This is a genomic window from Rhizobium acaciae, from assembly GCF_025941625.1.
Taxonomy (GTDB): Bacteria; Pseudomonadota; Alphaproteobacteria; order Rhizobiales; family Rhizobiaceae; genus Rhizobium; species Rhizobium acaciae.
Genome location: NZ_JAPCZO010000001.1, coordinates 445,676 through 556,563 on the forward strand (window position 1 = coordinate 445,676; position 110,888 = coordinate 556,563).

A 110,888-nucleotide genomic window follows, 5' to 3' on the forward strand; every position below is an offset into this window, starting at 1 on the left:
CGGCGCGCACGCCGGCATCAAGCGGCAGCGGCTGGTCGGCAGCGCGCATGGCATCGCCGCCGAGGATGGACAGCTGGATGTTCTCGGCCTTGGCGTCGCGGGCGATGACGGCGACGTCGTTGCGGTCGCCACCGATGAAGACCCTGGTGGCGCCGGCTCGTTTCAGGCGGCGGACGAGGGCAATCTGCTGTTCCTGTCCCGGTCGGTAGGTGTCGGTAAAGACCGGCTTCAGGCCGTTCTGCTCCAGCGCATTGCGCACCGCTTCCGTCAGTTCGCGGCCGTGGATGGTGCCGTCCTCGATCAGGGCGATCGGATCGGCGGCCCAGTCCTTCAGGATCACCTCGATGACCTTTGCCGCCTCGGCACCGTCGGCGGGCGCCGCCCGGAAAAGCGGCCAGCCATTCTTCAGCGCGTCCTCCATCAGGATGCGGGAGCGCACGGAGACGGTGATCGCCGGTATATTGGCATCCTTCAGCTTCGGCAGCGCGCCTTCCAGCGTCTCGCTGCAGAGAAAGCCGACCGCGACCTGCACCTTGGCATTGACGAGCGCATCGGCGACCGCAGCACCGCTATTGTCCTCGCAGGTCTCGTTGATGGCGACGAGAGTATTTCCGGACTGCTGGATCTCGAAACCGGCGCCGGCGGCAATCTGGGCGCCGAGGAGGACGAGCGGGCCGTTCTGAGGGGCGACGACGCCGATCGTCACGCCGGCCGCATGGCTTTCAGCCGCCGCTCCCAGCAGCGCCAGAAAAGCTGCTATGCCACGCAGGTTGATCATGAAAGGCGGAGATCCCTAGCCATCGTCCATGCCCTTTTATCCGCAAGGCCGCGATCGTCAAAGAAAAACAAGCGCAACACAGCGCTTTTCACCGGTACTATTGTAGAAAAGGTAACCGATGCTCGCCATATTGGCGCGATAGCAAGTCGATCAGAGCAAGTCGATCAAGGCAGAATAAGCGCGTACGGGAGAAGCAGGTGTTGAACAGGCAGCATATCGACCCCGGCCTTTATCGCGATGCCATGAGCCGTTATGCCGGCCATGTGCAGCTCGTGACGACGGCGATGGGCGAACTGCGCCGCGGTGTCACCATCACCGCCGCCTGCTCGGTCTCGGACAATCCAGCCTTGGTGCTGATCTGCCTCAACAACACCAATCCGAAGAACGAGATCTTCTTCCGCAGCGGCATCTTCGCGCTGAACACGCTCGGCGCCCACCACCAGGGCGTTGCCGATGCCTTTTCCGGGCGCACGTCGCTGGCCAATGACGACCGTTTCGCCAGCGCCCGTTTCGAGATGCTTACCACCGGCGCGCCCGTGCTGGCCGATGCGCTCGCCGCCTTCGATTGCCGGGTGATCGACATCAAGGAAATGCCGACGCACAATGTCATCTTCGGCGAGGTCGCGGCTGTCCGCTTCAGCGAAAAACACCCGGCGCTCATCTATATGAACCGGGATTATCACGCGCTGTGATTGGAGCGCCGTGCGTCCTTTCGGAAGCATCTCGAGGGAATAGAGAATGGACAACGCCGGGATCGAGGAAATGTTTCAGGGGCTTGGCCCCGTCACGGTCAAACGCATGTTCGGCGGAAAAGGCATCTATCATCTCGGGCGCATCATCGCGCTCGAAGTGCGCGACGAGATGCTGCTGAAGGCCGACGAGACGAGCGCCCCGGAATTTGCCGCTGCCGGCGCCACGCAATGGACCTATGAGGGCAAGAAGGGCAAGCCGGTAAAAATGCCCTATTGGTCGATCCCCGACGAGGCCTACGATGATCCCGATCTGATGGCGAAATGGGTGAGGCTTGCCTATGAGGCTTCGCTTCGCGCCGAATAGTTAACCGCGTTCAGCGGGCGACAAGGCTGCTATCGCCGCTTTGGTGAAGGCCGACAGTGGCTCGGGCAGACCCGTCAGGGGAAACCAGCCGAAATCCGAGAGTTTGTCCGGTTCGGTCAATTGAGGCTCGCCCTCTACGTCGCGAGCGAGATAGAGAATCGAGATCCAGTGCTGGCGATCGGCATCGATGATCTGCTCGGTCATGCCGATTCGTTCGATGTGGCCGATCGTCAGGCCGGTTTCCTCTTCGGCCTCACGGCGCGCGGCAGTCTCTGCCGGTTCCATGTGATCGACCTTGCCGCCGACTATATTCCAATAGCCGGCTTCAGGTGATCGCATTCGTTTGTAAAGAAGGATCCTGGCGTCGCGCAGAATCACCAGGCCGACGCCGAGACCCGGAAAATCAATGCCGGGCCTGCCCATGGTAATGCTTAGACCTTGGCGCTGCCGGCGATCAGCATGAAGGCGGGGATATCGTCGCCGAATCCAATAGGAGTCGGGCCGTCGTCATGGTCGCGGTGGCGGCGGCGGTCGCGGCTGTCGTCGTTTGCCGGGTAAGGCCGACTATTGCGCGCATTGTTCTGCGGCTTCTGCTCTGCTTTGCGCTCGTTCTTCACGATGTCGGCCTTTACTGGTGCTGCTTCAATCACGTCGACGCCATTATCCTGTATGTCGTTATCAGATTTATGACTCGCGGCGGCGCGGTTGCCGCGTCCGCGTCCACGATCCTTGTCGCCATTCTCTCTCGGCGCACGATCTCGGCCTGCACCATCTCTGGCGCCACGCTCGCGGCTGTTGCGGCGCGGGCGTTCGCTGTCCCGGCTGTCTTCTGCCGGCGGCGGCAGCGACGTCAGGTCACCACTCAGCCATTCGACCGTTTGGCCGATCAGCTTCTCGATGGCATCGACGAATTTGGTGTCGCGCTTGGTAACGAGCGTGAAGGCGGCACCCGAGCGGCCGGCACGGCCGGTGCGGCCGATGCGGTGGACGTAATCCTCGGAATGGATCGGCACGTCGAAATTGAAGACGTGGCTGACATCGGGGATATCGAGGCCGCGGGCGGCGACGTCGGAAGCGACCAGAAGCTGGAGATTGCCGTCACGGAAGCTCTGCAGCGTCATCGTGCGGGAACGCTGGTCCATGTCGCCATGCAGGGCGCCGACCGAGAAGCCGTGACGTTCGAGCGACCGGAAGAGATCGGCGACATCCTTCTTGCGGTTGCAGAAGATGATGGCATTCTTGAGTTCGGTCTGGGCGCGGACGAGTTCGCGCAGGACGGCGCGCTTTTCGTAATCCTTGCCGTGCGAAGCGACGAAACGCTGCGTCACGGTCGCGGCGGCGGAAGCCGGCTTTGCAACCTCGATACGCTCGGGATTCTGCAGGAAGCGGTCGGCGAGCTTCTGGATCTCCGACGGCATGGTTGCCGAGAAGAACAGAGTCTGGCGGGTGAAAGGGATCATCTTGGCGATGCGTTCGATATCGGGGATGAAACCCATGTCGAGCATACGGTCGGCCTCGTCGATGACGAGGATCTCGACGCCGCTCATCAGGAGCTTGCCTCGCTCGAAATGGTCGAGAAGGCGCCCGGGGGTGCAGATCAGCACATCCGCGCCGCGTTCGAGCTTGCGGTCCTGGTCCTCGAAGGAAACGCCGCCGATCAGAAGGGCGACGTTAAGGCGGTGGTTCTTGCCGTATTTCTCGAAATTCTCGGCGACCTGGGCGGCGAGTTCGCGCGTCGGTTCGAGAATCAGCGTGCGGGGCATGCGCGCACGCGCACGGCCCTTTTCGAGAAGCGACAGCATCGGCAGCACGAAGGATGCCGTCTTGCCAGTGCCGGTCTGCGCGATACCGCAAATATCGCGGCGCTCGAGCGCAAACGGGATGGCTCCCGCCTGAATAGGCGTGGGGATCGTGTAGCCCGCATCCGTAACAGCGGATAGCACTTTTTGGCTCAAGCCAAGGTCAGCAAATGTCGTCAAAGGGAAAACTGTTTCCATTCCGTTCGGCCGAGCTCTGAACGAGTCGGCGGGATTGCATGCCGCAATGCAGCGCGACATAGCCCCGAATGGCCGGCAAGTCAAGAAATAGAGACGCCGCACCCATTGCAGAGTGAAGCGTTGGTTACCGGGCAGGAGTTACTTGATATAGGTGGCGAGTTTAAGGCCGGCATTCATGAAATATACTGGATCGACGGCATGACCGTCCTGGCGCACTTCATAATGCAGGTGCGTGCCCGTCGAGCGGCCGGTGCTGCCGGCAAGGCCGATGACGTCGTTGCGGTCGACCGTGTCGCCGACCTTGACCAGAACTTCCGACATATGCCCGTAGCGCGTCGAGATGCCGTTGCCGTGATCGACCTCGACCATGTTGCCGTAGCCGCCGGTCCATCCGGCCGAAATCACCTTGCCGGGCGCCGTCGGGCGGATCCTTTCGCCCGGCGAAAAGCGGAAGTCGATGCCGGAATGGAGCGCGAGGCGGCCGAGGAAGGGATCACGGCGATTGCCGAAGGGGCTGGTCACGTCCTTGCCGATAGCGGGATTGCGGAAGGGCAGGGATTCCGCGGTACTGCGCACGGCTTCGAGCCGGGTCAGCGCGCCGTCGAGCGCTGCCAGCGAATTGTTGAAGCCGTCGTTGCCTTCAGGCTCGACATAGGGACCGCCCACGGCATCGTCGTCGTCTTTCCTGGCAGCGGTCTCGGGCATCGGAATCTTGAAGCGGGTCAGCACGGTCTCGATGGCATTGGCGGCATTGCCGGCATCGCTCGTCAACTGTTCGACACGGCTGCGCTGGTCCTGTTCGACATCTTTGAGCGACAGCGTCACCTTGGAGAAGATGCGGTCGGCACGGTCGCCGACCGTGTCGGTGGCCGGCACATAGGCAAGCGTCGAATTGTCGGGCGTCGCATCGGCGGGCACGCCGCGCGCCAGCTGTTTCTCGATCGCCTCGATGCCGCTCCCGGTCAGTGAAGCGCGCTTGTCCTTGACATCGGGTGCATAGGACTGAACGGGCGAAGACGGTGCAGGCGGGGCGCCGTCCTTTTCCGTCAGGCCGGAGCTTTCGGCCCGGTCGAGCAGAGTGTCGAGCTTGCCATGGCGCGAGGTCAGCGCCATCTGCTGCTCCATCAGCTTGTCGACCTTGTCTTCCACCACCTGCTGGTCGAGAAGCTGGCGGGAGGTGATGCGATCGACCTGCGCGCGGAGGGCAGCGATGCGGTCTTCATAGTCGTGCTGCATGCGGGCCTGGCGGGCCATGGTGGCGCCGATCAGATCGTCGCGCAGCACGAGATAGGACGTGGCCAGGAGGTAGCCGATCGAGAAAACGCCGACGAAGCAGAAGGCCAGTGCTGCCATCCAGGGCCGGACCGTCATATGGCGGACCTTGTCGCCGCTTGCGAGGATGAGGATGTGTTCCTGTGCCCGCCTGCCGAATACCCGGTGCTGATGTCCGCTGTTCACGCAGGCTCTCCCGATTGATGCTCTACGCCTCTTTCGGAAATTAGACACCGTTATGGTTAATGAATGCTTTCATTGTCGCCGTCGCGTCATAAATTTCAGTGACTTCAAGCGTGGCTGATCGATGCGAGCGATCGGTAGAAGGATGGTGTCAGCCCCGCCTCGGCGCGAGCAAGTTCGTTGAAGGGCGGCTTCAGCGGTCCACGGAAATTGGCGCGCACCAGTTCCTGGAAGGCTTTTGCCGGATCGCGCTTCTCGCGGGCGCAGAGAAAGCGGAACCATTTGGCGCCGACGGCGACATGGCCTTTCTCGTCATTGTAGATGACGTCGAGCACCGCTGCACTTTCGAGATCGCCGGTCTGGCGCATCTTCGCCTGCAGCGACGGGGTGACGTCGAGGCCGCGGGCTTCCAGAATCAGCGGTACGACGGCGAGCCTTGCCGTCAGGTCGTTGCGCGTCGAATGGGCGGCCTGCCAGAGCCCGTCATGGGCGGGCAGATCGCCGTAATCGGCGCCGAGATCGTTGAGCCTGGCGCGCACCATGCGGAAATGCTTCGCCTCCTCGAAGGCGACCAGCATCCAGCCGTCGAAAAAGGAATTCGGCACCTGCTCGGTCGCGAATCGCGCGACGATATCGAGCGCCAGATCGACGGCGTTGAGCTCGATATGGGCGATGGCGTGCAGCAGGGCGATCCGCCCTTTGAGCGTATGCAGCGAGCGCTTCTCCACCTGGGTCGGCGGCGTCAGCACCGGTTTCTCAGGACGGCCGGGCCTGTCGGGCAGGGCGGCATCGAGCGGCGAGCGCAGCGACACCCGGCGGGCGAACCAGCGGGTGGCGCTTTCCTGCGCAAGTGCCGTCTTGCGGTCAAGATCGGCGGAAGAGATCGCATCGATGGCGCCGCCGCGCAGCGAGGTTATCGTGAGATCCCCGGTCACGCCGCCAGGTTCCTCACGGCCTCGAGCACGGTTTCGGCATGGCCCTGCACCTTCACCTTCTGCCAGATAGTGGCGATCGTGCCGTCCTGGCGGATCAGGAAAGTGGTACGCTCGACGCCCATGAAGTTGCGGCCGTACATGCTCTTTTCCTTCCAGACGCCATAGGCCTGCAGCGTCGTCTTTTCCTCGTCCGAGGCGAGCGCCACCGTAAGACGGTGCTTCTTGATGAACCTGTCATGGCAGGCGGCCGAATCGGGCGACATGCCGATGACGGCGGCCCCCGCCGCTTCGAACTCGGCTGCTAACGCGGTGAAAGCCAGTGATTCGGCGGTGCAGCCCGTCGTGTCGTCCTTGGGATAAAAGAACAGCACCAGCGGCTTGCCGTGGAATTCGGCCAGCGAAACGCGGCCGCCGCCGTCGCGGGGAAGGTTGAAATCAGGGGCCGAGACGCCGATGCCGGGAACCGCCATTAGGAAAACCTTTCTTTTGCCGGGTTTGTGGATGACACTTTCTCTCCCCGAATTATATAGTGGACGGATACCCGTCCAGCATGGCCGGGTTCAATTCTTCGCTTAAAGGGAGAGCCCGAGGGCGCATGTCAGCCATCCGCGGCGAAAAGGTCACGTTTCGCAAGAAGGATATCGTTGCGCTGGACCGCTTGCCGTCCGCCCAGGCCGAGGATCCGATCATCGTTCATTGCCCGCCGCCGCGTTCGCCGATGCGCCGCACGGCGAAGCTGACCTCAGGATTTCTGGGGCTGATTCTCGTTATTCTCGCTGGCATCGTTTTCACCGTCGAGAGCGGCATGTTCGACAAGCCGCTGTCGCAGCAGGCTCAGGCGGCGCTGAATGGCGTGGCCGGACCGCGCTACCGCGCCGAGGTCGGCTCCACCGTCATCCGCTTCACCTCGGATTTCCGGCTGGCGCTGGAAGCGCGCAACGTCAACATGATCGACCAGGAGAGCGGCGAGCACCTGTCGACGACGGGTTCGGTGCGCCTGGGGCTCGATCCGCTGCAGCTTTTCCGCGGCCGCATCGCCGTTGCGGACATCGAAGCGGAGGATATCGCGCTCGATACCGCGCTTCTGCCCTCCGGCAATCCCGTCAAGCTCGACGATCTGCGCATCGACGCCATGCCGGCGGCGATGGAGAAGCTCTTCTCGCAGTTCGACATGTTCGACAGCATCGTAACGCGCGGCTCGACCAAATCGGTGCGCATCTCCGGCATCGACATCAAGCTTGCCGATACCGCCAACGGTCCGCTGTCGCTCGTCATCGACAATCTCGTCTTTGCCCATGCCGGCCCGTCCTCGCTGCAATTGACCGGCGAAGTCGCGCTCAACGGCGAAGTGGCGGAGCTCGACGTGCTGGCCGACAAGGAAGACGGCCACGTGTCCAAGGTCGTGGCGACGCTCAAGCATGCCGACCTCACGCCCTTCGCGCTGAAACGCAACGATCAAGGCATGATCAGGCAAGGACTGAGCGCCTTTGCCGATCTGACGGTGTCGGCCAGCCGAGCGCGCGATGGCGTGCAGCCGGCGCTGGCGGCGACGGTCGACATCAATCCCGGCCTGATCTATGCGGACGGCGATCCGCAGGAGCTGTCGGGCGGGCAAATCAATCTCGTCTATGATTTCGCCAAGCAGACGATCGAGATCGCCCGATCGAACGCCCGGTTCGGCGCGACCACGCTTCCCCTCAATGGCGCGCTGATCGATCTCGACAAGCTCGACCCGCAGGCCGGCAAAGGCTTCGGCATCGACCTGCTCGTCAGCGGCGGCACGGCAGCCCCCGGCGGCTCCGGCGAGCAGCCGCTCTCCTTCGACATCCAGGCGACCGGGCGCTACATGGTCGCCGGCCGAGAATTCCAATTTCCCAACATAACCGCTTCCAGCCCGCTGGGCGCGCTCTACGGATCACTTGATGTCAAGCTCGGCGACAAATCGCCGGAGATCAGCTTTGCCGGCCAGTCGGCGCAGCTGCAGACGATAGCGATCAAGCAGCTCTGGCCGTTCTGGATGGCGCCCAAGGTGCGCACCTGGGTGCACGGCAATCTCTTCGGCGGCACAGTCACCGACGCCGCTATTTCCGTCTTCATTCCCTTCGGCAGGCTGGACGAGGCAGCCGGCGGCAAGGGCCTGAAGCTCGACGCCAACCAGATCCGCATCGGCTTCGACATTGCGGGGGCGCGGATGAACGTCGCCGGCGACATTCCGCCGATTCGCGACACGTCGGCACATTTCGACCTGACCGGCCCGGTTGCGACGATCGCGATCAAGAACGGCACGTCCTATTTCCCCTCCGGCCGGTCCGTTGGCCTCGGGCAGGGCACGTTCATCCTGCCCGCCACCTACGATAAACCGCTGATGGCCGATATCGATCTCGCGGTCTCCGGGGCCGCGGACGCCGTCGGCGAACTTCTGACCTACAGGCCGATCCGGGTGCTGCAGCGCGCCGGCTTTACGCCCGACGATCTCAAGGGCCGGATCGAGGCGAATGTGAAGGCCCATTTCGGCCTGCTCTCCTCGCAAAACCCGCCGCCGGCCGAATGGACGGCGGTAATGAAGCTCACCGATATCGATCTTGCCAAGCCGTTTTCCGGCAGGATGATCAGCAATCTCGACGGCACGCTGAACGGCAATCCGAAGAGAATCACGCTTGACGCCAAGGCCCAGATCGACGGCGTCCCGGCCGATATCGATCTTACCGAACCGGTCGAGGCATCCGACACAGCGGTCAAACAACGGGTGATCACCGCGACCCTTTCCGAGGACCAGCGCAACAAGCTGATACCCGGCCTTTCCGGCATCGTCGGCGGCAGCGTGAAGATGGTGCTGACGCGGATCGACGACGACCGGCAGGACGTCCAGCTCGACCTCACCAAGTCGCTGCTCGAGCTGCCCTGGATCGGTTGGGCGAAGGGCAGCGGCATTGCCGCCACGGCCGAATTCGAAACATCCGGGCCGGCCGACAATACCCAGATCAAGAACTTCCGGCTGAAGGGCGACGGTTTCGGCGCCAACGGATCGTTGAACATCGGCAAGGGCGGGCTGATCTCGGCCGATTTCGACAGCGTCAAGCTCTCCTCGCTCGACGATTTCGCCCTGTCGGTGAAGCGCAGCAAAGGCAATTTCGACGTTTCGGTCTCCGGCGACAGCGCCGATGCGCGGCCGGTCATCCAGCGGTTGAAATCGGGCTCGGACGGCGATGGTGATGGGGATGCCGGCGACACCGGCGTATCGGTGCGCGCCAGGCTGAAAAACGTCATTGGCTTCAACGACGAGAAGATCGGCAGTTTCCAGGCGCAAATATCACTGCGCGGCGATAAGCTGCAGGCGCTCAATTTTTCCGCCGTTACCGACAGCGGCGAGGCCGTGGTCAGCCAGATGAAGGACGGCGGCGTCATCAACATCACCAGCGGCGATGCCGGCGCGGTATCGCGTTTCGCCGATCTCTACCAGCACATGCAGGGCGGCCTGCTCAATCTGGCGATCCGGCTGGGGGCGGAGGGCGGCTGGGACGGCTCGCTCGACGTGCGCCGCTTCGCGATCGTCAACGAACAGCGCCTGCGGTCGATCGTTTCGACGCCGGTCGGAAGTGAGCAGCGCAGCCTCAACGAAGCAGTCAAGCGCGACATCGATACCTCGTCGCAGCGCTTCCAGCGCGGCTTTGCCCGTGTCGTCTCGCGCAATGGCATGGTCGGCATCGAGAACGGCGTGCTGCGCGGCGACCAGATCGGCGCAACCTTCCAAGGCATCGTGCGCGACCGCAAGGGCAACATGGACATGACCGGCACCTTCATGCCGGCCTATGGCCTCAACCGCCTTTTTGCCGAACTGCCGCTGATCGGCGTCATCCTCGGCAATGGCAGCGACCGCGGTCTGATTGGCATCACCTTCAAGCTGACAGGCAAGTTCGACCAACCGAACCTGCAGATCAACCCGCTGTCGATCATCGCGCCGGGCGTCTTCCGGCAGATCTTCGAATTCCAGTGAGGGGAAGCGGTCACGGCAGAGATCGTGGCGAGAGGTAGCTAAATCTCTCTCCGCCTGAAGAGATAGTCGAGGCCGCCGACACGATACCAGCGATAGCCGTATGTATCGAGCATGACGGGGTGGCGTTTGTCTTCATCTGCCGAGCGCGATTGACAAGTCCGTCATCGACGCCCAACTTGATTTAGAGAAATCTGATATAAGATACGGTCCCGGCCTGGAACATGGGCCGGCGCAATGTCGGAGGATGCCATGCCGTGCGCCCGGACAGTTTCTTTCGCATCGGCCGCCATGATGGCCATCACGATTGCCGACGCCTCGCTTTCCGCGGAAAAGAGCGTGCGGCTGAACTCGCAAAAGGCGGTCATCCGTTCCGACCACGTCCTGATGGTTCCTCTGGACGCGGAAATGACGCCGCCGATCTTCTCGATCAGCTGGTGGTCGCGGGTGAAGCCCGCTTCAAGCGTCGATCCGCCGGGTTACCTTCTTAAGAGACCAGACGAGATGACGAAGAATACCGGTGGGGAGCTGAATGATCTTGCTCGCCGACCCGAATAGTGAGGCAAAGAAAAGCCGGCACCGGCTTCGATATCGGTTCGGAACTGAAGTCCTTACGCCGCGCGGCGGATCAGGATGTGCTTCTTCTTACCGAGCGAGAGCTTGATGACGCCGTCGGCGGTAATTTCGCCGCTGCCGATCATCTTGCGTTCGTCGCTGACCGCCTCGTCGTTGATGCGGACCGCGCCACCCTGGACGTGACGGCGGGCTTCGCCGTTCGACGAGGCAAGGCCGGCACGAACGATCAGCGACAGCAAGCCGATGCCGCCGTCGAGTTCGGTGGCAGGGATATCGACCGAGGGCAGGTTCTCCGAGAGGCTGCCTTCCTCGAAGGTTTTGCGCGCGGTTTCAGCGGCCTGCTCGGCGGCCGGGCGACCGTGCAGGATCGCGGTAACCTCAGTTGCCAAGATCTTCTTGACCTCGTTCAGCTCCGAACCACCGATCGCCGACAGCCTTGTAATTTCATCCATGGGCAACGTGGTGAAGAGCTTGAGGAAGCGCGGCACATCAGCGTCCTCGGTGTTGCGCCAATATTGCCAGAAGTCGTAGACAGGCAGCAGATCGGCATTCAGCCAGACCGCACCGGAAGCCGATTTGCCCATCTTGGCACCGGACGACGTCGTCAGCAGCGGCGAGGTAAGGGCATAAAGCTGCTGGGTCCCCATGCGGTGACCAAGGTCGATACCGTTGACGATATTACCCCACTGGTCCGAACCGCCCATCTGCAGGCGGCAATCGTAGCGCTTGGCAAGCTCGACGAAATCGTAGGCCTGGAGGATCATGTAGTTGAATTCCAGGAAGGACAACGACTGTTCGCGGTCAAGGCGCGTCTTCACACTGTCAAAGGACAGCATGCGGTTGACCGAGAAATGGCGGCCGACATCGCGCAGGAACTCCAGATAATTCAATGAGCGCAGCCACTCGGCGTTGTTGATCATCAGCGCGGCGGTGGCGGGCCTGTCATAATCGAGGTAGTTCGAGAAGCAGGTTTTGATCGAGGCGATATTCTGCTCGATCGTCTCGATCGTCATCAGCTTACGCGCCTCCTCCTTGAAAGAGGGATCGCCGACCATACCGGTGCCGCCGCCCATCAGCGAAATCGGGCGGTGGCCCGTCGCCTGCAGCCAATGCAGCATCATGATCTGTGTCAGGTGGCCGACGTGAAGACTGGATGCGGTCGGGTCGTAGCCGATATAGGCCGTCACGGTTTCCTTGGCGAACAGGTCGTCGAGGCCGCTTTCATCGGAGATCTGATGAATGAAGCCGCGCTCTTTCAGCGTGCGGAGGAAATCGGACTTGAACTCGGACATAGGTTTCGTCTCTTGGTGTCTGCTCCGCACCGCTTGGGGGCTTGGCGCAAGTTCGTTGTTGTTGATCTGTCGCGGCGCGTTTAGCACTGTTTTTATAAAAGTGCATCCGGGAATCGCATGGGAGGCAAGCCTCATGGATGTCATCAGGACCGCGATCGGGCTGATGAGCGGCACGTCGATGGACGGAATCGACGTCGCGTTGATCAGGACCGACGGCCGCGGCTTCATCGAGCGCGGGCCGTTCATGGGCGTGCCCTATGACGCGGATTTTCGCCGGCAGCTCAAACGGGCGCTGGAACTGTCGCGTCCACTCAGTGAGAGAAGCCAGCGACCGGCTGAGCTTCGCGATATCGAGCTTGGACTGACGTTGCGGCATGCAATTGCCGTTACGGCATTCATGGAGCGTTTCGGGCTAGCGGCCGATGCTGTCGATGTTCTCGGCTTCCATGGTCAGACAGTGCTTCATCGTCCTGATGACGGATTGACGATCCAGATCGGCGACGGCGAGGAACTGGCGCGCCGGACCGGCATATCTGTGGTCTACGACATGCGCGCCAACGACATGGTTCATGGCGGGCAGGGCGCGCCACTGGTGCCGGCCTATCACGCAGCACTTGCGGGAAAATTCCAGCAGGCGGGACAGGCGGTGTGCTTCGTCAATATCGGCGGCATCTCCAATCTCACCTTTATCGGCACCGACGGCCGGATATCGGCGTTCGACAGCGGTCCGGGCAATACGCTGATCGACCAGTGGGTGGAGATGCAGACCGGCAAAACTTATGACCCTGGTGGTGAGATCGGCGGGCGCGGCAAGGTCGTGGCCAGCCTGGCGGAACGCTATCTGCAAAGTCCGTTCTTCCGCGGCAATGTTCGCCGTTCGCTGGACCGCGGCGATTTTGCGCCGCTTCAGTCCGAGGAAGCGAGCCTTGAAGACGGCGCCCGGACGCTGGCGCATGTCGCCGCCGCCTCGATCATCAAATCCACCAGCTTCCTGCCGGAGACCCCAGCGCTCTATATCGTCTGCGGCGGCGGGCGGCTGAACGCCACTCTCATGGCGGAGTTCTCAGTCATGGCCGAAAGGCTGGGCTCGAGGGTGTTGACGGCCGACGAGGCGGGCTTCGACGGCGATGCGATGGAAGCCGAGGCCTGGGCCTATCTCGCCGTCCGATCGCTGGACGGGCTGCCGCTGACATTCCCCGGCACGACAGGGGTCGCGGCTCCCGTCAGCGGTGGGGTGCTGGCAACGCCATGACAGAGCAAAGGGTCATACTGAAGACGCCACGGCTTACCTTCGTCATGTGGGACGAAGGCGATGCGATCCTGGTGCAACAGCTGCATTCGACGATGGCGACGACCCGATACCTGTCCGGCAACGTGCCGTGGAGCCTCCAAAAGGCTGAGGAACGGCTACGCGGCTGGCTCGAGGAACAGGCGCGCGACGGCACGACCAAATACAAGCTCCTCGCCGAGGACGGCAGCTTCGTCGGCCGCGCGGGGATTTCGAAGTTCAGGAACGAGCAATTCGAACTCGGTTATTCCCTGCGCAAGGAGGCTTGGGGCAAGGGCCTGGCGACCGAAGCGGCGAGCGCGTTGGCCGACTGGTTCCTCGAACGGCAGTTTGCATCCGGCTTCATCGCCTTCACGCATCCCGACAACATCGCTTCGCAGCGTGTGCTCAGAAAGATCGGCATGCGGGAACGCGCGCCGATCCTGATCGATGGAGTGCTGGACGCGGCTTTCGAGTTCACCGCCGATATGCGGCCGGCAAAGCCTTGGAGCCTTTCCTGACCCGGAAAAGCTCTAACTTTTTACGGCGACCGGCCGGACGTTGGATTCGCGTCCAGCCTGGTGGCCATCCTCGACGCCCCTGACCTGGGCGATAAACGAGAATTTCTTGCGAAGGCCGAGGATCGGCTTCTCGATGAAATGCCAGGACAGCACCGCAACGGCGAGAGCCGATGGCAGGCCGACGAGATAGAGCGCCAGCGCACCATATTTCGGATAGAGGAAAACCGACGGGAACGAGCTGATCCAGATCTGTAAAAACGGGTCGTGATAAAGATAGACGCCGTAGGAATAGTCGCCTTTCCTGAAAAAGGCCGGGATGGGCACCTCGGACAGGCCGACGAAGACGGTGATGTAAACAAGAGAGGTGATGACCAGGGGCCGGTTGAGCACCGACTCCGTCGCCCGGCTGTCGAGGGTGAGGATGGCGACGATGCAGACCAGGCAGGCAGCGCCGAATATCCAGCGGGAATGCGGAATGACTGCCCTGAACTGAAAGGCGACGATGCCCATCATGAAAGCCGTTATCAGCTGGGAGCCTCGGCTCATGAACAGGAAGCGAGCGATCGGCTTGATCGAGCCTGGCAGCAGGTAGGGCATCTTCTGCACGATAAGGCCGACGACGATGTAGGCGATCGTCACCGCCAGCAGCTTGTAGCGCGTCTTCACAATGGCGGTGATCATCAGGAACGACATGATGATGTAGCAGAAGATTTCCCAGGGAACCGTCCACAGAGCGCCGTTGACGCGCTGGCTCGGATTATCCTGGAAGACGCCCGGAAGCTCGTAATGGATCCAGCCGACGATATTCAGGAAGTATTTGAAAAACCGCTGATCGGCAAAATATTCTGAATGATAAACGGCCGTAATGATCGGCCCGATGATCAACGAACAAACGACGATATCGACGGCAAGGGCCGGGACGATGCGCAAGCCTCGGTTGATCAGAAAATTCCGGAGGCTTAGACGCTGGGCGCTGCCGGCGATCAGAAATCCGCTCAACGCGAAGAACATCGGAACAAGAGCGTATTCAGTGAACCAGAATACTGACCCCCTGATGAAGTCATTGTTGTCGGTTAACAAAAAGGAATGGGTCAATACGATGGAAAAGGCGAGCCCTATTCGAAGGAAATCGAACCCCGGACCAATTCCCCTATACTTATCCAGGACTTCCCCGAACGACTTGGTCATTGCGGACCTCGCTTTTGTTAGGATCGCGAGGACCCTACCGCACTGCAACATGGATTGCAACACGATAGGTGATCTGTTCCGGCACAGCCGGCCCGGTTGTGTTCCGGACCGTCATGGCATTGATGAGGCTGAGATTTGTGGTGTCAGCGAATCCGCTTGGCGGCCGGTTCCGGCACCAGTTCGCCGTTGAGGCGGCGGTCGAGATAATCCTCGCATTCGCCCATCAGCGTTTCCACCTGACCATTGAAGAAGTGGTTGGCATTGGCAACGGTGCGGTGGGTGATGAGGATGCCCTTCTGGGTCTTCAGCTTCTCCACAAGGCCGTTGACATCCTTCTCAGGCGCTACCTTGTCGGCCTCGCCGTTGATGATCAGGCCGGAGGAGGGGCAGGGCGCCAGGAAGGAAAAGTCGTAGGTGTTCGGCTGCGGCGAGATCGACATGAAGCCTTCGATTTCCGGCCGGCGCATCAGGAGCTGCATGCCGATCCAGGAGCCGAAGGAATAACCGGCGACCCAACAGGTCTTGGAATCAGGATGCAGGCTCTGCACCCAGTCGAGCGCCGAGGCGGCATCCGAGAGCTCGCCGGCGCCGTGGTCGAATTCGCCCTGGCTGCGGCCGATTCCCCGGAAATTGAAGCGCAGCGTCGTGAACCCGCGCTTCTGGAACATGTAGAAGAGCTGATAGACGATCTGATTGTTCATCGTGCCGCCGAACTGCGGATGCGGATGCAGAATCAGGGCGATGGGCGCGCTTTTTTCCTTGGAGGGCTGGTAGCGGCCTTCAAGACGGCCGGCTGGGCCGTTGAAAATAACTTCGGGCATTGGTACTCCGGGTTTTATTTCGCGTTCGCGCTGCGTTGGATGACAACATGACTTGACTAGTGTTGTCAGCTTTTCTAAAACGCAGTTTAGAACAATTCGAAACTTGCATGGCGATCCACGCATCGTGGAACGTGTCATAAGGCAAGCCCGGCGGAAATTTCAAGAAAAATGAACCGCGGCCGCTGAAGCAAGCTCGTCAAGCGCAGGACTGAAGATCATGGCGCCGCCACGCCTTTATCTCGACTGGAATGCCACAGCGCCGCTGCACCCCGCAGCACGCGCGGCGATCATGCGCGCCATCGACGTATTTGGCAATCCGAACAGCGTGCATGGCGAGGGCCGCGCCGCGCGCGCCGCCATCGAAGGCGCACGACGCAAGGTGGCAGCACTTGCCGGCACCGATGCCGGCAATGTGGTCTTTACCAGCGGTGCGACCGAAGCCGCCAATCTGGTGCTGACGTCGGATTTCCGCATGGGCCGCACGCCGCTTCGCCTTGGTCATCTCTATTTTTCGGCGATCGAGCATCCGGCTGTGCGCGAAGGCGGCCGCTTCGCCAGAGAGAAGATGACGGAGATCCCGGTGACGGAAGCCGGCATCGTCGATCTCGATGCACTCGGCCTCCTGCTCGATGCGCATGACAAGGCCGCTGGCCTGCCGATGGTCGCTATCATGCTTGTCAACAACGAGACGGGCATCGTCCAGCCGGTCGAGGCGGCCGCAAAGATCGTCCACGCCCATGGCGGCCTCTTCGTTGTCGACGCCGTGCAGGCGGCCGGCCGCATCGCGCTCGATATCGGCAAGATCGGCGCCGACTTCATGATCGTTTCCTCGCATAAGATCGGCGGGCCGAAGGGCGCCGGCGCGCTCATTGCGCAGGGCGAGGCGCTGATGCCCAGGCCGCTGATCCAGGGCGGCGGGCAGGAGCGGGGTCACCGCTCAGGGACACAGAATTCGCTGGCGCTGATCGGCTTCGGCGCGGCAGCAGAAGCGGCGGTCGACGAACTCGCGGCGCGCAATGCGGCAATCGGTGCGTTGCGCGAGCGGCTCGAAGCCGGCATGCGTCAGGCGGCAGCCGATGTGATGATCCACGGCGAGGGTGGCGAGCGTGTCACCAATACGATCTTCTTCACCCTGCCGGGGCTGAAGGCCGAGACCGGACAGATCGCCTTCGATCTCGAAGGCGTTGCACTTTCCGCAGGCTCGGCCTGCTCATCGGGTCGGCTTGGCGAAAGCCATGTGCTGACAGCGATGGGCCGTGACGCCAAGCTTGGAGCGCTGCGCATCTCGCTCGGCTTTTCGACGACGGAAGAGGATATCGACAGGGCGATTGCGGCTTTCGCCAAGATCGCCTGCCGGCGAAGATCGGCTGGCGAGGCGGCTTGAGCCGCGTCAAAACTTGCGGAAATGCAAATTTCCGCTTGCCAATCGGGCTGAAAAGTCCCTTTTGGCCTCTTACATAAAGGGCAAGACAATTGCCCAAACGCTACAAGCTGCCGGACCTTGTATCCGGCGAGATTGGAGAATGAGATGGCTGCGGTGCAGGAAACAATCGACCAGGTGCGCCTGATCGATGTGGACCAGTATAAATACGGTTTCGAGACCGTCATCGAGATGGACAAGGCGCCGAAAGGCCTGTCCGAAGATATCATCCGCTTCATTTCGGCGAAGAAGCAGGAGCCGGAGTGGATGCTGGAATGGCGTCTCGAGGCCTATCGTCGCTGGCTGACGCTGGAAGAGCCGACCTGGGCGCGCGTCGACTATCCGAAGATCGATTTCAACGACATCTATTATTACGCCGCGCCGAAGAGCACGCCGGGTCCAAAATCGCTCGACGAGGTCGATCCGGAGCTGTTGAAGGTCTATGAGAAGCTCGGCATCCCGCTGCGTGAGCAGGAGATTCTTGCCGGCGTCGAGAAGCCGAAGATCGCCGTCGATGCCGTTTTCGACAGCGTCTCGGTCGTTACCACGTTCAAGGCAGAGCTGAAGAAGGCCGGCGTGATCTTCATGTCGATCTCGGAAGCCATCCGCGAGTATCCGGAACTGGTGCAGAAGTACCTCGGCTCCGTCGTTCCGACGAGCGACAACTACTATGCAACGCTCAATTCGGCGGTCTTTACCGACGGTTCCTTCGTCTTCGTGCCGAAGGGCGTTCGCTGCCCGATGGAGCTTTCCACCTATTTCCGCATCAACGAGAAGGGCACGGGCCAGTTCGAGCGCACGCTGATCATTGCGGAAGAGGGTGCCTACGTCTCCTATCTCGAAGGCTGCACGGCGCCGCAGCGCGATGAAAACCAGTTGCATGCCGCCGTGGTCGAGTTGGTTGCGCTCGACGATGCCGAGATCAAATATTCGACGGTGCAGAACTGGTATCCGGGCGACAAGAACGGCAAGGGCGGCATCTACAACTTCGTGACCAAGCGTGGCGATTGCCGCGGCGACCGTTCGAAGATTTCCTGGACGCAGGTCGAAACCGGCTCGGCGATCACCTGGAAGTATCCGTCCTGCATCCTGCGTGGCGACGACAGCCGCGGCGAGTTCTATTCGATCGCCGTGTCGAACGGCCATCAGCAGATCGACAGCGGCACCAAGATGATCCATCTCGGCAAGAACACGTCGAGCCGTATCGTCTCCAAGGGCATCGCCGCCGGTGTTTCCAACAACACCTATCGCGGCCAGGTTTCGGCTCACCGCAAGGCGTCGAACGCGCGCAACTTCACCCAGTGCGATTCGCTGTTGATCGGCGACAAGTGCGGCGCCCATACCGTGCCTTACATCGAGGCCAAGAATTCGACGGCGCAGTTCGAGCATGAGGCGACAACCTCGAAGATCTCCGAGGACCAGCTGTTCTACTGCCTGCAGCGCGGCATCCCGACCGAAGCGGCGATCGCGCTGATCGTCAACGGCTTCGTCAAGGAAGTCCTGCAGGAACTGCCGATGGAATTCGCCGTCGAGGCGCAGAAGCTGATCAGCATCTCGCTGGAAGGCTCTGTGGGCTGACATGGAAACTGCGCAGTTTATTGATCAGGTGGCCACACCGATTGGCGTGGCGACTGCCAGTCTTTTCGTTTTTCGCCGCAAACGGCCGAACGCGGAGAGAATGAGCTGGATAATGAGCATTGCGGGAGCCGCCATGGTGCTTGTTGCCTTTGTGGCACTTAAGCGCTTCTTATAAACTGATCCCCACATCTGCTTTTGTACAGACGCTGGGTCGCTAGTGCCCGAGTACACAGGAAAAACGAAATGCTTGAAATCAAGAACCTCCATGCCCGTATCGCCGAAGACGGCACCGAGATCATCCGTGGCCTGAACCTGACCGTGAAGGCCGGCGAAGTTGCCGCGATCATGGGGCCGAACGGCTCCGGCAAGTCGACGCTCTCCTATGTGCTGTCCGGCCGCAGCGACTACGAAGTCACCGAGGGTGACATTCTCTACAATGGCGAGAGCATTCTCGAGCTCGATCCGGCCGAACGCGCCGCCAAGGGCATCTTCCTTGCCTTCCAGTACCCGGTCGAAATTCCGGGCGTTGCCACCATGCAGTTCCTGAAGGTGGCGATGAACGAGCAGCGCAAAGCGCGTGGCGAGGACGAGCTGACGACGCCGGACTTCATGCGCCGCGTCAAGGATGCCGCCGGCAAGCTGCAGATCAATACCGAAATGCTGAAGCGGCCGCTGAATGTCGGCTTCTCCGGCGGCGAGAAGAAGCGGGCCGAGATCCTGCAGATGGCGCTGCTCGAACCGAAGCTCTGCGTGCTTGACGAAACCGATTCCGGCCTCGACATCGATGCGCTGAAGATCGTCGCCGACGGCGTCAACGCGTTGCGTTCGCCGGACCGCGCGGTCGTGGTCATCACCCACTACCAGCGCCTGCTCGACTATATCGTGCCGGATACCGTCCACGTGCTCTACAAGGGCCAGGTGATCAAGTCGGGCGACAAGACGCTGGCGCATGAGCTGGAAGCCAACGGCTATGCCGACATCATCGGCACGGCGGCCTGAGTTTCGGGTGGAAAGGACGACGTCCATGAACATGCAGACGACGAGCCGCCTGACTGCGGCCGAGACGGCGCTGATCGAGGCTTTCAACCAGCAGATCGGCGAGCTTCCGGGCAATGGCGCGGTGACGGCACTGCGCGACCGGCTTCTCGACGACCTGAAGAAAGCCGGCCTGCCGACGCGCCGCATCGAGGCCTGGCACTATACCGACCTCAAGAACCTGCTGCGCACGGTCCCGCAGCAGGCGGGCGATGCCGGCTCGCAGTCTTTGGAGCCGCTCGTTGATGACGCCACGGTGCTGGCGGTGATCCAAGGCCATTCCAACCAGAAGGCTACGGTCGACGGTCTTGGCGTTTCGGCCTATTCCGAACGTCTGCTTGACGGCTCTGCCGCAGGCGGGCTCGATGCGCTCGGCAGCGACGACGCGGTCGGCCGCATCAATGGCAGCTTCGTGCGCGACGGCTATGTCCTCGACGTGCCTGCCGATACCGAGCTTGAAAACCCGCTCGAAATTCAGTTCATCCACGCGGGCGGACAGATCCATACGCGCTTGCCTGTGTCCTTCGGCGCCGGCGTCAAGGCGACGGTCATCGAGTGTCACCTCACGGTGACCGGCGATGCGGCCCTCGTGTCCCATGTCAGCGACATCACGGTGGGCGAAGGCACGGAACTGACCTGGATCATCCTGCAGCAGCAAGGGGCCGACGATACGCATCTCGGCCAGATCCGCATCGATCTCGGCGCTGACGCCAAGCTCCGGCTTTTCGTCATCAATGCCGGCGGCAAGCTGGTGCGCCAGGAACTGCATATCAAGGTGACGGGCGAGGGCGCCGATCTGACCCTGCGCGGCATCAACCTGCTCGGAGCCGAAAGCCATACCGACGTGACGATGGTGCTCGGCCACGATGTACCGAATACCGGCTCGACCGAAGTCATCCGCAACGTCGTCTTCGACCGTGCCAAGGGCGTCTTCCAGGGCATGATCCGAGTGGCGCCCGATGCGCAGAAGACCGATGCGAAGATGGCCTGCAACACACTGTTGATGTCCGACGATGCCGAATTCTCGGTCAAGCCCGAGCTCGAAATCTTCGCTGACGACGTGCAGTGCGGCCACGGCGCCACGGTGACCGATATCGACGCCAACCATCTCTATTACATGATGGCGCGCGGGATTCCGGAGAACAAGGCGCGTGCGATGCTCGTCAACGCCTTCGTCGCCGAGATCGTCGAGGAACTTGATGATGAAGCCCTGGTCGAGGCGCTGGAAGGCGTGATTTCGGCCTGGCTCGAAAAGCACGCCTGATCGGATATATCAATGGACAAGATAGTGCCGGCCACGCAATACGACGTCGAAGCCATCCGCCGGGATTTCCCGATCCTGGCGGAGAAGGTGCATGGCAAGCCGCTGGTCTATCTCGACAACGGCGCATCGGCGCAGAAGCCGCAGGTGGTGATCGACGCCATCTCGCATGCCTATAGCCATGAATATGCCAATGTGCATCGCGGCCTGCACTATCTCTCGAATGTGGCCACGGACGCCTATGAGGCAGCGCGCGAGAAGGTGCGCCGTTTCCTCAATGCGCCCTCGGTCAACGACATCATCTTCACGAAGAATTCGACGGAAGCGATCAACACCGTCGCCTATGGCTGGGGCATGCCTAAGATTGGCGAAGGCGACGAGATCGTGCTGACGATCATGGAGCACCATTCCAATATCGTGCCCTGGCACTTCATCCGCGAGCGGCAGGGCGCCAAACTGGTCTGGGTGCCTGTTGACGACGAGGGCGCCTTCCATATCGAGGATTTCGAAAAGAGCCTGACGGAGCGCACCAAGCTCGTCGCCATCACCCATATGTCGAATGCGCTCGGCACGATCGTTCCCGTCAAGGAAGTCTGCCGGATCGCCCATGAGCGCGGCATTCCGGTGCTGATCGATGGCAGCCAGGGCGCCGTGCATCTGCCGGTCGATGTGCAGGATATCGATTGCGACTGGTACGTCATGACCGGCCACAAGCTCTACGGCCCATCGGGCATTGGCGTGCTCTATGGCAAGAAGGAGCGGCTTTTTGAGATGCGCCCCTTCCAGGGCGGTGGCGAGATGATCTTCGAAGTCGCCGAGGACGTGGTTACCTATAACGACCCGCCGCATCGCTTCGAGGCCGGCACACCGCCGATCGTGCAGGCGATCGGGCTCGGTTATGCGCTCGATTATATGGAGAAGATCGGCCGCGAGGCGATCGCCCGGCATGAGGCCGATCTTGCCGCCTATGCGGTCGAGCGGCTGAAATCCGTCAACTCGCTGCGCGTCTTCGGGACGGCGCCCGACAAGGGCAGCATCTTTTCCTTCGAGCTTGCCGGCATTCATGCCCATGACGTCTCGATGGTGATCGACCGGCAGGGTGTTGCGGTCAGGGCCGGCACGCATTGCGCCATGCCGCTCTTGAAACGCTTCGGCGTCACCTCCACATGCCGTGCATCCTTCGGCATGTACAATACCCGCGCCGAGGTCGATGCCCTGGCCGATGCGCTTGAATATGCGCGCAAGTTCTTTGCTTGAGGAGTGTCCGTGATGAGCCTGGACGAAAGCGAACAGAAGACCGACGTGCGCGAAGGCATCGTGCATTCCAGCATTCCGGCCGATGAGCTGGCGCGGCTCAGCGACGACGTCATCAGCGCGCTGAAGACGGTCTACGATCCGGAAATTCCCGCCGACATCTTCGAACTTGGTCTGATCTACAAGATCGACATCGAAGACGACCGGATGGTGAAAATCATGATGACGCTGACCGCTCCCGGCTGCCCGGTGGCCGGCGAGATGCCCGGCTGGGTCGAAAATGCCGTCGGTGCCGTCGAAGGCGTGTCGGGCGTCGAGGTTGCCATGACCTTCGATCCGCCATGGACGCCGGATCGCATGTCGGAAGAGGCGCAGGTCGCTGTCGGCTGGTACTGACATCCCGCGGTATTGATCCGTTTACTTCAGGGTACTACATTTGAGTCACGATGCACCGGATCTTGACCCCGGTTGCGGAAGGAGAATGAGCCGATGGGCTTTGCAATAATGAGCATGACGGACGGTGCTGCGGCCCGCGTCAAGGCGATCGTCGAGAACTCGGGACCGGATGCCAAGGGCGTGCGCGTCGGCATCAAGAAGGGCGGCTGCGCCGGGATGGAATATACCATCGACCTGGTGACCGAGCCCAACGCCAAGGACGACCTGATCGAGCGCGACGGTGCCAAAGTCTGGGTCGAGCCGTCGGCAGCTCTCTATCTGCTCGGCACCGAGATGGGCTTCGAGACGACGACGCTCCGCTCCGGCTTTACCTTCACCAATCCGAACCAGACATCGGCCTGCGGCTGCGGCGAATCCGTCGAGCTGAAGCCTGCCGATCTCGCGGCCCTTGCCGCACAGCGCCAGGGCGAGCCGGCGCATTCCTGATAAGATCTGGTTACCCTCTTCGGGGCCGTGTCGGTGTCTTTTATGGGTGAGCAAAGCGAGGCGCCGCACCGCATGCTCCGTCCTGTTCAGCAGAACCTGTCACAAGAAACGGTGGTGCGCGTTGCGTCTCGATCCCTAGGTACGAGACAACACGGCAGCCGTGAGGGTTGTTGCCGGCCAGCCGAACACCGAGGTTCGTGGAAAATATAGCATCCGGATTCCACCGCTCGTAGCGTCCGGTGCTGAGGAGTTCATCTCGTTCGGCGAAAAATGTTGCCCTCAGGTGCTTTTCCTCGGCTGTCGAGATCGGCTTTGCTCCCTGAACGATTTCGAGGTTGCACGAACGTCTTGATTTACCATCCTGGGGTGGATACTCGGCATCCACGACCACGAAACGAGATTCAGGAACCTCCCAGCGCTGTTCTGTCACCTGGTATCCAAGTAAAAGTGGAAAGGGCACCCTGGGATCCGTCACCGGGGCTACCGTCTTAACGTCGCGCCCAAGGTCGCGTAGTCCTGTTGCATCAAAGTCTTTGCCCGTCTCTACGGCAATTCGACACCGTGTGAACAGATTACGCCAAACGCTGGAAAGGTCCTCGCTAGCGCCGGCACTGGTTATCAGAGCTAAATTCAAAAGAACTGACAAGGTAATGCGGCGCAAGCGGAATTCCCTCCCTGAGGGATATGAGCCCCTGATCGGAGCAATTATTCTAGGCTGCTGATTTCGTAACGGCCAATGCCAGTGCGTAGATCGGCACAAGAGTGATGTAAAACAGTATTATAACAGCGCCACGACTTTGAGGATCGTGCTCAGTCGCGCTTGATGCTCATCAGCATTTCCCACATGTCGGCGCCAGTCTCGAAGACCACGGCGTTTGCCTTATAGCTCTGTTCGGCTTCGATCAGGTCGGTCAGTTCGGCAGCCGGATCGACATCTGACGCCGTCGGGCTGACGACGGCCTGGACGCCGCCTGGTTCAACGGAGGTGAGGCTGGTGTTCAGCCTGGCATAGCCCGGCGTGCTGCTGTTTGCGATGTTGTTGGCGATCCCGCTAATCCGCGTCGTCTGCGCTCGCATTCCCGAAAGAGCAGTGCTCGTAATGCCCGATATGCTCATCGGCCGTTTCCCCAGAACTGGATGAAATTCTTGTACATGCAAGGGCTTAGGGAATGCTGAAGGCGTTGCGTTAGCAAAGACCTATAGGTTCGCGCATCTTCGCATCCATCTGTTCCGGATTGGCACGGAACGGGGGCGGGGGGCGGAGCCATAGCCAGCTTCGCTATCGCGACGCCACCCAGTCGTGCCAATCGCTCTCGTTGCCGTTGAAGACGTTGAGGTCGATCTTGCCGTCGACGCCTTCGGAAAGGCCGGAGCCGGAATACTGCCAGAAGACCCACTTGCGGCCGGGATAGACCTTGGAGGGATGAGCGGCCACCGAGCGCAGCCAGAAGGGATAGTTGAGCAGCTGACCCTTCAAATTGTCGCGGTAGAAATCCGGCGCGGTATAGATGATCGGGCGCTGGCCGTAATGGCGCTCCAGCTTGTCCATGAAAACCTGCATCTTTTCCCGGACGCGTGCGGGAGAGATGCGCCTCTTGCAGCTCGATTCGCCGTTCCATTCGACGTCGATGACGGGCGGAAGAGCGTTGGCTTCCCTCGGCACGTTGCGGATGAACCAGTCGGCCTGCTCACCGGCTGTCCGGCACCAGTAGAAGAAGTGGTAGGCGCCGTGTTTCAGGCCTGCTTCCTTGGCCCGGCGCCAGTTCTTCTTGAACATCGGATCAAGGTGATCGCCGCCGTCGGTCGCCTTGATGTAGACGAAGTTCGCGCCTTGCCGCCGCAACGTCTCCCAGTCGATCTCGCCCTGCCAGCGCGACACGTCGACGCCGTGCACGGCAAGCTTTCTCGGCGAAGTGGAGCCGAAGTTGATCGGCTTGGCATCGCGGAACCGGTGGCCGTAAATTTGTCCGCGTGTCGGCGATCTCGTGCTGACATCGGGCATTGCATTGCCCGCGGGATTGGCCGGCATCAGCAGCGCGACCGGCTTATCTGTCGGCAGCGGCATGCCGACCGGCCTGTCGGCGGGCACGAGCGCCCGCGGTTCTGGAACCTCTCCCGCCCACCTCAACGCCTGCTGCTGCGGGCTTGCCTGCGGCGCAGGATCGCCAACAGCGGCGGCAGGAATCGGGCCGCTCGGCTGCGCGATGGCATTGGTCGTTTCCGGTGACGGCACGTTGCCCAGCACATCTTCGGCGCCAGAACTGGCAGCGCATCCCGAGAGGATCAGGGCGGCGAGGAGGATTGCTGGCACTGCCGATGGACGCATAAGAACCTGCACGCAAAACAAGGGATCGACGGTGATCCATGTTGATGGAAGCCGCCTTTCTGAATTGCTGACAGAAACTTGCTAAGAAAGGTTAAATTTGATCCTTGCGCGTCAAAAGCGGGCAGTCCCCCCCAACCTGTGGAAGGAGGTTTGCCTAACGCTGCTACTCAGCCGCCTCGGCGCGGCTATAGGGACGATCCCAATCTCCGACGAGGTTCTTCCATCTTGTGTGCGGAAATCCTCCATGTCGATATCGCTATTCTCGCACAGCTCCATCTGAGACAGCCGTGCCGAAATGGTGCGACAGCGTCAGCGACTGGCTCTCATACCCGCAATCAGAATATCGATGAGTTGCCTTGCCGCATCCCGCCAGGCGGGGCCACTGCTGATGCTCGCGCCGCCCGCCAGGGCGCGCAGGATATTGAGCGGGTCCATCGCCAGACGGATTTCACCGGTGGCGACTGCGCGATCCACCAGCAGATTGACGGCGCCTATGATCAAATCGGCAGAATCGGCATAGAGCTCGGAGGTGCCGCCGACCAAAGAATCCAGCACCTCCGACATGCCGTGTTTGGTCACGACATAATCGACGAACTGCACCAGCCACCGGCGAAGCGCTTCGACAGGCGGATGTGTCTCAGCAAGGCTTTTGGCGGCAGCGGCAAGCTGCGTCGTCTCGTTGCGGTAGATGGCGGAAACCAGTGCATCGCGCGTCGGAAAATGGCGATAGAGTGTGCCGATACCGACGCCAGCGATGCGGGCGATTTCCTCGAGGCTGGCGCTGGAACCCTTGTCGGCAAAGACGGTCTTTGCCGTTTTCATCAACAGAAGACGATTGCGTTCGGCATCCGCGCGCGGCTTTCGGATGGTGGGCTGGTCGCTTTTTTCGGCCATTTCCGAGAAGTCCCCTTGATAAGCGGAGGTGCCCTCCATATTTATCTGGAGGCATCCTCCTTTTATTTCATTTGAGGCCGGCGGGCAATGGTCCACCAGCCTGGAGTGGTGCGTCCATGATCAAGGAGATAATCATGAGTGGACTTTTTGGCGCAACATCAACCACCGATGAGGTGCTCGCAGGCGTCGATCTCAAGGGCAAGCGTGTTCTGGTGACGGGTGTTTCGGCCGGCCTCGGCGTGGAAACCGCGCGCGTGCTGGCAGCCCATGGTGCGCAGGTGACGGGTACGGCACGCGACCTTGCAAAGGCGAGGGCGGCAACGGAAGTTGTGCGCGCCCGTGCGGCCGATGGCGGCAGCCTCGATATCGTCGAGCTTGATCTTGCCTCTCTGGCAAGCGTGCGCGCCTGCGCCGATGCGCTCATTTCGGATGGCCGCCCCTTCGATGTCGTCATTGCCAATGCCGGCGTGATGGCCGCTCCCTTCGGCCGCACCGCCGATGGCTTCGAAACGCAGTTCGGCACCAACCATCTCGGTCATTTCGTGCTGGTCAACCGCATCGCACCGCTCGTCAAATCGGGCGGCCGAGTGGTGATCGTCGCATCCTCGGGCCATCGAATGGCACCTTTCAGCCTCGATGACCTCAATTTCGAGAGCAAGACCTATGAGCCCTGGGCGGCCTATGCCCAGTCGAAAACCGCAAATATCCTGTTCGCGGTGGAACTCGACCGGCGCCTCAAGGAGCGCGGCATCCGCGCAACGGCACTGCATCCCGGCGGCATCCAGACCGAGCTCGATCGTCATCTCGACCCTGACATGATTGGAGGCATGATAGCGCAGATCAACGCAGCTCTCGCCGCCGAGGGCAAGCCGCCCTTCCAGTGGAAGACGATTCCTCAGGGTGCGGCTACCTCCGTCTGGGCAGGTTTCGTCGCGCCGGCTGACGCGGTCGGCGGCAGATATTGCGAGAATTGCCACGTCTCCGGAGTGACGGATGCGGAGATCAGCCCGATTTCCGAAGGCGTGCGCACCTACGCGCTCGATCCCGAGACGGCCAGGGCATTGTGGGCCAAAAGCGAGGATATGGTCGGCGAGCGCTTCTAGAGCATGATGCCGAAAAGTGTAAGCGGTTTTCGGACGACATCATGCTCTAACTATATAATGTAGAACAGGATTCAGATTTTAGGCCGACCGGGCCTAAAATCATCCTGTTCTAGGCCGCAAACCGGCACGCTTCGACGCTGATAGAGAGCAGGGGAACTGGGAAACTGGTGCCCCTGCCGAGGATTGAACCTGGATCGGCTGCTAACCAGACAGGTTAGCTGCACATTTCTATCAGAATTAGGAAAGCCCCTCCCATGATGGAAGGGGCTTTGGATTACTCGGCCTTTCGCTGCATCAGGCTTGACCGCTACTCAGCCGCCTCCGCATAGCTTTCCACCGGCGGGCAGGTGCAGATCAGGTTGCGGTCGCCATAGACATTGTCGACGCGGTTGACCGGGGACCAGTATTTGTCGACGCGGAACGCGCCGGGCGGGAAGCAGGCTTGTTCGCGTGAGTAGGGGCGATCCCACTCGCCGACGAGGTCTTCCACCGTGTGCGGGGCGTTCTTCAGCGGGTTGTTCACCTTGTCCATGCGGCCATCCTCGATGGCGCGGGCTTCCTCGCGGATCGCCAGCATCGCCTCACAGAAACGGTCGAGTTCGGCCTTGGTCTCGCTTTCCGTCGGCTCGATCATCAGCGTGCCGGCGACCGGCCAGCTCATAGTCGGCGCATGGAAGCCGCAGTCGATCAGGCGCTTGGCGACGTCGTCGACGGTGACGCCTGCGCTGTCGACCAGCGGACGGGTGTCGATGATGCATTCATGCGCCACACGGCCGGCCTCCGACTTGTAGAGCACGTCGTAGGCGCCCTTCAGCCGGGCGGCGATATAGTTGGCGTTGAGGATCGCCACCTTGGTCGCCTGCGTCAGGCCTTCGCCGCCCATCATCAGGCAATAGCTCCAGGAGATCGGCAGGATCGAGGCCGAGCCGAAGGCGGCGGCCGAGACCGCACCCGAACGGCCGTCGGTTTCGGGATGGCCGGGCAGATAGGGAGCCAGATGCGCCTTGACGCCGATCGGGCCCATGCCGGGTCCGCCGCCGCCATGCGGAATGCAGAAGGTCTTGTGCAGGTTGAGATGCGAAACGTCGGAGCCGATGTCACCGGGGCGGGACAGGCCGACCATGGCATTCATGTTGGCGCCGTCGAGATAGACCTGGCCGCCATGCTCGTGCACCAGATCGCAGATTTCCTTGACCGTCTCCTCGAAGACGCCGTGCGTCGAAGGGTAGGTGATCATGCAGCAGGAGAGGTTCTCGGCATACTGCTCCGCCTTGGCGCGGAAATCGTCGAGATCGATATCGCCGTTTTCGCGCACCTTGACGACGACGACCTTCATGCCGACCATCTGAGCCGAGGCCGGGTTGGTGCCGTGCGCCGAGGTCGGGATCAGGCAGACGTCGCGATGGCCGTCGCCATTGGCGATATGATAGTTGCGGATCGTCAGCAGGCCGGCATATTCGCCCTGAGCACCGGAATTCGGCTGCATGGAGAAGGCGTCGTAGCCGGTGACGGCGCAGAGCTTTTCGATCAGGTCGTCGATCATCTCGCGGTAGCCGAGCGCCTGGTCGGCCGGCACGAAGGGATGGATGTCGGAAAATTCCGGCCAGGTGATCGGCAGCATTTCCGCCGTCGCGTTGAGTTTCATCGTGCAGGAGCCGAGCGGGATCATCGAGCGGTCGAGCGCCAAGTCGCGATCGGAAAGCCGGCGGATGTAACGCGTCATCTCGCTTTCGGCGCGGTTCATGTGGAAAATCGGATGGGTGAGGTAATCGCTGGTGCGGAGCAGGCCTTTCGGCAGGCGGTAGGAAGGTTCGAAATCGGCAATGGTGAAATTGCCGCCGAAGGCGCGCCAGACGGCTTCGAGCGTCGCCGGCCGGGTGCGTTCGTCGAGGCTCATGCCGATTTTGGTTTCGCCGACCTTGCGCAGATTGACGCCTTCAGCGACGGCGGCACGCAGGATGAGACCCTGCATATGGCCGACATCGACGGTGATCGTGTCGAAGAAGGTCTCGGGTTCGACCTTATAGCCGAGCTTTTCCAGGCCCTTGGCCATCAATACGGCCTTCTGATGCACCTGCTGGGCGATCGCCTTGATGCCCTTCGGGCCGTGGAAGACGGCATACATGGAGGCCATGACGGCCAGCAGCACCTGGGCGGTGCAGATGTTCGACGTCGCCTTTTCGCGGCGGATATGCTGTTCGCGGGTCTGCAGCGACAGGCGATAGGCGCGGTTGCCGCGGGCATCGACGGAAACGCCGACGAGGCGGCCGGGCATGGAGCGCTTGATGGCATCCTTGACCGACATATAGGCCGCATGCGGGCCGCCGTAGCCGACCGGGACGCCGAAGCGCTGCGAGGAGCCGACGGCGATGTCGGCGCCCATTTCACCCGGCGATTTCAGCAGCGTCAGCGCCAGGATATCGGCGGCGACGATCGCTATGGCGCCGGTCTGATGCAGGCGCGAGATCAGGCCGGTAAAATCATGCACATGACCGTGCGTGCCGGGATACTGGAAGATCGCGCCAAAGACGTCGACAGGATCGAGATCGGTGAAGGGATTGCCGACGATGACGCTCCAGCCGAGCGGCTCGGCGCGGGTGCGGATCAGGGCGATGGTCTGCGGATGGCAGTCGGCATCGACGAAGAAGGCCTTCGCCTTCGACTTGGCGACGCGCTCGGCGATCGCCATGCCTTCGGCGGCGGCGGTCGCCTCGTCGAGCAGCGAGGCGTTGGCGACGTCGAGGCCGGTGAGGTCGCAGATCATCGTCTGGTAGTTCAGGAGCGCTTCCAGGCGACCTTGGCTGATCTCCGGCTGGTAGGGCGTATAGGCGGTGTACCAGGCCGGGTTTTCCAGGATGTTGCGCTGGATGACCGGGGGCGTGATCGTGCCGTAGTAACCCTGGCCGATCAGCGAGACCAGCACCTTGTTCTTGTTGGCGGTCTCGCGCAGCTTGTCGAGCGCCTCGCGCTCGGTCATCGGCGCGCCCCAGACGAGCGGCGCCTTCTGGCGGATCGAGGGCGGCAGCGTCGCGTCGATCAGGCCGTCGAGGCTGTTATAACCGATCACCTTCAGCATATCGGTCATCTCGGCCGGCGAGGGGCCGATATGGCGGCGATTGGCGAAATCGTAGGGCTGATAGTCGGTGAACTGGAATTCTGTCGGCGTCGTCATTACGCAGTGAGCTCCTTGTAGGCCGCCTCGTCGAGCAGGCCATCGGCGTCCGCAGCATTTGCCAGCTTCAGCTTGAAGAACCAGCCGGCGCCCTGAGGATCGGAATTGACCAGCGACGGATCTGCAACGATGGCCGGATTGACCTCGGTGATCTCGCCATCGAGCGGACAATAGACATCGGAAGCAGCCTTGACGGATTCAACGGTCGCGGCATTGCCGTTTTTGGAGAAGGTCGCGCCGACTTCCGGCAATTCGACGAAAACCAGGTCGCCGAGCTGCTCGACGGCATAGGTGGTGATGCCGACCGTTGCAACGCCGCCTTCGATCTTCAGCCATTCGTGTTCTTCGGTAAATTTCAGCATTGTTCGTCCTCTCTGGAAAAGGTTTAGCGTTTGTAGGTCGGTGTGACGAAGGGCAGGGCGCTGACGGTGATCGGCAGATATTTGCCGCGCACATCCGCATAGACCAGCGTGCCTGCCGCAGCATGGGAGAGCGGCACGTAACCCATGGCGACCGGGCTTTCGACGCTGGGGCCGAAGCCGCCTGAGGTGACTTCGCCGATTTCGACCTTGCCCTCAGCATCGGCATAAAGCTTGGCATGGCCGCGCACCGGCGCCTTGCCTTCCGGCTTCAGGCCGACGCGCCGGCGCGCGGCGCCGTTTTCGAGTTCGGACAGGATGCGGCCGGAGCCCGGGAATCCGCCGGCGCGCGCACCGTTGCCGCGCCTTGCCTTCTGCATGGCCCATTCCAGCGCCGCCTCGACCGGCGAGGTGGTCGTGTCGATATCGTTGCCATAGAGGCAGAGACCGGCTTCGAGGCGCAGCGAATCGCGGGCGCCGAGGCCAATCGCCTGGACGTCGGGATGTTCGAGCAACCGCATGGTGACATCCACGGCCTTGTCTGATGGAATCGAGATCTCGAAGCCGTCCTCGCCGCTATAGCCGGAGCGCGAGACCAGACAGGAAACATCGTGCAGGCGGCAGTGGCGCACGTCCATGAATTTCATTGCCGCGACATCGGCCCAGAGTTCGGCAAGAACCTCGACCGCACGCGGTCCCTGAAGCGCGATCAAGGCTCGGTCGAGGACGGTGATATCGCACTGATCGCCGATATGGGCCTTGAGATGGGCGATATCGGCTTCCTTGCAGGCGGCATTGACGACGACGAAAAGGTGGTCGTCGAGATGGGTGATCATCAGGTCGTCGAGAATGCAGCCGGTATCGTCAGTGAAGAAGCCGTAGCGCTGCCGGCCTTCGGCAAGGCCTAGGATATCGACGGGCACCAGACTTTCGAGCGCGAGAGCGGCATCCTCATAGCTGCCCGACTTCGCCTTCACGATGACCTGACCCATGTGGGAGACATCGAAGAGGCCGGCCTCAGTGCGGGTATGAAGATGCTCCTTCATGACGCCTGCGGGATATTGCACCGGCATGTCGTAACCGGCGAACGGCACCATGCGGGCGCCGAGCGAAAGATGCAGGGCATGCAGCGGGGTTTTCTTCAGGGCAGCAGTATCGTCCAAAAGACGCCTCCGGGGTTTGCGCCTTCTCGCGAAGGCGCGGGCTCAAATCTGAAGGCGCGGTTGCGCACTTCTCTCCTGAGCCCCCTCTGTCCCTTTGCCTGAGATTGTTATCCCTTCGGCGAGCGTTTCAAGAACGCTTCTCTCCAGAGTTCCGTCTGCCCCTTGCTGGTCCTTTTGCCTGAGAGTTTCCGGGGCGGTTGCTCCTTCGGCACCGGCAAAAAACGCACCGGCTTCTCCCAACAAGGTTGGCGCAATTATCCGGCGGGTGCAGCACTTGGCAAGACCAAATGTCGTGACCGGGCAAATTTTTGTCGTCTTATTCCCAGCAAGCGTTGATCTCAGGCAAATCTGCTTTTGCATTCCGTGCTAAAACCGGCTATCGCGGCCTTCTGTTGAAGGGGATCTCATGCGGCAGACCGGACTGAAAGCGACGCTCTTCCTGCGCATGCTTTGCGCATTGAGCCTGCTTTTGCTCGGCCTTGCACATCAGGCGCCGCAGGCTGTCGCCGCCGAAGGCTACGATGCCGCGGCCTATGTGCTGCCCGACGGCACCTTCGCCTCGCTCTGCGTCACCGTGAAGGACGCCGACGGCAAGACCGTCGCCTTCAAACCGAATTGCGAAGCCTGCCGGCTGTCGGCCTCCGTCATCCTGCCGATGCCGGATGGGGACTCCTGGCTTGAGCGCGAACTCGCTTCGCTGATCAATTCGCCGATCGAAACATCAGCCGTTTCAGGCGCAAGCGCCGTCTGGCGGCCGAATTCGCGCGCGCCTCCCATCCTCGTCTGATCTTCCTCCACCGCCTATCATTCAGCATGCCGGTCCGCCCGAGAATATACCGCGGCCGGCGAGGAGATATCCGATGAAGACTATCAAGACTTTTGGCAAGGCATTCGGCAAAACGCTAGGACTTGCAGCCGTTCTTTCCGTGACCGCCTTTGCCGGCGCCGAGGCGCATGTGACCTTCCTCGACAGAGAGGCGACGCAGGAAAGCACCATTCTCGCTACGCTGCAGGTGCCACACGGCTGCGACGGCAAGGCGACAACGGAAGTGCGGGTCAAGCTGCCGGAAGGCTTCGTCTTCGCCAAACCGCAACCGAAGGCCGGCTGGGAACTCGAGGTAATCAAGGGCGACTATCAGAAGACCTACGACAATCACGGCGACAAGGTGAACAAGGGCGCGATCGAAGTGCGCTGGAAGAACGGCAATCTCTCCGACGATTTCTACGACACCTTCGTCATCCAGGGTAAAGTATCAGGCGTCGAGGCCGGCACATCGCTCGCTTTTCCGGTGACGCAGATGTGCGGCGATGCGGTCGCGGCCTGGGATCAGGTGGCCAAGCAAGGCGGCGACACGCATGGTCTGAAAAGCCCGGCGCCGCTGTTGAAGGTCGTTGCCGGCGAAGATCATGGTCACGATCATGACGATATGGCCGGCATGGACATGTCTGGCATGGCAGGCATGGGTGGGGCCGCGCCGGCCGGCGAAACGGTCAAGGCCGGCGAAATCGAAATCTCCGGCGGCTTCGCCAAGGCAATGCTGCCCGGCCAGCCGGTCGGCGGCGGCTTTTTCACGGTGAAGAATAACGGCCAGACGGACGATCGCCTGTTGTCCGTCAGTTCACCCGCAGCTGGCGAGGTTCAGATCCACGAGATGGTGACGAAGGATAACGTCATGCGGATGCGCCAGCTGAAGGACGGTATCGCCATCGGTGCCGGCGAGATGGTCAAGCTCGAGCCCGGCAACCTGCACCTGATGTTCCAGAAGGTGAAGACGCCGTTCAAGCAGGGCGATACGGTGCCGGTGACGCTGACCTTCGAAAGAGCCGGCAAGGTCGATCTGGTCCTGCAGGTGCTCTCCGCCCAGGGCAAGTGAGAGCAGAAGACAAAAGCCCACGACAAGATTCGTCGCGGACTCTGACTGGCCAACTCCTCTTTCGTCATGTTTGGGCTTGTCTCACTGCTGTCCGGTTGGCGCCAATGGCTGCCCCTCACCCTAACCCTCTCCCCGTAAAGGACGGGGAGAGGGGACGTGCCTGCGAGAGGTTGGTGGGGAACGGAGACGTTGCGGCATATCCCCTTCGCCCCGTTTACGGGGAGAAGGTGGCGGCAGCCGGATGAGGGGCTGATTTCGGCGATCTCCCTGGCCGGGGGGTGTCTCAAGCGCCGAAGAACGGCGCAGAATCAATGCCATCAACAAACTAAGTTTGCGATGTTAATCGCGCGCCTTTTCTTCAAGAGGCGATGGCCTCAGAAGTCTTCGTAGGATCGCAGCGCCTGTTTCAGGCCGGCCTGCGGCTGGCGATTGCCTTTGGCCATCAGGTCGAGGGCCACTTCGGTCGACTGGATGATGCTGGAGGGCTCGTCTATTTCATCAGTGCCTTCGGCCTTCAACTGCCGGTCGGCAACGCGGCGCGCATCGCGGGCGGCGGTGCTCGTTGCGACACGCTGCGGAATTCGGAGCGAGTCGAAGGCAATGGCGGCGGTGCTTGCCGATATGGACAGGAGCTGGGTCATGCCGTCACGGTATCGATACGATCTTGGCGCCCTCATAAGAAAATAACGAGCATTTTACCGAATGGTAAGAATTCATTCCTTCTCGATTGGCCTTCTCGATTGGAATCGCTGCGGAGTTGCGATAAATCCGGCTGATGATCCAGGCTCTTCTCGTCGCCGTCGGCGGCGCTATCGGTTCTCTTCTCAGATATTATGTCGGCCAATGGGCGCTGAGACTCATGGGTCCGGCATTTCCCTGGGGCACGCTCGCCGTCAATGTCGTCGGCTGCTTCGTCATCGGCGTCTTCGCCGAGTTGATCGCACGGAAGTTCAACGCCTCGGTGGAACTGCGCCTCCTGCTAATCACCGGCTTCCTCGGCGGCTTCACAACCTTCTCGGCCTTCTCGCTGGATGCGATCTCGCTGTTCGAGCGCGGCGAGGCCGTCGCCGGCGGTATTTACATCGCTTCGAGCGTCGGGCTTTCGATGGCGGCCGTCATCGCCGGGCTCGCTGTCATGCGCGCTTTGGCCTGATTTCTTTTCCGGTTTCCGTTTTGCTTGAAAATGCTCTAAAGGCTGCGGCAAGAACGCCGGCTCGGCCTGCGCTGCAATTTCCGAAAGATTTTTTATGGCTGGCATAGAACATATTAAGGTTGAACCCGACGAAGCCGGCATGCGGCTCGATCGCTGGTTCAAGGTGCACTTTCCCGGGCTCGGCTTCGGTCCGCTGCAGAAGCTCTTGCGCTCCGGCCAGGTGCGTGTCGACGGTGGACGTGTCAAATCCGATGCTCGTGTGCAGCCCGGCCAGACGGTGCGTGTGCCCCCGATGGATGTCGATGCGAAGCTGAAATCCGGACCGATCGCCGGCAAGGATCTCAAACATTCGACGGATTTCGAACTCTTGTCGCGCATGGTGCTGCACGAAGACGAAAAGGTGATCGTGCTCAACAAGCCCCCTGGTCTTGCGGTACAGGGCGGCTCGGGAGTGGCCAGGCATATCGACCAGATGCTCGAAGCCTGGACCAGCCCGAAGGGCGAGAAGCCGCGGCTCGTCCATCGCCTCGACCGCGACACCTCGGGTGTTCTCGTCATCGCCCGCACCCGCGGCGCGGCGCAGAAGCTGACGGCGGCCTTCCGCGAGCGCGACACCAAGAAGACCTACTGGGCGCTGGTCAAGGGCGTGCCGCGCAAGCACGAGGACAAGATCTCGACCTGGCTGGTGAAGGAGCCGACCGCCGACGGCGACCGCATGCGCATCGCCAAGCACGGTGAGGACGGCGCCGACCATGCGATTTCCTTCTACCGCGTGCTGGAGACGGCGGCACAGAACCTCGCATGGCTGGAGATGGAGCCCTATACCGGCCGTACCCATCAGTTGCGCGTCCATGCCCTGCATATCGGCCATCCGATCATCGGCGATCCGAAATATTTCGACGACGATCCGAATTGGGATTTTCCGGGCGGCGTCCAGAAGAAGCTGCATCTGCACGCACGTCGCATCGACATCCCGCACCCCTCCGGCGGGCGCCTGCGCGTCACCGCGCCGCTGCCGTCGCATATGGTGCAGACGTGGAATCTTCTCGGCCTCGATCTCGCCGGTGCCGAAAGGGACGCCGAATGAAACTGGCGCTCTTCGATTGCGATGGCACGCTGGTCGACAGTGCTGCGCTGATCCACGAAACCATGCGCCGGACCTTCGATAAGTTCGGCAAGCCGGAACCGCGATTTGAAGACACCAAGGCTATTATCGGCCTGTCTCTCGATATTGCGATTGCCCGCATGCAGGGCAGGCAGCATGTGGAGCAGGAAGACGTCGACATGACGGCGCATTACAAATCGCTGTTCTCGATCGTGCGTCAGGATCTCGATTACAAGGAGCCGCTGTTTCCCGGCATCCGCGAAATGATCGATGCACTGACTGGGCGAGAAGGCCCGCTGATCGGCGCGGTGACGGGGAAATCCAGGCGCGGGCTCAAGTTGGTGATGGAGACGCATGGCTTCGACAAGCATTTCATCGTCGCACGCACCGCCGACGATTGCCCCTCCAAACCGCATCCGGCCATGGTGACGGAATGCTGCGATGAAACCGGCATGAATGCTGCCGACACCATTGTCATCGGCGATGCGGTTTACGATATGCAGATGGCAAAAGCTGCCGGGGCCAAGGCGATCGGCGTTGCCTGGGGCTATGCCAGCGTGGATGAGCTGATCGCCAACGGCGCTGATGCGATCGCCTACCATCCGAACGAGATATTGCGTCATTTTTCCTGAGGTGAGCCCATGCGCGATCTGCTGAACGACCTTTCCGAGGGCCTGAGCCATCCCGATCCCATCCGCCGCGCGCAGATCCAGATGCAGAAGCCGCTGCCGAAGCGCTTCTATACCGAAGTCTCCGTTGCCGAGCACGAGGGTGGTTTTGCGATCAGCCTCGACGGCAAGATGGTGCGCACGCCGGCACGGCAGGTTCTCGCCGTACCGACCGAGGCGCTCGCGCGGCTTGTCGCTGCCGAGTGGCAGGCGCAGGGCGAGGAGATCAATCCCATGAGCATGCCGGTGACACGGCTCGTCAACACCGCACTCGACGGCGTTACCGCCAACGCGCAGGCGATCTTCGAAGATATCCTGCGCTTTTCCTCCAGCGATCTCATCTGCTACCGCGCCGAGGAGCCGGAACGGCTGGTCGAGCGCCAGGCCGAGCGCTGGGATCCTGTGATCGACTGGGCGGCGAATGATCTCGGCGCCCGCTTCATCCTCGTCGAAGGCGTCATGCACCATGAGCAGCCGCGCGAGGCGATTGCCGCCTTTGCCGTTACGCTCGCGAGACATGATAGCCCGATTGCGCTTGCCACCCTCCACACAGTCACCACGCTGACCGGCTCGGCAATCCTGGCGCTCGCCTTCGCCGAGGGCCGGGTGACGGTGGAGGAGGCTTGGTCGCTTGCCCATCTCGACGAGGACTGGACGATCGAGCGTTGGGGCCGAGACGAGGAAGCCGAGGAGCGGCGGGCCAAGCGCTTTGCCGAGTTCAAAGCCGCAGCGGATGTTTTTTTCGCCCTAAGCGCCTGAAACATATTGCCTTCCAATGCATTATGACGAAGTCTGCGACTCCAACGGGGTGGTGCGGGATTTTGCAATGAATTGGCTGAGGTCGTGTTTTTGCCGGGCGACACTCGTCTGTGTCGCGCTCACGGCTTGCGGCAGCCTCTCGGCCACCAAGCCGGCGGCGCCGGTTTATGATGTGCGCAGCGCCGTTGTTCTCTCCGGTCCGAACATGCCGGCCGAGCTGCTTTCCGGTATCAACGACCGCGTCAACGCGGCGATCAACGCCACCGTGCGCGACACCGTGCTGCCGCGGGTGGTGCTGACGATCCGCGTGGTTTCCGTCCAGAAGGGCCTCGGCTTCCAGAAAGACCGCAACGTCGCCAAGATCAGCATCGACGCGGCCTCGGTCGAGGACGGCTCGGTCATCGCCGTCAGCGCCTTCGACGTCACCAGTATCGCTGCCGATCCCAAGCTTGCCGACGAGATCCTGGCCGAAGACGCCGCCGCAAGGATACGCTCGGTTTTCTCACTCAGCGGGCGCGGCGCCAAATAATTGGAGCATGATGTTGTCCGAAAACCGCTCACACTTTTCGGCAACATGCTCTAGCGCATAATCTAACCGCCGGATTGCCGCCCACAGCGGCGAGGGAGATCGCATGAAGGAAATTCTCGAAGAACTGGAACGGCGCCGCGGCGTCGCCCGCCTCGGCGGCGGCGAGGCGCGCATCGCCGCCCAGCACAAGCGCGGCAAGCTGACGGCGCGCGAGCGCATCGATCTCTTCCTCGACGAAGGCTCGTTCGAGGAATTCGACATGTTCGTCGAACATCGCTCCACCGATTTCGGTATGGACAAGAGCCGTATTGCCGGCGACGGCGTCGTCACCGGTTGGGGCACGGTCAACGGCCGCACCGTGTTCGTCTTCGCCAAGGACTTCACCGTCTTCGGCGGCTCGCTATCGGAAGCGCATGCCGAGAAGATCATGAAGGTGCAGGATATGGCGCTGAAGAACCGCGCGCCGATCGTCGGCATCTATGATGCGGGCGGTGCTCGTATCCAGGAGGGCGTGGCGGCTCTCGGCGGTTATGCCGAGGTATTCCAGCGCAATGTGCTCGCCTCCGGCGTCATTCCGCAGATCTCGGTGATCATGGGTCCCTGCGCCGGCGGGGACGTCTATTCGCCTGCGATGACCGATTTCATCTTCATGGTGCGTGACACCTCCTACATGTTCGTCACCGGTCCCGACGTGGTGAAAACCGTCACCAACGAGACGGTGACGGCAGAAGAACTCGGCGGCGCCGTGGTGCATACGGTGCGCTCGTCGATTGCCGACGGCGCCTATGAGAATGATGTCGAAACGCTGCTGCAGGTGCGCCGGCTGATCGATTTCCTGCCGCTTTCGAACACGGCGCCGCTGCCGGAGATCGAATGTTACCAGTCGGTGACAGATGTCGATGCCTCGCTCGATACGCTGGTGCCGGCGAGTTCCAACAAACCTTACGACATCAAGGAACTGATCCGGAAAGTGGCGGACGAGGGGGATTTCTTCGAGATCCAGGCGAGCTTTGCCAAAAACATCGTCTGCGGCTTCGGCCGCGTCGAAGGCTCCACCGTCGGTTTCGTCGCCAACCAGCCGATGGTGCTGGCCGGCGTGCTCGACAGCGACGCCTCGCGCAAGGCGGCCCGCTTCGTCCGCTTCTGCGACTGCTTCAATATTCCGATCGTCACCTTCGTCGACGTGCCGGGTTTCCTGCCGGGTACGGCGCAGGAATATGGCGGCCTCATCAAGCACGGCGCCAAGCTGCTCTTCGCCTATGCCGAGGCGACGGTGCCGAAGCTCACCGTCATCACCCGCAAGGCCTTCGGCGGTGCCTATGACGTGATGGCGTCGAAACATCTACGCGGCGACCTCAACTATGCCTGGCCAACGGCGCAGATCGCCGTGATGGGCGCCAAGGGCGCTGTCGAGATCATCTTCCGCAAGGATATTGCCGATCCGGAGAAGATCGCCGCGCACACGAAAATGTACGAGGACCGGTTCCTCTCGCCCTTCGTCGCCGCCGAGCGCGGTTATGTCGACGAGGTGATCATGCCGCACTCGACCCGGCGGCGGCTGGCGCGCGGTTTGAAGATGCTGCGCAACAAGGATCTCGCCAATCCGTGGAAGAAACACGACAACATCCCGCTCTGACCATGGCGCGGGCGAATAAGATCGTCCATTCAGGCGTTTACCTGCTGTCGAAAAAGTGAACGGATGTCAGCAATCCGTGTGTTCAATCCTCGGCGAGGACAGGCTAACGCTCGGCTGTGTCTTTTAAAGAGGGGTTTTAATGTCAACTTTCGACCGTCTTTCCGCCTATCAGCCCTATGGGCTGGCTGCGCTCAGGATCATCACCGCATTGCTGTTCATCGAGCACGGCACGATGAAGCTTTTCGGCTTCCCTGCTTCGCAGATGTCGGGCTCGCTGCCGCCGCTGATGCTGTTCGCCGCCCTGCTTGAGCTTGTCGGCGGCATCCTCATTCTCGTCGGCCTGCTGACGCGTCCGGTCGCCTTCCTGCTGGCCGGAGAAATGGCGGTCGCCTATTTCATGGCGCATGCCCCGAGCAGCTTCTTCCCGGCCGTCAACCAGGGCGACGCCGCGATCCTGTTCTGCTTCGTTTTCCTCTACCTGGTCTTCTCCGGTCCCGGCGCTTTTGCCGTCGATAACCGCAAGACAGCCTGAACGATACGCTGAGGGGCGTCGGTGACGCCCCTCAGCTTCATGTCAGGCAGTAAGCTTGAGGCCGGCGATGCCGGCGACGATCAGCGTGATGCAGGCAAGGCGGGAGACACTTGCCTCATCGCCAAGCAGCCAGATTCCGAGGAATACGGTGCCGACCGTACCGATGCCGGTCCAGACCGCGTAGGCGGTGCCGATCGGCAGATGCTTCACCGCCAGGCCGAGCAGCACGATGCTGATCACCATCGATATGACGGTCAGCGCCGTCGGCATCGGCCGTGTGAAGCCTTCGGTATACTTAAGGCCGATCGCCCAGCCACATTCGAAAAGACCGGCGAGAAAAAGCAGAAACCAGGCCATGCGACTCTCCTTGTTCAAGAGCGAGGCCGTCCCCGCGACAGTTGCATCCCAGAGGATGCCGCAGTCGTCTGCGATAGTGCCTATATGCGTGAGGAAACGGCCGACTTCAAGTTAGGAATCGGCATGGCTGCCATGCCACCCGTTTCTTCCGAGCCTGTGCGAGCCACATCACGGCTGCCCGCCAGCCTCCGCGGCAAGGCTTTTGGCGCGGCGGCAGAGGCGATCGAAGGTTTCGAGGAAGCGTGAGCGGTCCTTCGGGCTGAAGGCGGCGTTGTAGCCCTTGCTCTCGCCGGTTTCGCGCAAGTGCGCGCCGAGATCGCGCATGGCGCTCGCCATGCCAATATTGGTCTCGTCGAAGACGCGCCCTGTGGGGCCGCTGACGAAGGCGCCGGTCGCGACACAGCGCACGGCAAGCGGCACATCGGCGGTGACGACGACATCGCCCGCGCCGGCACGTTCGGCGATCCAGTTGTCGGCGGCGTCGAAGGCGTTGGAGACGATGACGTTGTGGATCATCGGATCGCGCGAGGGGCGCAGGCCGGAATTGGCAACGAAGGTGACCTCGAGGCCGTGACGTTCCGCGACCTTCAGGACTTCCGGCTTCACCGGGCAGGCATCGGCGTCGACATAGATCATGGTAATATCCTCATGCCGGTTGCGTGGCCTGCTGGCGGACCATATCGATGTGGGGAATGCCGTCTTCCAGATATTCCTGTGACACCGCTGTGAAACCGAAAGATTCGTAGAACCGCCGCAAATGGGCCTGTGCCGACAAGGCAATAGGATTTTCCGGATAAAGCCGCTCGCAAGCGGCAATCGCTTCGCTCATCAGTACATCGCCCAGCCGCTTGCCGCGATGGTCAGGCCAGACGACAACGCGGCCGATCTTCGACGGATCCTGTGGCTCATACGGTTTCAGGATTCGCGCCGCGCCGAGGAGTTCGGCACCGTCCAGCAGCCGCAGATGCAAGGCATCGATATCCTTGCCGTCAAGTTCCGGGTAGGGGCAGTTCTGCTCGACGACGAAGACATCGACGCGCATTCTCAAGAGGTCGTAGAGTTCCCGCGCGGGAAGTTCATCGAGACTCCTGAGGTCTACCCTATAGGTGGCAGCAGCCCCCGTCGCCTTGACCTCCACCACCAGCACTTCGCCGGCCGCCGGCCCCTCCAGCTGCACGGTCGTCACTTCCAGCGGTTTTGCTGCCTGAGCGGTAACGGCGGCGCGAACGTCCATTTGATATCTCCCTGCTGATTTTGTCGGTAACCAGCTGCCTGTCAGGCTGAGCTTGGCATGGTCGGCAAGCCGGGCCGATGTGAAGCCGGCCGCCTGGCTTGTCTCTCAGGCGAATTCCATGATCACGGCATCGACGGCCAGGCTTTCGCCGGCCGCGGCATTGATCTTCGAGACGACGAGATCGCGGTCGGCGCGCAGCACGTTTTCCATCTTCATCGCTTCGACGATCGCAAGCGTCTCACCGGCCTTGACCTCCTGGCCCTCGGCAACCGCGATGGCGACGACGAGGCCGGGCATCGGGCAGAGCAGGAGCTTGGAAGTATCGGGCGGCAGTTTCACCGGCATTAGTCTGTCGAGTTCGGCATGACGCGGCGAGAAGACCTTGGTATTCACCGAAAGCCCCTGCCAGTCGATACGCAAGCCGTTCAGAACGGGGCGAATCTGCGCGGTGATGTCGCGACCGCCGACCTTGCCCCTCCAGACAGGATCACCCGGTCTCCAATCGGTGACAACGCTCTTGCTCTCGCCCTCTATCGCCCCCTCGATCGCGATATCCATATCGAACGGGATGGTGACGAGGCCGTCGAGCAATCTTGCAGCGACGTGGTTGTCGCCGATCTTGACCACCCAATCCTCGCGCAGCGCGCCCGCTGCGGCGCGCAGGCGATCGGCGAAACGTTCGCGGCGGTTGGTCTCGATCAGGCAGGCGGAGAGCGCGATGCCGGCAAGCACGGCTTCTTCCGCCTGGTCCGGTTTCATCGGCGCAAAGCCATCGGGATATTCCTCGGCGATGAAGCCTGTGGAAAGCCGGCCCTCGCGCCAGCGCGGATGTTTCATCAGCGCCGACAGAAAAGGAACATTGTGCTCGATACCATCGACGACGAAGCCGTCGAGCGCTTGTCCCATGGCCTCGATCGCTTCCAGCCGCGTCGGCGCCCACGTGCAGAGCTTGGCGATCATCGGGTCGTAATACATCGAGATCTCCGCACCTTCGAAGACGCCGGTATCGTTGCGGACGACGACATTGCCGGTCCGTCCTTCCGCCGGCGGCCGGTAGCGCGTCAGGCGGCCGATCGAGGGCAGGAAGTTGCGATAGGGATCCTCGGCATAGAGCCGGCTCTCGACCGCCCAGCCGTCAAGCCTCACATCCTCCTGGGCAAAGGGAAGGGGCTCTCCTGCTGCGACACGGATCATCTGCTCGACGAGGTCGATGCCGGTGACGAGTTCGGTCACGGGATGCTCGACCTGCAGGCGGGTGTTCATTTCGAGGAAATAGAATTTGCGGTCCCGGTCGACGATGAATTCGACGGTGCCGGCGCTCTGGTAATCGACGGCTCTCGCCAGCGCCACCGATTGTTCGCCCATCGCCTTGCGGGTCGCTTCATCGAGGAAGGGCGAGGGCGCCTCTTCCGCAACCTTCTGGTTCCGCCGCTGGATCGAGCATTCGCGCTCGCCGAGATAGACGACGTTGCCATGCGCATCGGCCAGGACCTGGATCTCGATATGACGCGGCTCGACGACGAACTTTTCGATGAAGACGCGGTCGTCACCAAAAGAGCTTTTCGCCTCCGAGCGGGCGCGCTCGAAGCCGTCGCGCACTTCCGCCTGGTTCCAGGCAATGCGCATGCCCTTGCCGCCGCCGCCGGCCGAGGCCTTGATCATGACGGGATAACCGATCCCGCCTGATATTACTTCCGCATGGGCGGCATCCTCGATGATGCCGAGGTGGCCGGGCACGGTGGATACACCGGCGGCATTGGCGAATTTCTTCGATTCGATCTTGTCGCCCATCGCCATGATGGCTTTCGGCTTCGGGCCGATGAAGATGATTCCCTGCTTTTCCAGTTCAGCGCAGAAGGAGGCGCGTTCGGACAGGAAGCCGTAGCCGGGATGCACCGCCTCGGCGCCGGTTGCCTTGCAGGCGGCAATGATCTTTTCGGCAACCAGATAGCTCTCCGACGCCGCGGCCGGGCCGATATGAACGGCCTCGTCGGCCATCTCGACATGCAGCGCGTCCCGATCCGCATCCGAATAGACCGCGACGGTCAAAATACCCATGCGGCGCGCAGTCTTGATCACGCGGCAGGCGATTTCGCCGCGATTCGCGATCAGGATTTTCTTGAACATCGAGACTCCACCCAGAAATGCATCCCGGAGTTTTACGCACAAAACACCGGAACGCACAATCAGGCTTGCGGAGCGTCAGGCGACGGCAGCTTCTGCGACGGGTTCCTCGTCGACGATACGCAGCCAGCGGCTGCGACGCGGCTCGGCATAGTCGCGCAACTCGACGGCAGCCATGATCCCCGCCCAGTGCGGATGATTGGCGCCGCGCAGCGTTGCCTGCTCGATCTGCTGGAGAACGCCGTACTCGACCGACGAGACCGGGATGACGCCGCCTTCGGCCACGCTTCTGAAGATGCGCATCGCATAGTCGATGTCCTGGCGGGTGATGCCCCGGCGATCGATGGCGCGCGACAGCTTGTAGCCACCGATATTGTCGGTGATCGCCAGGCGGAGCTGATCGAGGGCGAGCGCTCTCAACTCGACTGGGACATCGGCCGAAATCTCCATGACATGGAGAATGAGTTCGAGCTCGAGCGCCGAGTTGACGACACCATCGGTCGTGAACATGCGCATGATCCAGGCGACGTTGATTTCATCCAGCGAACCCTGCGGATAGGTGTAATGGACAATGAAACCGGCGAGCTGTTCCACGAAGAAAGCGTTCCAGTCGGCACATTTTTCAGGGCAGGAATTGTTGAGCGCCAACATCGCCACGACATCGTCGGATGTCCGGATACCCTCCGGAAAACTATGTTTGCGCAGCAGTACTATATCTTCGGCCGTCAGCCGATGCTTGCCGGCCACGACACAGGCCGGAAAAGCGAGACGAAATTCGCTCATGTTTTAACTCCAGGCTTCATCATGAAACCGGAGACAGTTTTACCGTCTGCGAATTGACGATCCCTCAAGAAGAGGAGTTAACCCGATATTCCCCGGGTCCGGAAGATTTTAACGATTGCGCCTGCAGCCGCTCACGCCAGATGATGAAGAGGCCTGACGCAACGATGATGAAGATGCCGATCCATTTGGAAAAGCTCGGGAAATCGTTGAAAAACGCATAGCCGAGAACGGTCGCCGAGATGATCTCGAAGTACTGGAACGGCGCAAGCAGCGACAGCGGCGCGAGGCGGAAGGCCCGGACGATGAGCATATGCGCATATCCCGAGATCGAGCCGAGGGCGAGAAGCAGAACAAGGCCGAGGCTGGAGGAGGGCAGGGAGACGGTAAAATCGGCACTGCCGGAGTTGTTGCCGAGGAAAAGGGCGACCGCCATGAACACCGTTCCGCCGATGCCGGCCATCGTCTGCATGGTCAGTGGCGAATCGGCCTCGCCGATGGCGCGGTTGAGGAAGAGATAGAGCGAGAACAAAGAGGCGCAGGCAACCGGCAGCAGCGCCTTCAGGCCGAAGATTTCGTAGCTCGGCTGAATGACGATCATCGCGCCGCCGAACCCGACGACGATCGCCGTCCAGCGCCGCCAGCCGACCTTCTCTCCGAGAAACAGCGCCGACAGGGCGGCCAGCATGAAGGGCTCGACGAAATAGATGGCGAAGACATCGGCGAGCGGCATGTATTTGACGGCGACGAAGAACAGCAGGCTCGCACCACCATGCAGCACACCGCGCAGCAGGTTCATCCACGGCCGTTGGGCCGACAGCGCCTTCAGCCCGAAAAGGGCGAAAAGAATCGGCAGGGTGCAGGCGATCTGGATGAAGAATCGATAGAAGGTCACCTGACCCGGCGACATCGCCTCGAAGGTCGCCATGTATTTGGCGATGGCATCCATGATCGGCAGGATGAGCATGGCGCCGGACATGATGGCCATGCCCTGCAGGGAATTTTGGTGGGGCTCTGACATGGCTGCTGATTCTTGCGAGGATGACGCCATCAACCATGAGAAGGCAGGGCAATCAAGCCGAGCTATCGCAAATGGCTTCGAGGTGAAAACGAATTCGTCGCTTAGAGAGCGTTTCCCTGAAGGGAAATGGTGCGGTCGAGAAGACTCGAACTTCCACGGGTTGCCCCACAGCGACCTCAACGCTGCGCGTCTACCAATTCCGCCACGACCGCATCGTGGTAGGTGCCGATTTGCGTCGGCGGGGCAGCATGTAGCAAAAGCATCTGGGGTGCACAAGGGCGATATGACAGTTTTTTTGAAAACCGCTCACAGCATTTGAATTGGCCCCGAAACGGGTCCATATAGCTGTGCTGCCGCCCCTATTTTACAGGCATTTCGGGGAGAGCGGCAAGGAATGGCCATGCTTCGCACCGATCTCGAATTCTCCATGCTTCCCCGACTCGGTACCCGACCGGTCCGCTGGCGCTTTGCGGACGGCCTCGTTCCCTATGAGGAGGCGGTGGAGACGATGGAGCGCGAGGTGGCGTTAATCGCCGATGGCGGTGATGAACTCGTTTGGCTCGTCGAACATCCGCCGCTCTATACTGCCGGCACCAGCGCCAATGCGAGGGACCTCGTCCAGCCGAACCGGTTTCCGGTCTTTGCGACCGGGCGTGGCGGTGAATACACCTATCATGGACCCGGCCAGCGCGTTGCCTATGTCATGCTCGATCTGAAAAGGCGGCGTCAGGACGTGCGCGCCTTCGTCGCCGCCCTCGAAGATGTCGTCATCCGCACGCTGGACATGATGAATGTGCGCGGCGAGCGACGTGAAGATCGCGTCGGCGTCTGGGTGCGCCGGCCGGAAAAGCCGTTGCTGGCCGATGGGACGATGGCCGAGGACAAGATCGCCGCCCTCGGCATAAGGCTGCGGAAATGGGTGACCTTCCACGGACTATCGCTCAACGTCGACCCCGATCTCGATCATTTCGACGGCATCGTGCCCTGCGGGATCTCGGCCTATGGCGTGACCAGCCTCGTCGATCTTGGCTTGCCTGTGATGATGGCTGATGTCGATATCCGGCTGCGCACCGCCTTCGAGGCGGTTTTTGGGGAAACGACGCGCGAAATGGATTGAATAGAGAGAAGGGCCGTTTCCGGCCCTTTCTTTTGTCGGATCCCAGCCTTTATCGGATCAATGCGTCGCGCGGCATGCTTCGGTGCGGGAGGCGCCACTGTCTGCACCCTTGGTGTGGGAGCCCTTCGGGCCAATCATGCTGTGGCATGGGGGCAGGGAGTTGATGCTGGCCGTTGCGGTCTTGTCGACCACCGGAGCCGCCATGGCGCTCGGGGCGAAGCCGTCGCTGTCGTTGGTGTAGTCGCTGGAATAGGCCGGAGCCTTGCGGCTGCTATAGTGGACCGGAGCCGGCTTCGACATCGGGCTCGGGGCGAAGCCGTCGCTGTCGTTGGTGTAATCGCTGGAATAGGTCGGCTGGGCGAAGGCGGCGCCTGCGAGGCTGACGGCGAACAGGGACGCGGCAAGGGCAAATTTGATGCGCATGGGTCTATCTCCTCAATCTGCTGTTGAATTCCACAACATAAACTAACCCTCGGCACATACGACTTCGCGCCTCAATTCAGGCAATTTTGTGATAATATGACGGCGCGGCCGCGACCATTTGTCCTAATAAAATCACAGTGTTGTCAACGGAATTGACGTTCTCGTGACAGAAGCCGCCTAACAGAAATTGGCAATTGGTCTCGTGAATGAGACAGTTGTTGCTACAATCGTAAATTGTTAATTTTTGGTAATGTTGAGAACGATCATCAACGGAAGGCGGCAGCCCTCCCGTTGATAATCTGCGCTGTGCGTAATGCGTTAATCCTCGTTCGGGATATGCGCGTCGACACCGGTCAGCTGCAACTTGTTGCGGACATGATGGACGCCGTCGACCGAAAGCGCGCCGAGTTCGACCTTACGGGCGATGCCGATCGTCTCCACCGATCCTTCCAGGGTAACGACGTGACCGTCCGCATGAACCTCGACGCTGTCGATATCGACCTCGGGAATGTTTTCGAGATTATCGTTCACCCGCGCTTCGAGATCGTCGCTTTCATCGCGGTCGATCGTATCGGCGCGCAGCGAATCTTTCAGGCGGTTCTCGTTGCCGTCTTCATCCGTGCCATCTATCCGGAAGCCCTTGTTGGGATCGCTGTCGAAATTGGCCGCGGTCTCGCCGTAAGGACGATTATCCGGGCCGCCGGTGCCGGCGCCGCTGCCATCGGCATAGGGCCAGCCTTCGTCGAGATTGCGCTCTTCGAGGTCGCGATAATCTTCCTCCCGGGAAAGCTCAGGCTTCTCCCGGGAAAACTGGGTCTTGTCACCGATCCTTGCCATTGCATTCGCTCCTTGCTTCTTTGCTGGAAACGCCGGCAACGGCGAATGGTTCGGCGTGGACGGCGATTTGTCAGCCGTGATTGTCAGCCCTGCATCTTCTCCCATTTCTTCACGAGACGGTCGCGCTTCAGCCGTGAGAGGCGCTGCAGCCAGAAAATGCCGTCGAGCTGGTCGACTTCGTGCTGGATGCAGATGGCGAGGAAATCTTCGGCACCGTCCTCGTGCACGGCGCCCTCGGCATCCTGATAGCGGAAGCGGATCGCCCGCGGGCGGGTGACCTCGTCTGTCGCGCCGGGCATCGAGACGCTGCCTTCGGTATGGTCCATCGTCTCCGTCGAAAACCAGGTGATATGAGGATTGACGTAAAGGCGCACGCCGTCGGCCTTGTCGAGTTCCAGCAGCGTGACACGGCTGAAGACGCCGATATGGGCGGCGGTGATGCCAACGCCGGGGGCTGCGCGCATCGTCGCCAGCAGGTCCTCGGCAAGCGCTGTGAGCGAGGAATCGAAGACCGTCACCGGCGCGCAGACAGTCTTCAGGCCCGGATGCGGATAACGCAGAATCGGACGGATGGGCATGGGGCGGGCTTCCTCTGCTTGGACGGGTGAGGAAACTATCGCCGGCCGCGTGCATTGTCATCACGAAGGACGGTTTGCCGCTTTACGACACGGATGCTTTGGGCTAGCAGGGGCCAAGAATTCCGGTTGCGGGAGCCTCGCGCGGGATTTGCTTATCCGCTTGTTGACAATGTGTTTTCGGCCGACATTTGCGAATGCGGCGCGGCAGTCGTTGAAATTCGAACCAGATGCGAGGGCGGCAGATGACGACGACCGACGGGGAAGACCGCATTCGCAGGCGTCCCGATGACGAGGAAGCCGATATCTACGACGAGGACGGCAATGTCCGCGGCGATTTCCTGGCGCTTGTCGGCGCCGCAATCGCCGACCGCGACACGCTGTTCCTGCGCCAGAACGTTGCCCGCCTGCATGAATCCGAAATAGGCGACCTGCTGGAGGCGATCCAGCCGGATCAGCGCCTGGCGCTGGTGCGCCTGCTAGGCGACGATTTCGACATGACGGCGCTGACCGAGGTCGACGAGGCGATCCGCCGCGAAATCGTCGACCAGATGCCGAACGCGCAGATCGCCGCTGCGATCGGCGAGCTCGATTCGGACGATGCCGTCTACATTCTCGAAGACCTCGACAAGGAGGACCGGGAAGAGATCCTCGCCCAGCTGCCGTTCACCGAGCGGGTGCGGCTGCGCCGAGCGCTCGACTATCCCGAAAGCTCGGCCGGGCGCCGCATGCAGACGGAATTCGTCGCCGTGCCGCCGTTCTGGACGGTCGGCCAGACAATCGACTACATGCGCGACGAAGAGGATCTGCCCTATTCCTTCTCGCAGATCTTCGTCATCGATCCGACCTTCAAGCTGCTCGGCGCCGTCGATCTGGACCAGATTCTGCGCACCAAGCGGCAGACGAAGATCGAGCAGATCATGCGTGAGACCAACCATCCGGTTCCGGCCGAGATGGACCAGGAGGAGGCGGCCCAGCTCTTCGAGCAGTACGACCTTCTCTCGGCCGCCGTCGTCGACGAAAACGGCCGGCTGGTCGGCGTGCTGACCATCGACGACGTCGTCGACGTCATCCACGAGGAGGCGGACGAGGACATCAAGCGCCTCGGCGGCGTCGGCGACGAAGAGCTGTCCGACAATGTGCTTTCGACGGTGCGTTCGCGCTTCCTGTGGCTTTTGATCAATCTCGGCACGGCGATGCTGTCGGCAAGCGTCATCGGCCTTTTCGACGCCTCGATCGAGAAGATGATCGCGCTTGCGGTGCTGATGCCGATCGTCGCCTCGATGGGCGGCAATGCCGGTACACAGACGATGACGGTGACGGTGCGCGCGCTCGCCACCCGCGATCTCGATATTTACAATGCCGGTCGCATCATCCGTAGGGAGGCGGGAGTCGGCGTCCTCAACGGCATCGTCTTCGCCTCGATCATGGGCATGATCGCCGGCACGTGGTTTCACGACTACCAGCTGGGCGGGGTGATTGCGGCGGCGATGGTCATCAATCTGATGGCGGCAGCCCTTGCCGGCATCCTGCTGCCGCTGCTGCTCGACAAGATGGGGGCCGACCCGGCAATCGCCTCTTCCGTCTTCGTCACGACGGTGACGGACTGTACCGGCTTCTTCGCCTTTCTTGGTATCGCCACATGGTGGTTCGGCATCTGAACCGCCCAAAAAATTGACTATTACGTAAAAGTCAATATTATCGTCTGTCCGACGACGGGGAACACATGCCGGTGAACAAATATTATAGCATAACGGAACTGACGCGCGAATTCGGGGTCTCGACGCGCACGCTCCGCTTCTACGAGGACGAGGGACTGATCCATCCGGAGCGGCGCGGGCGCACCCGTCTGTTCCGGCAAGCCGACCGGCGGCTCATCGGGGAAATCCTGCGCGGGCGGCGCATCGGCTTCACCATCGCGGAGATCCGCGAGATCATCCAGGTCTACAAGGAGCCGCCGGGCGAACTCGGCCAGTTGAAACTCCTGATGAAGCGTGTCGACGAGAAGCGCGACGACCTGCGCCAGAAGCGCAAGGATATCGACGATACGCTGGCAGAACTCGACGCCATCGAAGAGACCTGCCTCGGCCGCCTCGCCGAAATCGGCGTCACCACCTGAAAAGCGGCTAATGGTTGCCGGCTTTTATTGCGCCTCGGCGCTGCATTCGGCAGCGATCGTTTGAACCCGCTCGTCGTTCTGTATGTCGATCGCGCCCTCCTGCAGCGGCGTGAACAGGGCTTGCGCCTGCAATTTCCCCAGCGTGCACTGGCAGAAGCTGTGGCAGAGCGCTTCGCCTTGCTGCATGACGCAAGAGGCGTTGCATTGCCTTAGGTAAGTTGCGACCGGATCCGGCGCCTGCGGCGGGACGACGAGAGAAATCCCATAGGCGATGGCGATCAACACCGGCTGGTGGATGAGATAGAAGGCAAGGCTGTGGCGGCCGAGCCTTGCCGGCCACCAGGAGCCGGTGCCGACGGCGGCAAGCCGGTGCAGCAGCCTGGTTCTGATAGCGATCGAGGCGATACTCAATCCAGCGAAGAACGGCGTTGCCCAGGGAAACAGCGGCACATAGTCGTTGGACCGTTCCGGCGCCACGGCAAGGCCGATCCAGGCGAGATATCGCGGATCGAAGAAGGATGAACGAAGCAGGCCGGGCGGCCCGAAATAATCGGTGATCCAGGCGGCAAGGAGCGCGAGCGTGGCGATGAGCGTGAAGGCGAGCGGCAGTCTCAAGAAAACGACGCCGATGAGCGTGAGCACCGCAATACAATGCAGGATACCGAAATAGATCCACTCGTTCGGCATCGCGATGCGCGTGGCGATCGAGATCACCGCGGCTGCCGCAGCGATCATGCCGAAGCGCTTCCAGAAGGAGGGCCAGCGAATCTCAGGCCTGCTCGACAGCACCAGGCTGATGCCGACGATGAAGAGAAAGGTCGTGGCGATCGCCCGGGCATAGATCTTCAGCCAACCGGTCTCGGCCGTGCCTGGCGCGAGATAGCCCATGAACTCCATGTCCCAGCTGAAATGGTAGCTCGCCATGGCGATCAGCGCGACGCCGCGCGCCGTATCCAATAGACCGATGCGCGGCGGTTTTGCCGCCGCATCGGCTTCCCTTGCCGGCAATGTCATCAAAGTCCCTCGGACAAATCATTTCCGTCGCTCGACGGCCTATCGCGGCGAATAGCAGAAAGGTGGAGATTTGATGGCGGGCCGGTATCCATGATCGCCAGTCGCGCTTGCGAGAAAAATTGGCGGCGTGTCAGCACGAAGATGACGATCGCCGTCGTCAGCATGAAGACATAAGGGTTGATGAACCAGCCGAGATAGCCGATCGACAGGAAGATCGCCCTGAGGCCCTCGTTGAAATTGCTGCCGGCAATGACGTTCATGCGGATGACGCGTTCGGCGGCCCGCTCGGCGGCGATGATGTCGCGCTCGGTGTCGCGCATCATCGGGATCGAGCCGAAGAGGATGGTGCAGTAGTTGAACAGCCGATAGGACCAGCCGAATTTGAAGAAGGCGTAGCCGAAAAGCGCTGCCAGCCCGCCGACCTTCATCTCGAAGACGGCATGGCCGCCATGGAAGACGAAGGGCAGGTCGGCGAAGACGGCGTCGACCTTCTCCGTCGCGCCGAGCAAAGCAAAGCAGCTGCCGATCGCGAAGATCGAAGTCGAAGCGAAGAAGGCGGTGCCGTTCTGCAGGCCGGCCATGATCTGCGTGTCGATCATCTTCAGGTCGCGGCGCAGCGAATTGTAAATCCACTCCCGGCGCCGTTCGGTCATCGCATGGGTCAGGCTGGTGCGCCCGAAGAAGGTACGGCCATGCAGCAGCCAGGAATAGCCCATCCAGACAAAGGCAAAGAAAGCCAGAGCGATATAATCCGCCGTCGTCATCAGTGATTCAGTCTCCGCATGAACGCGACCACTATGCCGCAAGTCGGATTATGCCGCATGGCCGAGTTCGGCGGCTTTACGCGGGCTTTCGGCCATGCGGCAGTTCGGCATAATCGAGCCGTCGGGAAACGACAAGGCTTGGTGGATAGCCGACCGGCATCTTCTGGGACTAACGACAGCAATGCGGTCATCCGTCAGCTTGCGTATTCGGGGCGGCAATCCAAAGAAGAAGAAAAAAGACGGCGCTACCCCTCCAGCGCCTCAATCATCCCCACCCGCGTCGCATGCCGGCCGCCCTCGAAACGAGCTGTCAGGAACGCATCCACGACATCGAGCGCCAGCCCTTCGCCGACCACGCGCACGCCAATCGAAAGCATGTTGGCATCGTTGTGCTGGCGGATCATCCGGGCCGAGAATGGGTCTGCGCACACGCCACAACGGATGCCCTTTACCTTGTTCGCCGCCATCATGATGCCCTGGCCGGTGCCGCATAGAATGATGCCAAACCGGCAATCGCCGGAGGCAACGAGACGGGCCGCCGCTTCGCCGTGCTGAGGATAGTGTGTGCTCTCCGGCGTTGTCGGTCCGATATCGACCGCTATCCAGCCTTGCGCCGCGATATGACCGGCAATGGCCTGCCGGAGCTGAATGGCGGCGTGGTCGCTGGAGAGGGCGATGCGGTTGGTGGCTGGCATGGAGAAGTGGTCCCGTTTTCCAAAGCAATTTTTCGTTCTGACGATGCACGCTGGCGCGAGGCCAGTCTAGAGGCGCACCAGCAGGGCGCCGCGTTAACCGCTTTTAAAGTCGTGATGGCCAATTCTTCAGGACTGAACCTGAACTCCGAATTCAAAAGTGACCCATGAGTCGGCCGGATTACATCCCGAGTCTTGATGGCCTGCGCGGTGTCGCTGCGCTTCTGGTCGTTGGAGCCCATGTTGGCCTTATTTTTCCGATCACAGCTCCGCATCTCGTGACGATGGGCGACGAAGCTGTCGGTTTGTTTTTTGCTCTCAGCGGCTTCCTGATGGCGCATCTCTACGGCTCACGGCCGGTCACGAGAGAAAATGTGCTGGATTTTCTTGTGAGCCGCTTTGCCCGCATCTATCCGGTTTACCTGACGGCCGTCGTTCTCGTAGCGATGCTGTCGAGTATGCAAAATCTGGATTTTGTTCAGCCGATCGCTGGCGGCACGGATTTTGTGCGCCATGTCTTTCTGCTCGGCTCGAGTGGTGTTTTCTGGTCGATACCACCCGAGATCCAGTTCTATCTGCTCTTTCCCGTCCTGTGGCTTTGCTTGGCCCAGCCACACCGCTATAGCGGCATGATTGTGGGCCTCACCGTGGCCGTCGTCGTCGATGGCCTGGTTGAATTGCCAGGCCCGGGAATAGTGCTCGTCTCCAAGCTTCCCTACTTTCTTTTCGGCGCAGTGGCCGGAATCATGCATTCCCACTGGAATAGCTGGGTTCCATCTGTCCTCACAGGTATTTCAACGCTTTTCCTTCTGGCGGTGTTTTTCACTTACCGGCATATCTTACCCGGCTTTTCCCCTGAATTCTGGAGCCTGCAAAGTGCGGTGGCCGCAGCCGTTATTGTCGGGCTCGTCGCTCGACAGCCTCCCATCGCAGCCCGTGTCCTGGCAGCTGCACCAGTACGGTTTTTCGGAAAGATCAGTTTTTCACTTTACCTTTTCCATGTCCCCATCATGTTCCTGGCGCGTCTGACCTTTGATGCCTTGATGCCGGAACCGGCGCTCATCGCGGTGACGCTTTGCGTTGCGGTCATCGGGGCATGGTTCACCCACGAGACAATAGAGGTTCCAGGCCGGCGGCTGCTGGTCCTGATATGGCAGGATAATCGCTGGCGTCTGGTTTCGCGCGAAACTCCGGCCAACCAAATGGACCGCGCAATTCTCGATCTGCAGGAGATCGAAAAGCGGATGCTGAGCGACGTAACGTCAGCCACGGCCGATCAACGGCAAATCTCTGCGACGGCCGAGCCCAGGGATGGAGCAGACGGCACGGTCATTCAAGATGATCGCGACGAGAAGCTTCGCGCATAGCTCAGCTAAGTTCTTGGGCGAGTCCGATGAGAAGCCCTCCAGGCCCGCGGATGTAGCAGAGCCGATAGGTGTCTTGATAGTCCACGACTTCGCCGACGAGCAGCGCGCCGCGCTTGCGGAGCCTCTCAACCGTCTCGTCGATGTCATCAAGGGCGAACATGACGCGGAGGTAGCCTAGGGCGTTCACCGGGGCATTGCGGTGATCCGCGACAGCAGGCGGCGTGAGGAAGCGGGAGAGCTCAAGCCGGCTATGGCCATCAGGCGTGCGCATCATGGCAATCTCGACATGCTGATTGCCCAGTCCAGTGACACGTCCGGCCCATTCTCCTTCGATCGTGGCCCGCCCTTCGAGCTCGAGGCCGAGGTCACGAAAGAAATCAATCGTCTCTTCGAGGTCATCGACGACGATTCCCACGTTGTCCATCCGTTTGAGCGCCATGTGTCCAATCTCCCAATCTACAAGGTGTCGTCTAGCATCGACGTCAGCAGGACATTGGGAGTTGGTGCAGACTGTCAAGATAAGGCTACCAGTTCTTCCTCCGCATAGGCTTCATTGAATGCAGCAATGATTGGCAAGGCGGGCTGCTTGGTTTAGCGCATGACCGCGAAAATCGGATTCGATTTTCGGGAAGGATTATGCGCACACTCAAAGTGCCTGCGCGTCCTATTGGACACGCGGCGCTCCAGTGTGCAGCCGGAATGTCGCACCGGCTCCATGCGATGTCGGTGTGCTGCACGGATTCGAAACCGACCTCGCTTAAGCTTGCATCCTCGTATTCAGAAGGCGCACCCATGTTTCTCTCGGTATTCGATGTCTTCAAGATCGGTGTCGGGCCGTCGAGCTCACATACGATGGGTCCGATGTCGGCGGCCAACCGGTTTCTCGAGCTGATCCTCTCGAACGAATGGCCGCGTCCGTCATCGGGCGCTCAGGTCACAGCCATCAAGGTCAGCCTGCACGGCTCGCTCGCCCATACCGGGATCGGCCACGGCACTGGCAGGGCTGTCATTCTCGGGCTGATGGGCGAAGCGCCCGACAGCGTCGATCCCGACAGAATGGACAGCATCGTCGACGCCGTGGAGCGCACCGGCCGCATCACGCCGGCGGGCCATCCCGGCTATCAGTTCCAGCCGAAAACCGACCTGATCTTCGACAAAAAACAGCCGCTGCCCGGCCATGCCAACGGCATGGTCTTTTCTGCCTATGACAGGGACGGCCGGCTTCTCGTCAAGCGCATCTATTATTCGGTCGGCGGCGGCTTCGTCGTCACCGACACCGAGCTGGAGCAGATGCGGGCGAAGAAGAACGCGCCCGGCGGCACGCGTGTGCCCTATCCCTTCTCCACCGCCAAGCAGATGCTCGATATGGCGGAGCGCTCAGGGTTGTCGATCGCCCAGATGAAGCGGGCGAACGAGGAGAGCCAGCGCAGCCAAGAGGAGCTCGACCAGGGGCTTGACCGTATCTGGGAGGCAATGCGCTCCTGCATCGAGCGCGGCCTCAAGGTCGAGGGCATCATGCCGGGCGGCCTCAACGTCAAGCGTCGCGCCCGCAGGATTCACGACAAGCTGGAGGAGGAGTGGCGCAGCAACCGCATCAACCCGCTGCTCGCCAATGACTGGCTGAGCGTCTATGCGATGGCCGTCAACGAGGAGAATGCAGCCGGCGGGCGCGTCGTCACGGCGCCGACCAACGGGGCAGCCGGCGTCATTCCGGCGACGATCCGCTACTACGAGCATTTCCACGAGGACTGGGACCAGAACGGCATCCGCGACTATCTGCTGACGGCCGCTGCCATCGGCGGCATCATCAAGCACAATGCCTCGATCTCGGGCGCCGAGGTCGGCTGTCAGGGCGAAGTCGGCTCGGCGGCGGCGATGGCTGCAGCGGGGCTTGCGGCCGTCATGGGCGGCACGCCGGCGCAGATCGAAAACGCCGCTGAGATCGCGCTCGAACATCATCTCGGCATGACCTGCGATCCGATCGCCGGCCTCGTGCAGGTTCCCTGCATCGAGCGCAACGCACTCGGCGCGGTCAAGGCCGTCACGGCGGCCTCGCTTGCCATCAAGGGCGACGGCCAGCATTTCGTGCCGCTCGATGCCTGTATCGAGACGATGCGCCAGACCGGCCACGACATGAGCGAGAAATACAAGGAAACCTCGACCGGGGGACTCGCCGTCAACGTCGTCGAATGCTGAGTTTGTGGATGCCGGATGCTTGGTGCTTGACGCTCGCTGCCAAAAGGATTTCAACGGCAGCATGGCATTGCATCTCATCAAACTCTGTGTCGGCGCCGACTCGATAGACGATCTGCGCGAATGGGTGGCGGAACGCTCGCTGCGCGCCATAGCCGCCGGGCTCGAGCCGCATTCGGTGCATACGACGCGCATGGCGCCGAAGCGTATGGAGGAGTTGCTAGACGGCGGCTCGCTCTACTGGGTGATCAAGGGGCAGGTGCAGGCGAGGCAGAAGCTGCTCGACATCGAGACCTTCACCGACGGCGAGGGGATTTCACGCTGCCGCCTGATGCTCGGCCCGGAGGTCATCGAGACGGCTGTGCAGCCGAAGCGTCCCTTCCAGGGCTGGCGTTATTACACTGAGGATGACGTGCCGCGCGACCTGACAAGCCTTGGCGCCGGCATTGCCGAAATGCCCGCGGATCTGCGCCGCGAGCTTACGGACCTTGGTCTGCTCTAATCCCCGAAAATCGGAGCCTACTTCCGGAAAGTTTCATGCGTGGATTGAATGTCTCCGCGCGCCTGAAATGACGCGCGGTACCTTGCAGTTCACCGCAGGCGCAGTTGCACCGGCGCGCTGCCGTCCGGCGAGGTCACATGCAGATGGATGCGGGCTTCAGGCTGGGAATAGCGCCAGGCGCGTGCACCATGGCACAGCAGCAGATTGATGAGATCCCGGGTCTTCGGAGACTTCGCCTTCGGCCGCTGCAGGCCGATCTCGGCGAGGCGCAAAGCAGCCTCATGCAGCGGATGGAGGGATGAGCGCCCTTTAGCCGCCATGCGGCGGTCGGCTGGCACTCCTGGAAAATTCTCATTGATCGCCATTGTTTTCCCCGTACGCAATACTGATCGAGTTCAAGAACGGTGGCCGGAAACGCAAACACCGATTCCGGCCGTCACCAATGCCGCCGGCCATCTTGCAGGCAGCATCGAATAGCTCATTGGGCCGCTGCCCAGCACTTGATGCCGGCCTTCTTCAAGGCCTTGCAGGCGTTGACGGCATCGCGCTGATCGTCGAAGCCGCCAAAGCGGGCGCGGTAAAGCTGGTCACCACCAGCGGCATAGGCGACCGCGAAGGGCTTTGCCGAGGCCAGCGCCTTGCCGCCCTTGCTCCTGGCGCTTTCCAGAAGGTCCATGGCCATTTGCCGGCTCGGCGAGACGCCGACCTGCACGACCCAGCCGGTCGGTCCATTGCTGGTTGAAGCAGCACGAGTCGGGGAGAGAGTGGTCGAGGCGGTGGTGACCTCATCGACCGACGTATCGCCCTGTTCCGGCGGCATGTAGGCGGGTGCCGGCGTCGGCACGGCGACCGATGCCTGCTGCTTGAAGGCCATGGTCTTGACTTTGGTCGGCGCGGGCATCGGCTGCGCCACCAGCGGATTGTCGGATTTAGACTGAGCGGTCTCGGCATAGGCGACTTCGGTCTCGGCGACCTGGTAGCGCGCATCCGGCAGCGGGCCTTTGTGCGGCAGGCTGAGATCGGCAGCGGCGGCCGAAACGGGCGGCTGCGCTGCGGTGATGGTCTTCGCCATTTGCTGAGCCTTCTTGGGCTGGACCGGAGCCGGCGTCACGATCATCGCCGGGGCAGGGGCTGCCTGGGCGATCAGCGCCGACGATCCGCCACGGCTCGATGCCTTCGGCAGGTAGCTGGCGATCAGATTGCGCATCTGGGCATCGCGGGCAGGTGTCGAGGCGCCGCCCATCACGACGCCGACGATTGATTTGCCATCGACCTGCACCGAGCTTACCAGATTGAAACCCGCAGCCCGCGTGTAACCGGTCTTGATGCCGTCGACGCCGCGCACCGAACCGACCAGGCGGTTGTGGCTGCGGATCGTGCGGCTGCCGAACTTGAAGGCGCGGGTGGAGAAATAGCCGTAATATTGCGGAAAGTGCTGGCGAAGGGCGATGCCGAGGCGGGCCTGATCGCGCGCCGTCGTCATCTGCGCCGTATTCGGCAGACCGTTGGCATTGCGATAAGTGGTGCGCGTCATGCCGAGCGCATGCGCCTTGGCGGTCATCAACTGGGCGAAGCGATCCTCGCTGCCGCCGAGCATTTCGCCGAGTGCGGTTGCGGCATCATTGGCCGACAGGGTGACGAGACCGAGAATGCCTTGTTCGACGGTGATCGTACCGCCGGCGCGCACGCCGAGCTTGGTCGGCGCCTGGGCTGACGCATGGGCGGAGAAGGGAACCGGCGTATCGAGGCGGATGCGACCCTGCTCCAATGCCTCGAAGGTCATGTAGAGGGTCATCATCTTGGTCAGGGAGGCGGGGTATTGCAGCCGGTCGGCGTTCTCACTGTAGAGAACGTTGCCGGTCTTGGCGTCGACGACGATGCCTGCATATTTCGGATTTGCCGCTTCCGCGTCGGCATTCACCGAATCGACCATGACGATCGTGACGGCCACCGAAAGGATCGCCAGCAGCCTTGCGAAAAAACTGCCGGATCGGGACGATGATACGGAGGAGACTGACCTTGACACTATTCCACTCTTCGCTTGCATTTCAGATATTTGGCACTTCAGATTTTGGCAGGAACCGCACACCTCCCGCCGCACAGATCGTCTTCTAAAATTACCGGTTGGGCGTTACCAATCCGTTTATGATGAATCGTTTATTTCGCTGTCCGGAGAGCATTTTAGGGACTTGTCGCAGAACGGTTCACAAGACGCGCGTCTACAAAGGTGCGGATAGCGGCATCAATATGTTCCCAGTCGTCGAGATGGCTGCTTGAGAAGCGGTAGAGAACGCTGAGATCCCGACCGACTTTGATATCGCGCTGACAATCTCCGCCCGCGGCCTTATCCGGGGCTGACGGCAAGATGCAGCGCACGACGTAATCCGGCCCGCCCTTGACGGGCGCCGTCAGTAGCACCTCGTCGCCGTAACCCGCATCGGCGCGAAGACGATGCAGCGTCAGCCCGTCGCGGAAGGGCTCCGCAGGTCCTTCGAGCAGATGCGAATAGATCGGTTCCAGCCGCCCGGACATGTCGCGCGACATGGTGCTCTGGGTGATCTGCAGGAAGATCAGCCCGGAGGATTGAGCAATATCGTCGAATCGAAGGTGATTTTCCTTGCCGTAACCCTGCATCTCAGGCCAGGCGAGGTAGAGATCGACGCGCTCGGCGGCGCCTTCATGCCTTTGGCTCGGGAAACGGATGGCATTCTCGGGGAATTTTACGGTGTCGCGGCCGATGGCGAGCTGGATTTCAGCCGTGCTGTCGGTGTTGCCGGCAAGCGAGATATGCCGGCCGAACCAACGGCCGCCGATGCTGATGGCAACGGTCAGCACCGCCAGGACTGAGATCACCGCCATCGTGCGCAGGAGAAACCCCATGGAAAGAAGCGGCTGCTCGTCGGGTGCACTGTGCGCGGCATGGCTCATGGCGGTTCTTCGGGTTTCGGTCCGCCGCAGGAAGAACATGAGCCGCCGGTGCCGATGATGAATCTCATCACCATGATCGGACCGACAGGGTTAATAATTCGCTAATGCGCTGGTGGGGAAGCCTTTAAAAGGGGCGAGCCGTTCCCGGGACAGCGGGAACGGCTCTTGGGCACCGGTCGGGGACGGGATGCGGGGACTGACCGGGCCGCAGGCAGCAACCGGCAACGGCCGGCAGGCTGTTCTTACTTGACGCTACCGACCGCGACAGCGCGGCCGTCCTGAAGCTTCGACCAGCGGGCCGGATCGTCGGCGGACTGGCGCTTCAGATAGGTGTATTCGGTGTCCGACCACAGCAGCACCTTGTTGCGCATGTTGTCGAGGATGAAGTCGCCATGATCGGTACGAACAGTCAGCACGGCATGGCCTTCGCCATTCGGCTGCAGCACGACGGTGATCAGCGTGTCGGACGGCGAGAAACCGTCGTCGATCAGCATCTTGCGCTTCAGCAGGGCGTAATCCTCGCAGTCGCCGACGGTGCGCGGATAGGCCCAGCGCTCCTCGACCCCGTAGATCTGCTCATCCGTCATCGGCTGGATCGTCGAATTGACAGTGTAATTGACCTTGAGAATTTCCTTCCAGCGATCCTCAGTGAGAATGGCCGGTCCGGCATCGCCGCCGACTTCGACACATTCCGTCGGATTCGCCTTGCAGAATTCGTAGTGTCCGATCGGCGGGCTGGCATTGCCTGCCAGGGCCATGCTGGCGGGCATCGCCTGTCCCGAACCCGCCATTGCCATCAGGATGGCACCGGCCAGAAGGCCGCCTTTCAGGATATTTGCAGTTGTCATTGCCGTCTCCCCGTAAGTTGAGGTGACAATGGCACAGACGTTTTTATCTCACGCAAAATTACGCAATATAATTAAAGGCTTAGTTGATTCAAATGCCGATAAAACTTGGCTAAAAACAGATTCGAATGCGCATAAAATTCGATGCGGATTTGTCTCGAATTCGATTAAAATCTTAATTCACACAACAAGGCTTTCGCCCGCGAAAAGGTTGCGTTGCCGTCCTGATGTTAAGGATTTTCGTTGAGCCGGATAAATTCCGCCGGCCGAAAAGCGATTCTGGCGACGTGCGCGCGGCCATCGATGCCGCCGGAATTGGCCGATTCGGCCGGTTCGAAAGCAGAATATCGCTCAGATCGGCGATGTGGGCGGGAAAATTATTTTTGAGGAAAATCGCGAAATCGATCGGTGGCGGCGACGATCGCCGCGCTCATATCCGGATTTGCGGTGGAATGGGCAGCATGCGGAAGGATGCTGAGCTCGCTTTGCGGCCAGGCGCGGGCGAGTTCCCAAGCCGTGACGAGCGGCGCCTCGATGTCGAACCTTCCCTGCAGCAGGATACCGGGGATGCCGGTGAGCCGCGCGGCATTCTTCAAAAGCTGGCCGTCCTCCAGCCAGGCGCCATTGCTGAAGTAATGGGTGATGATGCGGGCGCGCGTCAGCATATAGGCCGGATCGGCCCAGCGGCGCGGCCGGCCTTGGGGATCGGCGAGCAGGATCGAGGCCGCCTCCCAATCATGCCAGTCGCGCGCCGCCTTGAGGCGCGTTTCCGGGTCCGGATCGTTGAGGAGACGATGATAGGCGGCAACCATGTCCTCGTCTCGTCCCTGGCTGCCTGGAGGAGCCGCCTGGCGGAAACGGTGCCATTCTTCCGGAAAGAGCGGTGCCATGCCGCGATAGAGCCAGTCGATTTCCGACCGCCGGGTGGTGGTCACGCCTGACAGGACGATCGCCGCGACGCGCTCCGGATGGGTTTCGGCATAGGCCAGCGCCAGCGTCGAACCCCAGGAATTGCCGAAAAGGAGCCAACTGTCGATGCCGAGATAGGCCCGCAGCCGCTCGATATCGGCAACGAGATGCCAAGTGGTATTGAGGGAGAGATCGATTTCAGGATCGGCTGCATTCGGCAGGCTGCGGCCGCAATTGCGCTGGTCGAACAAAATGATTCGATAGGCGTCGGGATCGAAATAGCGCCGCGCCGCAGTCGAACAGCCGGAACCAGGGCCGCCATGCAGCACCAGCGCCGGCCGCCCCGCCGGATTGCCGCAGGCTTCCCAATAGATCAGATTGCCGTCGCCCATATCGAGCTGACCATGATCATAGGGTTCGATTTCGGGATAAAGAGCTGACATGGACGCACCTGAGATCGAGGCGGGCCTTATCCATCATATCCGTGACAAAGGGAAGACGGGCGAGGGCAGGGCATTCCCGAACGCAAATCACTGCACAATTTTGCGCAACCTTATTGCGTGCCGATCAGTGTCGCAGCTTGTTCCACTCATAAATTATCTACCGCCTGGGTGGAACGACTTGCGACAGGATTTCGTGCTTACTTTCCAAAGCCAGGTTCGTTGCCGCTTGCAAAGCTCCTGCTGTGAAGTGCAGGCTTTTCAACACGACCTGACCGGGCGCGCACCGGACCTGGCAATCGCATTCGATGGAAGTCCGTCGAGAATTGCACCCCGCCACGGAATCCCCGGCAAGGCAGTGCCATTTTCCGCAGCTGTTAAAGGAATTCGCGCAACGTCTCGCGGGACTGGATCGACAGGAATTCGATCGCCACACCTTCGACGAAGTGGCGCACGACGCGACCGCGCATATTGCCGAGTCGCACGGCCGTTCCGATCGAGGGGCGCATCTCGACGTCGACGGCAGCGCCCGACAGCGAAAGGTCCATGATGCGGCAGGAATAACGCGTGCCGTCCTCAAGCGTCAGATCGGTCTTCGTGTCGCGTGGCGTCAGACGGTCGTGGCGGCGATCCTCGGGCAGGCCGAGTTCGTGCTTGTTGGCAAGCCAGGTGAGCTGGGCTGCGAGTTTCTCGCGCTTCCGGTCGGTGGCATTGATCGACATGGTGAAACCGCGGCCATCGATCGTCTGGACATAGCCTTCGACGCGGCCGAGATGGTCGATATAGGCGACGACGCGTTCGTTGGCGCGCGGCCGGCCGAGGCAGGTGACGTACATATCGCCAGGCGACATGTCGATCACCATGCATTCGAATTCCTCGTAGTTCGCAAGCATCAACCGGCCCTGCATGTTGATGGGCACGCGCTGAAAAACGCCCTGTTCAGGGCGCGGCGCAGGTCGTTGCGTCTGAGCTGGCTGGAACGAGTGCATCAAAGGGCTTCTTCATGAAAATCGCAGAGACCGATCTTTACCCACAATCCATTAACAGAAGGTTGTTTTGCCCGATCCCCATATAGCGGAAAACGAGTATGCCGGATGTGCCGAAATGGGATCGTCAGCGGGCCTCCGCGCTCAGCAGCTGTGACACCATGCGGCGCATGACTTGGCCGAAATGGATGCTTTTGCCAGCGACGATCCTATTGATGGGGCGCGGTTCGGTCGGTGCTGCCTTGTCGAATTTTTCGGGCAGCAGGCGGCTGCGGTCGAGCGCCAGGAATTCTAGCGGCACGATCTCCAGCCAGCTCGCGGCCGCTGCCGGCGCGATCGCGCCGAGCAGCCGGTCGCAGGCGCCGTCCGGCGAACGCAGCGGCATCATGATAATCTCGAAGGAGGCCTGATGACCGACGGTGCTGTAGCCGGTGGCGTTGAACAGGGCTGGCATCGCATGGTCCATGACGCCCATCGCCGTGCGTTCGATGTCCGCGAGCTGACCATTTGCCCAGAGAGATGAAAAACGTTCGCCGCGCAGGTCACGCCCGAAGAGATCACAGATGCGGGTGCCGGCGAGCCGGAAACCGATGTCTCCGCCCTCGCGCCTCTCAAGAATGAACAGACTCTGGAGCAGGTGGGGGACGGCGGAGGGTTCGACCTGTGATTTCAGCGGCGCATCGGCAGCGCCGCGGATACGGTTCCAGTAGTCAAAAATCTCGATGGTCGTTTGCACACGCATTTCACACCAACCTGTCCCATTCCGGAGCATTTTCGGGCAGTCATTGCCCTTACAGGCTCTACCTTGCGGATTTCATGCCAGATCGCGGCGGTTAAGGTTAAGAGATGGTTTCGGTTGAGATGCGATGCCCGTCGTGACACTGTCCTGCCATCGCTTCGACTTTCGAAGTTCAGCACAACCTGCCCGGGCCGAGGTCTTTTCCTGGAGCTCCCGGTACGCCGTCCGACCCTTCGGACGGCTTTTTTTTTGACAGTCGCTCCTGTATGGCTGTGGCCTCAACGAGGCAAAACACAGATGAATGAGCATACGGCCGAGCCGCATAAGGCGCCCGAACCTCCCGAGGTCCAGCCGCCGGCACGGCCACCGCGCGAACCGGTCTTCAACCTTCCGCCGGCACTGTTCTTCAGTCTTTGCCTGCTTGGTGTCATCTATGCGGTGCAGGAACTCCTGCTGTCCGACGATGCGATGAACTGGCTGTTCTTCACCTTCGGCTTCGTTCCCGCCCGCTATGTGATTCCGCTGTCGCAGCAGGGGCCGGAGCTGTTCTGGACGCCCGTCACCTATTCGCTGCTGCACGGCAGCGTCCAGCATATCCTCTTTAACGCCTTCTGGCTGATGGCCTTCGGCGCGCCGGTCGTGCGCCGCATCGGGACGCTGCGTTTCGTGTTCTTCTGGGTTTTTTCCGCCGTCGCGTCGGCCGCCCTGCACGCGGTGCTGAACTGGGGGGACGTGTCACTGTTGATCGGCGCGTCGGGCGTCATCTCCGGGCTGATGGGCGCCGCCTGCCGATTCGCCTTTCCGGCCGAACGGCGGCCGATGCTGCCTGCGCATCTCAATCCCCGGCTTTCCATCGTCGAGGCGCTGAAGAGCCGTACCGTCATCATCTTCATGCTGCTCTGGCTGGTCGGCAACGCGTTGATCGCCGTCGGCATCCCGCTCGTCGGCGACAGCGACCAGGCGATTGCCTGGGACGCGCATATCGGCGGCTTCGTCTTCGGTTTCCTGTTGTTTTCGCTGTTCGACCGGACGCCGCGCCCGCCGGTGATGGAACCTGCCGGATCCGAGAAGGATATGTTGCAATCTTGAGCCGGGCAGTGCACGATCGACCTATATCCGTGCCGGGGGGAGAAACCGCCGCGGATGCCTGTGACAAGTGTTTCACGGACATAGGAGGTTCGAATGACCAGTTCAGTCAAAGCAATCCTCGACCTGAAGGGCAGGGACGTCATCACTGCCGCGCCGAGCACCACCGTCGCCGAGGCGGCCGCCATCCTCAGCAAGAAGAAGATCGGCGCCATCGTCGTCGTCGGCATGGAGAACCGGATTTCGGGCATGTTCACCGAACGCGATCTCGTGCATGCGATCGCCAAACACGGCAAGGAAGGCCTCGACCAGCCGCTGGCCCAGGTCATGACCGCGAAGGTCTACCGCTGCCATGAGGAGACGACCGTCAACGAGCTGATGGAGCTGATGACCAGCCGACGTTTCCGTCACGTGCCGGTGGAAAGCAACGGCAAGCTTGCCGGCATCATCTCGATCGGCGACGTGGTGAAATCGCGCATCGCCGAAGTCGAGCGTGAGGCTGAAGAGATCAAGGCCTACATCGCCGGGTGAGGTTTTCGCCAGTCTCGCTAGACTAGTCGTCCCAAACCGCCACGCGCTTTTGGGCAACATGCATCAGGGGTTGCTTGCGTAGACTTCCTGCATGCGCTTGATCTCGGGGAGCCGGGCTCTGGCTTCCTCGTAGCCGCGTTCGATCGCCTCGCCAGCCCGGTGGAATTCGGAAAGGCCGATATAGCTGAGACGCGGCTGCAGCGAAATATCAGGCGGGTCGCCGGCAAGGCGGGCGCGGGCGATCCTATCCTGGATGATGTTGAAGGCCTGCACCATGACGCCGGTCATGCCGAGGCGCGCATAGGGCGCCTCTTCCTGCTTGTGCACCTCCTGCGGAGAGAGGCTGGCATTGTGCCGGACGACGGCCGAGCGGCCGTAGAGATCGTAATTGAGATTGACGGCGACGACGAGCGGCTGCTCGTAGGCGCGGCAGACGGAGACGGGGACCGGATTGACCAGCGCCCCGTCGACCAGCGTGCGGTGATTGCTGCGCACCGGCTCGAAGATGCCGGGCAGGGCATAGGAGGCGCGCAACGCCGTGATCAGCGAACCATTTGCGATCCAGACCTCATGGCCGGTATTGACCTCGGCCGCAACCGCGACGAACGGCCGGTCGAGATCCTCGACGTTCAGGCCTTCGAGATGTTCCTGCATGCGCTTGGTCAGCCGCATGCCGCCGAACAGGCCGCTGCCGCCGATGGTGAGATCGAGGAGACTTGCGATGCGGCGCATCGTCAATGAGCGCGCGAAGCTTTCGAGTTCATCGAGTTTGCCGGCAAGATAGCAGCCGCCGACCAGCGCGCCGATAGAGGTGCCGGCAATCATGCCGATCTCGACCTTTGCCTCATCGAGGGCGCGCAGCACGCCGATATGGGCCCAGCCGCGGGCAGCGCCGCCGCCGAGCGCCAGAGCGATCTTGATTTTCTTGACGGGCGGGGGAGGCGGGATCGTCTCCAGCGTAGTCGACATGCCGGAACCGGCACCTTCGCCTTCAGAGCTTTGACGATGCAAACTCCAGCTCAGCATGGCGTTCTCCCCTCCCAACACTTGGTTCCCGATAGTCTGCCCGATCAGTTTCCAAATGGTATATAGAGACGGTTTTTGGCGCAATAAGGGGCAAATGCCCGGGAGTGGGGCCTATTTTCCGTAAACGTCCGCGGGGTCGAATTGGCGCTCGTCATCGATGATATCAAGCATCGGCTTCCCGTCGCGAAGGGTGATCGTCCGGTAGAAGCAGGAGCGGCGGCCGGTGTGACAGGTGGCGTCGTGGCCGGCGACCTCGACCTTCAGCCAGATGGCGTCCTGGTCGCAATCGGTGCGGATTTCCTTCACCGTCTGGAGGTTGCCCGAGGTCTCGCCCTTCTTCCAGAGCTTGCCGCGCGAACGGCTGAAATAGTGTGCCGTGCCGGTCTGGATGGTCAGCGCCAGCGCCTGAGCATTCATATGCGCTACCATCAGCAACTCGCCGTCACCGGCATCGGTGACGATCGCGGTGATCAGGCCGCGGTCGTCAAAGCGCGGCGTGAAATCGCCGGCGTCTTCCAACGCCGACTTGTCCTCGGATGGTTGATTGAAGATCAGTTGACTCATCGCGGCCCTCCTGAGGGAGCCGGTATCAGCGGCTCCGCACCATGGTCATGAAACGGGCCTGATCGGCCGGCTCAGTCTTGAACGTTCCCGTAAACGTCGTCGTCAACGTGGTCGAGCCCTGCTTCTGAACGCCGCGCATCGCCATGCACATATGTTCGGCCTCGATCAACACGGCGACACCGCGCGGATTCAGCGTATCGTCGATGGCCCGGGCGATCTGCGCGGTCATCGTTTCCTGCGTCTGCAGGCGGCGGCCATAGATCTCGACGACACGGGCAAGCTTCGACAGGCCGAGCACACGTCCGTCCGGCATGTAGGCTATGTGGGCCTTGCCGATGATCGGCACCATGTGGTGTTCGCAATGCGAGTAGAACGGAATGTCCTTGACGAGGACCATGTCGTCGTAACCGGCGACCTCTTCGAAGGTGCGGCCGAGCACGTCTTCCGCCGCCATGTCGTAACCGGAAAAAAGCTCGCGGTACGATTTGACGACGCGGGCCGGCGTTTCCAGCAGTCCTTCGCGCGTCGGGTCGTCACCGGCCCAGCGCAACAGAACGCGAACGGCTTCCTCCGCCTCTTGCTGGGAAGGGCGATCCGAGTCGCGGTTCGACTGCGGAAAATTCTTTACGATGGCGTCCATGAACAATGGTCTCCTGGTCCGCACCGCGGACCCATCTGTCGGAATCGCCACTGGTCAATCCCATGCGGGAATTCATGCACCTTTGGCAGGCTCCGGGGCTTTCAGGGCAGCTTCAACGCCCGTCCGGCACGGTTTCCCAATCAAACTTACACCAGGCCATTGCATTTTCATGGCCTTCGAACGACATACATATAGGAAGACGGCCATCGTATGTAAGTATCCTCACACGACACGGTGTGTTTTTTGTTTTGACGACAATAGCGCCCCCACAGAGGCCGATCCGCAGCGATTTTGGAGCGGAAATCCAGCATGGACGATATCTACAACAGCAAAATCCTCGAATTCGCCGGCAATATTCCGCTGACCGGCACGCTTGATGATGCCGATGCGAGCGCCCAGGCCCATTCGAAGCTCTGCGGCTCGAAGGTGCGGATCTGGCTGAAGATGGATGGTGACACCGTGACCGGTTTTGCTCATGACGTGAAGGCCTGCGCACTCGGCCAAGCCTCGTCCTCGATCATGGCCCGCCATGTCGTCGGCGCCACATCGGACGAATTGCGGCGGGCCCGCCAGGACATGCTCGCCATGTTGAAGGCGGACGGGGCGGGGCCTCATGGACGATTCGAAGACATGCGCTATCTGCTGCCGGTGCGGGACTACAAGGCCCGCCATGCGTCGACTATGCTGACCTTCGATGCCGTCGTCGATGCGATCGGGCAGATCGAGGCGAAACGGGCGGAAGTTGTCGAGGCGTAACTGACATGTGCGAGTTCTGCGTTCGGCAGGCCGATGATGAGGACGACGGCGGTGCCGCCGGATCAGCAAAGCCGCGCGAAAAGGCCGCACGCACCTCCCGCAATTATACCGGTCCGTTCAGCAAGACTCCCGACCGTCTGCTCGGCATGGGGCTGATCCGCCTCTACCAGCTGACGCTTTCCGGCTTTGTCGGCAATTCCTGCCGCCATATCCCGACCTGCTCCGAATATGGCTACGAGTCGATCGCCCGGCACGGGCTTTGGGCCGGCGGCTGGATGACATTGTTTCGCGTCGGCCGCTGCGGCCCGGGCGGCACCAGCGGCCTCGACCAGGTGCCGGAGATGCTCGGCGACGGCTTCCGCTGGTGGACCCCGTGGCGCTATTTCGCCCTCGGGCGGAAGAAAGGGTGAGCGCCATGAGCACCTTCATCGCCCTGCTGCACAGCATTGTCCTGACGCCCGACCGCCGCGTCATCATGCAGGATTTGCGCGCACTTGCCGAAGAACTCGGTTATCGCGAGCCGCGCACGCTGGTTTCCACCGGCAATCTTGTCTTCGAGGCCGACGAGATGCGGCCGCACGAACTCGAGACCCAGCTGGAAGAGGCCTTTGAAGAAAAATTCGGCAGACATGTCGATATTATCGTGCGCAGCGACTGCACCTGGATGGCGCTTTGCAGCACCAATCCGTTCAAGGACGGTAACGGCGACCAGGTCATCGTCCGGGTGATGCGTCTGCCGGTCGATCCCAAGAAGGTAGAGGCGCTGAAACCGCTGATGACGGAGGGACAGCGCATCGCCGTCGTCGGCGGCGATCTCTGGATCGATTTCGCCGGCAAGCCGAGCCAATCCAAGCTGCTTTCGGCGCTGACGACCAAGCGGCTCGGTGTCGGTACGATGCGCAACTGGAACACCGTGCGCGGGCTGACTGAAATGATTATGTAACCCCCGCTTTTTCTTTACTCAGACAGGAAATCTGGCTATCAGGCGGCTGCGCATTCAGCTCCGCGGAGGCGCGTTCGTGGTCAACCACCCGCATTCGTTGGCGGGACTGGACAAGGAGAATTTCGATGTCCCAAGCTATTTCCCTGACATTTCCCGATGGTTCCGTGCGCGGCTATGATGCCGGCGCAACCGGCCGGGATGTCGCCGAATCCATTTCCAAGTCGCTCGCCAAGAAGGCGGTCGCCGTTGCGATCGACGGCACCGTGCGCGACCTTTCCGATCCCGTGACGACCGGCAGGATCGAGATCATCACCCGCAATGACGACCGCGCGCTGGAACTCATCCGCCATGACGCGGCGCATGTCATGGCCGAAGCGGTGCAGGAGCTCTGGCCCGGCACCCAGGTGACGATCGGCCCGGTCATCGAAAACGGCTTCTATTACGACTTCGCCAAGAACGAGCCCTTCACACTCGACGATCTGCCGAAGATCGAAAAGAAGATGAAGGAGATCATCGCCCGCAACGCCGCCTTCAGCAAGCAGGTCTGGTCGCGCGAGAAGGCGAAACAGGTCTTCGCCGACAAGGGCGAGCAGTACAAGGTCGAACTCGTCGATGCGATCCCGGAAGGGCAGGATCTCAAGATCTATTACCAGGGCGACTGGTTCGACCTCTGCCGCGGTCCGCACATGGCTTCGACCGGCCAGATCGGCAGCGCCTTCAAACTCTTGAAGGTGGCCGGCGCCTATTGGCGCGGCGACAGCAACAATCCGATGCTGAGCCGCATCTACGGCACGGCCTTCGCCGAGCAGTCGGAACTCGACAACTACCTGCATATGCTTGCCGAAGCCGAAAAGCGCGATCATCGCCGCCTCGGTCGCGAGATGGATCTCTTCCATTTCCAGGAAGAGGGCCCCGGCGTCGTCTTCTGGCACGGCAAGGGCTGGCGCGTATTCCAGACGCTGGTCGCCTATATGCGCCGCCGGCTTGCCGGCGACTATCAGGAAGTCAACGCGCCGCAGGTGCTCGACAAGTCGCTGTGGGAAACCTCCGGTCACTGGGGCTGGTACCGCGATAACATGTTCAAGGTGACGGTTGCCGGCGACGACACGGACGACGACCGCGTCTTCGCGCTGAAGCCGATGAACTGCCCCGGCCATATCCAGATCTTCAAGCACGGGCTGAAATCCTACCGCGAGTTGCCGATCCGGCTTGCCGAATTCGGCAATGTCCACCGCTACGAGCCTTCGGGCGCGCTGCACGGGCTGATGCGTGTGCGTGGCTTCACGCAGGACGATGCGCACATCTTCTGCACCGACGAGCAGATGGCCGCCGAATGCCTGAAGATCAACGACCTGATCCTTTCGGTCTATAAGGACTTCGGCTTCGACGAGGTCACCATCAAGCTCTCGACCCGGCCGGACAAGCGCGTCGGCTCGGACGATCTGTGGGACCGCGCCGAAAGCGTGATGATGGGCGTGCTGGAGACGATCCAGCAGCAGTCGAACGACATCAAGACCGGCATCCTGCCGGGCGAGGGCGCTTTCTACGGGCCGAAGTTCGAATATACGCTGAAGGATGCGATCGGCCGCGAATGGCAATGCGGCACGACGCAGGTCGACTTCAACCTGCCGGAACGCTTCGGTGCCTTCTACATCGACAGCAACTCGGAAAAGACGCAGCCGGTGATGATCCATCGCGCCATCTGCGGCTCGATGGAGCGTTTCCTCGGCATCCTGATCGAGAACTTCGCCGGCCACATGCCGCTTTGGGTATCGCCGCTGCAGGTGGTGGTCGCAACGATCACCTCGGAAGCCGACGCCTACGGGCTTGAGGTGGCCGAGGCGCTGCGCGAGGTCGGCCTCAACGTCGAGACCGACTTCCGCAACGAGAAGATCAACTACAAGGTCCGCGAGCATTCGGTCACCAAGGTTCCTGTCATCATCGTCTGCGGCAGGAAGGAGGCCGAGGAGCGCTCGGTCAACATCCGCCGCCTCGGCAGCCAGGACCAGGTTTCGATGGGGCTCGACGCCGCCGTCGAGAGCCTTGCTCTCGAAGCGACACCGCCTGACATCCGTCGCAAGGCCGAAGCAAAAAAGGCCAAGGCGGCCTGAACAAATGGTCGGTATCCGACAGTGCCGTACGCGGTGCTGTCGGAAGTCTGATCTAGAGCCGCAATGTTGCCGCCATGATCAGAGAACGGATCACCCCGAGCTGCAATGCTTCAGACAATTGCCGATGCCAGTGATGGAACGCGCGTCTGAAGGGTTCTCGATCTGCGCGTCTTCTCCAAACATCTCGGCCAAGCCGAAGCCGCTTGCGGTAAAATCAATCGAGGCTGGTATCGTCGCCGTCCTGCGGCACGAGCTGTTCGTAGGACGGCAGCGGCGCCACCGGGGCCGGCTGGACACCCGGCGGTGTCGGTGTGCCCACCGGCACCTGCTGTACCGTTCGGGCCGCGTCGCTGACCGGCGGCTGCGGCTGCTGGTCCTTCATCAGAACCTCGACATCGGTGTTCCTGCCGGCGACGACGGTGAAATCGCGCTGGTAGATCTTGTCCTTGTTGCGGGCGACGGCAGAATATCCGCCTTCGGCGAGAACCATGGTCGGGAAGGCGCTGACGCTTTCGCCGACACTGTCGCCGGCTGCCGTCAGGATCGACCATGCCGTATCGGCGATCGCCTCGCCGCCGGCATCGGAGACCAGTTTGAACGTGATCTGCGCGGCACGATGCTGGATCGTCGCCTCGGTCAGCTTGCCGGCCTCGACCTGGATGTCGGCGCGGATCACGGCATTGACGCTGCCATATTCGGAAACGATGTGATAGGTGCCGGCATTGAGGCGGACGACGGTATTCGGCGAGACATCGGCCACGACGAGGCCGCGCTCGCCATCGTCGCGCACTTCCGAGGAATAGATCGAGAAGCTCAACTGGTCGGGGCGAATGCGGGCGTCGGCGCCGGAGACGGCATTGAGCAGCAGGCCGCCGGCATCGAGTACCATCACCTGCTTGTCGACCTCGCCTTCAGCGGGCACGGTCAGTTTCTTGGTGACCCCGGCGCGGCCGAAGGAGACGTTGACGAAATAATCGCCGGGGGCGAGCTGGAAGGCGGCAGGCCCGCCCTTGGCGCTGGCGATCAGCGGCAGCTTGCCATCGGTTCCGGCGATCGGGCTGAAGACGTACCAGGAAAGGCCCTCCTCAACCGGCGTGCCGTCGGCCGTCAGCTTGGCTTCCATCGAGACGTCGCGCAGCTTGACCCCTTCGGGCACCGTGCCGGGCGCGATGAAGGCATCGAGCTTCGGCATCTTCGGCGTCGATTCAAGCTGTTTGAATTCCTTGAAGGCATCCTGAGCGCCGGCGCCGAGGGGCATCAATACCATCAGGGCAATGGCAAGGCCGATGCGTGCAAAAGGCAAAATGCCAAACATCTGTTTCGTGAACCGATTGACTTCTGAAATCGCAAAGGTCACTTCAAGACCAACGCGATGGCAAATTCAAGACCCACCCTTTGCAGCAGCATAAAAATGAGAGCTTCTCCCGTATGAAATCCGATATCAAGCTGATCGACTACCTCGCCGTGCGCCGCTCCATCCCCGCTTTCCAGATGTGTGAACCAGGCCCCGAGAAGGCCGAGATCGAGGAGATCCTGCGTCTTGCCTCGCGTGTTCCCGATCACGGCAAGATTGCGCCCTGGCGCTTCATCGTCTATCGCGGAGAGCAGCGCGTGCGTCTCGGCGAGGAGCTTCTGGCGCTGGCGCTTCAGACAAAGCCCGATCTTTCCGAAGAGATGATCCAGGTCGAGCGTAGTCGTTTTACCCGCGCGCCCGTGGTCGTCGCCGTCGTCAGCAAGGCGGGGCCGCATATCAAGATCCCGGAATGGGAGCAGTTGATGTCGGCGGGCGCGCTTTGCTTCAACGTCATCCTCGCCGCCAACGCCAACGGTTATGTCGCCAACTGGCTGACGGAATGGTTCGCCTATGACGAGCGCGCCCATCCGCTGCTCGGTGTCGGGCCTGATGAAAAAGTGGCGGGCTTCATCCATATCGGCTCGACGACATTTCCGGCGGTCGAGCGGCCGCGGCCGGAGCTTGCCGATACCGTGACCTGGGTCGGCGGAGACGACTGATGTTCTACACCACCGACAGCAACCGGCACGGGCTCGCGCATGATCCGTTCAAGGCGATCGTGTCGCCCCGCCCGATCGGCTGGATCGGCAGCAAGGGCAGGGATGGCTCGATCAATCTGGCGCCCTATTCCTTCTTCAATGCCGTTGCCGACCGGCCGAAGCTGGTGATGTTTTCTTCGGCCGGGCGCAAGCACAGCCAGCGCAACGCGGCCGAGACCGGCGTCTTCACCTGCAATTTCGTCAGCCGCGATCTCGCCGAGAAGATGAACCTCTCCTCGGCGGCGCTGCCTTATGGCGACAGCGAATTCGACTTCGCCGGCCTGACGGCGAAGCCGGCCGAACTGATCGACGCGCCCTATGTCGGCGAGGCTTTCGCGGTGCTCGAATGCAGGGTGACCGAGATCATCGAGCCGAAGACGCTGTCGGGCGAACCGTCCGAAAACGTCCTCGTCCTCGGCGAAGTGGTCGGCATCCGTATCGATGAAGCGATCGTCAGGGACGGCCGTCTCGACATGTCGATCGCTCGACCTTTGGCCCGCATGGGCTACATGGATTACAGCGAAGGCAGCGATGTTTTCGAGATGGTCCGGCCGCAACTGCCACCAATTGAAGGCTAACTGCAAGGCGTCCAAAGGCTTAAGAAACATGGTGAACCAATCTTAAACCTTTTGCCACTACGGTCGCAGCATTGAATGGAGCGCGAGGGAATCGCGTTCAAGTGCTGGGGCGTCGCGTGATCGTAGAAGCTTTCCTTCGTTGGATCGAAACGGCCAAGACCGGTGACCGGGCCCGGGCTGCAAACGCCCTCGGGCGCGCCTATCTGCAGTCCGAAATGTCCGCGGATGAGCGGGCGGCTGCCGAAATGGCGATGACTTTTCTTCTCGACGATCCGTCGCCGCGCGTGCGGCTTGCGCTTGCCGAGGCGATCGCCTGGTCGCCCGATGCGCCGCGCAACCTTATCCTTTCGCTTGCCGAAGACCAGCCCGAGGTCGCCTGCCACGCGGTGACCTGCTCGCCGCTTTTGAGCGACGCCGATCTCGTCGACCTTGCCGCGCGCGGCAACGGCGCCACCCGCATGCTGATCGCCGCCAGAGCGTACGTGACGCGCCCGGTCTCCGCCGCTCTTGCGGAGGTCGGCGACGAGGAAGAACTGCTCTGCCTGCTGGAGAATGACGGGGCGGTGATCTCCAGCCTATCTTTGAAACGCATCGCCGAACGGCTCGGCGACTGCTGCGATATTCGCAACCTGCTTCTCGACCGCAGCGATCTTCCCGCCGATGCCCGCCAATTGCTGACCCAGCATGTCAGCAATGCGCTGGTCGGCCTGCCGCTGGCGCAGGCGGCGATCGGCCTGCAGCGGCTTCAGCGCATCAGCCGCGAAGCGACCGAGGCGGCCATCGTTTCGATCGCCGGCGATATCGCCCCGCGCGAAATACCCGATCTCGTCCAGCATCTGCGCGTCAACGGCCGGCTGACGCCGTCCTTCCTGATGCATGCGCTCTGTGCCGGTAAGGTGGATTTCTTCGCCGGTGCGATCGTCGATCTGACCGCGTGCAGCGAGCGCCGCGTGCGTTCGATCCTGGCAACCGGGCGCATGCATGCCGTGCGCGCGCTCTATGAGTCCGCCGGCCTGCCGAGGGATATCAGCGTGATCTTCGTCGAGGCGACGATGCTGTGGCGCGACGCCGCCAGAAAAGCGCCGGGCATCGTGCTCGGCAATGTCTGCGGCCGTCTTCTCGAAAAATTCCGCCATCAAGACGCGCATGGCGCGATCGGCGAGTTGCTCGACATGGTGGAAAAGCTGCACGTTAACGAGCAGCGACAATCGGCCCGCGTCTACGCGGCGCTTGCGGCCGCTTAGCGCGATATTTGTTGTCGACCGATTCGTGAATCTCATCCCGCAGATCGGTGCCGAGAGCTTACGCGTGTTGTAGCCGATCACGCTGGAAGTCGTCATTCAATTGCATTACATTGCATCTTGTTCAAGGAGGCCGACATGGCATCAAACGCACTCGTTCAAACTCGCATAGATGCTGCGGTCAAGGATCGCGCCACGGCTGTTCTGGAAAACATGGGCCTGACCGTCTCGGATGTCGTCCGTATTCTGTTGACCCGCACAGCGAATGAGGGAGCTCTTCCGCTGGAGCTTATCAGCAACAGTGACGCTTACGATGCGTGGTTTCGCGGGAAAGTCCTGGAAGCTCTCCATGACACGCGACCGGATGTTGACGATACCGAGGTCGAGACCGGTTTTGAGAAGAGGCGCGAGGCGGCACTTCGGAAGAGCCAGGTCGATCGATCGTGAGGCTTGTCTGGGCGAGGTACGCGTTGTCCGACCGAGAGAATATTTTCACATATATTGAGATTGAGAATCCAAGGGCGGCAGTTCATGTTGACCAGAAAATCGTTCTTGCTGTTCGCCGCCTCGTCGAATTCCCGGAAAGCGGAAGGCCGGGAAGAATCGCGGGCACACGGGAGCTGGTAATCCCAAGCACGCCTTACATCGCCGCGTATGTGGTGCATGAAGACCGAATCCGTATTCTTCGCGTCCTCCACGGCGCCCAGATTTGGCCTGACGCCATATCAACCGACTGATTTTTCATCACATTAAAACAAGCAGGGCGCTCTGTATGCGTCGGATGCGCGGCCGCCTAATCAGCCAGCCGCGTCACCACCCAGGAATAGCTGGCGGAGACGAAGTGCACGGGTTTGGTCAGTGTGTCCTTGACGCTTCTGCCCGAGGGCAGGTGGGCGCGGACCTGCCCAGCGATGCCTTCAGCAAAACCGGCAATCCTTCCTGCGGGTTGGGGCGCGGCCACGGCAACCTCGGGCGCGGCGGCAGGCACGGGCGCCGGTTTCGGCGGCTCGGCGGCGGCGACGGCTTTCGGCGCCTCGCACACCGCGATCACCGAGGGATAATTGACATTCACATAGGTCTTCAGGCGTCGTTCGGCTTCGGCATCGCAGGCGGCAACGGTTTCCCAGCGTTTATCGACCGTCGCGACATAATTGCATTGGCTGATGGAATCGTCGCAGCCGAGAATGGTCATCGCGATCAGCACCGCTTGCATATTCTGCTTCCTTGATTATTGAGCACCTCATCGTCTTAGAGGGCGCAATTCCAACCGAATGAAGGCAAGGACATTAACTCTTCGTCATATCGGGGAAAATTTTGTCCCGCGCCGGCAGAGGGAGCCAGCATGTCCGTCACCATCGCTCTTGAACCGCCACGCCAAGAGGGCGTCATCCGGCTTCTCGATCTCTCCGATGCCTATGCGCAATCGCTCTATCCGGCTGAAAGCAACCATCTGGTCGACCTTTCGGTGCTGGAAAAGCCTTCGGTGAGCTTCCTGGTCGCGCGCAATGGCGATGCGATCGTCGGCTGCTGCGCGCTGGTCGAGGCCGGCGACGGCACGGCGGAGATCAAGCGCATGTTCGTCGATCCCGAGGCGAGGGGGCTGAGGATCGCCAGCGGCCTGATGAATGCGCTCGAAGCAATCGCAGGGGAAAAGGGGCTGACGGCGATCCGGCTCGAAACCGGCATCTACCAGCCTGAGGCGATCGCTCTCTACCGCAAATACGGATATCGGGAAATCGAGCCTTTCGGCAGTTATCTGCCGGACCCGCTCAGCCTGTTCATGGAAAAGCGGCTGGGGTAGCCGGTCTGCGAAGCCATGTTCAGCCTTCGGCGACCCTCGGCATGGTTTTCGGCGAACCGGGGACCGGCGGCGGGGCCTGTTCGTCGATGATTATCTGCGGACCGGTTTCGCTCTTGTCGGCGTTGCGGGCTTCGTGGATCCATTCGCGCCAGATGGCGACGATCAGCGCCATCAGCACCGGGCCGATGAAGAGGCCGAGGAAACCCATCGTCTTGACGCCGCCGACGAGGCCGAAGAAGGTCGGCAGGAAGGGTAGCTTGATCGGCCCGCCGACGAGCTTCGGCCGCAGCGTCTTGTCGACGATGAAGAGCTCGACCGTCCCCCAGACGAAGAGACTGATGCCGGCGACATGTGAGCCGCTCGCCAGCAGATAGATGGAGACCAGCGTGAAGGAGAGGGGCGCACCGCCCGGTATCAGCGCCATCACGCCCGTCAGCACGCCGAGCGTCACCGGCGAGGGCACGCCGGCAATCCAGTAGGCAAGACCGAGTACGATGCCTTCGCCGATGGCGATCAGCGTCATGCCCATGACGGTGGAGCTGATCGTCGCCGGCACGACGCGGGAAATGCGCTCCCAGCGGTTGGGCAGGATGCGCTCGCCCAGCATGTCGATCTGCTTGGAGAAGGAGAAGCCGTCGCGATAGACGAAGAACAGCGCGATCAGCATGAAGAGCAGCGTCAGCAGCAGGTGGAAAGCGCCGCCGCCGGCCGCCAGCACGGCACGGTATATGTTACCGATATTGGCGCCGCTGACCGCCTGGATGACCTCGCCGAGCGCGCCGGGACTGCCGATATATTTTGTCCAGACTTCATCGAGATAGGCGCCGGCCCACGGCAATGCGACGATCCAGTCGGGTGTCGGCGCGCCGGCGCGGTTGGCGTGGATGGCCCAGGCGACCCAGGTGCGCACTTCGCCCGTCGTATAGGTCACCGCAAGCCCGATCGGGATGACCAGGAAGGTGATGATCAGGATGATGGCGATGGTCGCGGCGATCGTCGTATTGCCGCCGACGCGGGCAAGAAGCTTGCGGTAGAGCGGCCAGCTGGCAAAGCCGATGACGAGGGCTGCGAGCACCGGCACGAGGAAGCCGTAGAAGAAATAAACGCCGGCAGCGACGACCAGGACCAGCAGCCAGCGCGCCGCCGAAATGGAGGGAATCAGCGGCGTGCGCGTCTGCGCCGACGATCCGAGCCATCGCGGTTCATGATTGCTTTTCTGACGGTCGAACACACCCACGCGCGCCTCTTCTTTTTCTTGTACTCTGGTTATGGGCCATCACCCCGGCGGTTTCAAGGTCCGCACCATGAAAGCGTATACAAAGCGTCGCTAGTCGACCTTCAGACCCGGGCGTCTTACTGCTGCGGACGGCTGAGAACCTTGAAGGCATAGAATTGCGTCTTCTGGCTGGTCGAGAAATTATTGTCCGAGCCGAGAATGAGAACATCGGTGCCGTCCTTGGCCTTGCCGAGAGACATCGCCTCGATATTGTCTGGAACGAGGCCGATCGCCCTCAAATCGAGGACCTGGCTCTTGCGGACGGGGACGACGCGCTGGTCGTTTTTGGCGAGCGAAACGATAGCGGATACATCGGTGGCATCAGTCAGATCCATCATCATGATCTTGATGTTGTTGCCGAAGCCCTGGGCATAGCTGCGTTCGACGGCGAGCAGGCGGTGATCGTCGAGGGCAAGAATCTCGGACATGCCGTTGTCATTGCCGCCGTCGGCCTTGGTGGCTGCCTGCGGGATCGGTGAGACGGGGTAGACGTACTCAGCCTTGGGCTCGCCGGTGGCGCCGTCGTAGCGGACGATGCGCGACAGGCTGCCTGACGTCAGCGAGGATTTCGGGCCATCCTGGTAAAGGGCGGCTTCGACACCGACGAAAACATCGCCGGAAGGCGCGATGGCAAGGTCCTCGAAGGCGAGATTGTCGCGGATGCCGGTCGACTTGTCCGCGGTCGGCGCAAAGCCCTCCGGCAGCTTGAATTCGCGGAAGAAGGAACCGTCCGGCGACGCGACGCGGACGAAGGGTGCCAGCAGCGCCTTGCCGTCGCCTTCGCTGCCCCAATAGATGCCGTCCTTGCCGAGGCGGATCGATTCCGGATCGACGGTCCGGGCAGCGAAGGGCTCGCCGTTCTTGTCCTTCAGGGTGACCTGCTTGACGACCGAAACGCCCTTGATGCCCGACGCGTCGAGATCGACGTCGAGTTCATAGAAACGGGCAGAGCCTCTTTCCGAGCGGTCGTCGCTGACGGCGATATAGTGGCCGGTGGCGGCATCGAAATCGAGGCCGGAAATACCGCCGAATTCGACGCCGTTTTCCATATGGCCGGTCGGGATGACGAATTCACCGAGATAGGAGAGCGAGATGCCGGCGGCGCAATCGCCGAAGGGGCAGGCGGTCTCAAAAGTGGTGCCGATATCGGTGGCGCTGACGGTGCTGGACAGGAGAACGAAAGCGGCAGTCGCGAGAAAACGCTTGGTCATGACAAATATCCGGCAAGGGTTGAAAACGGTTCGACCGGCGCAAATGCTCCCCCGGGGAAGGCGCGCCGACCGCTTCATGCGCCGGTTGTTTGACGGAGTTGTTACGGTTCTTCGTCAGTTCCGTGAAATCGTCGATGCTAAAATGCGGCGCGTCGAACCCGTCTCTATCCGACCGTCTGGCGCGCTCGATGGCATACCCTAGTGAGAAACCTATCGAGGTACTGGCCATCTTGCCTGTAACATATTGATATCAAGCGTCGTAGATTGGAAAACACACTGAGACTTGGCCAACCAAGCAGCCAGAAATGGCCAACGAAAACGGCCCACAGAAAAGCCGGGTGCGCGACGATAGAAGGGTATTTCTCCAGCTGTAAACGCTGGCGGCACACTAGCGTCGTCAAGCCTCTTCTTCATCGTCCATAGACGAACTCGATGCATTCCGGCGAGCCGATCCGACGAACAGTATTCATGCATGAATGTTTCGACGACCTCCAGCTTGATTGCCCATTGAGGGAGCTGAACCGCACCGGTTTTGCCGGAGGCTCCAACTTCTGAGAGAGTGGAGCCGATATGAGCAAGACTACGAACAAGTTTTCATATGAGGTCAGTGAGCGAGCCATCCGCATGGTGCTGAATCACGAAAGTCGAGTACCACCTTGCCGAACAGCCCACCGGTCTCCATCCTTCGCTGTGCCTCCGCCGCCTGCGCTAGGGGGTAGGTAGCGGCAACGATTGGGACGATCTCGCCGCCGAGCCGCGGCAGGACATGTTGTCTGAAACGATCGACCATCGCCCGTTTTACGTCCCGAGACCGTGACTTCATGACCGTCCCCATGATCTGCAGATGTTTGTGCAGCACGATATCGAGCGGGATTATCGCGTCGCCGTCGCCGCCGAGCAGGCCAACCTGTACAAGCCGTCCGCCGGGTGCGAGGCTGCGGATGTTTCGAGCAAGATATGCGCCGCCGACGAAGTCGATCACGAGATCTACGCCGCGCGAAGCAGTGAAGTTGATCACCTCGGCTTCGAAATCGCTTCGGCGGTAATCGAAGACTGCCGCCGCGCCGAGTGACAGGACCCTTTCGACGTTTTCGTCAGACGCGGTCGCCAGCACACTAGCGCCAGCGGATCTTGCGAGTTGAACGGTAGCCGAACCAATGCCGCCCGCCGCCGCGTGGACGAGAACCGTCTCTGCCTTGGCGACCTGCCCGAGATGGGCGAGAGCCTCCCAGCCCGTCACGAAGCTTTCCATGATGGTGGCCGCCTCGATGAACGAAAGACTTTCGGGGATCCGCGCTGCCATGCCGCTGTCGAGACGAGCGTATTGAGCATATGCACCACCCCCCACGATTCCCATGACGCGATATCCAACTCCGTAGTCGCGGACGCTCTCACCAACAGCCACAACTTCTCCGGCGACTTCCAAACCTAGAATGGAGCTGTCTCCATAGGTTTGGCTGCCGTAGACACCCTCGCGCTGGAGGATGTCGGCTCGATTGACTCCTGCAGCCCTCACCTTGACCAGGAGATCGTCTGGCCGGATGTCGGGCAGGGGAGCTTCGGCCAGTCTGAGAACCGCTGGACCGCCGAAGTCATCGAAAACGATCGCCTTCATCGCACGACCTCACTTGGCCAGTGCGCGGCGGGCAATGCTCGCGGCGAACAGCGGGGTCTCGCGTCTGTTGTGGTCGCCGCCAGCGGCCTGACGGGCAGCTGCCGCATCCTTGTATTCGACGCCATGTTCCGCGAGGAAGTCCATGAAGGCCTCAGTCGGATGAGCGGTGACGCGGTTGGTGTAGCGGGTGCGGCTGTCGTCGACCTTCTCGGCGATCAGCTCCCAAACTACGTTGACCTGGGTGCGGCCGTTTGCGGTGAACACGTCAGAGATGGAGTTCATGCGGCAGTAAGCGGGCTCAGCCACTTCGGCTACATAGTGCTGGACCACCAGGCCTGCCCCGATCTGTTCGACGTTGATCGACATCCTGCGACCATCGTCCGTCCAGGCTACTCCTGCTGCGATGTGATCGGGCGGGCAGCAGCGCAGATACTCGGCTTCAGGCAGATTGAAGAGCCAGTCCGCGATGTTGACCTTTTCGAGAGGCACCTCGATTTCGGCGGAGTATGCCGACTGCGAAAGAATGTCTTCTAGGACCTTGACCATTGTGTTGTTCCTTCTGTTGATTGGGGGTGTTGCCCGTTGACGAGAAGGAATGTGCGCTTAGTGCCTGCAGATGATAACGAACTGAATGCTCGAAACGGTTTTGCGTCGTAGGCAAAGATGAAGGATCCCAGGTTCGCCGAGCATCTTGCTGTCTATGTCGATGTCGTCAGGACAGGCAGCTTCTCCGCCGCGTCGCGACGCCGAGCAGTGACACCCTCAGCCATCGTCCGCCAGATTGACGCTTTGGAGCAGGACCTTGGCGTCAGTCTCCTGGTTCGATCGACGCGTGCATTGGCACTGACTGATGCCGGGAGCCACCTGTTCGACAGGGCGCAGCTTCTCGATGACCTCGCCGATACCCATGCCGAGGTCGCGGCGTTCGATGACGCAGTCACGGGCACGCTGCGGATCGCCTGCTTTCCAACCTTTGGGAAACGGTACGTGATCCCGGTTCTCGCAGCGCTTGCCCAACAGCATCCGGATCTTCACGTAGAACTCGATTTGACCGAGCGGCTTGCCGATCCTGTCGCCGAGAGGCTCGATCTCGTCGTCCGTATGGGCGAACTGCAGGACAGTTCACTGATCGCGACAAAGCTGGCGCCATTGAACAGGATCCTGGTTGCGAGCGAGGGATATCTCGCTGTTCATGAGACACCGAGGGTCATAGGGGACCTCCGAAAACAGCGCCTGCTGGACAAGCTCCACGGAAACGATCTTTTGGGATGGTCGGACTTGTTCGGCACGTCCGCCGGACACGCCAGTAACAAAGTCGCTTTTCGATCCGATGAATTCGAGGCGCTAAACGGAGCGGCTCTTTCCGGTATGGGCATTGCATTCCTTCCCAGCTGGGTGGCGGGACCCAGCGTGAAGACAGGCGGGCTTGTTCGACTGCTTCTTGAAGATGAGCGGTGGAACGAGCGCCCTTCAGGGATCTACCTCCTGCGGGCGCTTCAGATGCCATCAGCAAAAATCAGAGCCTTCTCCGAGGCGCTCAAGGCACATATTGGCACGCCTGCCCACTGGGACTAGGGAAAGACGCCGCAGTGCGGGGGCTTCGACCGATCCCGCGCGCGGCGTAGCCGGACTTGGCGTGGCCAGATTCACCTATATCTGGCCACTTTTAGCTTGGATTGTCACCTAGATATCGAGGTTTTCGGCGAAAGCCGCGCGGTCCTGGATGAAGCGGAAGCGGGCTTCCGGTTTGGTGCCCATCAGATCGTCGACGGCGCTGCGGGTGCCTTCGAAATCCACCTCGTCGATCAGCACCTTGAGCAGGGTGCGTTTGGACGGATCCATGGTGGTTTCCTTAAGCTGGGCGGGCATCATTTCGCCGAGGCCTTTGAAGCGGCTGATCTCGACCTTTGCCTTGCCCTTGAACTCCGTCTGCATCAGCTCGGCGCGATGATTGTCATCGCGGGCATAGGCGGATTTCGAGCCTTGAGTGATCTTGTAAAGCGGCGGCACCGCGAGGAAGAGATGGCCGCCACGCACCAGCTCCGGCATCTCCTGATAGAAGAAGGTGATGAGCAGCGAGGCGATATGGGCGCCGTCGACGTCGGCATCGGTCATGACGATGATGCGCTCGTAACGCAGGTCCTCGTCGCGGTATTTCGAGCGCGTGCCGCAGCCGAGCGCCTGGATGAGATCGGCGAGCTGCTGGTTGGCGCCGAGTTTTTCGCGGCCGGCGCTGGCAACGTTAAGGATCTTGCCGCGCAGCGGCAGAATGGCCTGATTGGCGCGGTTGCGCGCCTGCTTGGCCGAACCGCCTGCCGAATCGCCCTCGACGATGAAGAGTTCAGCGCCTTCGGCGGTGTTCTGCGAGCAGTCGGCGAGCTTGCCGGGCAGGCGCAATTTGCGCACCGCGCTCTTGCGGTTGACTTCCTTTTCCTTGCGGCGGCGCAGGCGCTCCTCGGCGCGTTCGATCACCCAGTCGAGCAGCTTGGCCGACTCGTTCGGATTGTCGGCAAGGTAATGGTCGAAGGGGTCGCGCAGCGCGTTCTCGACGATGCGTTGGGCCTCGACTGTCGCAAGCTTGTCCTTGGTCTGGCCGACGAATTCCGGCTCGCGAATAAAGACCGACAGCATGCCGACGGCCGAGATCATCACGTCGTCAGTGGTGATCTGCGCGGCGCGCTTGTTCTGCGTCAGCTCGGCATAGGCCTTCAGGCCCTTGGTCAATGCGATGCGAAGGCCGGCCTCATGCGTGCCGCCTTCGGGCGTCGGGATGGTGTTGCAATAGGAATGCACCTGCGGATCGCCGCCATACCAGGTGATCGCCCATTCCATCGAGCCGTGGCCGCTGGTCTTCTCGGTCTTGCCGGCAAAGATCTCGCGGGTGACGGTGAACTCCTTGCCCATCGTCGCCTGGAGATAGTCCTTCAGGCCGCCGGGGAAGTGGAACACGGCCTTGTCAGGGACCTCGGAACCTTCGGGCAGCACGCCCGCCTCGCAGCTCCAGCGGATCTCGACGCCGCCGAACAGATAGGCCTTGGAGCGCGCCATACGGAAGACGCGGGCGGCGTCGAACTTCATGTGATCCCCAAAGATCTGGGGGTCGGGATGGAAGCGCACGCGGGTGCCGCGGCGATTGTGGACGTCGCCCAACTCTTCGAGGCCGCCCTGCGGCAGGCCGCGGGAGAAACGCTGGCGGTAGAGCTTGCGGTTTCGCGCCACCTCGACCTCGAGGTCGTCGGAGAGCGCGTTGACGACCGAAACGCCGACGCCGTGCAGGCCGCCCGAGGTCTCATAGGCCTTGCCGTCGAATTTGCCGCCGGCATGCAGCTTGGTCATGATGACTTCGAGCGTTGACTTGCCCGGCACCTGCGGATGGTTCTCGACCGGGATGCCGCGGCCGTTGTCGGAGACGGTGAGATATCCCTCGAGGTCGAGATAGACCTCGATGAAATTGGCGTGCCCGGCGACCGCCTCGTCCATCGCATTGTCGATGACTTCGGCAAAGAGGTGGTGCAGCGCCTTTTCATCGGTGCCGCCGATATACATGCCCGGGCGCATGCGCACCGGCTCAAGGCCTTCGAGGACGCGGATCGACGAGGCGCCGTAATCGTCCGAGTTCGAGGCGGCGGGCGCCGGGCGTGCGGAGGCTCCGGCAGCAGAGGGTGCTGCCGCTGCGGCGAGCGCAGCCGTCACCGGCGGCCGTTCGGCGGGCGCCGCAGGCTTCTGCGCCTCCTCGCGTTTTTCAGAGAGGGGCATTCCGGAAAAGAGGTCGTTGCTATCGTCCATGGAGCCGTTCAGATCTTCATCCTGTCTTAGGTCTGGCTTGGGCGGGCATCCGCCGCCGACCCAAAATCACCGCATTTCATGCCACGTTTGCGAATCAGGCAGATTTTGCCAGAAAGCACCTCTATACGCGACACCGCCTGTTTTGGCGGGCTTTTCCCAAATGATTTGCGTTGCCGGGCGCGGAATGGCAAGCGGCGGCAGGCTTCAGGAACCATCCGAATGCGAATGTCCACAAGTCATTGCACCATCATCACCGTAATTGCGGCGTTTTTCTTGTCCGCGGCCGTCCTGTCCGCTGTTGGTCCGGCAGAGGCAGCCGACGCTTTGCCGCCTTTCAAGGACGATCTGTTTTCCAAGCAGTCCGTGTTGGAGACAGGCGACGGCGGCGCCTTCGAGGTCATCGACTATGACGAGATGCGCGATATCAACGGCCGCGACCAGATCCCGCAAAAGCGGGTGCAGCAGAAATATGTGGCGCTCGGCATCCGCAAGGCGCAAGCGGACGAGACGCTGTCTCTCGACGGCATCAAGCTCGATGTCACCAGGGTGGGACCGGCCGGAAATGCCGCCTTCACGGTGATTTTCATCCATGGGCGCGATGGCGACCGGCGGCTCGGGGCCAACGACTTCAGCTTCGGCGGCAATTTCAACCGCCTCAAGAACCTCGTCGCCGGCAATGGCGGCGTTTATTATTCGCCGACGGTCAGGAACTTCGACAGCAGCGGCGTTGCGGCGATCAGCGGCCTCATCCGCTATGCCAGCGCGCAATCGCCCGGCCGGCCGGTCATCCTTTCCTGCGCCTCGATGGGCAGCCAGGTTTGCTGGGGCGTTGCGCGCGAAAGCGACAGCGTCAAGCGGCTGAAGGGCATGCTTGTTATGAGCGGGGTCACCGATCCCGATTTCACCAGAAGCGCCTTCTACAAGGCGAAGCTGCCGCTCTGGTTCGCCCATGGCAGCCGCGATCCGGTCTATGCCGCCGCTAACCAGCAGGCCCTGTTCGAAAGCCTGCACAAGGCAAAGTATCCGGCGCGTTTCACGCTGTTTCAGACCGGCAATCACGGGACGCCGATCCGGATGATCGACTGGCGCAGGGTGCTGAACTGGATACTGGCCGGCTAGAGTGCATCGAGCCGATGCGTGGATTCAAAATGCTACCTTGGCGTGTCTGAAAAGACACGCGGCGCTGTAGCGGACGATTTTCGGCAGAAATATGCGCGGGATCGCAGAGATTCCCCTTACGTCAAGGGCATGATGCTTTTCTTTGCTGCAAGCTTTTGATATTGCCCAAGGCATAAGCAGATTGTGGAAGGCCAGCATGACACCTGATGTGCGCCCGCTTGTGGCGGGAAACTGGAAAATGAATGGCATGCGTGCCTCCCTGGATCAGATCAAGACGATCGCCGAGGGTGTGCGCCCGCCGTTGGCCGACAAGGTCGAAGCGCTGATCTGCCCGCCGGCGACGCTGCTCTATGTAGCAACGGCGCTGTGCACCGACAGCCCGCTGGCGATCGGCGCTCAGGACTGCCATCAGAACCCATCAGGTGCGCATACCGGCGACATCTCGGCCGAGATGATTGCCGATTGTTTCGGCACCTATGTCATCGTCGGCCATTCCGAGCGGCGGACCGACCATGCCGAAACGGATCATCTGGTACGCGCCAAGGCGGAGGCCGCCTTCGCCGCAGGGCTGACGGCGATCATCTGCATCGGCGAGACCGCGGATGAGCGCCGGACAGGCCAGGCGCTCGACGTCATCAAGCGCCAGCTTTCCGCCTCGGTTCCGGACGGCGCCACCGCTGAGAGCACGGTCATCGCCTACGAGCCGATCTGGGCGATCGGCACCGGCGTGACGCCGACATCAGGTGATGTCGAAAAGGCGCATGCCTTCATGCGGGCAGAGCTTGTGGCTCGCTTCGGCGACCAAGGCCGCAAGATGCGTCTTCTCTATGGTGGCTCGGTCAAGCCGGCCAATGCCCATGAGCTGATGGGCATTGCCAATGTCGACGGCGCGCTGATCGGCGGAGCGAGCTTGAAAGCGGCCGACTTCCTCGCCATCTACCGGGCCTATGAGGCGCTGCTCGCCTGAGGCATTTTTTATTCCTGGGTTTATTCACGGGTTTATTCCTGGCCGAAGGGCTTGGAATAGATGAAAGCCTCATGTAAAGAGCCGCCAGAATTCTTAACTTTGTCCGTTTCCAGGCGGGCAGGACTGGACCCATGCAGACCGTATTGATTGTCATCCATCTCATGATCGTGCTCGCCCTTGTCGGCGTCGTGCTCATCCAGCGCTCGGAAGGCGGCGGCCTCGGCATCGGCGGCGGTTCCGGCTTCATGTCGGCCCGCGGCACGGCCAATGCGCTGACGCGCACGACCGCGATCCTTGCGACCCTGTTCTTCCTGACTTCGCTCGGCCTCGGCATCCTGACGCGTTACGAGGGCCGTCCGAGCGACATTCTCGACCGCATTCCGGCAACAGGCGGCCAGGGCAACGGCATTCTCGATTCGCTCGGCGGAGCCCAGGCTCCGGCAACCCCGCCGGCCGGCAACGGCGTTCCGAGCAGCGGCGCGGCAGCACCAGCACCGCAGGCTCCCGCCGCTCAAGCTCCGGCAACTGGCACTCAGGCCCCGGCGGCCACAGCGCCTTCAACGACTGCACCGGCAACGCCCGCAGCTCCGGCTACGCCCTCCGGCGTCCCGACGGGACAGTAAACCGGTCTTCGACATAAACCGCCGGCAGGCCCTCGGGTCTGCCGGTTTTCTTTTGTTCAGATTTCTGCGCCACGCATCGAAAGTTCTGGAAAAGAATTTTTGGGCTGGTGGAATCGTTTTTGAAAAGGTATCCGGTGAATCCCATGGCGCGATACGTATTCATCACTGGCGGCGTGGTTTCCTCTCTCGGAAAAGGAATTGCGGCCGCGGCTCTCGGAGCGTTGCTGCAGGCCCGTGGATATCGGGTTCGGCTTCGCAAGCTCGACCCCTATCTGAACGTGGATCCGGGCACGATGAGCCCAACCCAGCACGGCGAGGTCTTCGTCACCGACGACGGCGCGGAAACCGATCTCGATCTCGGTCACTACGAACGCTTCACGGGGCGTTCGGCGACCAAGACCGACAACATCACCACCGGCCGCATCTACAAGAACATCATCGACAAGGAACGGCGCGGCGACTATCTCGGCGCGACGGTGCAGGTCATTCCGCACGTCACCAATGAGATCAAGGATTTCGTCATCGAGGGCAATGACGACTACGACTTCGTCATCTGCGAGATCGGCGGCACGGTCGGCGACATCGAAGCGATGCCGTTCATGGAGGCGATTCGCCAGCTCGGAAACGACCTGCCGCGCGGCACTGCCGTCTACGTTCACCTGACGCTGATGCCCTATATTCCTGCGGCCGGCGAGCTCAAGACCAAGCCGACGCAGCATTCGGTGAAGGAACTGCAGGCGCTCGGCATTCATCCCGATATCCTGCTGGTGCGGGCCGACCGCGAAATTCCGGAAGCCGAACGCCGCAAGCTCTCGTTGTTCTGCAACGTTCGCCCGTCCGCCGTCATCCAGGCGCTCGACGTCGCCAATATCTACGATGTACCGATTGCCTACCACAAGGAAGGTCTCGACGACGAAGTGCTCGCGGCCTTCGGTATCGAGCCTGCGCCGAAACCGCGGCTCGACCCGTGGGAAGAGGTCTGCAACCGCATCCGCACGCCGGAGGGCGAGGTGACGATCGCGATCGTCGGCAAATATACCGGCCTCAAGGATGCCTATAAGTCGCTGATCGAGGCGCTGCATCACGGCGGCATCGCCAATCGCGTCAAGGTCAATCTCGAATGGATCGAGTCCGAGGTCTTCGAAAAGGAAGATCCGGCACCCTATCTCGAAAAGGTGCACGGCATCCTCGTGCCAGGCGGTTTCGGTGAACGCGGTTCGGAAGGCAAGATCCATGCTGCCCGCTTTGCCCGCGAGCGCAAGGTGCCGTATTTCGGCATCTGCTTCGGCATGCAGATGGCGGTCATCGAGGCGGCGCGCAATCTCGCCGACGTGTCCGGTGCCTCCTCGACCGAATTCGGTCCGACGAAAGAGCCGGTGGTCGGCCTGATGACCGAATGGGTCAAGGGCAACGAGTTGCAGAAGCGTACGGCAGCCGGGGATCTCGGCGGCACGATGCGCCTCGGCGCCTATAAGGCGGCGCTGAAGAAGGGCACGAAGATCTCGGATATCTACGGTTCCACCGATATTTCCGAGCGTCACCGCCATCGCTACGAGGTCAATGTCGACTACAAGGATCGGCTCGAAAACTGCGGCCTCGTCTTCTCCGGCATGTCGCCGGATGGCGTGCTGCCGGAAACGATCGAATATCCCGATCATCCCTGGTTCATCGGCGTACAGTACCACCCGGAACTGAAGAGCCGGCCGCTCGACCCGCATCCGCTGTTTGCCAGCTTCATAGAAGCGGCGACGGAACAGAGCCGCCTCGTCTGACGACTGACAGCACCAGATCGCGTTGTTTCAGACGCGATCTGGATAACATCCAAGCCTGCGCTAACTTGCCGGCATGACCCCTTCACGCAGCACGACCGTCTCACGCTTCATCGCAGCGCCGCGCGAGCGCATCTACCGCGCCTTCCTCGATGCAGATGCGGTCGCCACCTGGCTTCCGCCTGATACCATGAAGGGCATCGTCCATGCCTTCGAGGGCAGGGAAGGCGGCACCTTCAGCATGTCGCTCGTCTATTCCGACGACGAGACATCGCAACCGGGCAAGACCTCCGACAAGATAGACAGGTTCGAAGGTCGCTTTGCCAAGCTCGTGCCGGATGAACGGATCGTCTGGGCAACGGTCTTCGATTCCGAGGACGAGGGCTTTTCCGGCGAGATGACCGTCAGCACGATGTTGTCGCCTGTGGATGGAGGTACCAATGTGACGATGGTCTGTGACAATATTCCGTCCGGGATCCGCCTCGAAGACAATGAGGAAGGGTGCCGCTCGACGCTCGGCAATCTGGCCGCTTTCGTCGGCGGTTAGGGATCGGCGGCAGGACATGCTGCCGCCGAATTCAATCTTCACGCAGCCGCCGGTAGCGGCCCGATATAGACCGAGCGCGGCCGGATCAATCGGCCGTCGAGCGCCTGTTCGCGGGCATGGGCCAGCCATCCGACGGTGCGGCCGATCGCGAAGACGCCGGTGAAGGCCTCGCGGGGAAAGCCGAGCGCTTCGAGCAGCAGCGCGGTATAAAACTCGACATTGACGTCGAGCGGCCGGTTCGGCTTGCGTGCCTTCAGGATCGCCAATGCAGCGACCTCCACGGCTTCCGCCAGAGCGCCGCGGGCGCTGTTTACCTGTCCGGTTGATATCAGCGGCTTCAGCGCACCCTTCAGCGCATCGGCGCGCGGATCGCGGACGCGATAGATGCGGTGGCCGAAGCCCATCAGCCTTTCGCCGCGGTCGAGCGCTTCGCCGAGCCACGGGTAAGCATTCTCCGCCGTTCCGATCGCATCCAGCATGTCGAGCACCGGACCGGGCGCGCCGCCATGCAGCGGCCCTTTCAGCGCGCTCACCGCCGCGAGTACGGAAGAGGTGAGGCCGGCCTGCGTCGAGGCAATGACGCGCGATGCGAAGGTCGAGGCATTGAGGCCATGGTCCGATATCGTCACGAGATAGGTGGCGAGTGCCGCTGTCTGCTCCCCGGTCGGCAATTTTCCGGTCAGCATGCGCAGGATATCGGCCGCCTGCGACAGCGAGGCGTCGGGCGCGATCGGTCTTTTGCCGCGTTGCAGCCGCAGGATCGCCGGCAGGAAAACTGCGGGCGCAGCCAGAAGGCTGAGAGCGGTATCGAAATCCTCGCCGTCGGGCAGGCGAGCGATCAACGCCCGCATCGCATCAACAGGAGGCAAAGCGAGCAGAGCGGCATCGGCGGCCTTGATATGGCCGAAAATCCTCGTTCGCGCCTGCGCCAACCAGTCGCGCAATTCCGCTTCGTCGAAGCTTTTTTCCATCAGCCCATCGAGCAATAGGGCGGCGACGCCTTCATAGGTGCCGTCTGCAACCAGGTGATCCAGCGATACGCCGCGGATGATCAGTCGTCCCGCTTCGCCATCGACATCCGAAAGCTGCGTTTCGGCAGCAATGACATCTTCCAAGCCGTTTTTCATGTTGTTTCTCCTTTACGGTCCGGATGATCCGACCTAGTTTCATTGACGTCAATCTTGACGCAATTGATCAATGTGAGGCTCCGATGTCGTGGCTGACCGCCGAGGAGGCGCTACAGGCGCTGAAGACCAAGCCGCAGACGCTCTATGCCAATGTCAGCCGCGGACGCATCCGCGCCAAGGCGGATCCCGCCGACCCGCGCCGAAGCCTCTACCAGGCTGCCGACGTACAGCGGCTTGCCGAACGCCATGCCGGCCGCCGCAAGACCGAAACGGTCGCCGCCGAGGCGATCCGCTGGGGCGATCCAGTTCTCTCCTCGGCAATCTCGACCATCATCGGCGGACGGCTTTTCTATCGCGGAAAGGATGCGGCCGGTTTCGCTGAAGTTGTGACACTTGAGCAGACGGCGGCACTGCTCTGGAACGGCGCGGAGCCACCCTTCTCCAGCCGCGGGACCGGACATGCCTCTCCGTCGCTTCAGGCGGCGTTCCTGGCGCTGGCAGGGCGGGTGACATCGGATCTGCCGTCGCTCGGCCGCTCGCAGGCAGCACTTCGGCGTGAAGCAAGCGGGGTTCTCTACACAGTCGCCGATGCGCTGGCGCCTGGGCCTTCCGACCGGCCGCTGCATCTCAGGCTTGCGGCAAGCTGGCAGCGGCCGCATGCTGCCGATTGCCTGCGCCGCGCGCTGGTACTGCTTGCCGATCACGAACTCAACGCCTCGGCCTTTGCGGCGCGGGTCACGGCGTCGGCAGGTGCAGCCCTTTCGGCCACCGTGCTGTCCGGTCTGGCGACGCTGACAGGGCCGCTGCACGGCGCCGCCTGGCAGGGCGTCGGCGCCTTGATCGAGACCGCGTCCACCCTTGGGGCGGAGCAGGCGATCCGCCGCACGCTTGCCCAGGGCAATCGCCTTTCGGCCTTCGGCCATCCGCTCTATCCCAATGGCGATGTCAGGGCCTTGGCGCTGCTGTCGCACTTCCCCCTGCCGCCGCAATTTGCCGAGGTCCGGGAAGTGGGCGAGGAGATGGTCGGCGAGGAGGTCAACGTCGATTTCGCACTTGCCGCGATGGCCGCCGCCTTCGATCTCCCGAGGGAGGCGCCGATCATCATTTTCTCGCTTGCCCGTTCAGTCGGTTGGCTTGCCCATGCAATGGAACAGATCGACAGCGGCGAATTGATCCGGCCGCGGGCGCGTTATACCGGACCGGCGGCTGAAACGGATAGTAGAGCGTAAGAATTCCGCCGGCGATTGCGCCTATTTGCTTTTTTGGTCTAGGGAAATATTTGAATTCGGCTATCATGCCTTAGATTGAAGAAGACAGTTGGGAAGAAGACGGTTGGCGGGCGCTTTCGAAAAGAGCTGTTCCGCACGGTCAAGGGGACTTTCCATGAATACGACGTTTAGCAGCCTGATTGCCGCCGCACTCGCTGCCGGCCTCATTCCGCATGGGGCGGCCTTTGCGCAGTCTGCCGGCTGCACGGTATCGCGTGATGCCGGGGCGCGACAGGTGCTCAGTTGTCCGGGCGGCGTGACGATGACGGCAGAGGCCGGCGCGGCCTACAGCCTCGTCGACCGCAACCGCGACGGCAGCCCCGATTCGGCATCGCTGCGCCGCAAGGCCATTCTCGTCGATGTCGATAACACCCAGCACGCCGGTGGTTTCCAGGTCGTGACGCCGCAGGCGATCGCGGCTGTGCGCGGCACCCAATGGGCTGTCGATGTCGCAGGCGGCCAGACCTCGGTGCTGGTCGTCAGAGGCAGCGTCGCAGTTCGAAGGCCGGCCGGCGAGCCGGTGGTGCTGTCGCCGGGCGAGGGCGTCGACGTTACCGCCGGAACCGAACCCCTCGTCGTACGTCGCTGGCCGGCGCCGCGCGCCGCTGCCCTTCTTGCCCGTCTCGGCCAATAAGTCCCATGAACCATCGCCTGCTGACAGTGATCGCGCTGCTGCTCGCCGGTCTTTGGGGAGCTGCGCTCGGTTATGTCAATCTCAATGCCGGAAGCGGCCTTCTCGACCGGATGGAGGCCTCGCTTGCCGATATCCGCAGCGCCATCGTCGGGGCGAAGACACCGCCTCCCGTCGTCTCGATCGTCGCGATCGACGACCGTACCGCTAGGGCACACGGCTATCCGCTCGATCGGGCGACACTTGCGCGCCTCGCCAACGCGATCACCGCGTTGAAGCCGAAGGCTCTGGCGATCGACATTCTGCTGGTCGATCCGGGGCCGGAGGCGGGTGATGCGGCGCTGACATCAGCCCTTCGCCAGGGGCCAAGCGTGATTGCGGCCGCGGCCACTTTTGCGCAAAGCCGCCAGCGGGTCACCGATGCGGCCGGGGATCCGCTTGCCGCCATCCCGGAGGCAAACCAGCTGCTGTTGCCGCTTCCCCGCTTTGCCGAGGCCGCCGCGGTCGGCATCGTCAATGTCGCCACCGACCAGACCGGCACACCGCGCTTCATCCCGCTGATCTCGCGTGCCGCAGACCGGCTGGATCCGGCTTTTCCGCTGCGTGCTGCGTCGGTGGCGCTCGGCGTCGATCCCACCATCGAACGCGACGCCATCATGCTCGGAAAGCTGCGTATTCCCACAGATATCGGCCAGCGTCTGCCGGTGACCTTCTATGGCGGTCGCGGCAGCATCGCCACCTTCAGCGCCGCCGATGCGCTTGATGGCAAGCTTTCGGCGGATGCGGTGGCAGGCCGCATCGTCGTCATCGGTTCGACCGTCACCGGCGGCGGCGATGTCTTCCCGACACCGTTCGATCCCGTGATGCCCGGCGTCGAGGTGATGTCGACGGCGATCACCCATCTTGTTACCGGCGACGGCATGGTGCGCGATCGCAGGATGCGGCTGATCGATGCCGCCACCGCCATCGGACTGCCGATCGTGCTCGTGTCGCTGGTCGCCTGGCGGCGGAGTGCGGCAGGCTATGTCATCATCGTGCTGACGCTGATCGTCTGGGCGATGCTCAACCTGTCGGCCTTTGCACATGGCTACTGGCTGAGTGCGGCGCTGCCGATCGCCGCGGCGCTGCCGCCGGCGTTGGCTTATGGCGCGGCCGAACTCTGGCTCGACCGCGGCCGCGCCCGTCATTTCGCCGAGCAGAGCGCGCTCCTGCAGCGCATTGAGGCACCTGGGCTCGGCGAGTGGCTGGCGCGCGATCCGAATTTCCTCGCCGCGCCGGTGCGCCAGAACGCCGCCGTCATCTTCATCGATCTCTCGGGCTTCACCGGCCTCAGCGAAAATGTCGGGCCGGTGGCGGTGAGCGAGATGTTGAGCGGCTTCTTCGAACTGGTCGACGAGGAAGCGCGCGCCCATGGCGGCGCCATCACCAGCTTCATGGGCGACGGGGCGATGATCCTGTTCGGTCTGCCGGAGCCTGGCGATGACGACGCCGCCCGCGCCGCCGCTTGCGCAGTCAGCCTGTGCGAGCGCACAAGGGCCTGGCTTCAAGCGCATGCGGGCTTTGCCCAGAAGAAGATCGGCTTCAAGGTCGGCGCCCATTGCGGCCCGATCGTCGCCTCGCGATTGGGCACCGGCGACCGGCAGCAGATCACGGCGGCAGGCGATACCATCAATGTCGGCAGCCGTCTGATGGAGGTCGCCGCCCGCCATGGCGTCGAACTGGCGCTGAGCGCCGAAATCGTCCGCGCCGCTGGTCCCGATAGCGTGCTTACGCAGTCCGGCCGAATGGAGGGGCCGTTGGAAACGGCGCTGCGTGGCCGGGCAAGCCGCATCGACGCCTGGCTGTGGCGTAGCCGCACGCTTTGACAATCGCCGCGGGAGCGGCTAGGAACGGCGCAAATACCCCGCCGGCTGGCTCCGGCCATGGTGCAGCAACGCGCCTGACAGCTCCGAAAGATCGAACTCATGACAGAATTTAACGGCGTCGTTCCGGCGATCGCCAAGGCGTTGCAGAAGCGCGGTTACGCCGAACTCACCCCGGTGCAGAAGGCGATGCTCGATCCGGCGCTCGCCGCTTCCGACGCGCTAGTCTCGGCCCAGACCGGCTCCGGCAAGACCGTCGCCTTCGGCCTGGCGCTGGCGCCGACGCTGCTCGAGGGCAGGGAGCGCTTCGGCAATGCCGGTGCGCCGCTCGCCCTCGTCATCGCCCCGACGCGCGAGCTTGCCCTGCAGGTGAAGCGCGAGCTCGACTGGCTCTTTGAGATGACCGGCGCGGTGATCGTCAGCTGCGTCGGCGGCATGGACATCCGCAGCGAGCGCCGCTCGCTCGAACGCGGCGCCCATATCGTCGTCGGCACCCCCGGCCGGCTTTGCGACCATATCCGCCGCAGGGCGCTCGACATGTCGGAACTGAAGGCTGCCGTGCTCGACGAGGCCGACGAGATGCTTGATCTCGGTTTCCGCGAAGACCTGGAATTCATTCTCGATGCGGCGCCGGACGAGCGCCGGACGCTGATGTTTTCGGCAACAGTGCCGGCGGCGATTGCCAAGCTTGCCAAGAGCTACCAGCGCGATGCCGTGCGCATCAGCACCGCGGCCGAGGAAAAGCAGCATATCGACATCGAATATCGCGCGCTGATGGTTGCCCCGAGCGACCGCGAGAATGCGATCATCAACGTGCTGCGCTATTACGAGGCGACCAATGCCATCGTCTTCTGCTCGACGCGCGCCGCCGTCAATCATCTGACGGCGCGGTTCAACAACCGCAATTTCGCCGTGGTGGCGCTGTCCGGCGAGCTGACACAGAACGAACGCAGCCATGCGCTGCAGGCGATGCGCGATGGGCGCGCCCGGGTCTGCATCGCGACCGACGTCGCCGCCCGCGGCATCGACCTGCCGGGCCTCGATCTCGTCATCCATGCCGACCTGCCGACCAATCCGGAAACGCTTCTGCACCGCAGCGGCCGCACCGGCCGGGCAGGACGCAAGGGCATCAGCGCCATGATCGTGCCGCTGAATGCACGGCGCAAGGCGGAACGCCTGCTCGAGAATGCCGGTATTTCGGCTGCCTGGGCGCGGCCGCCCTCGGCCGAGGAGGTGAGCGAGCGCGACGACGAGCGGCTGCTCGCCGACCCGATCTTCAACGAAACGCCGCAGGAAGAAGAGCAGGGGCTGGTACAGCAGCTTCTCGCCAGCCACGGCGCCGAAAAGCTTGCCGCCGCTTTCTTGCGTCTTTACCGCACCAATCATTCGGCGCCGGAAGATCTCATCGAGGTTACCGTGCAGGACGAGCGCAACCGCAAGCGCCGCGACAATGCCGAGCCCTACGAGCCGGCGCAGAAGGGATCGCGCGAGGATTTCGGCGCCAGTGTCTGGTTCTCCGTCTCGGTCGGGCGCAAGCAGAATGCCGAGCCGCGCTGGCTGATCCCGATGCTTTGCCGCAACGGCAATGTGACGAAGCGCGAAATCGGCGCGATCAAGATGCAGCCCGAGGAAACCTATGTGGAGATTGCTGCGGCGAGCGCCGAAAGCTTCCTGGCGGCGATCGGTCCGAACAAGGCGCTCGAACGCGGCATCCGCGTGACCAGGCTTTCGGGCACACCGGATTTCAGCCGGGCGCCGTCGCCGAAGCCTTATGCCGGCAAGCCATCCCGCGACGAGCGGCCGGATGATTCGTTCCGCGGCGAGCGGCCGAAGAACAAGTTCGGCAAGGGTCCGGGCGGCGGATATGCCGCGGCCGATAGTAGCGGCGGGGACAAACGGGATAGCAAGCCCTGGAGCAAGAAGCCGGGCAAGCCCGCCTTCGATGGCCCGAAGTCAGACAAGCCGAAATTCGACAAACCGAAATTCGACGGCCCCAGATCCGAAGGCTCCAAATATGAGGGCAAGGGCGCCGCCGCACCGAAGAATAAGTTTTCAAAGAAGAAGCCTGGCTGATTTTGCCGGCAGCCCTTCGCCGGTCCGGCGGAGGGCTTTGGGCCGTATCCGTGAGGGAGGCAAGGATGGTGATGGAAACGGCGATCCTGAGCGTCCCGGTTTTCAGTACGCTCTGCAATGAGGCCTTCCGGCTGCGGCGCGCTATTTTCGTGCATGAGCAGAAGGTTCCCGAAGCCGAGGAATTCGATGTCGACGATCTCAGCGCCCATCATCTCGTCGCCGTCACGGCAGGCGAGGTCTCCGGCACCCTGCGGGTGATTTATGCCGAGGAACATGTGAAGATCGGCCGGGTTGCGGTTGCCGGCCAATGGCGCGGCCAAGGCATTGCAGCCGCAATGATCGGGCGAGCGATAGACCTGCATCGCGCTGCCCGCGACAACCACTTCTATCTCACCGCACAGGCGGACAAGCTGCCGCTTTACGAGCGTTTCGGCTTCGTTGCCTATGGCGCGGAATTTCTTGACGGTGGCATGCCGCATCTTGCCATGAAGAATTACTGAGCATCAGCAAAGCGTCGTTTCAGGCTTGGGCTTTGACGTCAAAGGCAAGCGAACTTGAAAGGTCCCGGTAGGCATCGATCTGTTGCTGCAATAGCGCGATTTTCTGTTCCACCATGCCAACAGCATCAGCTCCGGCGATGAACCGGCGGGGTAGCTCCGGTTGGTTGACCAGGGTGATCAGCGCTTGGGCGAGTTTTGCGGGATCGCCGCTCTGCTGGCCGTTGGCGGACTTCCAGAATGCCAGGTGTTGGGCGCGCCTTTCGTCGTAGTCGCTAACAGATGACGGAGCATATTGAGTTGATTCGTCAGTCAGCAATTCCGTGCGGAAGAAGCCCGGATTGACGATCATCGTTTCGATACCAAACGGCGCCACTTCGGGCTGCAGCGATTCCATCCAACCATCGAGGGCAAACTTCGCGGCAGAGTAAGCGCTGCAAAACTCAAAGCCCAGCAGGCTGGCCGTCGATGAGATCGAGATGATCTTGCCGGACCCCTGCCGGCGCATCACCGGCAGGACGGCGCGGGTGACACTCATGGGGCCGAGGAGAGTACTAGCCAGTTGCAGATCGATCTGAGGCGGCGTCAGTTCCTCAAAATAGCCTGAGTAGAAGTTTGCGGCATTGTTGACCAGTATGTCGATGCGACCAAAGCGTTCGAGTGCTGCCGTGACGGCAGAGTCCGCGTCGGTCGGCTTGGTTACATCCAGCGTGACGACGAGCAGATTTTCCGATTGGCCGATCGCCTTGGCAATGCGCTCCGGGTTGCGGCCGGTTGCAACGAGTTTGTCGCCAACAGCCAGAACCGCCTTTGCGAAATCCAGGCCCATGCCGCGCCCGGCTCCTGTGATCAACCAAACCTTACTCATCGAATTTTCCTTCATGCGAGATTGTGTGCCGATGCTCTATGCGGTGGCCTTCTGCCGCTGCTCTTCGTGATCATCGTTGATGTTGAACCAGCCGGTGGCCGCCTCGATGACGCCCCAGAGTTTGGCCGGAAGGGCAATTTCCGGGATTGTCGTGGTCCTGATCTCGTTCTCGATCAGCTTCTCATTGCCACTGCGTGAAAGTTCGACCCACTCCGGGTTTATCACCAGCCCTTGGCCTACAGCCACAAGCGAAAGGCCCAGATGAAGGGCGCTTTCCGCCTGTTGGGGTGACTTGATCTGGCCAGCGGCAATAACCGGAACGCGCCCCGCTACCGTGGCGGCGATCAGTTCAGCGATGGGACGATCAGCGATGGCTTCGAGTGGTTGGGCTTCGAGTACGCTCGTCAGCGAAGCATGGATGTAGTCGACGCCGCCGTCGATCAGATGCTCGATGAGTTCGTAGGTGTCTTCAATACGAAGGCCGCCCTCTTCAGGTTCTTCCGGCGAGACCCGGTATCCCAGAAGAAACGGACGCGTCGCGTGTGTGCCTATCACCCGCCTCACGTTGCGGACCACGGCGAGCGGAAACCGCATCCGGTTTTCCAGCGAGCCTCCCCATTCGTCGTCGCGATAGTTGTGGAGCGGCGAGTAAAAGTTCTGGATCAGAAAGCCGTGGGCCGCATGCAGTTCGACCCCATCGAAGCCGGCTTCGATAGCGCGGCGGGTTGCTTCGCCGAAAGCAAAAATCACATCAAGGATTTCGTCGTGGCTCAGTGCGCGCGTCGTGCCGCCGCCTGGATTGAAAGGACCGGCTGAAACTTGCAGCGAACTGGCGCTGACAACGTCTCCGTCCGGGATAAGCGCCGGCACGGCCTTGCCGCCGGCGTGAAAAATTTGAAGAATCGCTGGCGCACCGCCGCTTTTGGCCGCCTCAGCCAGACGCCGGAGGCTTGGTGTGAAGCTGTCATCATAAGAAGCGAATTCGCCCGTGAACCCGATGCCATTGGGCAAGACATGCGTGCAACCCGTTAGAACGAGGCCAACGCCGTTCACCCTACGTCGATAGTAGGAAACTTCCTCATCCGAGACTGTTCCGTCGTCATTGGCTGACCACGTCGTCATCGGAGCCATGACGACCCTGTTTCGAAGCGTGATCCCATTGGCGAAAACGAAGGGTTCAAATAGTGCGGGGGTGGCTTCCATCATCATTGTCTCTCTTGCATGCCGTTCAAGCGGTTTGTGAAATGACAGGTAGCAATGAAGACAAACTTTGATTAGCTGGTATAATCGGCATGAAGTTAGAAATGAGGGAGATAAATGAGGCACGGTGATTTCAGCGAGCTTGCAGCCTTCATCGCCGTCGCCGAGGCCGGAAGTTTCACGCGCGCCTCCACCAAGCTGGGACTTTCCCAGTCTGCCGTCAGCTACTCAGTCAGGATGCTGGAGCAGAGGCTGGGGGTGCGGCTAATCTCACGCACTACACGAAGCTTGTCGCTGACCGATGCCGGAGAGCGTATGCTTCGGAACCTCCGCCCGGCCTTCGAACACATCGAAAGCGAGATCGCAGCCGTCACCTCACTTCGTGACAAGCCGGCGGGCACTATCCGCATTACGACGTTTCGATATGCCGCCATGAGCGTGCTTTGGCCTGTCATGACAACATTCTTGGCGGAATACCCGGATATTGAAATGGAGGTCATTCTTGACGAGGGCCTGACGGATATCGTGGCCGGCCGGTTCGACGCCGGTATTCGCATTGGAGAACAGGTTCAAAAGGACATGGTTGCCGTCAGGATCGGCCCTGACCTTCGCATGGCGGTCGTAGGATCGCCGTCCTACTTCCAGAACCGCACAATCCCGATGACGCCCCGCGATCTCGGCGACCACCGGGGTATTAGCTACCGGCAAACCACAGGAGGTGGATTGTATGCCTGGGAGTTCGAGCGCGACAGCGAGGAGCTTGTAGTCAGAATGAATGGGCCGCTCATCATCAACGATAGTTTGATGCTGGAAGCCGCTGCTTTGGATGGGCTCGGGCTTGCCTACACTTTCGAAAGTCAGGTTTCACAATACGTTGCAGACGGGCGACTGATCCGAGTCCTCGACGATTGGTGCCAGCCGTTCCCTGGCTATCACCTATATTACCCAAGCAGACGTCAGCATACGGCCGCGTTTGCGCTCCTCGTCGAGGCGCTTCGTTTCAAAGGCTGACGCTCCTGCCAGGGCTGTACGCAAAATGGTCGCGATGGGTTGGGGGACTGATCTCAGTTGCGCGATTGCCGATAGATGTAAGGTCCTGTCTGTCCTGATTGCTGATGAAGCGCGCGGTCATCGCTGACTGCGAAGTCTCAGCGCCATTGTTGTCAAGACGTCACGCGACAGGAACATCGCGGCCCTGTGCGGCTCGCTGCATTCAGCGAGGCACAGGACCGGGGCAGACTCTCGTCCGAGCCAGGTTCTAAGCGAGGTTGAAAGGCATCTGCCTGACCGGCTTGCCTGTCAGACGCGAGATGGCATTGGCAAATGCCGGCGCCAAAGGCGGCAGGCCGGGTTCACCCATGCCTGTCGGTGCATCCGCGCTTGGAACGATGTTGACGTCGAACTCCGGCACATCCGTGATCCTTGCCGCCGTGAATTCGCTGAAGTTGCCTTGCTCCACAATACCGTCCTTGAGCGTGATTTCCGCGCCGGCAAGGCATGTCGACAAGCCCATGATCGCCGCGCCCTGGACCTGCGCTTCCACGGTCCGGGGGTTGACGGCCAGATTGCAGTGCACCCCCGCCGTAACCCGATGCAGCTTGGGCTGCCCGTCGACGACGGAGGCTTCCACCACGTAGGCCACCACGGATGAAAAGGATTCGTGCACGGCCACACCCCAAGCCCTGCCTTCTGCCAATGTCCTACTGCCGTAACCGCTCTTGTCTACGGCGAGCTGCAGTGCATCGCGATGACGAGGATGCTCATCGCCAAACATCTTCATGCGATATGCGACCGGATCCTGGTCGGTGGCTCTCGCTATATCGTCAAGCAAGGTCTCCATCACGAAAGCCGTATGAGTGGAGCCAACGCTGCGCCACCACAGAACCGGCACGTTGGCAACAGGATGATGTACTGTCAGGCGCATGGGAAGCGGATAGGGGCTCCGCATCCCCTCGGTCGTGGCGGCATCGATGCCGTCCTTCACCTGGAACTTCTCGAACACGGTTCCTGTCAGTATGGACTGGCCGACGATGGTGTGGTCCCAGGCCAGCACATTGCCCTCTTTGTCGAAGCCGATGCGAGCGCGGTGAAGATGCGTTGGACGGTAGTAGCCGCCCCTCATATCGTCCTCGCGGCTCCAGAGCGTTCGCACCGGTGCGTTCAGCCCCGCCGACCTGGCGGCCTTGGCTATCTGGCAGGCCTCCATTGCCGTGTCGCTGCTGCTGGAAAAGCGCCGGCCGAAGCCACCACCCGATGTCTGCACGTTCACCACCACCTGTTCCGGCTTGAGGCCGAGCACGTTTGCGGCAACGCCGGCATCGAGCCCTGCACTTTGGCTCCCCATCCAGATCTCGGCACGATCGTCGGAAAGCCGAACCGTGCAGTTCAGCGGTTCCATCGCCGCGTGGGCGAGATACGGAAACACGAACTCGGCTTCCAGACTCAGGGGAGCGGTTTCCAATGGCGCCATGTCGGCATCGAACTGGCGCGGGCCGGGGCGATTGGCGATCTCGCGAAACTGGGCAAGTTGCTTTTCACTATCGACCTTTTCGACAGCCGATGTGTCCCATTCCACCTTAAGGGCGTTGCGACCCTGAGATGCCTGCCAATATCCGTCGGCCACCACGGCCACGCCCTCTGCACCGCGATCCAGCGGTACACGCAAAACAGCTTTCACGCCCTTTACTGAACGTGCTGCGCTGTCGTCCAGAGAGGCTATCTTGGCTCCGAAGACCGGAGGGCGAGCCACCACAGCCGTCAATTGTCCCGGCAGCTTGAAGTCGATGCCAAAACTCTGTTGGCCGCTGCTCTTGGCTTGTGCATCCAGACGCTGGGTGGGCTGGCCGATGATGCGGAAATCCTTCGGGTCCTTCAACGCTATTTTCTGAGGCACGGGCAGGGCCATGGCCGCTTCGGAAAGTTCTCCATAACCGAGCTTGCGGCCATCGGGAGCCAGAACCACACCGGCCTCGGTTCGCAGCGCGGAAACATCCACGTTCCAGCGGTCCGCCGCGGCTGCAAGTAGCATGGCGCGGACTCGAGCACCCAGCTCGCGATACTGCGTAAAGCTGTTCTTGATGGTGTTCGAACCGCCGGTAAGGTGCATGCCGAAGAGCGGATCAACATAAGCCATGTCATTGGTGCCGAGCTGGCTGCGTACTAAATTCCAGTCCGCGTCGAGTTCTTCGGCAAGGATCATCGGTAATGCCGTTTGGACGCCTTGACCGAACTCCAGCCGGTTGATTGTGACCATAACCTCGCCATTTGGCGCAATTTGAACAAATGCAGAAGGCTGCTCGGTCGGATTCAGAGCGATCGGCGCCTCACCCGCGTCGGTGGGCTGGGCGGTGGCCAGATGGGAAAAAATGCCGACAGCCAAACCGAGGGTCCCCGTCAGCTTTAGAAAGCTGCGGCGTGGCAACGCCTGGACCGGTGTTGAACGGCCTCGTTCCAGCATGTGCTGCAGCGCACGCGGTAATTCGCTGTAATCCATGTTCGGCAACATATGGCGTCTCCTTCAGACAAGATTGCTGGCAGCATCGGCTATGGCGGCGCGGATACGGACATAGGTTCCGCAACGACAAATATTGCCTTCCATTGCCGTATCGATCTCCGAGGCGGTCGGTTGAGAGCCGGAGGGCAGGGATGCCAGGAACGCCGTGGCGCTCATGATCTGACCGCTCTGACAATAGCCGCACTGCGCTACATCGTGCTTGACCCAAGCTGCGCTTACAGCGGCGCCGACGCGCTCGCTGCCGTCGGTCGCTTTTTCTATGGTGGTGATATTCAGGCCTTCGGCAGCGGAAAGAGGGGTGCTGCAGGAACGGACAGCCTCACCATCCAGATGTATGGTGCACGCGCCGCAAAGCGCGGCGCCGCAGCCGAACTTGGTCCCGGTCATGCCGAGCGTGTCGCGCAGGACCCAAAGGATGGGTGTCTCCGGGTCGGCATCGACCTCGTGCTGATTACCGTTGATATTCAGTGTGATCATGACTGGTCGGTTCTCCGATGTTTCATAGTGGATGTGCTCGTTGACTGAGGTCGTTCAGCTAACGGTCAGAACCGTCGATCTCCAAGGAGAGCGACGGCGACGGGAGTGCCGCCAGCAACCTCCAGGATGATGAGACGCCGTCGACCAAGAGCCTGCTTTACGCGGCAACGTTAGCTCGTCCGGCGGCGCCCAATTAGTTGGCAAAACCTGCACGACGTTAGAAAGGCGGCTTCTGAATGCGAGGCAAAAGCACGAGCAGACACGTCAACCCAAGACCGGTCAGCGATGTTCAGCCGCGTTGGGTGCCCATCGATCGCCGGCTTGCTCAGCCAAGAGGTTCGCCGCTACTCCGACAGGGACTTCAGGTAAGCGATGATGTTTAGCCGATCCTCAGGCTTGGGTACGCCCACGGTCATTGTGGTGGTCGGTACAACCTCGCGAGGCGCTGCTAGAAATCGGTCCAACGTCGCCTCGTCCCATACTAATCCCGACGCCTTCATGGCCGCCGAATAGCGGACGCCTTCTACAGAGCCGGCCGCGCGCCCGACAACGCCACTGAGCCCCGGCCCCGCCTTTTTCTGATCCGTGGTCGAATGACAGGCGGAACAGCGCTGAAACGCCTTTTGTCCCAAGGCGACATCTCCCTCCGCTGCTGCAGGAGCCGTCGCCGACACAAGGATCAAGGTGGAGATCACAACGGAAGCCAAAATTTTTGTCATGCGTGTTCTTCCCGAATACAGGCTGTCGAAGCCCTGAAAGGACGGTGGAGTAGCGCGCGCCAGCACCGTTGCTGGCAGGCCGCGCTAAAGACCTTGGACCCAAGACACGCCTCATCGTCGCCGGACATGGCATCGCACTGGAGACGGCGGTTGGTTGGGGACGTTACCTCGCCTCAGCATGGAGCATTAGGCGGTACTATCTGCATGATGTTAGAAATGAGGTTCATAAATGCCCGACAGCCAACGATCGTCGACGGAGGTTGTCTGCCTTGCTTTGCACCAGCAGGGCTCAACCCTCTCGATGCCTGCCGCCAAGATGGTCTCGCTTCAACGGCCTGTGTTGCGTTCTTGAATGGCATATGGCACGCCTCATCACGAATAGCGGTTCAGTTCCTTGCGAAAAGCCTGGCTCGTCTTCATTATTTCACCTAAATCGTGGCGTGCATAAATGGCGGTGAATTCCACAACGGCGGCCTGCTCTTGCTATTAAAAACGATACGCCGTTACAGCGCCGGCAGGAGCAGACGACGATGAAACGCCCGGGCATGTCGCAACCCGATCCGGCCGCCTTCATCAAGGCCAACCTGCCGATATCACCGGTTCCCTCCATCCCCGAGATCCTGCTCCATACCGCGGGGCCTGCGAGCGGGCTCTGGCGGCTTGCCGGTCGTGCAGAGGCCGATCCGCCGCCTTACTGGGCCTATCCCTGGGCCGGCGGCGCGGTGCTTGCCCGCCATCTGCTCGACCGGCCGGAAATGGTGAGCGGCCGCCGGGTGCTCGATCTCGGCGCCGGCTCCGGGCTCGTGGCCATTGCCGCGGCGAAGGCCGGCGCAGCCACGGTGACCGCTATCGACATCGATGCCAATGCCATTGCCGCGATCGGCCTCAACGCAGCGATCAACGGTGTGAACATCGTGGCCTGGGCCGCCGATATCATCGAGCATCAGCCACCAGCGACTGACCTTCTGGTGGTCGGCGATCTGTTTTACGATCCCTCGCTTGCCGCGCGAGTGACGGCCTTCTTGCGGCGTTGCCAGGCAAGCGGCATCGAGGTGCTGATCGGCGATCCCGAGCGCGCCTATCTTCCGCAGGGCGAACTCCGGCGAATCGCGACCCATGCGGTTGCGGATTTCGGCGCGGGCACGGGCCGCGGGTCGGTGCAGGCGGGGGTTTTCTCGCTCCGGCAATAGCTGAAGGCAAGATTAAAACTCGCTTTGGCTGATGCGTTACCCTCTATTAAATGAATGTGTGGTCGACGCAGACACCATGCCTTTATTTTCGGTCGTCAACGCAGATTCCGGCAGACTCACACGAAAAAGGATGGATGCCGAAAGTTGTTGGAAGGGTCACATCAAAACATCTGTTGTCGGTGGTGTCGTTCACGTCGATCAATGCAAGCCATTGCTTTGTGCTTTTGGTGGGATAATGGTCTTCGGTCGGATAGTAGAACCTCGAATAACATTGAAGTGGCAGAACTTCCTTCGGGAGTATTCCAGCCTTTATCAGATTCTGAAATTCATCTTGTTTAGCCCGTATTCCTTTTGCGATGAAATCAGTCACAAGCGGCTCGAGTTCCGGGTAGTTCGCAACGCAATTGCTTACGGTCTGATCTTCGTTGCCTTTATGCGTTGAGACGATGTAGCCAACGCTGCCTGCCGCCGACTTGTACGCCCCAAGTTTGCTTCCATCCAGGATCGTATAGCCTTTCAGCACACCTGACTTCTCAATCAGCGACCGATACCGCCTGAGATGCTCGTCCATATGATCCGAGCAGAGAATAAGAGTTTTGGGCGTCATCTCGTCTTTGCGATCGGGCATGCTCCACTCGATCGCCCAGGGGGCACCGGGATCGGACGGGGGCTCCCGTGCGGGGCTTCCTTCTACCGCCGCAACGGCGGACGAGTAGGCCGCGAGGAGGATGACAGCCGATATCATGCAGCGAGATAACATTGGCATCACCTACAAACGTGGCTCCTGCGCGTTCATCAGCAGGAAGAAACGGAATACGCTCAGACATAGAAATAAATTACAAGTACAATCAGGCTAAAAGATCCGGCCGCAACAGCATGACCGGGCAGGGCGCTCCGGCCGGCAGCTCCGGGGCATGCGGCGGGCGGATGACAAGGCAATCGGCTGCAGCGAAGACCTTCATCATCGAGGAATCCTGCTTGCCGAAGGGTTCGGCGAGCCAGTGGCCCGCGGCGGATTTCGAAAGTTTCGCTCTGATATAGTCCTGCCGGTGGTCGTTGGCGCGCAGTGTGACGGCCGCCTCCACCATTGCCTCGCGCTGCATCGGCGGCAGGGAGGCGAGCTTGCGGATCAGCGGCTCCAGGAAGAGCAGCGAACAGACGAGGCTGGAGACCGGATTGCCGGGCAGGCCGAGCACATGCGTCTCGCCGAAGCTGCCAACCATCAGCGGTTTGCCGGGGCGCATGGCGATGCGCCAGAAATCGAGCTGCATGCCGGCTTCGATCAGCGTGGCCTGCACCAGATCATGGTCGCCGACCGAAGCGCCGCCGAGCGTGACGATCACATCGACCTTGGCGTCCCGCGCCGTGTCGATCGCCGCGGTGATCTTGGCCTTGTCGTCAGGCACGATGCCGAGATCGAGCACATCGGCGCCGGCTTTGCGGGCAAGGGCTGCAATACCAAACGTATTGGATGCGATGATCTGCGAAGGGCCGGGCGTGCTTCCGGGCGGCAGCAGTTCGTCGCCGGTTGCAAGAATCGCGATCAGCGGGCGCCGCAGCACCTCGACATCCGGCCGGTTCATGCCGGCAGCAACCGTTAGCCGAGAGAAATCGAGCACGGTGCCGGCCGATAGCACGGCTTCGCCTTCGGTGAAATCCTGGCCGCGGGGACGCACATGCTGGCCCTGCCGCACAGGGAAATTGGTTCGGATGCCGCCCTCGATCATCTCCGCATCCTCCTGCAGCAGAACGCTATCGGCGCCTAGTGGAACAGGCGCGCCGGTGAAGATACGGACGGCTTCACCCTGGCTGACGCTTCCCTCGAAGCCGTGGCCGGCGGAAGACATGCCGATGACCTTCAGCTCGGCGCCCGGCTCCGGCGCGTCTTCGCGGCGCAGTGCATAGCCATCCATGGCGGAGGCATTGAAGGGCGGCTGGGTCAGGCCGGCGGTCAGATCGACGGCCAGGACGCGGCCCTCAGCCTCGGCAAGCGGCAGCGTCTCGGACGCAGCAATGGGCTTTGCGCGAGAGAGCAAGCGGTTCAGGGCCTCGGCGACCGGGAGAAGGTTCATCTTGCCTCCGGATGACGGAAATCACCGGATTTTCCGCCGGACTTTTCAAGAAGTCTGATGCCGCCGATTTCCATTGCCTTATCGGCCGCCTTGGCCATGTCGTAGATGGTCAGACAAGCGACCGAGACGGCGGTCAGCGCCTCCATCTCCACACCGGTCTTTCCGGTGAGCTTGGCGGTTGCCGTAACGCGCAGACCGGGCAGGGCGGCATCTTCCTCGATCTCGACGGTGACCTTCGTCAGCATCAGCGGATGGCAGAGCGGGATGAGATCGGCGGTGCGTTTTGCCGCCATGATGCCGGCAAGGCGCGCCGTGCCGATGACGTCACCCTTCTTGGCATTGCCTTGGACGATGAGAGCGAGCGTTTCCGGCGCCATCTTCACATGGCCCTCGGCAGTGGCGATGCGCACCGTCTCGGCCTTGTCGGAGACATCGACCATATGCGCCTCACCGGAGGCACCGATATGCGTGAGGCCTGGCTTTTGGCCGCTCATATCATTCGGCCGCGATGGCGGCTTCGCCAAAGAGCAGCGCGCGGGTGGCGGCGGCGACGTCCTCCTTGCGCATCAGGCTTTCGCCGACAAGGAAAGTATTGATGTCGACGGCCTGCAGGCGCTTGCAATCGGCATGGGTGAAGATGCCGCTTTCGCCGACCAGCAGCCGGTCATCAGGCACCATGGGGGCAAGCGCCTCGCTGACGGTGAGGCTGACCTCGAAAGTGCGCAGATTGCGGTTGTTGATGCCGATGAGCGGTGAAGAGAGTTTTAGCGCCCGCTCCATCTCCTCGGCGTCGTGGACTTCGACCAGCACGTCCATGCCGAGGGCGAAGGCCTCGTCCTGCAGGCGTTCGGCTTCATCGTCTGACAGCGAGGCCATGATCAAGAGGATGCAATCGGCGCCCCAGGCACGAGCCTCGTGCACCTGATAGGTCTCGAACATGAAATCCTTGCGCAGCGCCGGCAGCGTGCAGGCAGCGCGGGCGGCTGTCAGAAATTCCGGAGCACCCTGAAAGCTCGGCCTGTCAGTGAGCACCGAAAGGCAGGCGGCACCGCCGGCCTCATAGGCGCTCGCCAGCGACGGCGGATCGAAATCCGGGCGAATGAGGCCCTTCGAGGGGCTCGCCTTCTTGATCTCGGCGATCAGGCCGAAGCGGCCGGCATCACGCTTGGCAATGAGCGCCTTGTGAAAGCCGCGCGGGGCGGACTGGCCGGCCTGCATCGCCTTCAGATCGGCAAGCGACACGGTCGCCTTGGCAGCGGCGATCTCCTCGCGCTTGTAGAGTTCGATCTTCTTCAGGATATCGGTCATCGGGCAATCCTAGTCGATATCGTTGGAAACGGCGATGAGTTTGTCGAGGGCGAGCGCGGTGGAGCCACTATCCAGCGACTGCGTGGCCAGCGTCATGCCGTCGCGGATCGTCTCGACCTTGCCGGCGATGACGAGCGAGGCGGCGGCATTGGCGAGCGAGACATCGCGATAGGCATTCTTGGCGCCGCCGAGCACTTCGCGAAGCGCTGCGGCGTTGGCGACACCGTCACCGCCCTTGATGTCGGCGAGCACGCAAGGGCTGACGCCGAAATCGGCGGGCGAGAGCTCGAAGGTACGGATCTTGCCGTCTTCGAGTGCCGCGACTTGTGTGATGCCGGTGGTGGTGATCTCATCGAGGCCGTCGCCATGGACCACCCAGACGCATTCGGAGCCGAGATCGCGCATGACTTCGGCAAGCGGCACCAGCCATTGCGGCGAGAAGACGCCGAGCAGCTGGCGGCGGACGCCGGCCGGGCTGGAGAGCGGCCCGAGCAGGTTGAAGATCGTGCGTGTGCCGAGCTCGACCCTTGAGGGGCCAACATGGCGCATGGCGGAATGATGCAGCTGCGCGAACATGAAGCCGACGCCGGCTTCCGCAATGCAGCGGGAGATGATCTCGGGACCGACGTCGAGCTTGACGCCGAGTGCGGCCAGATTGTCGGCTGCGCCCGATTTCGAACTCAGCGCCCGGTTGCCATGCTTGGCGACGGGGACACCGGCGCCGGCGACGATCAGCGCTGCCAGCGTCGAGATGTTGTAGGTGCCGCTGGCATCGCCGCCGGTGCCGACGATGTCGATCGCATCAGCCGGCGCCTCGACGGTCAGCATCTTCGAGCGCATCGCGGTGACGGCGCCGACGATCTCGTCGACGGTTTCGCCGCGCACGCGCAGCGCCATCAGGAACCCGCCGATCTGCGAGGGCGTCGCCTGGCCCGACATCAGGATGTCGAAGGCGGCGCGGGCCTCGTCACGCGTCAGCGGCTCGCGGTTTGCAGCCTTGGCCAGGAACGGCTTCAGATCGGTCATAAAGCCTCCTAGCGGACCGTCGCCTGTTCAGCGAGTGTCTGGTTGATCTGTGCGCCATACTGCGTCTGCAGCAGGTTGACCATCTGATCGAGAATATCGTCGCCGGCGGCATTGGCCATGGCGGTGATCTGGGCATCGCGATTGTTCAGCACGTCGCCGGTCGGCTGGGTGTTGACCTCGGTGACCTTCAGCAGGATCTGCGTCGAGGGATCGGCGCCGACAGCACTCGCGACCGTGTCGACCGGGCCGGAAAAGGCGGCGGTGACGC

At 61.6% G+C, this 110,888-nt stretch carries 113 protein-coding genes, 1 tRNA gene, 1 pseudogene and 1 riboswitch (2 of these 116 running past the window's edge); of the genes and pseudogenes, 54 read left to right on the forward strand and 61 right to left on the reverse strand.

The annotated features are described in order from the left end of the window. A protein-coding gene (locus tag OLZ32_RS02230; protein ID WP_130677658.1) for an ABC transporter substrate-binding protein crosses the window boundary here: on the reverse strand, positions 1-778 show its 5' portion. 305 nt of this gene lie to the left of the window's left edge; only the first 778 of its 1,083 coding nucleotides appear in the window; its start codon is at positions 776-778; its stop codon lies off the left edge, out of view. A gap of 197 nt (positions 779-975) precedes the next feature. Here OLZ32_RS02230 and OLZ32_RS02235 point away from each other — a divergent pair, with 197 nt between their 5' ends. Continuing rightward, on the forward strand, positions 976-1,470 hold the full coding sequence (locus OLZ32_RS02235; RefSeq protein WP_264395431.1) for a flavin reductase: 495 nt from the start codon (positions 976-978) through the stop codon (positions 1,468-1,470). Between the two features lie 46 nt (positions 1,471-1,516). Beyond that, positions 1,517-1,834: a TfoX/Sxy family protein gene (locus OLZ32_RS02240; protein WP_003540033.1), complete on the forward strand. Its 318-nt coding sequence runs from the start codon at positions 1,517-1,519 to the stop codon at positions 1,832-1,834. On the opposite strand, the gene OLZ32_RS02245 is transcribed toward OLZ32_RS02240, so the two are convergent. The 5 genes from OLZ32_RS02245 to OLZ32_RS02265 all read right to left on the reverse strand — a co-directional run bounded on the left by OLZ32_RS02245 (position 1,835) and on the right by OLZ32_RS02265 (position 6,691). After that, positions 1,835-2,257 carry an NUDIX domain-containing protein gene (locus tag OLZ32_RS02245; RefSeq protein WP_264395432.1) on the reverse strand — a complete coding sequence of 141 codons (423 nt, stop codon included), beginning with the start codon at positions 2,255-2,257 and terminating at the stop codon, positions 1,835-1,837. A gap of 8 nt (positions 2,258-2,265) precedes the next feature. Next, positions 2,266-3,831: a DEAD/DEAH box helicase gene (locus tag OLZ32_RS02250; protein ID WP_003540029.1), complete on the reverse strand. Its 1,566-nt coding sequence runs from the start codon at positions 3,829-3,831 to the stop codon at positions 2,266-2,268. 138 nt (positions 3,832-3,969) lie between these two features. Then, positions 3,970-5,289 (reverse strand): peptidoglycan DD-metalloendopeptidase family protein, encoded by a 1,320-nt coding sequence (locus tag OLZ32_RS02255; RefSeq protein WP_003540027.1) that lies wholly within the window; start codon positions 5,287-5,289, stop codon positions 3,970-3,972. 104 nt (positions 5,290-5,393) lie between these two features. After that, on the reverse strand, positions 5,394-6,221 hold the full coding sequence (locus tag OLZ32_RS02260) for a ferritin-like domain-containing protein (protein ID WP_264395433.1): 828 nt from the start codon (positions 6,219-6,221) through the stop codon (positions 5,394-5,396). Continuing rightward, entirely contained in the window at positions 6,218-6,691 is a 474-nt protein-coding gene (locus OLZ32_RS02265; RefSeq protein ID WP_003540023.1) for a peroxiredoxin, read from the reverse strand. The genes OLZ32_RS02260 and OLZ32_RS02265 overlap by 4 nt, the downstream gene beginning before the upstream one ends. 125 nt (positions 6,692-6,816) lie before the next feature. Between OLZ32_RS02265 and OLZ32_RS02270 the strand changes: the two genes are divergently transcribed. Both OLZ32_RS02270 and OLZ32_RS02275 read left to right on the forward strand, forming a co-directional pair. Beyond that, positions 6,817-10,215: a YhdP family protein gene (locus tag OLZ32_RS02270; protein WP_264419534.1), complete on the forward strand. Its 3,399-nt coding sequence runs from the start codon at positions 6,817-6,819 to the stop codon at positions 10,213-10,215. Between the two features lie 249 nt (positions 10,216-10,464). Then, on the forward strand, positions 10,465-10,770 hold the full coding sequence (locus OLZ32_RS02275; RefSeq protein ID WP_003540019.1) for a hypothetical protein: 306 nt from the start codon (positions 10,465-10,467) through the stop codon (positions 10,768-10,770). A gap of 53 nt (positions 10,771-10,823) precedes the next feature. Here the strand turns inward: OLZ32_RS02275 and tyrS are convergent, their stop codons facing one another. Beyond that, positions 10,824-12,080, reverse strand: a complete 1,257-nt coding sequence (tyrS, locus tag OLZ32_RS02280) for a tyrosine--tRNA ligase (RefSeq protein WP_264395435.1) — start codon at positions 12,078-12,080, stop codon at positions 10,824-10,826. A gap of 133 nt (positions 12,081-12,213) precedes the next feature. On the opposite strand from tyrS, the gene OLZ32_RS02285 reads away from it, so the two are divergent. Next, entirely contained in the window at positions 12,214-13,332 is a 1,119-nt protein-coding gene (locus OLZ32_RS02285; protein ID WP_264395436.1) for an anhydro-N-acetylmuramic acid kinase, read from the forward strand. After that, the gene (locus tag OLZ32_RS02290) at positions 13,329-13,868 is read left to right on the forward strand and encodes a GNAT family N-acetyltransferase (RefSeq protein ID WP_264395437.1); all 540 of its coding nucleotides are present in this window, start codon (positions 13,329-13,331) and stop codon (positions 13,866-13,868) included. The genes OLZ32_RS02285 and OLZ32_RS02290 overlap by 4 nt, the downstream gene beginning before the upstream one ends. A gap of 12 nt (positions 13,869-13,880) precedes the next feature. Here OLZ32_RS02290 and OLZ32_RS02295 read toward each other — a convergent pair whose 3' ends face one another. Then, on the reverse strand, positions 13,881-15,056 hold the full coding sequence (locus OLZ32_RS02295; protein WP_264395438.1) for an acyltransferase family protein: 1,176 nt from the start codon (positions 15,054-15,056) through the stop codon (positions 13,881-13,883). A gap of 143 nt (positions 15,057-15,199) precedes the next feature. Further along, positions 15,200-15,877, reverse strand: coding sequence for an alpha/beta hydrolase (locus tag OLZ32_RS02300; RefSeq protein ID WP_003540001.1), 678 nt, complete (start codon positions 15,875-15,877; stop codon positions 15,200-15,202). A 217-nt stretch (positions 15,878-16,094) separates the two neighbouring features. On the opposite strand from OLZ32_RS02300, the gene OLZ32_RS02305 reads away from it, so the two are divergent. From OLZ32_RS02305 to sufA, 7 genes are all read left to right on the forward strand, one after another. Then, positions 16,095-17,261, forward strand: coding sequence for a cysteine desulfurase family protein (locus tag OLZ32_RS02305; protein WP_264395440.1), 1,167 nt, complete (start codon positions 16,095-16,097; stop codon positions 17,259-17,261). 144 nt (positions 17,262-17,405) lie between these two features. After that, the gene (gene sufB, locus OLZ32_RS02310) at positions 17,406-18,875 is read left to right on the forward strand and encodes a Fe-S cluster assembly protein SufB (RefSeq protein WP_003539987.1); all 1,470 of its coding nucleotides are present in this window, start codon (positions 17,406-17,408) and stop codon (positions 18,873-18,875) included. A gap of 243 nt (positions 18,876-19,118) precedes the next feature. After that, a complete protein-coding gene (sufC, locus tag OLZ32_RS02315; protein ID WP_003539985.1) occupies positions 19,119-19,874 on the forward strand; it encodes a Fe-S cluster assembly ATPase SufC in 756 nt (251 codons plus the stop codon). Positions 19,875-19,899: 25 nt separating this feature from the next. After that, positions 19,900-21,174 (forward strand): Fe-S cluster assembly protein SufD, encoded by a 1,275-nt coding sequence (sufD, locus tag OLZ32_RS02320; protein ID WP_264419536.1) that lies wholly within the window; start codon positions 19,900-19,902, stop codon positions 21,172-21,174. A 12-nt stretch (positions 21,175-21,186) separates the two neighbouring features. Next, the gene (locus tag OLZ32_RS02325) at positions 21,187-22,428 is read left to right on the forward strand and encodes a cysteine desulfurase (protein WP_264395442.1); all 1,242 of its coding nucleotides are present in this window, start codon (positions 21,187-21,189) and stop codon (positions 22,426-22,428) included. Between the two features lie 12 nt (positions 22,429-22,440). After that, complete coding sequence (locus OLZ32_RS02330) at positions 22,441-22,821, forward strand: SUF system Fe-S cluster assembly protein (protein ID WP_003539979.1); 381 nt, start codon at positions 22,441-22,443, stop codon at positions 22,819-22,821. Between the two features lie 93 nt (positions 22,822-22,914). After that, positions 22,915-23,307 carry a Fe-S cluster assembly scaffold SufA gene (sufA, locus tag OLZ32_RS02335; RefSeq protein WP_018072227.1) on the forward strand — a complete coding sequence of 131 codons (393 nt, stop codon included), beginning with the start codon at positions 22,915-22,917 and terminating at the stop codon, positions 23,305-23,307. Positions 23,308-23,347: 40 nt separating this feature from the next. Here sufA and OLZ32_RS02340 read toward each other — a convergent pair whose 3' ends face one another. The 4 genes from OLZ32_RS02340 to OLZ32_RS02355 all read right to left on the reverse strand — a co-directional run bounded on the left by OLZ32_RS02340 (position 23,348) and on the right by OLZ32_RS02355 (position 26,566). Continuing rightward, entirely contained in the window at positions 23,348-23,968 is a 621-nt protein-coding gene (locus OLZ32_RS02340; RefSeq protein WP_264419538.1) for a hypothetical protein, read from the reverse strand. Positions 23,969-24,117: 149 nt separating this feature from the next. Then, positions 24,118-24,423 (reverse strand): flagellar basal body rod protein FlgC, encoded by a 306-nt coding sequence (locus OLZ32_RS02345; protein WP_264395444.1) that lies wholly within the window; start codon positions 24,421-24,423, stop codon positions 24,118-24,120. Positions 24,424-24,586: 163 nt separating this feature from the next. Beyond that, complete coding sequence (locus tag OLZ32_RS02350; protein WP_264395445.1) at positions 24,587-25,633, reverse strand: GH25 family lysozyme; 1,047 nt, start codon at positions 25,631-25,633, stop codon at positions 24,587-24,589. Positions 25,634-25,942: 309 nt separating this feature from the next. Then, on the reverse strand, positions 25,943-26,566 hold the full coding sequence (locus OLZ32_RS02355) for a TetR/AcrR family transcriptional regulator (RefSeq protein WP_264395446.1): 624 nt from the start codon (positions 26,564-26,566) through the stop codon (positions 25,943-25,945). 95 nt (positions 26,567-26,661) lie between these two features. Between OLZ32_RS02355 and OLZ32_RS02360 the strand changes: the two genes are divergently transcribed. Beyond that, positions 26,662-27,630: an SDR family NAD(P)-dependent oxidoreductase gene (locus OLZ32_RS02360; RefSeq protein WP_264395447.1), complete on the forward strand. Its 969-nt coding sequence runs from the start codon at positions 26,662-26,664 to the stop codon at positions 27,628-27,630. Between the two features lie 307 nt (positions 27,631-27,937). Here the strand turns inward: OLZ32_RS02360 and gcvP are convergent, their stop codons facing one another. Genes gcvP through gcvT form a run of 3 tightly spaced genes read right to left on the reverse strand, consistent with a single transcriptional unit; the run spans position 27,938 to position 32,324 of the window. Next, positions 27,938-30,802 carry an aminomethyl-transferring glycine dehydrogenase gene (gcvP, locus tag OLZ32_RS02365; protein WP_264395448.1) on the reverse strand — a complete coding sequence of 955 codons (2,865 nt, stop codon included), beginning with the start codon at positions 30,800-30,802 and terminating at the stop codon, positions 27,938-27,940. After that, entirely contained in the window at positions 30,802-31,164 is a 363-nt protein-coding gene (gene gcvH, locus OLZ32_RS02370) for a glycine cleavage system protein GcvH (protein ID WP_003539971.1), read from the reverse strand. Before gcvH ends, gcvP begins: the two co-directional genes overlap by 1 nt. Positions 31,165-31,187: 23 nt before the next feature. After that, positions 31,188-32,324 carry a glycine cleavage system aminomethyltransferase GcvT gene (gcvT, locus tag OLZ32_RS02375; protein WP_264395450.1) on the reverse strand — a complete coding sequence of 379 codons (1,137 nt, stop codon included), beginning with the start codon at positions 32,322-32,324 and terminating at the stop codon, positions 31,188-31,190. Between the two features lie 156 nt (positions 32,325-32,480). Beyond that, positions 32,481-32,573: riboswitch (glycine riboswitch) on the reverse strand. Positions 32,574-32,730: 157 nt separating this feature from the next. Here gcvT and OLZ32_RS02380 point away from each other — a divergent pair. Further along, positions 32,731-33,111, forward strand: a complete 381-nt coding sequence (locus tag OLZ32_RS02380; RefSeq protein ID WP_017988442.1) for a hypothetical protein — start codon at positions 32,731-32,733, stop codon at positions 33,109-33,111. A gap of 73 nt (positions 33,112-33,184) precedes the next feature. Next, a complete protein-coding gene (locus tag OLZ32_RS02385) occupies positions 33,185-34,198 on the forward strand; it encodes a DUF1775 domain-containing protein (RefSeq protein WP_264395451.1) in 1,014 nt (337 codons plus the stop codon). A 374-nt stretch (positions 34,199-34,572) separates the two neighbouring features. Here OLZ32_RS02385 and OLZ32_RS02390 read toward each other — a convergent pair whose 3' ends face one another. Beyond that, complete coding sequence (locus tag OLZ32_RS02390; RefSeq protein WP_003539963.1) at positions 34,573-34,839, reverse strand: hypothetical protein; 267 nt, start codon at positions 34,837-34,839, stop codon at positions 34,573-34,575. Positions 34,840-34,973: 134 nt separating this feature from the next. Here OLZ32_RS02390 and crcB point away from each other — a divergent pair, with 134 nt between their 5' ends. The 7 genes from crcB to OLZ32_RS02425 all read left to right on the forward strand — a co-directional run bounded on the left by crcB (position 34,974) and on the right by OLZ32_RS02425 (position 40,580). Next, a complete protein-coding gene (crcB, locus tag OLZ32_RS02395) occupies positions 34,974-35,351 on the forward strand; it encodes a fluoride efflux transporter CrcB (protein ID WP_264395452.1) in 378 nt (125 codons plus the stop codon). A gap of 94 nt (positions 35,352-35,445) precedes the next feature. Then, the gene (locus tag OLZ32_RS02400) at positions 35,446-36,438 is read left to right on the forward strand and encodes an RluA family pseudouridine synthase (RefSeq protein ID WP_164051978.1); all 993 of its coding nucleotides are present in this window, start codon (positions 35,446-35,448) and stop codon (positions 36,436-36,438) included. After that, positions 36,435-37,088 (forward strand): HAD-IA family hydrolase, encoded by a 654-nt coding sequence (locus tag OLZ32_RS02405; RefSeq protein ID WP_264395453.1) that lies wholly within the window; start codon positions 36,435-36,437, stop codon positions 37,086-37,088. Before OLZ32_RS02400 ends, OLZ32_RS02405 begins: the two co-directional genes overlap by 4 nt. A 9-nt stretch (positions 37,089-37,097) precedes the next feature. Then, the gene (locus OLZ32_RS02410; RefSeq protein WP_264395454.1) at positions 37,098-37,883 is read left to right on the forward strand and encodes an ATP12 family chaperone protein; all 786 of its coding nucleotides are present in this window, start codon (positions 37,098-37,100) and stop codon (positions 37,881-37,883) included. Positions 37,884-37,950: 67 nt separating this feature from the next. Beyond that, positions 37,951-38,412 (forward strand): calponin homology domain-containing protein, encoded by a 462-nt coding sequence (locus tag OLZ32_RS02415; RefSeq protein ID WP_164051981.1) that lies wholly within the window; start codon positions 37,951-37,953, stop codon positions 38,410-38,412. Positions 38,413-38,515: 103 nt separating this feature from the next. Beyond that, complete coding sequence (locus OLZ32_RS02420; RefSeq protein WP_264395455.1) at positions 38,516-40,048, forward strand: acyl-CoA carboxylase subunit beta; 1,533 nt, start codon at positions 38,516-38,518, stop codon at positions 40,046-40,048. Positions 40,049-40,187: 139 nt separating this feature from the next. Further along, positions 40,188-40,580, forward strand: a complete 393-nt coding sequence (locus OLZ32_RS02425; RefSeq protein WP_003539944.1) for a DoxX family protein — start codon at positions 40,188-40,190, stop codon at positions 40,578-40,580. Between the two features lie 42 nt (positions 40,581-40,622). Here the strand turns inward: OLZ32_RS02425 and sugE are convergent, their stop codons facing one another. From sugE to OLZ32_RS02465, 7 genes are all read right to left on the reverse strand, one after another. Further along, complete coding sequence (sugE, locus tag OLZ32_RS02430) at positions 40,623-40,937, reverse strand: quaternary ammonium compound efflux SMR transporter SugE (RefSeq protein ID WP_027667501.1); 315 nt, start codon at positions 40,935-40,937, stop codon at positions 40,623-40,625. A 168-nt stretch (positions 40,938-41,105) separates the two neighbouring features. Further along, on the reverse strand, positions 41,106-41,573 hold the full coding sequence (locus tag OLZ32_RS02435) for a YaiI/YqxD family protein (RefSeq protein WP_003539940.1): 468 nt from the start codon (positions 41,571-41,573) through the stop codon (positions 41,106-41,108). Positions 41,574-41,583: 10 nt separating this feature from the next. Continuing rightward, entirely contained in the window at positions 41,584-42,171 is a 588-nt protein-coding gene (locus OLZ32_RS02440; protein ID WP_319641100.1) for a GNAT family N-acetyltransferase, read from the reverse strand. A 105-nt stretch (positions 42,172-42,276) separates the two neighbouring features. Continuing rightward, entirely contained in the window at positions 42,277-44,298 is a 2,022-nt protein-coding gene (locus tag OLZ32_RS02450; protein WP_264395456.1) for an acetyl-CoA carboxylase biotin carboxylase subunit, read from the reverse strand. A 75-nt stretch (positions 44,299-44,373) separates the two neighbouring features. Then, positions 44,374-45,078 carry a hypothetical protein gene (locus tag OLZ32_RS02455; protein ID WP_011652111.1) on the reverse strand — a complete coding sequence of 235 codons (705 nt, stop codon included), beginning with the start codon at positions 45,076-45,078 and terminating at the stop codon, positions 44,374-44,376. 64 nt (positions 45,079-45,142) lie between these two features. Continuing rightward, entirely contained in the window at positions 45,143-46,126 is a 984-nt protein-coding gene (locus OLZ32_RS02460) for a DMT family transporter (protein ID WP_264395457.1), read from the reverse strand. Positions 46,127-46,223: 97 nt separating this feature from the next. Continuing rightward, positions 46,224-46,308 (reverse strand) — tRNA-Leu (locus OLZ32_RS02465). A gap of 182 nt (positions 46,309-46,490) precedes the next feature. Between OLZ32_RS02465 and lipB the strand changes: the two genes are divergently transcribed. After that, a complete protein-coding gene (lipB, locus tag OLZ32_RS02470; protein ID WP_264395458.1) occupies positions 46,491-47,213 on the forward strand; it encodes a lipoyl(octanoyl) transferase LipB in 723 nt (240 codons plus the stop codon). Positions 47,214-47,270: 57 nt separating this feature from the next. Here lipB and OLZ32_RS02475 read toward each other — a convergent pair whose 3' ends face one another. The 3 genes from OLZ32_RS02475 to OLZ32_RS02485 form a co-directional block, all read right to left on the reverse strand. Continuing rightward, positions 47,271-47,636 (reverse strand): hypothetical protein, encoded by a 366-nt coding sequence (locus OLZ32_RS02475; RefSeq protein WP_017988431.1) that lies wholly within the window; start codon positions 47,634-47,636, stop codon positions 47,271-47,273. 318 nt (positions 47,637-47,954) lie between these two features. Next, the gene (locus OLZ32_RS02480) at positions 47,955-48,473 is read right to left on the reverse strand and encodes a BON domain-containing protein (RefSeq protein WP_017960581.1); all 519 of its coding nucleotides are present in this window, start codon (positions 48,471-48,473) and stop codon (positions 47,955-47,957) included. Positions 48,474-48,556: 83 nt separating this feature from the next. Then, positions 48,557-49,051 (reverse strand): peptide deformylase, encoded by a 495-nt coding sequence (locus tag OLZ32_RS02485; RefSeq protein ID WP_264395459.1) that lies wholly within the window; start codon positions 49,049-49,051, stop codon positions 48,557-48,559. Between the two features lie 242 nt (positions 49,052-49,293). Here OLZ32_RS02485 and mgtE point away from each other — a divergent pair, with 242 nt between their 5' ends. Continuing rightward, positions 49,294-50,709, forward strand: coding sequence for a magnesium transporter (mgtE, locus tag OLZ32_RS02490; RefSeq protein ID WP_017988428.1), 1,416 nt, complete (start codon positions 49,294-49,296; stop codon positions 50,707-50,709). A 65-nt stretch (positions 50,710-50,774) separates the two neighbouring features. Next, positions 50,775-51,167, forward strand: coding sequence for a MerR family transcriptional regulator (locus tag OLZ32_RS02495; RefSeq protein WP_011652104.1), 393 nt, complete (start codon positions 50,775-50,777; stop codon positions 51,165-51,167). A 24-nt stretch (positions 51,168-51,191) separates the two neighbouring features. On the opposite strand, the gene OLZ32_RS02500 is transcribed toward OLZ32_RS02495, so the two are convergent. The 3 genes from OLZ32_RS02500 to rpiB all read right to left on the reverse strand — a co-directional run bounded on the left by OLZ32_RS02500 (position 51,192) and on the right by rpiB (position 53,640). Further along, positions 51,192-52,181, reverse strand: a complete 990-nt coding sequence (locus tag OLZ32_RS02500) for a heparan-alpha-glucosaminide N-acetyltransferase (protein ID WP_003539917.1) — start codon at positions 52,179-52,181, stop codon at positions 51,192-51,194. After that, positions 52,181-52,945: a DUF599 domain-containing protein gene (locus tag OLZ32_RS02505; RefSeq protein ID WP_003539916.1), complete on the reverse strand. Its 765-nt coding sequence runs from the start codon at positions 52,943-52,945 to the stop codon at positions 52,181-52,183. The genes OLZ32_RS02500 and OLZ32_RS02505 overlap by 1 nt, the downstream gene beginning before the upstream one ends. Positions 52,946-53,190: 245 nt before the next feature. Then, on the reverse strand, positions 53,191-53,640 hold the full coding sequence (rpiB, locus tag OLZ32_RS02510; RefSeq protein ID WP_003539915.1) for a ribose 5-phosphate isomerase B: 450 nt from the start codon (positions 53,638-53,640) through the stop codon (positions 53,191-53,193). A gap of 164 nt (positions 53,641-53,804) precedes the next feature. Here rpiB and OLZ32_RS02515 point away from each other — a divergent pair, with 164 nt between their 5' ends. Next, complete coding sequence (locus OLZ32_RS02515; RefSeq protein WP_264395460.1) at positions 53,805-55,004, forward strand: acyltransferase family protein; 1,200 nt, start codon at positions 53,805-53,807, stop codon at positions 55,002-55,004. 1 nt (position 55,005) lies between these two features. On the opposite strand, the gene OLZ32_RS02520 is transcribed toward OLZ32_RS02515, so the two are convergent. Next, complete coding sequence (locus OLZ32_RS02520) at positions 55,006-55,443, reverse strand: VOC family protein (RefSeq protein ID WP_264395461.1); 438 nt, start codon at positions 55,441-55,443, stop codon at positions 55,006-55,008. Between the two features lie 353 nt (positions 55,444-55,796). Here OLZ32_RS02520 and OLZ32_RS02525 point away from each other — a divergent pair, with 353 nt between their 5' ends. Continuing rightward, positions 55,797-57,200, forward strand: coding sequence for an L-serine ammonia-lyase (locus OLZ32_RS02525; protein WP_017988424.1), 1,404 nt, complete (start codon positions 55,797-55,799; stop codon positions 57,198-57,200). A 61-nt stretch (positions 57,201-57,261) separates the two neighbouring features. Continuing rightward, positions 57,262-57,699 carry a DUF1489 family protein gene (locus tag OLZ32_RS02530; RefSeq protein ID WP_003559632.1) on the forward strand — a complete coding sequence of 146 codons (438 nt, stop codon included), beginning with the start codon at positions 57,262-57,264 and terminating at the stop codon, positions 57,697-57,699. A gap of 89 nt (positions 57,700-57,788) precedes the next feature. Here OLZ32_RS02530 and OLZ32_RS02535 read toward each other — a convergent pair whose 3' ends face one another. The 7 genes from OLZ32_RS02535 to OLZ32_RS02565 form a co-directional block, all read right to left on the reverse strand. Beyond that, positions 57,789-58,064: a hypothetical protein gene (locus OLZ32_RS02535; RefSeq protein ID WP_003559631.1), complete on the reverse strand. Its 276-nt coding sequence runs from the start codon at positions 58,062-58,064 to the stop codon at positions 57,789-57,791. Positions 58,065-58,177: 113 nt separating this feature from the next. Continuing rightward, a complete protein-coding gene (locus OLZ32_RS02540) occupies positions 58,178-59,746 on the reverse strand; it encodes a serine hydrolase (protein ID WP_264395464.1) in 1,569 nt (522 codons plus the stop codon). 134 nt (positions 59,747-59,880) lie between these two features. Next, positions 59,881-60,666, reverse strand: a complete 786-nt coding sequence (locus OLZ32_RS02545) for a hypothetical protein (protein WP_264395465.1) — start codon at positions 60,664-60,666, stop codon at positions 59,881-59,883. A 203-nt stretch (positions 60,667-60,869) separates the two neighbouring features. After that, on the reverse strand, positions 60,870-61,475 hold the full coding sequence (locus tag OLZ32_RS02550) for a transglutaminase-like cysteine peptidase (protein WP_062944314.1): 606 nt from the start codon (positions 61,473-61,475) through the stop codon (positions 60,870-60,872). Positions 61,476-61,849: 374 nt separating this feature from the next. Continuing rightward, positions 61,850-62,824: a prolyl aminopeptidase gene (pip, locus tag OLZ32_RS02555; RefSeq protein WP_264395466.1), complete on the reverse strand. Its 975-nt coding sequence runs from the start codon at positions 62,822-62,824 to the stop codon at positions 61,850-61,852. Positions 62,825-63,198: 374 nt separating this feature from the next. Continuing rightward, positions 63,199-63,810 (reverse strand): PilZ domain-containing protein, encoded by a 612-nt coding sequence (locus OLZ32_RS02560; protein WP_017988419.1) that lies wholly within the window; start codon positions 63,808-63,810, stop codon positions 63,199-63,201. Between the two features lie 124 nt (positions 63,811-63,934). Next, positions 63,935-64,579 carry a PAS domain-containing protein gene (locus tag OLZ32_RS02565; protein ID WP_017988418.1) on the reverse strand — a complete coding sequence of 215 codons (645 nt, stop codon included), beginning with the start codon at positions 64,577-64,579 and terminating at the stop codon, positions 63,935-63,937. Positions 64,580-64,843: 264 nt separating this feature from the next. On the opposite strand from OLZ32_RS02565, the gene OLZ32_RS02570 reads away from it, so the two are divergent. Together OLZ32_RS02570 and OLZ32_RS02575 are read left to right on the forward strand one after the other, a co-directional pair. After that, on the forward strand, positions 64,844-65,635 hold the full coding sequence (locus OLZ32_RS02570) for a rhomboid family intramembrane serine protease (protein ID WP_003539884.1): 792 nt from the start codon (positions 64,844-64,846) through the stop codon (positions 65,633-65,635). Positions 65,636-65,728: 93 nt separating this feature from the next. Beyond that, positions 65,729-66,163 carry a CBS domain-containing protein gene (locus OLZ32_RS02575; RefSeq protein WP_003539882.1) on the forward strand — a complete coding sequence of 145 codons (435 nt, stop codon included), beginning with the start codon at positions 65,729-65,731 and terminating at the stop codon, positions 66,161-66,163. A 63-nt stretch (positions 66,164-66,226) separates the two neighbouring features. Here OLZ32_RS02575 and OLZ32_RS02580 read toward each other — a convergent pair whose 3' ends face one another. From OLZ32_RS02580 to folE, 3 genes are all read right to left on the reverse strand, one after another. Next, positions 66,227-67,189: a patatin-like phospholipase family protein gene (locus OLZ32_RS02580; RefSeq protein ID WP_003539880.1), complete on the reverse strand. Its 963-nt coding sequence runs from the start codon at positions 67,187-67,189 to the stop codon at positions 66,227-66,229. A 111-nt stretch (positions 67,190-67,300) separates the two neighbouring features. Continuing rightward, positions 67,301-67,753: a phosphoribosyl-AMP cyclohydrolase gene (gene hisI, locus OLZ32_RS02585; RefSeq protein WP_003539878.1), complete on the reverse strand. Its 453-nt coding sequence runs from the start codon at positions 67,751-67,753 to the stop codon at positions 67,301-67,303. Between the two features lie 25 nt (positions 67,754-67,778). Next, positions 67,779-68,393: a GTP cyclohydrolase I FolE gene (folE, locus tag OLZ32_RS02590; RefSeq protein WP_003539876.1), complete on the reverse strand. Its 615-nt coding sequence runs from the start codon at positions 68,391-68,393 to the stop codon at positions 67,779-67,781. A gap of 309 nt (positions 68,394-68,702) precedes the next feature. On the opposite strand from folE, the gene OLZ32_RS02595 reads away from it, so the two are divergent. The 4 genes from OLZ32_RS02595 (at position 68,703) to thrS (ending at position 72,203) form a co-directional block, all read left to right on the forward strand. Continuing rightward, a complete protein-coding gene (locus tag OLZ32_RS02595) occupies positions 68,703-69,149 on the forward strand; it encodes an iron-sulfur cluster assembly scaffold protein (protein ID WP_003539874.1) in 447 nt (148 codons plus the stop codon). Between the two features lie 5 nt (positions 69,150-69,154). Continuing rightward, positions 69,155-69,559 carry a membrane protein insertion efficiency factor YidD gene (gene yidD, locus OLZ32_RS02600; protein ID WP_017988417.1) on the forward strand — a complete coding sequence of 135 codons (405 nt, stop codon included), beginning with the start codon at positions 69,155-69,157 and terminating at the stop codon, positions 69,557-69,559. A gap of 5 nt (positions 69,560-69,564) precedes the next feature. After that, positions 69,565-70,092: a DUF1697 domain-containing protein gene (locus tag OLZ32_RS02605; protein WP_003539870.1), complete on the forward strand. Its 528-nt coding sequence runs from the start codon at positions 69,565-69,567 to the stop codon at positions 70,090-70,092. 125 nt (positions 70,093-70,217) lie between these two features. Continuing rightward, positions 70,218-72,203, forward strand: a complete 1,986-nt coding sequence (gene thrS, locus OLZ32_RS02610) for a threonine--tRNA ligase (RefSeq protein WP_264395467.1) — start codon at positions 70,218-70,220, stop codon at positions 72,201-72,203. Positions 72,204-72,417: 214 nt separating this feature from the next. Here the strand turns inward: thrS and OLZ32_RS02615 are convergent, their stop codons facing one another. Continuing rightward, complete coding sequence (locus tag OLZ32_RS02615; protein ID WP_264395468.1) at positions 72,418-73,518, reverse strand: hypothetical protein; 1,101 nt, start codon at positions 73,516-73,518, stop codon at positions 72,418-72,420. Positions 73,519-73,631: 113 nt separating this feature from the next. On the opposite strand from OLZ32_RS02615, the gene OLZ32_RS02620 reads away from it, so the two are divergent. The 5 genes from OLZ32_RS02620 (at position 73,632) to OLZ32_RS02640 (ending at position 76,811) form a co-directional block, all read left to right on the forward strand. Then, entirely contained in the window at positions 73,632-74,216 is a 585-nt protein-coding gene (locus tag OLZ32_RS02620) for a nitroreductase family protein (RefSeq protein ID WP_264395469.1), read from the forward strand. Then, entirely contained in the window at positions 74,216-74,833 is a 618-nt protein-coding gene (locus OLZ32_RS02625; protein WP_264395470.1) for a flavin reductase family protein, read from the forward strand. Before OLZ32_RS02620 ends, OLZ32_RS02625 begins: the two co-directional genes overlap by 1 nt. A 101-nt stretch (positions 74,834-74,934) precedes the next feature. After that, a complete protein-coding gene (locus OLZ32_RS02630) occupies positions 74,935-76,077 on the forward strand; it encodes a DUF2336 domain-containing protein (RefSeq protein ID WP_264395471.1) in 1,143 nt (380 codons plus the stop codon). Between the two features lie 135 nt (positions 76,078-76,212). After that, positions 76,213-76,521, forward strand: a complete 309-nt coding sequence (locus OLZ32_RS02635) for a type II toxin-antitoxin system RelB/DinJ family antitoxin (protein ID WP_011652079.1) — start codon at positions 76,213-76,215, stop codon at positions 76,519-76,521. After that, a complete protein-coding gene (locus OLZ32_RS02640) occupies positions 76,518-76,811 on the forward strand; it encodes a type II toxin-antitoxin system RelE/ParE family toxin (RefSeq protein ID WP_027667450.1) in 294 nt (97 codons plus the stop codon). Before OLZ32_RS02635 ends, OLZ32_RS02640 begins: the two co-directional genes overlap by 4 nt. Positions 76,812-76,867: 56 nt before the next feature. Here OLZ32_RS02640 and OLZ32_RS02645 read toward each other — a convergent pair whose 3' ends face one another. Further along, on the reverse strand, positions 76,868-77,287 hold the full coding sequence (locus OLZ32_RS02645; protein WP_264395472.1) for a hypothetical protein: 420 nt from the start codon (positions 77,285-77,287) through the stop codon (positions 76,868-76,870). Positions 77,288-77,416: 129 nt separating this feature from the next. Here OLZ32_RS02645 and OLZ32_RS02650 point away from each other — a divergent pair, with 129 nt between their 5' ends. Then, positions 77,417-77,875, forward strand: a complete 459-nt coding sequence (locus OLZ32_RS02650; protein WP_130787059.1) for a GNAT family N-acetyltransferase — start codon at positions 77,417-77,419, stop codon at positions 77,873-77,875. Between the two features lie 19 nt (positions 77,876-77,894). Here the strand turns inward: OLZ32_RS02650 and OLZ32_RS02655 are convergent, their stop codons facing one another. From OLZ32_RS02655 to OLZ32_RS02670, 4 genes and pseudogenes are all read right to left on the reverse strand, one after another. Beyond that, positions 77,895-79,112, reverse strand: a complete 1,218-nt coding sequence (locus tag OLZ32_RS02655; protein ID WP_003539854.1) for an AI-2E family transporter — start codon at positions 79,110-79,112, stop codon at positions 77,895-77,897. A gap of 116 nt (positions 79,113-79,228) precedes the next feature. Further along, positions 79,229-80,362 (reverse strand): esterase-like activity of phytase family protein, encoded by a 1,134-nt coding sequence (locus OLZ32_RS02660; protein WP_264395473.1) that lies wholly within the window; start codon positions 80,360-80,362, stop codon positions 79,229-79,231. Between the two features lie 703 nt (positions 80,363-81,065). Further along, positions 81,066-81,977 (reverse strand): annotated as a pseudogene (locus OLZ32_RS02665) (NAD(P)H-quinone oxidoreductase); the annotation flags it as partial. Between the two features lie 9 nt (positions 81,978-81,986). Then, on the reverse strand, positions 81,987-82,523 hold the full coding sequence (locus tag OLZ32_RS02670; protein WP_264395474.1) for a hypothetical protein: 537 nt from the start codon (positions 82,521-82,523) through the stop codon (positions 81,987-81,989). A gap of 117 nt (positions 82,524-82,640) precedes the next feature. Between OLZ32_RS02670 and OLZ32_RS02675 the strand changes: the two genes are divergently transcribed. Further along, entirely contained in the window at positions 82,641-83,552 is a 912-nt protein-coding gene (locus OLZ32_RS02675; RefSeq protein ID WP_264395475.1) for a LysR family transcriptional regulator, read from the forward strand. 108 nt (positions 83,553-83,660) lie between these two features. Here OLZ32_RS02675 and parE read toward each other — a convergent pair whose 3' ends face one another. Then, positions 83,661-85,763, reverse strand: coding sequence for a DNA topoisomerase IV subunit B (gene parE / locus OLZ32_RS02680; RefSeq protein ID WP_003539849.1), 2,103 nt, complete (start codon positions 85,761-85,763; stop codon positions 83,661-83,663). 219 nt (positions 85,764-85,982) lie between these two features. Here parE and OLZ32_RS02685 point away from each other — a divergent pair, with 219 nt between their 5' ends. After that, positions 85,983-86,882 (forward strand): alpha/beta hydrolase, encoded by a 900-nt coding sequence (locus OLZ32_RS02685; RefSeq protein ID WP_264395476.1) that lies wholly within the window; start codon positions 85,983-85,985, stop codon positions 86,880-86,882. A 24-nt stretch (positions 86,883-86,906) separates the two neighbouring features. On the opposite strand, the gene OLZ32_RS02690 is transcribed toward OLZ32_RS02685, so the two are convergent. Further along, positions 86,907-87,131, reverse strand: a complete 225-nt coding sequence (locus tag OLZ32_RS02690; protein WP_172643621.1) for a hypothetical protein — start codon at positions 87,129-87,131, stop codon at positions 86,907-86,909. Here OLZ32_RS02690 and tpiA point away from each other — a divergent pair. The 4 genes from tpiA to OLZ32_RS02710 all read left to right on the forward strand — a co-directional run bounded on the left by tpiA (position 87,079) and on the right by OLZ32_RS02710 (position 90,788). Then, positions 87,079-87,849 (forward strand): triose-phosphate isomerase, encoded by a 771-nt coding sequence (gene tpiA, locus OLZ32_RS02695; RefSeq protein WP_003539847.1) that lies wholly within the window; start codon positions 87,079-87,081, stop codon positions 87,847-87,849. The two genes, OLZ32_RS02690 and tpiA, sit on opposite strands and share 53 nt — an antisense overlap. A 131-nt stretch (positions 87,850-87,980) precedes the next feature. Next, positions 87,981-88,472 (forward strand): preprotein translocase subunit SecG, encoded by a 492-nt coding sequence (secG, locus tag OLZ32_RS02700; RefSeq protein ID WP_264395477.1) that lies wholly within the window; start codon positions 87,981-87,983, stop codon positions 88,470-88,472. A 143-nt stretch (positions 88,473-88,615) separates the two neighbouring features. After that, the gene (locus OLZ32_RS02705; protein ID WP_003539844.1) at positions 88,616-90,244 is read left to right on the forward strand and encodes a CTP synthase; all 1,629 of its coding nucleotides are present in this window, start codon (positions 88,616-88,618) and stop codon (positions 90,242-90,244) included. Between the two features lie 73 nt (positions 90,245-90,317). Then, a complete protein-coding gene (locus tag OLZ32_RS02710; protein ID WP_264395478.1) occupies positions 90,318-90,788 on the forward strand; it encodes an SRPBCC family protein in 471 nt (156 codons plus the stop codon). A 38-nt stretch (positions 90,789-90,826) separates the two neighbouring features. On the opposite strand, the gene OLZ32_RS02715 is transcribed toward OLZ32_RS02710, so the two are convergent. Then, positions 90,827-91,915 (reverse strand): citrate synthase/methylcitrate synthase, encoded by a 1,089-nt coding sequence (locus OLZ32_RS02715; RefSeq protein WP_264395479.1) that lies wholly within the window; start codon positions 91,913-91,915, stop codon positions 90,827-90,829. Positions 91,916-91,998: 83 nt separating this feature from the next. Here OLZ32_RS02715 and OLZ32_RS02720 point away from each other — a divergent pair, with 83 nt between their 5' ends. From OLZ32_RS02720 to OLZ32_RS02740, 5 genes are all read left to right on the forward strand, one after another. After that, complete coding sequence (locus OLZ32_RS02720; RefSeq protein WP_264395480.1) at positions 91,999-93,144, forward strand: citrate synthase; 1,146 nt, start codon at positions 91,999-92,001, stop codon at positions 93,142-93,144. 154 nt (positions 93,145-93,298) lie between these two features. Then, entirely contained in the window at positions 93,299-93,817 is a 519-nt protein-coding gene (locus OLZ32_RS02725) for a FecR family protein (RefSeq protein ID WP_264395481.1), read from the forward strand. A gap of 5 nt (positions 93,818-93,822) precedes the next feature. Then, on the forward strand, positions 93,823-95,679 hold the full coding sequence (locus OLZ32_RS02730) for a CHASE2 domain-containing protein (protein ID WP_264395482.1): 1,857 nt from the start codon (positions 93,823-93,825) through the stop codon (positions 95,677-95,679). 99 nt (positions 95,680-95,778) lie between these two features. After that, a complete protein-coding gene (locus OLZ32_RS02735) occupies positions 95,779-97,749 on the forward strand; it encodes a DEAD/DEAH box helicase (RefSeq protein WP_264395483.1) in 1,971 nt (656 codons plus the stop codon). 65 nt (positions 97,750-97,814) lie between these two features. After that, entirely contained in the window at positions 97,815-98,249 is a 435-nt protein-coding gene (locus tag OLZ32_RS02740) for a GNAT family N-acetyltransferase (RefSeq protein ID WP_264395484.1), read from the forward strand. A 19-nt stretch (positions 98,250-98,268) separates the two neighbouring features. Here the strand turns inward: OLZ32_RS02740 and OLZ32_RS02745 are convergent, their stop codons facing one another. Both OLZ32_RS02745 and OLZ32_RS02750 read right to left on the reverse strand, forming a co-directional pair. Next, positions 98,269-99,114 (reverse strand): SDR family oxidoreductase, encoded by an 846-nt coding sequence (locus tag OLZ32_RS02745; protein WP_264395485.1) that lies wholly within the window; start codon positions 99,112-99,114, stop codon positions 98,269-98,271. 36 nt (positions 99,115-99,150) lie between these two features. After that, positions 99,151-100,323 carry an NADH-dependent flavin oxidoreductase gene (locus OLZ32_RS02750; RefSeq protein WP_264395486.1) on the reverse strand — a complete coding sequence of 391 codons (1,173 nt, stop codon included), beginning with the start codon at positions 100,321-100,323 and terminating at the stop codon, positions 99,151-99,153. 108 nt (positions 100,324-100,431) lie between these two features. Here OLZ32_RS02750 and OLZ32_RS02755 point away from each other — a divergent pair, with 108 nt between their 5' ends. After that, positions 100,432-101,325 carry a LysR family transcriptional regulator gene (locus tag OLZ32_RS02755; RefSeq protein ID WP_264395487.1) on the forward strand — a complete coding sequence of 298 codons (894 nt, stop codon included), beginning with the start codon at positions 100,432-100,434 and terminating at the stop codon, positions 101,323-101,325. Between the two features lie 247 nt (positions 101,326-101,572). Here OLZ32_RS02755 and OLZ32_RS02760 read toward each other — a convergent pair whose 3' ends face one another. From OLZ32_RS02760 to OLZ32_RS02770, 3 genes are all read right to left on the reverse strand, one after another. Next, the gene (locus tag OLZ32_RS02760; protein ID WP_264395488.1) at positions 101,573-103,819 is read right to left on the reverse strand and encodes a xanthine dehydrogenase family protein molybdopterin-binding subunit; all 2,247 of its coding nucleotides are present in this window, start codon (positions 103,817-103,819) and stop codon (positions 101,573-101,575) included. A 12-nt stretch (positions 103,820-103,831) separates the two neighbouring features. Then, positions 103,832-104,305, reverse strand: coding sequence for a (2Fe-2S)-binding protein (locus OLZ32_RS02765; protein ID WP_264395489.1), 474 nt, complete (start codon positions 104,303-104,305; stop codon positions 103,832-103,834). 344 nt (positions 104,306-104,649) lie between these two features. Continuing rightward, the gene (locus OLZ32_RS02770) at positions 104,650-105,024 is read right to left on the reverse strand and encodes a cytochrome c family protein (RefSeq protein WP_264395490.1); all 375 of its coding nucleotides are present in this window, start codon (positions 105,022-105,024) and stop codon (positions 104,650-104,652) included. Positions 105,025-105,554: 530 nt separating this feature from the next. On the opposite strand from OLZ32_RS02770, the gene OLZ32_RS02775 reads away from it, so the two are divergent. Next, the gene (locus OLZ32_RS02775) at positions 105,555-106,214 is read left to right on the forward strand and encodes a class I SAM-dependent methyltransferase (RefSeq protein WP_264395491.1); all 660 of its coding nucleotides are present in this window, start codon (positions 105,555-105,557) and stop codon (positions 106,212-106,214) included. An 82-nt stretch (positions 106,215-106,296) separates the two neighbouring features. Here OLZ32_RS02775 and OLZ32_RS02780 read toward each other — a convergent pair whose 3' ends face one another. From OLZ32_RS02780 to OLZ32_RS02805, 6 genes are all read right to left on the reverse strand, one after another. Next, positions 106,297-106,974 carry a hypothetical protein gene (locus OLZ32_RS02780; RefSeq protein WP_264395492.1) on the reverse strand — a complete coding sequence of 226 codons (678 nt, stop codon included), beginning with the start codon at positions 106,972-106,974 and terminating at the stop codon, positions 106,297-106,299. 88 nt (positions 106,975-107,062) lie between these two features. Beyond that, complete coding sequence (locus tag OLZ32_RS02785; protein WP_264395493.1) at positions 107,063-108,286, reverse strand: molybdopterin molybdotransferase MoeA; 1,224 nt, start codon at positions 108,284-108,286, stop codon at positions 107,063-107,065. After that, positions 108,283-108,780: a cyclic pyranopterin monophosphate synthase MoaC gene (moaC, locus tag OLZ32_RS02790; protein WP_130743965.1), complete on the reverse strand. Its 498-nt coding sequence runs from the start codon at positions 108,778-108,780 to the stop codon at positions 108,283-108,285. The genes OLZ32_RS02785 and moaC overlap by 4 nt, the downstream gene beginning before the upstream one ends. A 1-nt stretch (position 108,781) precedes the next feature. Continuing rightward, entirely contained in the window at positions 108,782-109,594 is an 813-nt protein-coding gene (gene trpC, locus OLZ32_RS02795) for an indole-3-glycerol phosphate synthase TrpC (RefSeq protein WP_264395494.1), read from the reverse strand. Positions 109,595-109,603: 9 nt separating this feature from the next. Next, positions 109,604-110,620, reverse strand: a complete 1,017-nt coding sequence (trpD, locus tag OLZ32_RS02800; protein WP_264395495.1) for an anthranilate phosphoribosyltransferase — start codon at positions 110,618-110,620, stop codon at positions 109,604-109,606. Between the two features lie 8 nt (positions 110,621-110,628). Beyond that, positions 110,629-110,888, reverse strand: the 3' portion of a protein-coding gene (locus tag OLZ32_RS02805; RefSeq protein ID WP_264395496.1) for a peptidylprolyl isomerase. 1,633 nt of this gene lie beyond the right edge of the window; 260 of the gene's 1,893 nt are visible here — the last part of the coding sequence; its start codon lies beyond the right edge, outside the window — the gene reads right to left on this strand; the stop codon is at positions 110,629-110,631.

Excerpts from the sequence above, each read along its gene's own strand:
- OLZ32_RS02330 (WP_003539979.1), top strand. The coding sequence starts at position 22,441 with ATGAGCCTGGACGAAAGCGAACAGAAGACCGACGTGCGCGAAGGCATC.
- OLZ32_RS02265 (WP_003540023.1), bottom strand. The coding sequence starts at position 6,691 with ATGGCGGTTCCCGGCATCGGCGTCTCGGCCCCTGATTTCAACCTTCCC.
- OLZ32_RS02410 (WP_264395454.1), top strand. The coding sequence starts at position 37,098 with ATGCGCGATCTGCTGAACGACCTTTCCGAGGGCCTGAGCCATCCCGAT.
- OLZ32_RS02540 (WP_264395464.1), bottom strand. The coding sequence starts at position 59,746 with ATGCAAGCGAAGAGTGGAATAGTGTCAAGGTCAGTCTCCTCCGTATCA.
- OLZ32_RS02480 (WP_017960581.1), bottom strand. The coding sequence starts at position 48,473 with ATGGCAAGGATCGGTGACAAGACCCAGTTTTCCCGGGAGAAGCCTGAG.
- OLZ32_RS02605 (WP_003539870.1), top strand. The coding sequence starts at position 69,565 with ATGAGCACCTTCATCGCCCTGCTGCACAGCATTGTCCTGACGCCCGAC.
- OLZ32_RS02520 (WP_264395461.1), bottom strand. The coding sequence starts at position 55,443 with ATGGCGCTCAAACGGATGGACAACGTGGGAATCGTCGTCGATGACCTC.
- OLZ32_RS02775 (WP_264395491.1), top strand. The coding sequence starts at position 105,555 with ATGAAACGCCCGGGCATGTCGCAACCCGATCCGGCCGCCTTCATCAAG.
- OLZ32_RS02345 (WP_264395444.1), bottom strand. The coding sequence starts at position 24,423 with ATGAGCATATCGGGCATTACGAGCACTGCTCTTTCGGGAATGCGAGCG.
- trpD (WP_264395495.1), bottom strand. The coding sequence starts at position 110,620 with ATGACCGATCTGAAGCCGTTCCTGGCCAAGGCTGCAAACCGCGAGCCG.
- tyrS (WP_264395435.1), bottom strand. The coding sequence starts at position 12,080 with ATGTCCGAGTTCAAGTCCGATTTCCTCCGCACGCTGAAAGAGCGCGGC.
- OLZ32_RS02780 (WP_264395492.1), bottom strand. The coding sequence starts at position 106,974 with ATGTTATCTCGCTGCATGATATCGGCTGTCATCCTCCTCGCGGCCTAC.
- OLZ32_RS02705 (WP_003539844.1), top strand. The coding sequence starts at position 88,616 with ATGGCGCGATACGTATTCATCACTGGCGGCGTGGTTTCCTCTCTCGGA.
- OLZ32_RS02615 (WP_264395468.1), bottom strand. The coding sequence starts at position 73,518 with ATGTTTGGCATTTTGCCTTTTGCACGCATCGGCCTTGCCATTGCCCTG.
- OLZ32_RS02360 (WP_264395447.1), top strand. The coding sequence starts at position 26,662 with ATGAGTGGACTTTTTGGCGCAACATCAACCACCGATGAGGTGCTCGCA.
- OLZ32_RS02385 (WP_264395451.1), top strand. The coding sequence starts at position 33,185 with ATGAAGACTATCAAGACTTTTGGCAAGGCATTCGGCAAAACGCTAGGA.
- OLZ32_RS02435 (WP_003539940.1), bottom strand. The coding sequence starts at position 41,573 with ATGATCTATGTCGACGCCGATGCCTGCCCGGTGAAGCCGGAAGTCCTG.
- OLZ32_RS02595 (WP_003539874.1), top strand. The coding sequence starts at position 68,703 with ATGGACGATATCTACAACAGCAAAATCCTCGAATTCGCCGGCAATATT.
- OLZ32_RS02500 (WP_003539917.1), bottom strand. The coding sequence starts at position 52,181 with ATGACATTGCCGGCAAGGGAAGCCGATGCGGCGGCAAAACCGCCGCGC.
- OLZ32_RS02440 (WP_319641100.1), bottom strand. The coding sequence starts at position 42,171 with ATGGACGTTCGCGCCGCCGTTACCGCTCAGGCAGCAAAACCGCTGGAA.
- moaC (WP_130743965.1), bottom strand. The coding sequence starts at position 108,780 with ATGAGCGGCCAAAAGCCAGGCCTCACGCATATCGGTGCCTCCGGTGAG.
- OLZ32_RS02250 (WP_003540029.1), bottom strand. The coding sequence starts at position 3,831 with ATGGAAACAGTTTTCCCTTTGACGACATTTGCTGACCTTGGCTTGAGC.
- OLZ32_RS02670 (WP_264395474.1), bottom strand. The coding sequence starts at position 82,523 with ATGGTCAAGGTCCTAGAAGACATTCTTTCGCAGTCGGCATACTCCGCC.
- OLZ32_RS02450 (WP_264395456.1), bottom strand. The coding sequence starts at position 44,298 with ATGTTCAAGAAAATCCTGATCGCGAATCGCGGCGAAATCGCCTGCCGC.
- sufB (WP_003539987.1), top strand. The coding sequence starts at position 17,406 with ATGGCTGCGGTGCAGGAAACAATCGACCAGGTGCGCCTGATCGATGTG.
- OLZ32_RS02285 (WP_264395436.1), top strand. The coding sequence starts at position 12,214 with ATGGATGTCATCAGGACCGCGATCGGGCTGATGAGCGGCACGTCGATG.
- OLZ32_RS02515 (WP_264395460.1), top strand. The coding sequence starts at position 53,805 with ATGAGTCGGCCGGATTACATCCCGAGTCTTGATGGCCTGCGCGGTGTC.
- rpiB (WP_003539915.1), bottom strand. The coding sequence starts at position 53,640 with ATGCCAGCCACCAACCGCATCGCCCTCTCCAGCGACCACGCCGCCATT.
- OLZ32_RS02580 (WP_003539880.1), bottom strand. The coding sequence starts at position 67,189 with ATGCTGAGCTGGAGTTTGCATCGTCAAAGCTCTGAAGGCGAAGGTGCC.
- OLZ32_RS02755 (WP_264395487.1), top strand. The coding sequence starts at position 100,432 with ATGAGGCACGGTGATTTCAGCGAGCTTGCAGCCTTCATCGCCGTCGCC.
- pip (WP_264395466.1), bottom strand. The coding sequence starts at position 62,824 with ATGTCAGCTCTTTATCCCGAAATCGAACCCTATGATCATGGTCAGCTC.
- OLZ32_RS02545 (WP_264395465.1), bottom strand. The coding sequence starts at position 60,666 with ATGTTCTTCCTGCGGCGGACCGAAACCCGAAGAACCGCCATGAGCCAT.
- OLZ32_RS02735 (WP_264395483.1), top strand. The coding sequence starts at position 95,779 with ATGACAGAATTTAACGGCGTCGTTCCGGCGATCGCCAAGGCGTTGCAG.
- OLZ32_RS02325 (WP_264395442.1), top strand. The coding sequence starts at position 21,187 with ATGGACAAGATAGTGCCGGCCACGCAATACGACGTCGAAGCCATCCGC.
- OLZ32_RS02710 (WP_264395478.1), top strand. The coding sequence starts at position 90,318 with ATGACCCCTTCACGCAGCACGACCGTCTCACGCTTCATCGCAGCGCCG.
- hisI (WP_003539878.1), bottom strand. The coding sequence starts at position 67,753 with ATGAGTCAACTGATCTTCAATCAACCATCCGAGGACAAGTCGGCGTTG.
- OLZ32_RS02635 (WP_011652079.1), top strand. The coding sequence starts at position 76,213 with ATGGCATCAAACGCACTCGTTCAAACTCGCATAGATGCTGCGGTCAAG.
- OLZ32_RS02240 (WP_003540033.1), top strand. The coding sequence starts at position 1,517 with ATGGACAACGCCGGGATCGAGGAAATGTTTCAGGGGCTTGGCCCCGTC.
- mgtE (WP_017988428.1), top strand. The coding sequence starts at position 49,294 with ATGACGACGACCGACGGGGAAGACCGCATTCGCAGGCGTCCCGATGAC.
- OLZ32_RS02295 (WP_264395438.1), bottom strand. The coding sequence starts at position 15,056 with ATGACCAAGTCGTTCGGGGAAGTCCTGGATAAGTATAGGGGAATTGGT.
- OLZ32_RS02560 (WP_017988419.1), bottom strand. The coding sequence starts at position 63,810 with ATGCACTCGTTCCAGCCAGCTCAGACGCAACGACCTGCGCCGCGCCCT.
- OLZ32_RS02420 (WP_264395455.1), top strand. The coding sequence starts at position 38,516 with ATGAAGGAAATTCTCGAAGAACTGGAACGGCGCCGCGGCGTCGCCCGC.
- OLZ32_RS02685 (WP_264395476.1), top strand. The coding sequence starts at position 85,983 with ATGCGAATGTCCACAAGTCATTGCACCATCATCACCGTAATTGCGGCG.
- OLZ32_RS02625 (WP_264395470.1), top strand. The coding sequence starts at position 74,216 with ATGTTCTACACCACCGACAGCAACCGGCACGGGCTCGCGCATGATCCG.
- OLZ32_RS02460 (WP_264395457.1), bottom strand. The coding sequence starts at position 46,126 with ATGGCGTCATCCTCGCAAGAATCAGCAGCCATGTCAGAGCCCCACCAA.
- OLZ32_RS02390 (WP_003539963.1), bottom strand. The coding sequence starts at position 34,839 with ATGACCCAGCTCCTGTCCATATCGGCAAGCACCGCCGCCATTGCCTTC.
- OLZ32_RS02720 (WP_264395480.1), top strand. The coding sequence starts at position 91,999 with ATGTCGTGGCTGACCGCCGAGGAGGCGCTACAGGCGCTGAAGACCAAG.
- sufD (WP_264419536.1), top strand. The coding sequence starts at position 19,900 with ATGAACATGCAGACGACGAGCCGCCTGACTGCGGCCGAGACGGCGCTG.
- OLZ32_RS02770 (WP_264395490.1), bottom strand. The coding sequence starts at position 105,024 with ATGACAAAAATTTTGGCTTCCGTTGTGATCTCCACCTTGATCCTTGTG.
- OLZ32_RS02415 (WP_164051981.1), top strand. The coding sequence starts at position 37,951 with ATGAATTGGCTGAGGTCGTGTTTTTGCCGGGCGACACTCGTCTGTGTC.
- gcvP (WP_264395448.1), bottom strand. The coding sequence starts at position 30,802 with ATGACGACGCCGACAGAATTCCAGTTCACCGACTATCAGCCCTACGAT.
- OLZ32_RS02645 (WP_264395472.1), bottom strand. The coding sequence starts at position 77,287 with ATGCAAGCGGTGCTGATCGCGATGACCATTCTCGGCTGCGACGATTCC.
- OLZ32_RS02380 (WP_017988442.1), top strand. The coding sequence starts at position 32,731 with ATGCGGCAGACCGGACTGAAAGCGACGCTCTTCCTGCGCATGCTTTGC.
- OLZ32_RS02550 (WP_062944314.1), bottom strand. The coding sequence starts at position 61,475 with ATGACAACTGCAAATATCCTGAAAGGCGGCCTTCTGGCCGGTGCCATC.
- OLZ32_RS02355 (WP_264395446.1), bottom strand. The coding sequence starts at position 26,566 with ATGGAGGGCACCTCCGCTTATCAAGGGGACTTCTCGGAAATGGCCGAA.
- tpiA (WP_003539847.1), top strand. The coding sequence starts at position 87,079 with ATGACACCTGATGTGCGCCCGCTTGTGGCGGGAAACTGGAAAATGAAT.
- OLZ32_RS02620 (WP_264395469.1), top strand. The coding sequence starts at position 73,632 with ATGAAATCCGATATCAAGCTGATCGACTACCTCGCCGTGCGCCGCTCC.
- thrS (WP_264395467.1), top strand. The coding sequence starts at position 70,218 with ATGTCCCAAGCTATTTCCCTGACATTTCCCGATGGTTCCGTGCGCGGC.
- OLZ32_RS02300 (WP_003540001.1), bottom strand. The coding sequence starts at position 15,877 with ATGCCCGAAGTTATTTTCAACGGCCCAGCCGGCCGTCTTGAAGGCCGC.
- OLZ32_RS02290 (WP_264395437.1), top strand. The coding sequence starts at position 13,329 with ATGACAGAGCAAAGGGTCATACTGAAGACGCCACGGCTTACCTTCGTC.
- OLZ32_RS02475 (WP_017988431.1), bottom strand. The coding sequence starts at position 47,636 with ATGCGCATCAAATTTGCCCTTGCCGCGTCCCTGTTCGCCGTCAGCCTC.
- OLZ32_RS02750 (WP_264395486.1), bottom strand. The coding sequence starts at position 100,323 with ATGATGATGGAAGCCACCCCCGCACTATTTGAACCCTTCGTTTTCGCC.
- OLZ32_RS02690 (WP_172643621.1), bottom strand. The coding sequence starts at position 87,131 with ATGCCATTCATTTTCCAGTTTCCCGCCACAAGCGGGCGCACATCAGGT.
- OLZ32_RS02485 (WP_264395459.1), bottom strand. The coding sequence starts at position 49,051 with ATGCCCATCCGTCCGATTCTGCGTTATCCGCATCCGGGCCTGAAGACT.
- OLZ32_RS02270 (WP_264419534.1), top strand. The coding sequence starts at position 6,817 with ATGTCAGCCATCCGCGGCGAAAAGGTCACGTTTCGCAAGAAGGATATC.
- OLZ32_RS02740 (WP_264395484.1), top strand. The coding sequence starts at position 97,815 with ATGGTGATGGAAACGGCGATCCTGAGCGTCCCGGTTTTCAGTACGCTC.
- OLZ32_RS02745 (WP_264395485.1), bottom strand. The coding sequence starts at position 99,114 with ATGAGTAAGGTTTGGTTGATCACAGGAGCCGGGCGCGGCATGGGCCTG.
- OLZ32_RS02715 (WP_264395479.1), bottom strand. The coding sequence starts at position 91,915 with ATGAAAAACGGCTTGGAAGATGTCATTGCTGCCGAAACGCAGCTTTCG.
- OLZ32_RS02455 (WP_011652111.1), bottom strand. The coding sequence starts at position 45,078 with ATGAGCGAATTTCGTCTCGCTTTTCCGGCCTGTGTCGTGGCCGGCAAG.
- folE (WP_003539876.1), bottom strand. The coding sequence starts at position 68,393 with ATGGACGCCATCGTAAAGAATTTTCCGCAGTCGAACCGCGACTCGGAT.
- OLZ32_RS02275 (WP_003540019.1), top strand. The coding sequence starts at position 10,465 with ATGCCGTGCGCCCGGACAGTTTCTTTCGCATCGGCCGCCATGATGGCC.
- OLZ32_RS02765 (WP_264395489.1), bottom strand. The coding sequence starts at position 104,305 with ATGATCACACTGAATATCAACGGTAATCAGCACGAGGTCGATGCCGAC.
- sufA (WP_018072227.1), top strand. The coding sequence starts at position 22,915 with ATGGGCTTTGCAATAATGAGCATGACGGACGGTGCTGCGGCCCGCGTC.
- lipB (WP_264395458.1), top strand. The coding sequence starts at position 46,491 with ATGGCCATGCTTCGCACCGATCTCGAATTCTCCATGCTTCCCCGACTC.
- OLZ32_RS02570 (WP_003539884.1), top strand. The coding sequence starts at position 64,844 with ATGAATGAGCATACGGCCGAGCCGCATAAGGCGCCCGAACCTCCCGAG.
- OLZ32_RS02525 (WP_017988424.1), top strand. The coding sequence starts at position 55,797 with ATGTTTCTCTCGGTATTCGATGTCTTCAAGATCGGTGTCGGGCCGTCG.
- OLZ32_RS02575 (WP_003539882.1), top strand. The coding sequence starts at position 65,729 with ATGACCAGTTCAGTCAAAGCAATCCTCGACCTGAAGGGCAGGGACGTC.
- parE (WP_003539849.1), bottom strand. The coding sequence starts at position 85,763 with ATGGACGATAGCAACGACCTCTTTTCCGGAATGCCCCTCTCTGAAAAA.
- OLZ32_RS02730 (WP_264395482.1), top strand. The coding sequence starts at position 93,823 with ATGAACCATCGCCTGCTGACAGTGATCGCGCTGCTGCTCGCCGGTCTT.
- OLZ32_RS02505 (WP_003539916.1), bottom strand. The coding sequence starts at position 52,945 with ATGACGACGGCGGATTATATCGCTCTGGCTTTCTTTGCCTTTGTCTGG.
- sugE (WP_027667501.1), bottom strand. The coding sequence starts at position 40,937 with ATGGCCTGGTTTCTGCTTTTTCTCGCCGGTCTTTTCGAATGTGGCTGG.
- trpC (WP_264395494.1), bottom strand. The coding sequence starts at position 109,594 with ATGACCGATATCCTGAAGAAGATCGAACTCTACAAGCGCGAGGAGATC.
- OLZ32_RS02785 (WP_264395493.1), bottom strand. The coding sequence starts at position 108,286 with ATGAACCTTCTCCCGGTCGCCGAGGCCCTGAACCGCTTGCTCTCTCGC.
- OLZ32_RS02495 (WP_011652104.1), top strand. The coding sequence starts at position 50,775 with ATGCCGGTGAACAAATATTATAGCATAACGGAACTGACGCGCGAATTC.
- OLZ32_RS02760 (WP_264395488.1), bottom strand. The coding sequence starts at position 103,819 with ATGTTGCCGAACATGGATTACAGCGAATTACCGCGTGCGCTGCAGCAC.
- OLZ32_RS02245 (WP_264395432.1), bottom strand. The coding sequence starts at position 2,257 with ATGGGCAGGCCCGGCATTGATTTTCCGGGTCTCGGCGTCGGCCTGGTG.
- OLZ32_RS02565 (WP_017988418.1), bottom strand. The coding sequence starts at position 64,579 with ATGCTCCGGAATGGGACAGGTTGGTGTGAAATGCGTGTGCAAACGACC.
- OLZ32_RS02535 (WP_003559631.1), bottom strand. The coding sequence starts at position 58,064 with ATGGCGATCAATGAGAATTTTCCAGGAGTGCCAGCCGACCGCCGCATG.
- secG (WP_264395477.1), top strand. The coding sequence starts at position 87,981 with ATGCAGACCGTATTGATTGTCATCCATCTCATGATCGTGCTCGCCCTT.
- OLZ32_RS02650 (WP_130787059.1), top strand. The coding sequence starts at position 77,417 with ATGTCCGTCACCATCGCTCTTGAACCGCCACGCCAAGAGGGCGTCATC.
- OLZ32_RS02675 (WP_264395475.1), top strand. The coding sequence starts at position 82,641 with ATGAAGGATCCCAGGTTCGCCGAGCATCTTGCTGTCTATGTCGATGTC.
- crcB (WP_264395452.1), top strand. The coding sequence starts at position 34,974 with ATGATCCAGGCTCTTCTCGTCGCCGTCGGCGGCGCTATCGGTTCTCTT.
- OLZ32_RS02530 (WP_003559632.1), top strand. The coding sequence starts at position 57,262 with ATGGCATTGCATCTCATCAAACTCTGTGTCGGCGCCGACTCGATAGAC.
- OLZ32_RS02405 (WP_264395453.1), top strand. The coding sequence starts at position 36,435 with ATGAAACTGGCGCTCTTCGATTGCGATGGCACGCTGGTCGACAGTGCT.
- OLZ32_RS02400 (WP_164051978.1), top strand. The coding sequence starts at position 35,446 with ATGGCTGGCATAGAACATATTAAGGTTGAACCCGACGAAGCCGGCATG.
- OLZ32_RS02725 (WP_264395481.1), top strand. The coding sequence starts at position 93,299 with ATGAATACGACGTTTAGCAGCCTGATTGCCGCCGCACTCGCTGCCGGC.
- OLZ32_RS02305 (WP_264395440.1), top strand. The coding sequence starts at position 16,095 with ATGGCGCCGCCACGCCTTTATCTCGACTGGAATGCCACAGCGCCGCTG.
- OLZ32_RS02425 (WP_003539944.1), top strand. The coding sequence starts at position 40,188 with ATGTCAACTTTCGACCGTCTTTCCGCCTATCAGCCCTATGGGCTGGCT.
- OLZ32_RS02660 (WP_264395473.1), bottom strand. The coding sequence starts at position 80,362 with ATGACCAAGCGTTTTCTCGCGACTGCCGCTTTCGTTCTCCTGTCCAGC.
- OLZ32_RS02350 (WP_264395445.1), bottom strand. The coding sequence starts at position 25,633 with ATGCGTCCATCGGCAGTGCCAGCAATCCTCCTCGCCGCCCTGATCCTC.
- yidD (WP_017988417.1), top strand. The coding sequence starts at position 69,155 with ATGTGCGAGTTCTGCGTTCGGCAGGCCGATGATGAGGACGACGGCGGT.
- gcvH (WP_003539971.1), bottom strand. The coding sequence starts at position 31,164 with ATGCTGAAATTTACCGAAGAACACGAATGGCTGAAGATCGAAGGCGGC.
- sufC (WP_003539985.1), top strand. The coding sequence starts at position 19,119 with ATGCTTGAAATCAAGAACCTCCATGCCCGTATCGCCGAAGACGGCACC.